Source organism: Dactylosporangium thailandense (genome assembly GCF_059739745.1).
This window is the reverse complement of the sequence record NZ_AP029195.1, coordinates 7,162,314-7,270,957: the sequence shown is the minus strand read 5'-3', so window position 1 is coordinate 7,270,957 and position 108,644 is coordinate 7,162,314. Positions and strand designations below refer to the sequence as shown.

The 108,644-nt window shown below is 73.1% G+C and carries 109 protein-coding genes (2 of these 109 cut by a window edge); 52 read left to right on the top strand and 57 right to left on the bottom strand.

The window, feature by feature from the left end:
* A protein-coding gene (locus tag AC6JBM_RS32175; RefSeq protein WP_497977777.1) for a glycoside hydrolase family 99 protein crosses the window boundary here: on the top strand, window positions 1-524 show its 3' portion. The gene continues 1,435 nt to the left of window position 1, outside the view; only the last 524 of its 1,959 coding nucleotides appear in the window; the start codon falls outside the window, past its left edge; the stop codon is at window positions 522-524.
* A 144-nt stretch (window positions 525-668) separates the two neighbouring features.
* On the opposite strand, the gene AC6JBM_RS32170 is transcribed toward AC6JBM_RS32175, so the two are convergent.
* The 3 genes from AC6JBM_RS32170 to AC6JBM_RS32160 form a co-directional block, all read right to left on the bottom strand.
* On the bottom strand, window positions 669-806 hold the full coding sequence (locus AC6JBM_RS32170) for a hypothetical protein (protein WP_497977776.1): 138 nt from the start codon (window positions 804-806) through the stop codon (window positions 669-671).
* Between the two features lie 147 nt (window positions 807-953).
* On the bottom strand, window positions 954-2,090 hold the full coding sequence (locus AC6JBM_RS32165; protein WP_497977775.1) for an FAD-dependent monooxygenase: 1,137 nt from the start codon (window positions 2,088-2,090) through the stop codon (window positions 954-956).
* Window positions 2,091-2,197: 107 nt separating this feature from the next.
* Window positions 2,198-3,094, bottom strand: coding sequence for a LysR family transcriptional regulator (locus AC6JBM_RS32160; protein ID WP_497977774.1), 897 nt, complete (start codon window positions 3,092-3,094; stop codon window positions 2,198-2,200).
* A 71-nt stretch (window positions 3,095-3,165) separates the two neighbouring features.
* Here AC6JBM_RS32160 and AC6JBM_RS32155 point away from each other — a divergent pair, with 71 nt between their 5' ends.
* Window positions 3,166-4,176 (top strand): TDT family transporter, encoded by a 1,011-nt coding sequence (locus tag AC6JBM_RS32155; protein WP_497977773.1) that lies wholly within the window; start codon window positions 3,166-3,168, stop codon window positions 4,174-4,176.
* On the opposite strand, the gene AC6JBM_RS32150 is transcribed toward AC6JBM_RS32155, so the two are convergent.
* The 3 genes from AC6JBM_RS32150 to AC6JBM_RS32140 all read right to left on the bottom strand — a co-directional run bounded on the left by AC6JBM_RS32150 (window position 4,145) and on the right by AC6JBM_RS32140 (window position 10,312).
* Window positions 4,145-5,563, bottom strand: coding sequence for an alkaline phosphatase PhoX (locus tag AC6JBM_RS32150; protein ID WP_497977772.1), 1,419 nt, complete (start codon window positions 5,561-5,563; stop codon window positions 4,145-4,147). The two genes, AC6JBM_RS32155 and AC6JBM_RS32150, sit on opposite strands and share 32 nt — an antisense overlap.
* Before the next feature lie 142 nt (window positions 5,564-5,705).
* On the bottom strand, window positions 5,706-7,103 hold the full coding sequence (locus AC6JBM_RS32145) for an FAD-dependent oxidoreductase (RefSeq protein WP_497977771.1): 1,398 nt from the start codon (window positions 7,101-7,103) through the stop codon (window positions 5,706-5,708).
* 95 nt (window positions 7,104-7,198) lie between these two features.
* Window positions 7,199-10,312 carry an ATP-binding protein gene (locus AC6JBM_RS32140; protein ID WP_497977770.1) on the bottom strand — a complete coding sequence of 1,038 codons (3,114 nt, stop codon included), beginning with the start codon at window positions 10,310-10,312 and terminating at the stop codon, window positions 7,199-7,201.
* A gap of 401 nt (window positions 10,313-10,713) precedes the next feature.
* On the opposite strand from AC6JBM_RS32140, the gene AC6JBM_RS32135 reads away from it, so the two are divergent.
* Window positions 10,714-11,862, top strand: a complete 1,149-nt coding sequence (locus AC6JBM_RS32135) for an MFS transporter (protein WP_497977769.1) — start codon at window positions 10,714-10,716, stop codon at window positions 11,860-11,862.
* A gap of 172 nt (window positions 11,863-12,034) precedes the next feature.
* Here the strand turns inward: AC6JBM_RS32135 and AC6JBM_RS32130 are convergent, their stop codons facing one another.
* The 4 genes from AC6JBM_RS32130 to AC6JBM_RS32115 all read right to left on the bottom strand — a co-directional run bounded on the left by AC6JBM_RS32130 (window position 12,035) and on the right by AC6JBM_RS32115 (window position 15,366).
* Window positions 12,035-13,516 (bottom strand): MFS transporter, encoded by a 1,482-nt coding sequence (locus AC6JBM_RS32130; protein ID WP_497977768.1) that lies wholly within the window; start codon window positions 13,514-13,516, stop codon window positions 12,035-12,037.
* 323 nt (window positions 13,517-13,839) lie between these two features.
* Window positions 13,840-14,607 carry an alpha/beta fold hydrolase gene (locus AC6JBM_RS32125; protein WP_497977767.1) on the bottom strand — a complete coding sequence of 256 codons (768 nt, stop codon included), beginning with the start codon at window positions 14,605-14,607 and terminating at the stop codon, window positions 13,840-13,842.
* Window positions 14,608-14,641: 34 nt separating this feature from the next.
* Window positions 14,642-14,896 carry a sigma-70 family RNA polymerase sigma factor gene (locus AC6JBM_RS32120; protein WP_497977766.1) on the bottom strand — a complete coding sequence of 85 codons (255 nt, stop codon included), beginning with the start codon at window positions 14,894-14,896 and terminating at the stop codon, window positions 14,642-14,644.
* 47 nt (window positions 14,897-14,943) lie between these two features.
* Window positions 14,944-15,366, bottom strand: coding sequence for a DUF2000 family protein (locus AC6JBM_RS32115; RefSeq protein WP_497977765.1), 423 nt, complete (start codon window positions 15,364-15,366; stop codon window positions 14,944-14,946).
* Window positions 15,367-15,414: 48 nt separating this feature from the next.
* Between AC6JBM_RS32115 and AC6JBM_RS32110 the strand changes: the two genes are divergently transcribed.
* Window positions 15,415-16,203: a helix-turn-helix transcriptional regulator gene (locus AC6JBM_RS32110; protein WP_497977764.1), complete on the top strand. Its 789-nt coding sequence runs from the start codon at window positions 15,415-15,417 to the stop codon at window positions 16,201-16,203.
* Between the two features lie 45 nt (window positions 16,204-16,248).
* Here the strand turns inward: AC6JBM_RS32110 and AC6JBM_RS32105 are convergent, their stop codons facing one another.
* Window positions 16,249-16,548, bottom strand: coding sequence for a PadR family transcriptional regulator (locus tag AC6JBM_RS32105; protein ID WP_433085681.1), 300 nt, complete (start codon window positions 16,546-16,548; stop codon window positions 16,249-16,251).
* A gap of 172 nt (window positions 16,549-16,720) precedes the next feature.
* Complete coding sequence (locus AC6JBM_RS32100) at window positions 16,721-17,998, bottom strand: ArgE/DapE family deacylase (protein WP_497977763.1); 1,278 nt, start codon at window positions 17,996-17,998, stop codon at window positions 16,721-16,723.
* 11 nt (window positions 17,999-18,009) lie between these two features.
* On the opposite strand from AC6JBM_RS32100, the gene AC6JBM_RS32095 reads away from it, so the two are divergent.
* Window positions 18,010-18,756: an endonuclease/exonuclease/phosphatase family protein gene (locus AC6JBM_RS32095; protein WP_497977762.1), complete on the top strand. Its 747-nt coding sequence runs from the start codon at window positions 18,010-18,012 to the stop codon at window positions 18,754-18,756.
* Here AC6JBM_RS32095 and AC6JBM_RS32090 read toward each other — a convergent pair.
* The 3 genes from AC6JBM_RS32090 to AC6JBM_RS32080 are packed head-to-tail and all read right to left on the bottom strand — an operon-like array spanning window position 18,677 to window position 20,050.
* Window positions 18,677-19,114 (bottom strand): hypothetical protein, encoded by a 438-nt coding sequence (locus tag AC6JBM_RS32090; protein WP_497977761.1) that lies wholly within the window; start codon window positions 19,112-19,114, stop codon window positions 18,677-18,679. The two genes, AC6JBM_RS32095 and AC6JBM_RS32090, sit on opposite strands and share 80 nt — an antisense overlap.
* Window positions 19,111-19,314: a hypothetical protein gene (locus tag AC6JBM_RS32085; protein ID WP_350618294.1), complete on the bottom strand. Its 204-nt coding sequence runs from the start codon at window positions 19,312-19,314 to the stop codon at window positions 19,111-19,113. The genes AC6JBM_RS32090 and AC6JBM_RS32085 overlap by 4 nt, the downstream gene beginning before the upstream one ends.
* Before the next feature lie 10 nt (window positions 19,315-19,324).
* Window positions 19,325-20,050, bottom strand: a complete 726-nt coding sequence (locus AC6JBM_RS32080) for a GGDEF domain-containing protein (RefSeq protein ID WP_497977760.1) — start codon at window positions 20,048-20,050, stop codon at window positions 19,325-19,327.
* A gap of 204 nt (window positions 20,051-20,254) precedes the next feature.
* On the opposite strand from AC6JBM_RS32080, the gene AC6JBM_RS32075 reads away from it, so the two are divergent.
* Complete coding sequence (locus AC6JBM_RS32075; protein WP_350618298.1) at window positions 20,255-20,500, top strand: DUF397 domain-containing protein; 246 nt, start codon at window positions 20,255-20,257, stop codon at window positions 20,498-20,500.
* 148 nt (window positions 20,501-20,648) lie between these two features.
* Window positions 20,649-21,536, top strand: a complete 888-nt coding sequence (locus AC6JBM_RS32070) for a Sco1979 family transcriptional regulator (protein WP_497977759.1) — start codon at window positions 20,649-20,651, stop codon at window positions 21,534-21,536.
* Here AC6JBM_RS32070 and AC6JBM_RS32065 read toward each other — a convergent pair.
* Window positions 21,533-21,964, bottom strand: coding sequence for a nuclear transport factor 2 family protein (locus AC6JBM_RS32065; RefSeq protein ID WP_497977758.1), 432 nt, complete (start codon window positions 21,962-21,964; stop codon window positions 21,533-21,535). The genes AC6JBM_RS32070 and AC6JBM_RS32065 overlap by 4 nt on opposite strands.
* 157 nt (window positions 21,965-22,121) lie before the next feature.
* On the opposite strand from AC6JBM_RS32065, the gene AC6JBM_RS32060 reads away from it, so the two are divergent.
* Entirely contained in the window at window positions 22,122-23,627 is a 1,506-nt protein-coding gene (locus tag AC6JBM_RS32060) for a cellulose binding domain-containing protein (RefSeq protein ID WP_497977757.1), read from the top strand.
* A complete protein-coding gene (locus AC6JBM_RS32055) occupies window positions 23,624-25,060 on the top strand; it encodes a glycoside hydrolase family 10 protein (protein WP_497977756.1) in 1,437 nt (478 codons plus the stop codon). Before AC6JBM_RS32060 ends, AC6JBM_RS32055 begins: the two co-directional genes overlap by 4 nt.
* 62 nt (window positions 25,061-25,122) lie before the next feature.
* On the opposite strand, the gene AC6JBM_RS32050 is transcribed toward AC6JBM_RS32055, so the two are convergent.
* Window positions 25,123-25,578, bottom strand: a complete 456-nt coding sequence (locus tag AC6JBM_RS32050; protein ID WP_497977755.1) for a DUF1203 domain-containing protein — start codon at window positions 25,576-25,578, stop codon at window positions 25,123-25,125.
* Window positions 25,579-25,685: 107 nt separating this feature from the next.
* On the opposite strand from AC6JBM_RS32050, the gene AC6JBM_RS32045 reads away from it, so the two are divergent.
* From AC6JBM_RS32045 to AC6JBM_RS32030, 4 genes are all read left to right on the top strand, one after another.
* Window positions 25,686-26,123, top strand: a complete 438-nt coding sequence (locus AC6JBM_RS32045) for a DinB family protein (RefSeq protein ID WP_497977754.1) — start codon at window positions 25,686-25,688, stop codon at window positions 26,121-26,123.
* A gap of 41 nt (window positions 26,124-26,164) precedes the next feature.
* Window positions 26,165-26,386, top strand: a complete 222-nt coding sequence (locus AC6JBM_RS32040; protein WP_497977753.1) for a hypothetical protein — start codon at window positions 26,165-26,167, stop codon at window positions 26,384-26,386.
* Between the two features lie 126 nt (window positions 26,387-26,512).
* A complete protein-coding gene (locus tag AC6JBM_RS32035; protein WP_433615220.1) occupies window positions 26,513-26,758 on the top strand; it encodes a hypothetical protein in 246 nt (81 codons plus the stop codon).
* Between the two features lie 12 nt (window positions 26,759-26,770).
* Window positions 26,771-27,256, top strand: coding sequence for a GNAT family N-acetyltransferase (locus AC6JBM_RS32030; protein WP_497977752.1), 486 nt, complete (start codon window positions 26,771-26,773; stop codon window positions 27,254-27,256).
* Here AC6JBM_RS32030 and AC6JBM_RS32025 read toward each other — a convergent pair.
* A complete protein-coding gene (locus AC6JBM_RS32025; protein ID WP_497977751.1) occupies window positions 27,253-30,156 on the bottom strand; it encodes a putative bifunctional diguanylate cyclase/phosphodiesterase in 2,904 nt (967 codons plus the stop codon). The two genes, AC6JBM_RS32030 and AC6JBM_RS32025, sit on opposite strands and share 4 nt — an antisense overlap.
* A gap of 180 nt (window positions 30,157-30,336) precedes the next feature.
* Here AC6JBM_RS32025 and AC6JBM_RS32020 point away from each other — a divergent pair, with 180 nt between their 5' ends.
* Window positions 30,337-31,089, top strand: coding sequence for an N-acetyltransferase (locus AC6JBM_RS32020; RefSeq protein ID WP_497977750.1), 753 nt, complete (start codon window positions 30,337-30,339; stop codon window positions 31,087-31,089).
* 30 nt (window positions 31,090-31,119) lie between these two features.
* Here AC6JBM_RS32020 and AC6JBM_RS32015 read toward each other — a convergent pair whose 3' ends face one another.
* The 3 genes from AC6JBM_RS32015 to AC6JBM_RS32005 form a co-directional block, all read right to left on the bottom strand.
* Window positions 31,120-33,006, bottom strand: a complete 1,887-nt coding sequence (locus tag AC6JBM_RS32015) for a diguanylate cyclase domain-containing protein (protein WP_497977749.1) — start codon at window positions 33,004-33,006, stop codon at window positions 31,120-31,122.
* 86 nt (window positions 33,007-33,092) lie between these two features.
* A complete protein-coding gene (locus AC6JBM_RS32010) occupies window positions 33,093-34,265 on the bottom strand; it encodes a hypothetical protein (protein ID WP_497977748.1) in 1,173 nt (390 codons plus the stop codon).
* Window positions 34,259-35,335, bottom strand: coding sequence for a HesA/MoeB/ThiF family protein (locus tag AC6JBM_RS32005; protein ID WP_497977747.1), 1,077 nt, complete (start codon window positions 35,333-35,335; stop codon window positions 34,259-34,261). Before AC6JBM_RS32005 ends, AC6JBM_RS32010 begins: the two co-directional genes overlap by 7 nt.
* Before the next feature lie 369 nt (window positions 35,336-35,704).
* On the opposite strand from AC6JBM_RS32005, the gene AC6JBM_RS32000 reads away from it, so the two are divergent.
* Window positions 35,705-36,364 (top strand): TVP38/TMEM64 family protein, encoded by a 660-nt coding sequence (locus AC6JBM_RS32000; protein WP_497977746.1) that lies wholly within the window; start codon window positions 35,705-35,707, stop codon window positions 36,362-36,364.
* Window positions 36,365-36,389: 25 nt separating this feature from the next.
* On the opposite strand, the gene AC6JBM_RS31995 is transcribed toward AC6JBM_RS32000, so the two are convergent.
* Entirely contained in the window at window positions 36,390-36,848 is a 459-nt protein-coding gene (locus AC6JBM_RS31995) for a MarR family winged helix-turn-helix transcriptional regulator (protein WP_497977745.1), read from the bottom strand.
* A 63-nt stretch (window positions 36,849-36,911) separates the two neighbouring features.
* Here AC6JBM_RS31995 and AC6JBM_RS31990 point away from each other — a divergent pair, with 63 nt between their 5' ends.
* The 4 genes from AC6JBM_RS31990 (at window position 36,912) to AC6JBM_RS31975 (ending at window position 39,550) form a co-directional block, all read left to right on the top strand.
* A complete protein-coding gene (locus tag AC6JBM_RS31990) occupies window positions 36,912-37,280 on the top strand; it encodes a VOC family protein (protein WP_497977744.1) in 369 nt (122 codons plus the stop codon).
* Between the two features lie 81 nt (window positions 37,281-37,361).
* On the top strand, window positions 37,362-38,615 hold the full coding sequence (locus AC6JBM_RS31985) for a hypothetical protein (RefSeq protein WP_497977743.1): 1,254 nt from the start codon (window positions 37,362-37,364) through the stop codon (window positions 38,613-38,615).
* 90 nt (window positions 38,616-38,705) lie between these two features.
* Window positions 38,706-39,149 (top strand): FAS1-like dehydratase domain-containing protein, encoded by a 444-nt coding sequence (locus AC6JBM_RS31980; protein WP_497977742.1) that lies wholly within the window; start codon window positions 38,706-38,708, stop codon window positions 39,147-39,149.
* Window positions 39,146-39,550 carry a MaoC family dehydratase gene (locus AC6JBM_RS31975; protein ID WP_497977741.1) on the top strand — a complete coding sequence of 135 codons (405 nt, stop codon included), beginning with the start codon at window positions 39,146-39,148 and terminating at the stop codon, window positions 39,548-39,550. The genes AC6JBM_RS31980 and AC6JBM_RS31975 overlap by 4 nt, the downstream gene beginning before the upstream one ends.
* Before the next feature lie 45 nt (window positions 39,551-39,595).
* Here AC6JBM_RS31975 and AC6JBM_RS31970 read toward each other — a convergent pair whose 3' ends face one another.
* The 4 genes from AC6JBM_RS31970 to AC6JBM_RS31955 are packed head-to-tail and all read right to left on the bottom strand — an operon-like array spanning window position 39,596 to window position 43,874.
* On the bottom strand, window positions 39,596-40,756 hold the full coding sequence (locus tag AC6JBM_RS31970) for a thiolase family protein (protein ID WP_497977740.1): 1,161 nt from the start codon (window positions 40,754-40,756) through the stop codon (window positions 39,596-39,598).
* A complete protein-coding gene (locus AC6JBM_RS31965) occupies window positions 40,749-41,810 on the bottom strand; it encodes a CaiB/BaiF CoA transferase family protein (RefSeq protein ID WP_497977739.1) in 1,062 nt (353 codons plus the stop codon). The genes AC6JBM_RS31970 and AC6JBM_RS31965 overlap by 8 nt, the downstream gene beginning before the upstream one ends.
* Window positions 41,803-42,678, bottom strand: a complete 876-nt coding sequence (locus AC6JBM_RS31960) for an SDR family NAD(P)-dependent oxidoreductase (protein ID WP_497977738.1) — start codon at window positions 42,676-42,678, stop codon at window positions 41,803-41,805. The genes AC6JBM_RS31965 and AC6JBM_RS31960 overlap by 8 nt, the downstream gene beginning before the upstream one ends.
* Entirely contained in the window at window positions 42,675-43,874 is a 1,200-nt protein-coding gene (locus tag AC6JBM_RS31955) for a CaiB/BaiF CoA transferase family protein (RefSeq protein WP_497977737.1), read from the bottom strand. Before AC6JBM_RS31955 ends, AC6JBM_RS31960 begins: the two co-directional genes overlap by 4 nt.
* 113 nt (window positions 43,875-43,987) lie before the next feature.
* On the opposite strand from AC6JBM_RS31955, the gene AC6JBM_RS31950 reads away from it, so the two are divergent.
* The 6 genes from AC6JBM_RS31950 to AC6JBM_RS31925 all read left to right on the top strand — a co-directional run bounded on the left by AC6JBM_RS31950 (window position 43,988) and on the right by AC6JBM_RS31925 (window position 49,896).
* A complete protein-coding gene (locus tag AC6JBM_RS31950; protein ID WP_497977736.1) occupies window positions 43,988-45,538 on the top strand; it encodes an AMP-binding protein in 1,551 nt (516 codons plus the stop codon).
* Window positions 45,535-46,680 carry an acyl-CoA dehydrogenase family protein gene (locus AC6JBM_RS31945; RefSeq protein ID WP_497977735.1) on the top strand — a complete coding sequence of 382 codons (1,146 nt, stop codon included), beginning with the start codon at window positions 45,535-45,537 and terminating at the stop codon, window positions 46,678-46,680. Before AC6JBM_RS31950 ends, AC6JBM_RS31945 begins: the two co-directional genes overlap by 4 nt.
* Window positions 46,681-46,786: 106 nt before the next feature.
* Window positions 46,787-47,974 (top strand): acyl-CoA dehydrogenase family protein, encoded by a 1,188-nt coding sequence (locus AC6JBM_RS31940; RefSeq protein ID WP_497977734.1) that lies wholly within the window; start codon window positions 46,787-46,789, stop codon window positions 47,972-47,974.
* Window positions 47,975-48,011: 37 nt separating this feature from the next.
* The gene (locus tag AC6JBM_RS31935; RefSeq protein WP_497977733.1) at window positions 48,012-48,416 is read left to right on the top strand and encodes a nuclear transport factor 2 family protein; all 405 of its coding nucleotides are present in this window, start codon (window positions 48,012-48,014) and stop codon (window positions 48,414-48,416) included.
* Window positions 48,413-49,318, top strand: coding sequence for an acyl-CoA dehydrogenase family protein (locus tag AC6JBM_RS31930; protein WP_497977732.1), 906 nt, complete (start codon window positions 48,413-48,415; stop codon window positions 49,316-49,318). Before AC6JBM_RS31935 ends, AC6JBM_RS31930 begins: the two co-directional genes overlap by 4 nt.
* Before the next feature lie 20 nt (window positions 49,319-49,338).
* Window positions 49,339-49,896 (top strand): VOC family protein, encoded by a 558-nt coding sequence (locus AC6JBM_RS31925; RefSeq protein WP_350618358.1) that lies wholly within the window; start codon window positions 49,339-49,341, stop codon window positions 49,894-49,896.
* A gap of 39 nt (window positions 49,897-49,935) precedes the next feature.
* On the opposite strand, the gene AC6JBM_RS31920 is transcribed toward AC6JBM_RS31925, so the two are convergent.
* Window positions 49,936-50,121, bottom strand: coding sequence for a hypothetical protein (locus AC6JBM_RS31920; RefSeq protein ID WP_497977731.1), 186 nt, complete (start codon window positions 50,119-50,121; stop codon window positions 49,936-49,938).
* Between AC6JBM_RS31920 and AC6JBM_RS31915 the strand changes: the two genes are divergently transcribed.
* The 5 genes from AC6JBM_RS31915 to AC6JBM_RS31895 are packed head-to-tail and all read left to right on the top strand — an operon-like array spanning window position 50,114 to window position 57,436.
* A complete protein-coding gene (locus AC6JBM_RS31915) occupies window positions 50,114-51,190 on the top strand; it encodes an ABC transporter substrate-binding protein (RefSeq protein WP_497977730.1) in 1,077 nt (358 codons plus the stop codon). The genes AC6JBM_RS31920 and AC6JBM_RS31915 overlap by 8 nt on opposite strands.
* Window positions 51,191-51,203: 13 nt before the next feature.
* Window positions 51,204-54,680, top strand: a complete 3,477-nt coding sequence (locus AC6JBM_RS31910) for an ABC transporter permease subunit (protein ID WP_497977729.1) — start codon at window positions 51,204-51,206, stop codon at window positions 54,678-54,680.
* Window positions 54,673-56,190 carry an AMP-binding protein gene (locus AC6JBM_RS31905; protein ID WP_497977728.1) on the top strand — a complete coding sequence of 506 codons (1,518 nt, stop codon included), beginning with the start codon at window positions 54,673-54,675 and terminating at the stop codon, window positions 56,188-56,190. Before AC6JBM_RS31910 ends, AC6JBM_RS31905 begins: the two co-directional genes overlap by 8 nt.
* Window positions 56,187-57,089 (top strand): phosphotransferase family protein, encoded by a 903-nt coding sequence (locus AC6JBM_RS31900; protein WP_497977727.1) that lies wholly within the window; start codon window positions 56,187-56,189, stop codon window positions 57,087-57,089. The genes AC6JBM_RS31905 and AC6JBM_RS31900 overlap by 4 nt, the downstream gene beginning before the upstream one ends.
* A gap of 14 nt (window positions 57,090-57,103) precedes the next feature.
* Window positions 57,104-57,436 (top strand): DUF6285 domain-containing protein, encoded by a 333-nt coding sequence (locus tag AC6JBM_RS31895; RefSeq protein ID WP_350618368.1) that lies wholly within the window; start codon window positions 57,104-57,106, stop codon window positions 57,434-57,436.
* Here AC6JBM_RS31895 and AC6JBM_RS31890 read toward each other — a convergent pair.
* Window positions 57,433-58,053 (bottom strand): TetR/AcrR family transcriptional regulator, encoded by a 621-nt coding sequence (locus tag AC6JBM_RS31890; protein WP_497977726.1) that lies wholly within the window; start codon window positions 58,051-58,053, stop codon window positions 57,433-57,435. The two genes, AC6JBM_RS31895 and AC6JBM_RS31890, sit on opposite strands and share 4 nt — an antisense overlap.
* A gap of 122 nt (window positions 58,054-58,175) precedes the next feature.
* Here AC6JBM_RS31890 and AC6JBM_RS31885 point away from each other — a divergent pair, with 122 nt between their 5' ends.
* The 3 genes from AC6JBM_RS31885 to AC6JBM_RS31875 are packed head-to-tail and all read left to right on the top strand — an operon-like array spanning window position 58,176 to window position 60,552.
* Window positions 58,176-58,799 (top strand): carboxymuconolactone decarboxylase family protein, encoded by a 624-nt coding sequence (locus AC6JBM_RS31885; RefSeq protein ID WP_497977725.1) that lies wholly within the window; start codon window positions 58,176-58,178, stop codon window positions 58,797-58,799.
* Window positions 58,796-59,776, top strand: a complete 981-nt coding sequence (locus AC6JBM_RS31880) for an NAD(P)H-dependent flavin oxidoreductase (RefSeq protein ID WP_497977724.1) — start codon at window positions 58,796-58,798, stop codon at window positions 59,774-59,776. The genes AC6JBM_RS31885 and AC6JBM_RS31880 overlap by 4 nt, the downstream gene beginning before the upstream one ends.
* The gene (locus AC6JBM_RS31875) at window positions 59,773-60,552 is read left to right on the top strand and encodes an enoyl-CoA hydratase-related protein (RefSeq protein WP_497977723.1); all 780 of its coding nucleotides are present in this window, start codon (window positions 59,773-59,775) and stop codon (window positions 60,550-60,552) included. Before AC6JBM_RS31880 ends, AC6JBM_RS31875 begins: the two co-directional genes overlap by 4 nt.
* A gap of 58 nt (window positions 60,553-60,610) precedes the next feature.
* Here the strand turns inward: AC6JBM_RS31875 and AC6JBM_RS31870 are convergent, their stop codons facing one another.
* Genes AC6JBM_RS31870 through AC6JBM_RS31855 form a run of 4 tightly spaced genes read right to left on the bottom strand, consistent with a single transcriptional unit; the run spans window position 60,611 to window position 64,545 of the window.
* Window positions 60,611-61,417 (bottom strand): crotonase/enoyl-CoA hydratase family protein, encoded by an 807-nt coding sequence (locus AC6JBM_RS31870; protein WP_497977722.1) that lies wholly within the window; start codon window positions 61,415-61,417, stop codon window positions 60,611-60,613.
* Window positions 61,414-62,595, bottom strand: a complete 1,182-nt coding sequence (locus AC6JBM_RS31865) for an acyl-CoA dehydrogenase family protein (protein ID WP_497977721.1) — start codon at window positions 62,593-62,595, stop codon at window positions 61,414-61,416. The genes AC6JBM_RS31870 and AC6JBM_RS31865 overlap by 4 nt, the downstream gene beginning before the upstream one ends.
* 4 nt (window positions 62,596-62,599) lie before the next feature.
* Window positions 62,600-63,766, bottom strand: coding sequence for a thiolase family protein (locus AC6JBM_RS31860; protein ID WP_497977720.1), 1,167 nt, complete (start codon window positions 63,764-63,766; stop codon window positions 62,600-62,602).
* Window positions 63,767-63,786: 20 nt separating this feature from the next.
* Entirely contained in the window at window positions 63,787-64,545 is a 759-nt protein-coding gene (locus AC6JBM_RS31855; protein ID WP_497977719.1) for an SDR family NAD(P)-dependent oxidoreductase, read from the bottom strand.
* Window positions 64,546-64,644: 99 nt separating this feature from the next.
* On the opposite strand from AC6JBM_RS31855, the gene AC6JBM_RS31850 reads away from it, so the two are divergent.
* From AC6JBM_RS31850 to AC6JBM_RS31840, 3 genes are read left to right on the top strand one after another with little or no spacing between them, the layout of a single operon-like run.
* The gene (locus AC6JBM_RS31850; RefSeq protein ID WP_497977718.1) at window positions 64,645-65,256 is read left to right on the top strand and encodes a TetR/AcrR family transcriptional regulator; all 612 of its coding nucleotides are present in this window, start codon (window positions 64,645-64,647) and stop codon (window positions 65,254-65,256) included.
* Window positions 65,253-66,020, top strand: a complete 768-nt coding sequence (locus AC6JBM_RS31845) for an SDR family NAD(P)-dependent oxidoreductase (protein ID WP_497977717.1) — start codon at window positions 65,253-65,255, stop codon at window positions 66,018-66,020. Before AC6JBM_RS31850 ends, AC6JBM_RS31845 begins: the two co-directional genes overlap by 4 nt.
* A 52-nt stretch (window positions 66,021-66,072) precedes the next feature.
* Window positions 66,073-66,723: a GntR family transcriptional regulator gene (locus AC6JBM_RS31840; protein ID WP_497977716.1), complete on the top strand. Its 651-nt coding sequence runs from the start codon at window positions 66,073-66,075 to the stop codon at window positions 66,721-66,723.
* Here AC6JBM_RS31840 and AC6JBM_RS31835 read toward each other — a convergent pair.
* The 11 genes from AC6JBM_RS31835 to AC6JBM_RS31785 all read right to left on the bottom strand — a co-directional run bounded on the left by AC6JBM_RS31835 (window position 66,720) and on the right by AC6JBM_RS31785 (window position 80,304).
* A complete protein-coding gene (locus AC6JBM_RS31835) occupies window positions 66,720-67,835 on the bottom strand; it encodes an alpha/beta hydrolase family protein (protein WP_497977715.1) in 1,116 nt (371 codons plus the stop codon). The two genes, AC6JBM_RS31840 and AC6JBM_RS31835, sit on opposite strands and share 4 nt — an antisense overlap.
* Window positions 67,832-68,707, bottom strand: coding sequence for an enoyl-CoA hydratase/isomerase family protein (locus tag AC6JBM_RS31830; RefSeq protein ID WP_497977714.1), 876 nt, complete (start codon window positions 68,705-68,707; stop codon window positions 67,832-67,834). The genes AC6JBM_RS31835 and AC6JBM_RS31830 overlap by 4 nt, the downstream gene beginning before the upstream one ends.
* Complete coding sequence (locus tag AC6JBM_RS31825; RefSeq protein WP_497977713.1) at window positions 68,704-70,149, bottom strand: 4-hydroxyphenylacetate 3-hydroxylase N-terminal domain-containing protein; 1,446 nt, start codon at window positions 70,147-70,149, stop codon at window positions 68,704-68,706. Before AC6JBM_RS31825 ends, AC6JBM_RS31830 begins: the two co-directional genes overlap by 4 nt.
* Window positions 70,149-71,699 (bottom strand): class I adenylate-forming enzyme family protein, encoded by a 1,551-nt coding sequence (locus tag AC6JBM_RS31820; protein ID WP_497977712.1) that lies wholly within the window; start codon window positions 71,697-71,699, stop codon window positions 70,149-70,151. The genes AC6JBM_RS31825 and AC6JBM_RS31820 overlap by 1 nt, the downstream gene beginning before the upstream one ends.
* Window positions 71,671-71,976 carry a hypothetical protein gene (locus AC6JBM_RS31815; RefSeq protein ID WP_497977711.1) on the bottom strand — a complete coding sequence of 102 codons (306 nt, stop codon included), beginning with the start codon at window positions 71,974-71,976 and terminating at the stop codon, window positions 71,671-71,673. The genes AC6JBM_RS31820 and AC6JBM_RS31815 overlap by 29 nt, the downstream gene beginning before the upstream one ends.
* The gene (locus AC6JBM_RS31810) at window positions 71,973-73,139 is read right to left on the bottom strand and encodes an acyl-CoA dehydrogenase family protein (protein WP_497977710.1); all 1,167 of its coding nucleotides are present in this window, start codon (window positions 73,137-73,139) and stop codon (window positions 71,973-71,975) included. Before AC6JBM_RS31810 ends, AC6JBM_RS31815 begins: the two co-directional genes overlap by 4 nt.
* 2 nt (window positions 73,140-73,141) lie before the next feature.
* On the bottom strand, window positions 73,142-74,359 hold the full coding sequence (locus AC6JBM_RS31805) for an acyl-CoA dehydrogenase family protein (RefSeq protein WP_497977709.1): 1,218 nt from the start codon (window positions 74,357-74,359) through the stop codon (window positions 73,142-73,144).
* 64 nt (window positions 74,360-74,423) lie between these two features.
* Window positions 74,424-77,129 (bottom strand): ABC transporter permease subunit, encoded by a 2,706-nt coding sequence (locus tag AC6JBM_RS31800; protein WP_497977708.1) that lies wholly within the window; start codon window positions 77,127-77,129, stop codon window positions 74,424-74,426.
* Window positions 77,130-77,131: 2 nt separating this feature from the next.
* Window positions 77,132-77,860: an ABC transporter ATP-binding protein gene (locus AC6JBM_RS31795; protein ID WP_497977707.1), complete on the bottom strand. Its 729-nt coding sequence runs from the start codon at window positions 77,858-77,860 to the stop codon at window positions 77,132-77,134.
* Window positions 77,861-79,069: an ABC transporter substrate-binding protein gene (locus AC6JBM_RS31790; RefSeq protein WP_497977706.1), complete on the bottom strand. Its 1,209-nt coding sequence runs from the start codon at window positions 79,067-79,069 to the stop codon at window positions 77,861-77,863.
* A 65-nt stretch (window positions 79,070-79,134) separates the two neighbouring features.
* Complete coding sequence (locus AC6JBM_RS31785; RefSeq protein ID WP_497977705.1) at window positions 79,135-80,304, bottom strand: LLM class flavin-dependent oxidoreductase; 1,170 nt, start codon at window positions 80,302-80,304, stop codon at window positions 79,135-79,137.
* 315 nt (window positions 80,305-80,619) lie between these two features.
* Here AC6JBM_RS31785 and AC6JBM_RS31780 point away from each other — a divergent pair, with 315 nt between their 5' ends.
* Window positions 80,620-81,348 (top strand): TetR/AcrR family transcriptional regulator, encoded by a 729-nt coding sequence (locus tag AC6JBM_RS31780; RefSeq protein ID WP_497977704.1) that lies wholly within the window; start codon window positions 80,620-80,622, stop codon window positions 81,346-81,348.
* 25 nt (window positions 81,349-81,373) lie between these two features.
* Entirely contained in the window at window positions 81,374-82,549 is a 1,176-nt protein-coding gene (locus AC6JBM_RS31775) for a flavin reductase (protein WP_497977703.1), read from the top strand.
* Here the strand turns inward: AC6JBM_RS31775 and AC6JBM_RS31770 are convergent, their stop codons facing one another.
* The 3 genes from AC6JBM_RS31770 to AC6JBM_RS31760 are packed head-to-tail and all read right to left on the bottom strand — an operon-like array spanning window position 82,550 to window position 84,635.
* Window positions 82,550-83,941: a TolB-like translocation protein gene (locus AC6JBM_RS31770; RefSeq protein ID WP_497977702.1), complete on the bottom strand. Its 1,392-nt coding sequence runs from the start codon at window positions 83,939-83,941 to the stop codon at window positions 82,550-82,552.
* Window positions 83,938-84,444: a SigE family RNA polymerase sigma factor gene (locus AC6JBM_RS31765; RefSeq protein WP_497977701.1), complete on the bottom strand. Its 507-nt coding sequence runs from the start codon at window positions 84,442-84,444 to the stop codon at window positions 83,938-83,940. The genes AC6JBM_RS31770 and AC6JBM_RS31765 overlap by 4 nt, the downstream gene beginning before the upstream one ends.
* On the bottom strand, window positions 84,444-84,635 hold the full coding sequence (locus AC6JBM_RS31760; RefSeq protein WP_497977700.1) for a hypothetical protein: 192 nt from the start codon (window positions 84,633-84,635) through the stop codon (window positions 84,444-84,446). Before AC6JBM_RS31760 ends, AC6JBM_RS31765 begins: the two co-directional genes overlap by 1 nt.
* 101 nt (window positions 84,636-84,736) lie before the next feature.
* Between AC6JBM_RS31760 and AC6JBM_RS31755 the strand changes: the two genes are divergently transcribed.
* Together AC6JBM_RS31755 and AC6JBM_RS31750 are read left to right on the top strand one after the other, a co-directional pair.
* Complete coding sequence (locus tag AC6JBM_RS31755) at window positions 84,737-85,957, top strand: hypothetical protein (RefSeq protein ID WP_497977699.1); 1,221 nt, start codon at window positions 84,737-84,739, stop codon at window positions 85,955-85,957.
* A gap of 62 nt (window positions 85,958-86,019) precedes the next feature.
* Window positions 86,020-86,841: a hypothetical protein gene (locus AC6JBM_RS31750; protein WP_497977698.1), complete on the top strand. Its 822-nt coding sequence runs from the start codon at window positions 86,020-86,022 to the stop codon at window positions 86,839-86,841.
* An 83-nt stretch (window positions 86,842-86,924) separates the two neighbouring features.
* Here AC6JBM_RS31750 and AC6JBM_RS31745 read toward each other — a convergent pair whose 3' ends face one another.
* The 3 genes from AC6JBM_RS31745 to AC6JBM_RS31735 all read right to left on the bottom strand — a co-directional run bounded on the left by AC6JBM_RS31745 (window position 86,925) and on the right by AC6JBM_RS31735 (window position 88,521).
* Entirely contained in the window at window positions 86,925-87,077 is a 153-nt protein-coding gene (locus tag AC6JBM_RS31745; protein ID WP_497977697.1) for a hypothetical protein, read from the bottom strand.
* Window positions 87,078-87,154: 77 nt separating this feature from the next.
* Window positions 87,155-87,748, bottom strand: a complete 594-nt coding sequence (locus AC6JBM_RS31740) for a DUF305 domain-containing protein (RefSeq protein ID WP_497977696.1) — start codon at window positions 87,746-87,748, stop codon at window positions 87,155-87,157.
* A complete protein-coding gene (locus AC6JBM_RS31735) occupies window positions 87,745-88,521 on the bottom strand; it encodes a lytic polysaccharide monooxygenase (RefSeq protein ID WP_497977695.1) in 777 nt (258 codons plus the stop codon). Before AC6JBM_RS31735 ends, AC6JBM_RS31740 begins: the two co-directional genes overlap by 4 nt.
* A 135-nt stretch (window positions 88,522-88,656) precedes the next feature.
* On the opposite strand from AC6JBM_RS31735, the gene AC6JBM_RS31730 reads away from it, so the two are divergent.
* Entirely contained in the window at window positions 88,657-89,847 is a 1,191-nt protein-coding gene (locus AC6JBM_RS31730; protein WP_497977694.1) for an MFS transporter, read from the top strand.
* Window positions 89,848-89,851: 4 nt separating this feature from the next.
* Window positions 89,852-90,406, top strand: coding sequence for a TIGR03086 family metal-binding protein (locus tag AC6JBM_RS31725; RefSeq protein ID WP_497977693.1), 555 nt, complete (start codon window positions 89,852-89,854; stop codon window positions 90,404-90,406).
* Here AC6JBM_RS31725 and AC6JBM_RS31720 read toward each other — a convergent pair.
* The gene (locus tag AC6JBM_RS31720) at window positions 90,363-90,908 is read right to left on the bottom strand and encodes a MarR family winged helix-turn-helix transcriptional regulator (protein WP_497977692.1); all 546 of its coding nucleotides are present in this window, start codon (window positions 90,906-90,908) and stop codon (window positions 90,363-90,365) included. The two genes, AC6JBM_RS31725 and AC6JBM_RS31720, sit on opposite strands and share 44 nt — an antisense overlap.
* Window positions 90,909-91,004: 96 nt before the next feature.
* Here AC6JBM_RS31720 and AC6JBM_RS31715 point away from each other — a divergent pair, with 96 nt between their 5' ends.
* Window positions 91,005-91,631: an FMN-dependent NADH-azoreductase gene (locus AC6JBM_RS31715; protein ID WP_497977691.1), complete on the top strand. Its 627-nt coding sequence runs from the start codon at window positions 91,005-91,007 to the stop codon at window positions 91,629-91,631.
* A gap of 16 nt (window positions 91,632-91,647) precedes the next feature.
* Here AC6JBM_RS31715 and AC6JBM_RS31710 read toward each other — a convergent pair whose 3' ends face one another.
* Complete coding sequence (locus AC6JBM_RS31710) at window positions 91,648-92,049, bottom strand: MerR family transcriptional regulator (protein WP_350618438.1); 402 nt, start codon at window positions 92,047-92,049, stop codon at window positions 91,648-91,650.
* Window positions 92,050-92,087: 38 nt separating this feature from the next.
* Between AC6JBM_RS31710 and AC6JBM_RS31705 the strand changes: the two genes are divergently transcribed.
* Both AC6JBM_RS31705 and AC6JBM_RS31700 read left to right on the top strand, forming a co-directional pair.
* Window positions 92,088-92,759, top strand: a complete 672-nt coding sequence (locus AC6JBM_RS31705; protein WP_350618440.1) for a sporulation protein — start codon at window positions 92,088-92,090, stop codon at window positions 92,757-92,759.
* Between the two features lie 98 nt (window positions 92,760-92,857).
* Window positions 92,858-93,559 carry a bifunctional nuclease domain-containing protein gene (locus AC6JBM_RS31700; protein WP_350618442.1) on the top strand — a complete coding sequence of 234 codons (702 nt, stop codon included), beginning with the start codon at window positions 92,858-92,860 and terminating at the stop codon, window positions 93,557-93,559.
* Window positions 93,560-93,563: 4 nt separating this feature from the next.
* Here the strand turns inward: AC6JBM_RS31700 and AC6JBM_RS31695 are convergent, their stop codons facing one another.
* Window positions 93,564-95,012 carry an SDR family NAD(P)-dependent oxidoreductase gene (locus AC6JBM_RS31695; protein ID WP_497977690.1) on the bottom strand — a complete coding sequence of 483 codons (1,449 nt, stop codon included), beginning with the start codon at window positions 95,010-95,012 and terminating at the stop codon, window positions 93,564-93,566.
* 333 nt (window positions 95,013-95,345) lie between these two features.
* Here AC6JBM_RS31695 and AC6JBM_RS31690 point away from each other — a divergent pair, with 333 nt between their 5' ends.
* Window positions 95,346-96,125 (top strand): AraC family transcriptional regulator, encoded by a 780-nt coding sequence (locus AC6JBM_RS31690; RefSeq protein WP_497977689.1) that lies wholly within the window; start codon window positions 95,346-95,348, stop codon window positions 96,123-96,125.
* A gap of 329 nt (window positions 96,126-96,454) precedes the next feature.
* Window positions 96,455-97,216, top strand: a complete 762-nt coding sequence (locus tag AC6JBM_RS31685; protein WP_497977688.1) for a M23 family metallopeptidase — start codon at window positions 96,455-96,457, stop codon at window positions 97,214-97,216.
* A gap of 457 nt (window positions 97,217-97,673) precedes the next feature.
* On the opposite strand, the gene AC6JBM_RS31680 is transcribed toward AC6JBM_RS31685, so the two are convergent.
* A complete protein-coding gene (locus AC6JBM_RS31680) occupies window positions 97,674-98,024 on the bottom strand; it encodes a VOC family protein (protein WP_497977687.1) in 351 nt (116 codons plus the stop codon).
* A gap of 409 nt (window positions 98,025-98,433) precedes the next feature.
* Window positions 98,434-100,476: a phosphate acetyltransferase gene (pta, locus tag AC6JBM_RS31675; RefSeq protein WP_497977686.1), complete on the bottom strand. Its 2,043-nt coding sequence runs from the start codon at window positions 100,474-100,476 to the stop codon at window positions 98,434-98,436.
* 18 nt (window positions 100,477-100,494) lie between these two features.
* Between pta and AC6JBM_RS31670 the strand changes: the two genes are divergently transcribed.
* Together AC6JBM_RS31670 and AC6JBM_RS31665 are read left to right on the top strand one after the other, a co-directional pair.
* Window positions 100,495-101,598, top strand: coding sequence for an acetate/propionate family kinase (locus AC6JBM_RS31670; RefSeq protein ID WP_497977685.1), 1,104 nt, complete (start codon window positions 100,495-100,497; stop codon window positions 101,596-101,598).
* 19 nt (window positions 101,599-101,617) lie between these two features.
* Window positions 101,618-102,034 (top strand): hypothetical protein, encoded by a 417-nt coding sequence (locus AC6JBM_RS31665; RefSeq protein WP_497977684.1) that lies wholly within the window; start codon window positions 101,618-101,620, stop codon window positions 102,032-102,034.
* A 119-nt stretch (window positions 102,035-102,153) separates the two neighbouring features.
* Here AC6JBM_RS31665 and AC6JBM_RS31660 read toward each other — a convergent pair whose 3' ends face one another.
* The 3 genes from AC6JBM_RS31660 to AC6JBM_RS31650 all read right to left on the bottom strand — a co-directional run bounded on the left by AC6JBM_RS31660 (window position 102,154) and on the right by AC6JBM_RS31650 (window position 105,103).
* Window positions 102,154-102,900 (bottom strand): SGNH/GDSL hydrolase family protein, encoded by a 747-nt coding sequence (locus AC6JBM_RS31660; protein ID WP_497977683.1) that lies wholly within the window; start codon window positions 102,898-102,900, stop codon window positions 102,154-102,156.
* A gap of 67 nt (window positions 102,901-102,967) precedes the next feature.
* On the bottom strand, window positions 102,968-103,690 hold the full coding sequence (locus tag AC6JBM_RS31655) for a nucleotidyltransferase domain-containing protein (protein ID WP_497977682.1): 723 nt from the start codon (window positions 103,688-103,690) through the stop codon (window positions 102,968-102,970).
* A 48-nt stretch (window positions 103,691-103,738) separates the two neighbouring features.
* Window positions 103,739-105,103 (bottom strand): aminotransferase class I/II-fold pyridoxal phosphate-dependent enzyme, encoded by a 1,365-nt coding sequence (locus tag AC6JBM_RS31650; protein WP_497977681.1) that lies wholly within the window; start codon window positions 105,101-105,103, stop codon window positions 103,739-103,741.
* A gap of 178 nt (window positions 105,104-105,281) precedes the next feature.
* On the opposite strand from AC6JBM_RS31650, the gene AC6JBM_RS31645 reads away from it, so the two are divergent.
* The 3 genes in view from AC6JBM_RS31645 to mmsA are tightly spaced (at most 8 nt apart) and all read left to right on the top strand, a layout consistent with a single transcriptional unit that may run on beyond the window.
* Entirely contained in the window at window positions 105,282-106,118 is an 837-nt protein-coding gene (locus tag AC6JBM_RS31645; protein ID WP_497977680.1) for a nitrilase-related carbon-nitrogen hydrolase, read from the top strand.
* Entirely contained in the window at window positions 106,115-107,524 is a 1,410-nt protein-coding gene (gene hydA, locus AC6JBM_RS31640; RefSeq protein WP_497977679.1) for a dihydropyrimidinase, read from the top strand. The genes AC6JBM_RS31645 and hydA overlap by 4 nt, the downstream gene beginning before the upstream one ends.
* Window positions 107,525-107,532: 8 nt before the next feature.
* A protein-coding gene (gene mmsA, locus AC6JBM_RS31635) for a CoA-acylating methylmalonate-semialdehyde dehydrogenase (RefSeq protein WP_497977678.1) crosses the window boundary here: on the top strand, window positions 107,533-108,644 show its 5' portion. 373 nt of this gene lie beyond the right edge of the window; 1,112 of the gene's 1,485 nt are visible here — the first part of the coding sequence; its start codon is at window positions 107,533-107,535; the stop codon falls past the right edge of the window.

The window sequence follows — 108,644 nt, the reverse complement described above, 5'->3', positions numbered from 1 at the left end:
CGACGGCCTACACGTTCACCGTCGCCGCCTTCGACGCGGCCGGGAACGCCTCCGGCGCCTCGAACGCGGTCACCGCGACGACCGCAGCCCCGCCGAACAACAACACGAACCTGGCCGCGGGCCGCCCGACGGCGGAGAGCAGCCACACGCAGGTGTACGGCAGCGGCAACGCGGTCGACGGCAACACCGGCACCTACTGGGAGAGCGCGAACAACGCCTGGCCGCAGTGGCTGCAGGTCGACCTCGGCAGCGCCGTGGCCACCCGCCGGGTCGTGCTCACCCTGCCGCCCCAGTCGTCGTGGGCGACGCGCACGCAGACCCTGTCGGTGAGCGGCAGCACGAACGGCAGCACGTTCTCGACGATCGTGGGCTCGGCCGGGTACACCTTCGATCCCGCCACCGGCAACACGGTCACCATCACGTTCCCGTCCACGGTCACGACCCGCTACCTGCGCCTGACCTTCACGGCGAACACGGGCTGGCCGGCCGGCCAGGTCTCCGAGTTCCGCGTCTACAACGGGTAACCGGCCCAGAACGTCCGCGCACCGGTCACCGCCGAAGGCCGGTGCGCGGACCCCGGGTGCGAGACGCACCACCCCCTGGAAGGGCGGGTGGCGGCCAGGCGTCCGGCCGCCACCCGCCGCCCCGGAGCCAGCCCGGGGCGGCGCTCAGCCGAACGCGGGCAGCGCCTTGAACCGCTCGTCGAGGCGGATGCCGGGGCCGAGCCGGGCCAGCTTCGCGCGGATCAGCGACAGCGGGTGCTGCGGGAACTCCTCGTCGTAGCGCGGGTCGTCCGCCCGGTGCAACGGCAGCCCGCCGGTGAGGCCGGGCGCGTACGGCGAGGGCGTGATGAAGTCCTCGAACCCGATCCGGGCCGCGATGACCGCCTCGGCTCGAACCCGGTGAGATCGAGCGCGGTGATCGGCATCCCCGTCATGACGCGGGAGGGTACCTCAGTACTGCTTGAGCTCGATGCCCGTGGCGTACTTGTCGGTCAGCTTCAGCATCATGCCCAGCAGCCACGGGGAGCGGAACGTCCAGTTGCGCATCGCGATCCGGCCGCGGGTCGGGGGAGCCAGGAACGGGCCGGCGCTGCCCTGCTTGGAGATCTTCGCGTAGCCCCGCAACGCCGACTCGTAGGCCGCGAACGCCGCGCGGTGGTCCCCGTTCGCGGCCCGCAGCTCGCCGGCGAGCACGTGCGCGCCGACGACCGCGAGCCCGGTGCCGAAGCCGCCGAGGGTGTTGCCGTACGCGGCGTCGCCCAGCAGCACGACGCGCCCCTTGGAGTACGCGGGGACCTCGGAGCGGCTGATCGAGTCGAGGTAGACGTCCTCGGCGCCGTCGAGCCGCGCCAGCAGCTCCGGCACGCGCCACTTCCCGCCGCGGTAGGCCTCGCGCAGGATCCGCTTCGCGGCCTCGGGGTCGTAGCGGTCGTACCGCAGCTGCGGTGACTTGAACACGAAGAACGCGGGCGCCTTGGGGCCGCCGAGCGCGACCATGCGGCCCGGCTCGTTGTACATCACGGCGTCGCCGTCCGCCCCGAGCCCGACGAGCGCGTAGTAGTGCCCGAGGAACCGTACGTAGTCCTCCTCGGGCCCGTAGGCCAGCCGCCGGACGTTGGAGTGGATGCCGTCGGCCCCGACGACGATGTCGAACGAGCGCGGCGCGGCCTCGGCGAAGGTGACGTGGACCTTGTCGCCGACCTCGGTCAGCGACGTGATCGTGTCGCCGAAGACGTACTCGCACCGGCCGCGCGTGTGCTCGTACAGCAGGGAAGCCAGATCCCCGCGGGTGATCTCGATCTCCCCGCCGGTGAACTCGCCGGGGATCACCGCGAGCGCCTTGCCGTGCTCGTCGACGATCGTCTGGTCGTGCCCGCCGGTCTGGCGCGCCTTGACCTCGTCGAGCAGCCCCATGCGCCGCAGCACCGTGCGGTGCGTCTCGCCCTTGAAGTCGACCGCCTGCCCGCCGAGGCGCAGCTCGGCGGCCCGCTCGACGACGGTGACGTCGCAGCCGTAGCGGGCGAGCCAGAACGCGAGGGCCGGCCCGGCGATGCTGGCGCCGGAGATGAGAACCGTGGTGTGCTTCATGCCGTTCACGGTCGCGGCCCCCGCTGACAGCCCACGACCAGTCCGCTGACAGCGCCCTCGGCTACTGTCAGCCCGGCGTGCCGGGGCGCGCCGAGAACGTGCGGGTCTCAGCGGCGGCGGGCGATGGCCAGCAGGTCCCGGGCCGGCCCGGCGAGCTGCCGCCCCGCGGGCCACACGGCGTGCAGGCGGCGCTGCAGGGACACGTCCCCGGCCGGCACCGCCACCAGCGTCCCGGCCGCCAGCTCGGCGACGATCGCCAGCGAGCTGACCACCGCCGGCGCGTTCCCGGCGGCGACCGCGTGCTTGATGGCCGTCGTCGACGACAGCTCCAGCAGCGGCGCGGGCACGGCCCCGGGCAGCGCCGCCTCCAGCGCGCCCCGCGTCCCCGAGCCCGCCTCCCGCGACACGAGCGGGGTCGCCGCCAGCTCGGCCGCGGTGATCCCGCGCCGCCGCCGCGCCCAGGGGTGCCCGGGCGCCACGATCACGGTGAGCCGGTCGGCCCCGACGACCGCCGCGTCGAGCCCGCCCGGCACCGACGGCCCCTCGACGAACCCGAGATCGGCCTCCCCGCCGAGGACCCGCGCCGCCACGTCCGACGAGTTCAGCGCCTGCAGCGTCACCGAGAGCCCCGGGCTGCCGGCGTGCAGCGCGACGAGCCAGGCCGGCAGCAGGTACTCGGCGACCGTCTGGCTCGCCGCGACCGTGAGGCGGCTGTGCCGCGAGACCCGCAGCGCCGCGATCCCGGCCGCGAGCGCGTCGGCCGCGTCGACCGCGGATCGCGCCCAGTCGGCGATGAGCGCCCCGGTCTCGGTCAGCGACGAGCCCCGCGGCCCGCGGTCGAGCAGCGTCACGCCGAGGCGGCGCTCCAGCTGCCGCAGCCGCGCGCTCGCCGCCGGCTGGGAGATCCCGTGCGCGGCCGCCGCGCGCCCGACGGAGCCGAGCCGGGCCACCGACAGCAGCAGGTCGAAGCTGGTCAGGTCGGTCACCGTGCTCGGCAGGGGCATAACCGAAGCCTATGACCTCACAGGCAGTGCCCGGCTACCGGACCCCGCCCGGGACCGGCAGATTCGAGGCCATGGACAGAGCACCGTTGCGGCCGGGCGACTTCAGCGCGGTCATGGGTACCGGCATCGTCGCCAACGCCGCCGTCGCGCTGCCCGGCCACGTGCCGGGCCTGCACCCGGCCGCCACCGTCGTCTGGGTGCTCGCGTCCGCGCTGCTGGTGAAGGCGGTCGTGGACGCGGCCGGCCGCCCGATCGACCCCGCGACCGCCCCGGTGCTCGGCGCGCTGCCGATGGCGCTGATGACCGTCGGCGCCGGGACGCTGCTGTTCACGCCGCTGGTCGCGGTCGCCGTCGCGCTGTGGCTGGCCGGCACGCTGCTCGGCCTGGTGACCGCGGTCGCCGTGCCGCTGCTGCTCAGCGCCCGCCGCGACGCCGTCGTCACCGGCGCCTGGCTGATGCCCGTGGTGCCCCCGATGGTGTCCGCGGCCACCGGAGCGCCCCTCATCGCCCATGTCCCGGCATCGGTACGCCCCGACGCCCTGCTGTGCTGCTACGGGCTCTTCGGCATCAGTCTCTTCGCGGCCGTCGCGATCATCGCCCAGCTCTGGGGCCGGCTGCTGCACCACGGGCCGGGCGAGCCGGCGACGGTACCCACGCTGTGGATCGTCCTCGGCCCGCTCGGCCAGTCGGTGACCGCCGCGCACGCGCTGGCCGGGCCCGCGGGCACCGTCCTGTCCCCGGAGTACGGCCGCGGCGCCGAGGTCTTCGCCCTGCTCTACGGCGTGGCCGCGCTCGGCTTCGCCCTGCTGTGGCTCGCCTTCGCGGCGGCCGTGACCCTGCGCACCGCCCGGGCCCCGGGTGGCCTGCCGTTCACGCCGGCCTGGTGGGCGTTCACGTTCCCGGTCGGCACCTGCGTCACGGGCGCGGCCGGCCTGGCCCGCCAGACCGGCTCGCCCATGTTCGCGACCCTGGCGGTCGCCCTCTACGTGCTGCTCGTGGCCGCCTGGCTCACCGTCGCCGCCCGGACCGTGACCCGCGGCCGGCTCCGGCTCAGCGGCCCCCTGCGTGCCACGGCCCGGTGATCACGCAGGTCACGCCGGGGTACTGCACGTTGATGAACAGGTACTTGCCGTCCCCGGTGAACGCGGCCCCCGCGAGCTCGCTGGCCCCGGTCGGCCCCGGCTGCGGGAAGTCCTCCGGGTTCCAGTAGTGCAGGTCCAGGGGCTCGATCACCTGGGCCAGGTTGGCGACGAACCCGGACGGCGTGAGCACCCGCAGCCAGTTGTCCCCGCCGGCCTCGTCCTCGCCGTCGCCGTCCTCGGCGAGCAGCAGCATCCCGCTCGGCGAGACGGCGACCGTGTCCGGCTGGTTGAGCGTCCTCGGGTTGGGCGACTCGAACAGCAGCTGGAGCCTGCCGGTGTCGTGTGAGGTCGGCACGTACCGCCACACCTGCCCGTTCTCCCCGTCGCCGGCCTCGCTGGCCACGAACGTGACGCCGCCGTCCGACCACGCGGAGCCCTCGAGGCCCAGGAAGCGGCAGCCGCCCTTGGCTCGGCCCTGGGAGTACACGGAGCCCGGGTTCTCCTCGGCGTCGGACGGGTCCGGCTCGTCGATGTCGACCCAGTGGGTGTCGAGCACCTCGCCGACGCGCTGCCCGGTCGCCGTGTCGTAGGCCTTGTCGCCGGTGACGGCGAGCATCTGCAGCCGTCCGCCCGCGGCCAGCTGCCCGGGCCGGCGCGGCACGAACCGGTAGAACCCGTCGCCGGGGTCGCCGTTGTCCTCGGTCATGTAGACGATCCCGGTCCGCGGGTCGACCGGCGCGGTCTCGTGCTCGAAGCGGCCCATCGCCTTGAGCGGCACCGGCTCGACCGGGCCGCGCGCGGTGCCGGGGATCTCGAAGACGTACCCGTGCGGCTTCTCGAACCCGGCCTGGACGCCGTCCGTGGTCTCCTCGCACGACAGCCAGGAGCCCCACGGCGTCGCCGCCCCGCTGCAGTTGGACAGGGTGCCGTTGAGCACGAGGAAGCTTTCCACAAGCTTTCCGGAGCCGATGTCGTACAGCGAGGAGGTGCACCCCGCCGGCGCCGCCCGGTCGTAGGCGTTGCGCGGGCCGAGCGCCCGCCGCCCGGCGCCCGGGATGTCCAGGTCGATCTCGTGGTTGCGGATCAGCCGCACGCGCCCGCGTCCGGCGTCGAACACGGCCTGCCCGTCGTGGCACCCGGGCGTGGCCAGCCCGTCGCTCATCCGGGTCCCGGCCGCGCCGAACGTGCGGTAGGAGAACCCGGCGGGCAGGGCCAGCTCCTTGCCCGCCCGCCGTAAGGGCCCGTACCCGTCCCGCATTCCGGTGCCGGTCCGCTCGTCGCCGGGGCTCGCCGCGGCCGGGCCGGCGGCGAGGAACGCCCCGCCCAGTCCGCCGCCGACCAGCCCGAGGCCGGTCACGGCCAGCACGTCACGCCTGTTCAAGGTCATGGCGCACACACTCCTCCGAGACGCGTGACGGGATCGACGCGTGGCGGGTGAACATTCGGCGGTGACCGGAACCCTCACGGACGCCCAGGGAGGCGCGGGCGCGGCCGATCGTGGCCGCGCCCCGGTTCGCGCCCGCGTTCGGCTAGACCCGCCCGAGCAGCCGCAGCCGCAGCGCCCGCAGCACCACGCCCGGCTTGGCCAGCGCCGCCGGGTGCTGCTCCATCGCCGTCACGCTGTTGAGCCGCCGGCAGGTGGGCTCGTCCTTCATGGACGCGCGCAGCAGCAGGTCGCTGGCCCAGCGGATCACGCGGTACCCCCGCGGCTGCCCCGACGTGATGTGCGGCAGGCCCAGGTCGGCGAAGGTCGACACCTGCCACGCGGCGTCCACGATGACGCGGACCCTGTCGAAGTACGGCTTCGCGGGCGTCGTGGTGACGTCGGGCCCGGTCTGCAGCCACGCCGACAGGCACGACGCGTGCAGCGTGGCCGAGGTCATCCCCTGCCCGTACACCGGGTTGAACGACGCCACCGCGTCCCCGGCCGCGACCAGCCCGGCGGGCAGGCGCTCCAGCGTGTGGAAGTCGCGGCGGCGGCTGTCGGCCTGGTGGTACGTGATGACCCCGCCGATCATCCGCCCGTGCTCGGCGATGTCGCCGAACATCGACGGGAAGTACGCGCGGCAGCGCTGCGCGTACTCGGCGGCGTCGCGGGACGGGCGATCCTCGTCGTACCCGGCGACCAGCATCAGCCAGCGGTTGTCCTCCACCGAGAGCACCCCGCCGATGCGCGGGACCCGCCCGCCGCCCGGCGTCTCCTGGGTGATGACCACCCACGCGTCGCTGACCGACTCGTCGCGCTCGAACAGCGCCGAGGCGTAGTTGAGCTTGATCGGCATGCGCTGCATCGGCGCCCGCGGCCAGCCGTGCTCCTCCAGCCAGTCGTTGAGCCGGCTCGAGCGGCCCATCGCGTCGACGACGAGGTCCGCCGCGATCTCGGTGACCTCCTCGGCGCCCTCGGGCACGTACCGCACCCCGCGCACGGCCGACTCGGTGAACACGAGGTTCTCGGCCCGCCCGAAGACCATCGTCACGTTCGGCAGGTCCAGCACCCGCCGGCGCACCTGCGACTCCAGGAACGGCCGCGTGGTGATGAGGATCGGGCGCTGCGGGGGCGGGTCGGGCACCTCGCGGAGCCTGTTGTTGATGTACACCCGGCCGTCGGTGCGCCCGTAGTCCGGCGCCCCGGCCTCGACCGCGCCCTCGCTGAAGCCGGGGAACCAGCGGTCCAGCTGCGTCTGCCCGGCCGGCAGCAGGGCGTGCACCTGGGTGCCCTGCGGCACGCCGGGGCGGGGCCCGGTGCCCTCGGTCGGGTCGCGCTCGATGATGAGCACCTGCTCGGCGTGGTCGGACAGGACCCGCGCGGCCATGAGCCCGGCCATGCTGCCACCGAGCACGACCGCCTGCCGCATGAGGATGCGGGGCGGCCCGGGGGGTTCGGGCGTGCTGATCTCGGCGAATTGCTGCGCTGCTGACGGTGCCATGAAGTTGATGTTAAATGCTTCACTGCGAGAACGATCGATGGATTTGGACCGGCCCCGGTCTCATCGCGGATCGGTGGCCGCCCGGCTCCGCACCGTCACCGGGCATCGCCGCGCAGGCCCCCGGCATAGGCCGCGGCGAACGCGTCCGCGCCGAGGTGCTCCGTCGCGGCCGCCGCGGTGCGGGTCACGTCCGGGTCGCCGGCCACCGCGGTGCCGCGCAAGGCCGTGGCGCGGCCCAGGAGCCGGGCGGCCTCCCGCGCGTCGCCGGTCAGCACGGCGTGGCCCGCGCGGCCCTCGAGCACGTCGGCGAGGCTCGACGCGAGCGGGGCCCGCTGCGCCGCCGCCCACGCCTCGTCGTGCCGCCGGGCGGCGTCGCCGAGACGGTGCTCCGCCTCGGCCAGGCGAGCCTGGGCGGTCAGGACGCTCGCGCGGACGTAGACGGCGCCGGGGTCGCCCGGGCGGGTCTCGTGCCCGGCGCGGCTCAGGTGCGCGGCGGCCGCCTCCAGGTCGCCGCGGTGGCGGGCGACCTCGGCCAGGCCCAGCTCCGCGGACGGCGAGCCGGCCGCGCGGCGGAAGTCGGCCTCGGCCGCGGCCGGATCGCCCTGGCGGAGGTGGTCGAAGGCGCGGCGGCACAGGACGTCGGCGGCCTCCTGCACCGCGCCCAGCGCCTCCAGGGCGGTCAGGGCGGCGGCCCACCGCTCGTGCGCGAGGGCGTGGTCGCCGCGCCAGGAGGCGAGGTGGGCCAGCCAGTCCAGGGCCTGGGCGATGCCCCAGCGCTCGCCCAGCGAGCGGAACCGGGCCAGGACGTCCAGCAGCTGCGTCTCGTCGGGGTGGCCGCCGAGGACCGCCAGCAGGGCCAGCCCCAGGTCCTGCAGCGCCTGGTTCCAGGGGTCGCCGGAGAGGATGACCGGGTTCGGGTCGGGGCCGACGCCCGGCACGCGCACCATGCCCCACACCGCGGCGCCGAACGGATGGCGCAGCGGGCGGTCGAGGGCGGCCATCACCTCGCCCGCGCGGCGGCGGTGCTCGGTGGAGGCGTGCGACTCGGCGTGGACCACGCAGCTGACGTACTCCTCCTCCAGGCCCTCGATCGGGCCGTCCAGCAGCGCGGCCGCGATCGGGGCGACCTCGTGGCGGCGGCCGGCCAGCCACCAGTACGCGGCCAGGGCGGCGGTCAGGCGCATCGCCGCCGGCCGGTCGGCGGCCGCGGACCAGCGCAGCGCGGCCATGAGGTTCTCGTGGTCGGCGGCGAGGGCCGCGAGCCACGTGAGCTGCTCGGCGCGGCGCAGATGCGGGTCGGCCTCCCGGGCGACCGCGAGGAAATACTCGGCGTGGGCGCGCTGGAGCCGGTCCCGCTCCTCGGCCGGGAGCCGTTCGCGGCAGAACAACAGGATCGTTTCGAGCATCCGGTACCGCCCGTCGCGCGCGACCAGCAGCGAGCGATCGACCAGATCGGCGAGGGTGTCCTCCTCGATCCCGCACACGGCGAGCGCGGCGTTGCGGCTCGCGCCGCCGGCGAACACGGAGAACCGCGCCGCGGCCGAGCGCTCCCCGGCGCCGAGCAGCCGCCAGCTCCAGTCGACGACGGCGTGCAGGGTGCGGTGCCGGTCGGCCGCGGTGCGGTCCCCGCGCGAGAGCAGCGCGAAGTGCTCGTGCTGCGCGAGGCGCGCCGCCAGCTCGGCGAGGTCGAGCTGGCGGAGCCGGGCCGCGGCGAGTTCGATGGCCAGCGGCAACCCGTCCACGAGCGCGCAGATCCCGGCGACGTCCGCCGCGTTGCCGGGCCCGACCGCGAAGCCCGGGCGCACGGCGGCGGCCCGCTCGGCGAAGAGCGCGACGGCCGGGTCGGCGGGCAGCGGCCCGACCGGCACCAGCGCCTCCCCGGTGAGCCCGAGCGGCTCCCGGCTGGTGGCCAGGATGGTCAGGCGCGGGCACCCGGCGAGCAGCGCCCGGGCGAGCGCGGCGCAGGCCGCGAGCGCCTGCTCACAGTTGTCGAGCACGAGCAGCAGCTCCTGCTCGCCCACGGCGTTGACGATGAGCCGCACGGGATCGGTCGCGGCCGCGGGCGCGAGCCCGCCGTCGCGCAGCCCGAGCGCGGCCGCCACCGCGTGCGGTACGGCCTGCCGGTCGGACGCGGCTTGCCTGTCGGAGACGGCTTGCTTGTCGTACACGGCTTCCCCGTCGGACGCGGCTTCCCCGTCGGACGCGGCTTGCCGGTCGGACGCGGCTTGCCGGTCGGACGCGGCTTGCCGGTCGGACGCGGCTTGCCGGTCGGACGCGGCTTGCCGGTCGGACGCGGCTTGCCGGTCGGATGCGGCTTTCCCGTCGTGCACGGTGGAGAGGTCGGCGAAGCAGGCGCCCGCCGTGGCGACCTCGACGGCGAGGCGGGTCTTCCCGGCGCCGCCCGGCCCGACGAGCGTGACGAGCCGGGCGTCCCGCAGCGCGGCGATCCGCTCCAGCTCGGCCCCGCGCCCGACGATGCGGGTGAGCGGCGCCGGAGCCCCCCGCCGGGCCGGGCCCGCCGGTTCGGGCCGCAACAGCCGCAGGTGTACGGCGCTGAGCTCGGCCGACGGATCGGTCCCCAGCTCCTCGGCGAGCAGCCGCCGCCCCTGGTCGAACACCTCGAGCGCCTCCGCCGTGCGCCCACCGGCGTGCAGGGCCCGCATCAGCTGGGCCCGCAGCCGCTCCCGGAACGGATGCTCGGCGACGAGCCGGCGCAGGGGCCCGACGGGGGTGCCCTCGGCCAGCCCGAGCTCGGCCTCGACGAGGTCCTCGACGGCGGCGAGCCGAGCCTCCTCGAGCGGCACCGCCTGCGCGGCTCCGGCCAGGTCGCTCAGGGCCGGGCCGCGCCACAACGCCAGCCCGGCGCGCAGGACGGCCGCGGCGCCGCGCCCGTCGCCCGCCGCGAGCCGTTGCCGGCCTTCCCGCGCCAGGGCGCCGAACCGGTGGGCGTCGACGTCCTCGGGGTCGACGTCGATGCGGTAGCCGCCGGCGACGAACTCGACGAGACCGCCGGGCAGCGCCTTGCGCAGCCGGGAGACCTGGGCCTGCAGCGCGTTGGGACTCTCGCCGCCGAGCCGCTCCAGGGGGACGACGTGGCCGGCTTCGAGCAGCAGCAGGGTGAGCAGCGCCCGAGGCTTGGGACCGCCGACCGCGACGGCGTTGCCGTCGTCATCGAGGACTTCGAGCGGCCCCAGGATGCCAAAACGCATGCCACATTCTCGAACAACCCCGCCGCGGCCCCGCCACCCGCCCGATCGGCACCCCACGGGGCGCCCGGCCACGTCACGACTCGCTCCGGCGCGCTCCGCCTGTCGGCGACGTCCGCGTGAGCCGCCCCGCCCCGCCCCGCCCCGCCCCGCCCCGCCCCGCCGCGCCGCGACTCTCCCCGGCGACGCGCGTGAGCCGCCCGGCCCCGCCGCGGCCGCGATGCCGTTCGCGGTTCCGCGACGCCCGCGTGAGTCGCGAGGCCTCGCCGCGGCTCGGGTCCCACGTGACGGCGGCGGTCTTGAGGACGTCAACGTTTGACGGCGGCGGTGTTGGCGGCGGTCGGTTTTTTCGCGACGCGGAATTAGGGTGCGCGCGGTGGCCGCGGGCAGGGTAGCGTGCGCTGGTGCCAGTTCAGCTCCGCCGTGCGCGCGTCGCCGGGTGCCTGTTGTTCCTGCTCTTCGGCGGCACCCTCGGGGCGTGGACGTCCCGGGTGCCCGCGATCAAGCACGGGCTGGGCCTGGACGACTGGCGGCTGAGCGTGGCGCTGCTCGGCCTGGCCGCGGGCGCCATCGTGGGCCAGCTGGGCGCGGGCCGGCTCGTGGACCGGTTCGGCAGCGTGCGCGTCGCGACCCCGGCCGCGCTGCTGGAGGGGGCGCTGCTGCTCCCCGCCGCCTACGCTCCGTCGCTGCCGCTGCTCACCGTCGCGCTGCTCGTGTTCGGCGTCAACCACGGCATCCTCAACGTGTCCATGAACGCCAACGCGCTGGGGGTGCAGCGGGCGTACGGCCGGCCGATCATCTCCTCGTTCCACGCCGTCTACAGCATCGGCGGGTTCGCCGGCGCCGCGCTCGGCGGGCTGTGCGCGCAGCTGGGCTGGTCGCCGCGGGGCACGTTCCTGCTGGTCGCCGCGCTGGCCGTCGGGCTCGCGGCGTGGGCGCTGCGCTGGCTCGCGCCCGAGCCCGAGGCGGACGCGACCGGCGACGTGAGCACCGGGCGACTCGACGGGGTGTACCTCCTGGGCGCCCTGGCCTTCTGCGCCCTCGTCGGCGAGGGCGCCGCGGCCGACTGGAGCGCCGTCTACCTTCGCGACAACCTGGGCGGCACCGCTGGGTTCGCGGCCGCCGGGTACGCGGCGTTCGCCATCGCCATGACCGCCGGCCGCCTGGTCGGGGACCGCCTGACGGTGCTGCTCGGGCCGGCGAACCTGGTCCGCCTCGGCGGGCTGCTGGCGGCCGCGGGTCTGGGGGTGGCGCTGCTGATCGACGAGCGGTACGCGGGCGTGGCCGGCTTCGCCTGCCTCGGCGCCGGGCTGTCCTGCGTGGCCCCGCAGGTGTTCTCGGCCGCGACCGCGCGCAATCCGTCGCAGCCGGCGCGGGCGTTGTCGGTCGCGGTGAGCATGGGATACGCGGGCTTCCTGGCCGGCCCGGTGCTGATCGGCGCGGCGACCCAGGCCGTGCCGCTGCCGGTGGCCCTGGCCCTGCCCGCCCTGCTGGCGCTGCTCGTCGCCGCGAGCGCCGCCGCCGTGCGCACCCCGGCCCTCGACCGGAGCTGACCGCCACCGGCACGGCTTCACGCCGCCCGCGCGGTCGCCACGGTGCCGGGCCGGATGCCGCCGGTGCCGGGCCGGATGCCGCGGTGCCGGCCGATGGCCACGGCGGCGAGGCCGTGCCGGCGCCCGCGCTGCGCGTGCTCCTGACCGGTCGCCGGGGCTGCTGCTCCGTGCGTCAGCGCTCGTGCTCCTGGTCTCCGGGAATGTCGCCGGGAATGTCGCCGGGCGCGCCTCGCTCCCCGGCCGGGGCCGTGCGCTGCCGGTGGGCCGCGACCACATCGATCGTCGCGGCGATCAGGGCGGCCACGACGAAGGCGATCGTCACGAGCAGCGAGGCCTGGAAGGCCCGTGCCCAGTTGTTGTCGTGGTTCGCCAGCTGGTTGAAGAACACGGCGCCGACGGCGGCGATGCCGACCGCGGTACCGATGCGCTGGCCGGTCTGGAGCACCGCGCCCGCGCTGCCGGCCCGGCGGACCGGGACCTCGGCCAGGGTCAGCGTCTGGTTTGGGCTGATCACCAGGCCGCTGCCGATTCCGGCGACGAGCAGCGGCATCGCGGTGGCGAACCCGGCGCCGTGCCCGGGCACCAGGTGCAGCGCGTAGACCGTGCCGCCGAGGCCGCCGACCACCAGGAGCAGGCCCGCGACGACCAGGGGCCGGCCGAAGCGGTTCACGGTGCGGCCGCCGGCGGCCGAGGCGACCGCGGAGCCCAGCGCGAACGGGATGGTGGCCAGGCCGGCCTCCAGCGCCGAGTAGTGCAGGCCGCTCTGGAGCAGCAACGTGTACGTGAAGAAGATCGAGGTGAAGCCGCCGAAGTAGCACAGGCCCAGCAGCGAGCCCAGGCCGTAGGAGCGGACCCGGAACAGGTCCAGGTCGATCACCGACGTACCGCGGCGGCCGAAGTGCCGCTCCCAGGCCACGAACCCGGCGAGCACGGCGACGGCCGCCACCGCCAGCAGCCACTTCACCGCGCCGTGCCACTCGCGTTCCTGCACGAGCGGCAGCAGCAACAGCATGACGCCGATGCCCAGCAGCACGACGCCGATCGGGTCGAGCGTCTCGCGCTGCCCGGGCTCCTCCCGCCCGGGAATCCACTTCGCGGCCAGCACGATCGCGACGATGCCGATCGGCAGGTTGATGTAGAAGATCCAGCGCCAGCCCTCGGACGCCCCGAAGATCTGGATCAGCAGGCCGCCCAGCAGGGGACCCACGGCGGTGGATACTCCGACGGTGGCCCCCAGGAGCCCGAACGGCCTTCCCCGCTCGGCCGGCGCGAAGAGCTGCTGGATCAGCCCGGAGACCTGGGGATTCACGACTCCGGCCGCGGCTCCCTGCACCAGCCGCGCCACCACCAGCCAGAGCGCCGTGGTGGCCAGCCCGGCGGCGGCGCTGGCCAGCGTGAAGGCGGCGAGCCCGGCGATGAACACATTGCGCCGGCCCCGCGCGTCCCCGAAGCGGCCGGCGGGCACGAGCAGCAGGCCGAACGTGAGCGCATAGCCGGACAGCACCCACTGCAGGGCGCCGGAGCTGAGTCCCAGGTCGGACCGGATCGAGGGCAGCGCGACGTTGACGATGCTGACGTCGAGCAGCGTCATGAAGCCGGCCACCAGCACTACGCTGATGGCGCGCCATCGACCGGGTGCGGAGTCGCCGCTCATCGCTTGCCCGTTCCCGAGCGGGTTCGGCGCAAACCTTCACCTCCGGCGGGTGGGGTGCGCTTGTGTCGGCTCCGCGGGGGTGCGTTTGCCATTTCCGACTTCATGAGGGACATGAGGGACAGGGGCGCCTCCGGCGGGGGCTCTGGGTGCCGATGGGGGTGTTGCCCCACCGTGTACCCGTCGCCCACACCTAGGGGAACATGCCGAAGCCGGGGCCGCCTAGCGTTGGTGCCTTTCCTGCGGGGCCGTACTCACTAGGGCAGCCCCGGCTTCGGCATGTTGCGGTCGCTGTGGGCGACGGGTACACGGTGGGGCTGGGAGTTTCAGCCGGTGGTGGTGCGCGTCATCCACTCCGTCAGCAGGGCCTCGAAGAGCTCTGGCTGCTCGAACTGCAGGTTGTGGCCGGCCACGTCCAGGACTGCGAACGTTGCCCTCGGATAGTGGGGGAGCAGTGCGTATTGGTCCTCGTAGCCGGTTGTGCTGTCCTGCCGGCCGCACAGGATCAGCGCCGGCCTCGTGAACGGGGGGCCTGACTCCGGCTCCGTCGACAGGGCGTAGCGGCGCAGGATGCGGGCCAGGGTGGCCTCGTCGGCCGCGTCCAGGCCGGGCTGCACCTCGGCCTTGAAGCGCTCGTAGGCCGCGGCGGTGCGCACCACGGCCATCTCGGTGAAGCCGGGGTCGGCGTCCAGGTCCGGGTCGATGCGCAGGGTCGCGTGCTCGGGCACGGTGCGCTTGGCGTGCTCGACCGCGGTGCCGATCGAGCAGATCAGGGCCAGGCCTCGCACCTGGTCCGGGCGGCGGCTCGTCACCGCGCGGCCCAGGTAGCCGCCGTAGGACTCGCCGATCAGCAGGAACGGCTCGGTGCCGATGTGCTCGGTGACGAAGGCGTCCAGGGCGGCCAGCACGTCGTCCGACGAGTCGATGCCGTCGCCGGGCGTGCGGCCCATGCCGGGCAGGTCCGGATACAGGCGACGGTAGCCCGGTATCCGGTCGAAAATCGGCTCCAGGCAGCCGAGCATCAGGCGGTGGTCGGGCGTGAAGCCGTGCACCGCCAGGACAGGAACTCCGTAACCGCGCTCCACGAAGTACATGCCGGCATCCTGGCACCCGGGTACGACAAAAAATTCAGAGCCCGGCCCGCGCCGCCTGTGTGCGCAGCGTGGCCAAGGCGCGTGCGGACTGGCTCTTCACCGTGCCGGTGCTGCAGCCCAGGGTCCGGGCGGTCTGCTCGATGGAGAGGTCGCAGACGTAGCGGAGCACCAGCACGGCCCGGCGGCCCGGGGGGAGGCGGTCGAGCAGGTCGCGCACCGGCAGCCGCTCGATGATCGCGTCGGGGGCGGCCTCCGGCGGGAGCTGGAGGTGCAGGGGAGTCGTGTCCATGGGAGGAAGGATCGGTGTCGTCGCTGACGTACCGCTGAAATGGCACGTCAGCCGTGCAGTCGCGCGCCCTTGAGGATCTTGTCGACGGCGTTCCTCGGGCCGTGGACCGCCAGGCCGGCCAGGGACAGCGCCTGCCTCGGCACGGCTCGCACCGCGGCCCGGTTGTCCTCGTCGTTGCCGGTCTTGAACAGCTCGTCGGTGAAGATCGCGCAGGCCACGGGCCGATCCAAGGCCCGATCCAAGGCCCTCGCGTGGGCCTGCCGCAGCAGCGCCGCGCCGCCCTCGAAGATCATGACCGGCTGGCCGAGCATCGGCAGGTACCGCGTGCCGTCCGCGTCCTCGTAGTCCTCGCCGAGCAGGCCGGGCTCGGTGCCGGCGACTCCGGAGATCACGAAGGCGGTCACGTTCAGGCGCTGCCAGGTCGGCAGGTCGTCGCGCAGCAGGACGGCGATCTTGGTGGTGAAGGTCATGGGCCGAGCCTTGCCGCCGCGGCGGTCCGTGGCTTGTACGTTGTGCACGTGGGCGTCGAAGTTGTGGCCGCGTGGCGGCCCCGGGTGCCCGGGGTGGCCGAGGTCTTCCACGCGCACTTCGTCGATCACGCGTACCCGCCGCACGTCCACGACGTCTGGACGCTGCTGATCGTGGACTCCGGGGCCATCCGGTTCGATCTCGACCGGCACCGGCGCGGGGCGGCCGGGTCCTCGGTGACCCTGCTGCCGCCGCTGGTGGCGCACGACGGGCGCGCGGCGACCCACGACGGGTTCCAGAAGCGGGTCGTCTACCTGGACTTGTCGGTCCTGCCGTCCGGCCTGGCCGGCGCGGCCGTCGACGCGTCCGGCCTGCGTGACGCGGCGCTGCGGCTGCGCATCCATCAGCTGCACGAGGCGCTCGGCCGGGCCGGTGAGGAGCTCGAGGCGGAGAGCCGGCTGGCGCTGATCCGGTCGCGGCTGCTGGCGCACCTCGACCGGCGGCACCGGGAGGACCCGGCCCGGCCCCGGCGGCTGGCCGAGGGGCTGCGGGAGCTGCTCGAGGACCGGCTCGCCGAGGGGATCACGCTGCGGGAGGCCGGTCTGCTGCTCGGGAGCCATCCCGGGCATCTGGTCCGGACCTTCACTGACGCGTTCGGGCTGGCGCCGCACCGGTACCTCGTGAGCCGGCGGATCGAGCTGGCCCGCCGGTTGCTGCTGGCCGGACGGAAGCCGGCCGAGGCCGCGGCCGAAGCCGGGTTTCACGACCAGGCGCACCTGCATCGGCACTTCAAGCGCCACGTCGGGGTGACGCCCGGGGTCTTCGGCGCCCGGCGCTAGCGGCGCGGCTGCTGCCCCACCGTGTGCACGGTGGGGCCGGCGCTTCTACGCGGCAGCCTCGCCGGAGGCCAGGTGCAGTCTTCGGTCGGCCGCGGCCGCGTTCCGGTGCAGGCGCAGGGTCTCGGCGCTCAGCAGGTCCCGGCCGATGCCGCTGAGCCGGTAGTAGCGGCGCAGTCGCGACGCCACGACCTCCTCGCGGTCCACCTCGATCAGGCCGTCGGCTCTGAGGCGGTCCAGGATGCCGTAGAGGGTCCCGGCCTGCAGGCGCACCCGGCCCTCCGAGATGCGCCGGACATCGTCGAGGATGCTGTAGCCGTGCTGTGACTCGGCTGCCAAGGCGGTCAAGACCAGGAACGTCGGTTCGCGTAACGGTAAGCCAGTCATACCCATCACTATATGAAGACCATCGATATATGCAATCAACCGATCGGATGGCCGACCCGGCTTTTTAGTTAACTGTCTTAACAGCAACGGGTCAATGGCTCCGCACCCTCGAATGCTCGAACTCTCGAAAGAATTACGCTGCGTGGCCAACCTTCAGCGCTAGGTGTACCAGCGTCTCGGCGCAGGCGTGGACCTGTTCCAGACTGACGCGCTCGTCCGGGCAGTGGCCGTAGCCGACGCCCGGGCCGAACTGGACGGACGGGACGCCGGCGGCGGTCAGCAGGCGCAGGTCGGAGCCGTACGGGGCGCCCACCACGGCCGGCTCGGCGCCCGTCAGCGTCCGATGCGTCTCCACGACCCGCTGCACCAGGCCGGTGCCGTCGGGGCAGCGGCCGCTGGCGAACTGCCCGCCCCACCACTCGACGGTCACGGGGTGCTCCCGCAGCCACGGGTCCTGCGCGCACGCCTCGGCCACCGTGGACTCGAACTCGGCCCGGGCGCTGTCCACCGGCTCGTCCAGCGCGACGCCGAAGCGGCCCTCCGCGACCAGGAGGTCCGGCACCGTCGAGGCCCAGTCGCCCGACCGGACCGTCCCCACCTCCAGCGGGTAGGCGATGTCCCACCGGCGCATCATCGGGTCCACCCGGCGATTCCGGGTGGCCTCCAGCGCCCGCAGCACCGGGAAGATCAGCTGGAACTTCTCCACCGCGCTGACGCCGGACGTCCGGGCGCAGGCGTGGGCGGCCAGGCCGGGCACCCGCAGGCGGAAGGTCAGGGCGCCGCCGTTCGCGGCCAGCACGTCCAGGGCCGTGGGCTCGGTGATCACGCAGGCGTCGGCGCGCCATCCGCGGTCCAGGGCCGCGTAGGTGCCCAGGCCGCCGTCCTCCTCGCCGATCACGGCGGCCAGCAGCAGGTCGCCGCGCGGGCGGGTGCCGGTGCGGTGGATGGCCAGGAACGCGTGGAGCGCGGCGACGAATCCGCCCTTCATGTCGCAGGCGCCGCGGCCGTAGGCGTGGCCGTCGCGGATGTCGCCCGACCACGGCGAGGTGGACCAGGTGCCGGGATCTCCCGGGGGTACCACGTCCAGGTGGCCGTTCAGCATCAGCGACCCGGCGTCCGGGTCCGTTCCGCCGATCCGCGCGACCAGGCCCCAGGCCTCGGCCCGCGCCACCTCCATGCCCGGGAAGTCCGCGCGGGACTCCAGCTCCGGCACCGGGATCCGCCACAGGTCCAGCTCGACGCCCTCGGCCCGCAGGAGGTCCGCCACGCGGTGGACGATCTCGCTTTCCTCGGGCGTGCCGCCCACACTGGGGATCCGGATGAGGTCGGTCAGGGTGCGGGTGGCCTCGGCGCGGGCGTCGCGCAGGGCGTCCGTGGCTGCTTGCACGGCCGGCTGTACTGCATGATTCACGAGGGCACGATATGTCGCTGACGCTCATGACGTACAACATCAAACTCGGCGGCGCCGGGCGGCTGGAGCAGATCGGGCGCGTGATCGCGGCGCAGTCGCCGGATGTCGTCGCGGTGCAGGAACTGCGCGGGGAGCCGGATCTGGGCGCGTTGACCGGCATGCGGCCGGTCGTGGCGCGCTCGTGGCGGGGGCAGCCGGTCGGGCTGCTGGTCGCGCGGCACCTGCGGGTGCTCGGCGCCGGGCGGATCGCCCGGCCGTTCTTCCACGCGGCGGCCTGGGTGCGGGTCGCCACGCCGCTCGGGCCGCTGACGCTCGTGTCCGCGCACCTGTGCCCCTACTGGGGCCGGGTGCGCCTCGCCGAGGCGGGATGGCTGGCCGCGTTCCTGCGGCGGCGGGGCGAGGGCGTGCTGCTGGGCGACCTCAACACGCTCGACCCCTGGGACTCGCACGAGGCGCGGCTGTCGGCGCTGGCACCGCAGTACCGCCGCCGCCACCTCGTTCGCGGACGGCCCGACGTGCGCGCGACGGCGCTGCTGGCCCGGCGGGGGCTCGTGGACCTCTTCCGCCGGTGCGGCTCGGGGGCGGGCTGGACGGTGCCGACCTCCGGCGGCGGGGGCGCCGAGTTCACGCGGATGCGGCTGGACTACCTGTGGGCGACGCCGGCGAGCGCCGCCCGCTTCACCGAGTGCCGCGTCGTGACCGGCGCTGCGGCGGAATCCGGTTCGGACCACTACCCGGTGGTGGCCCGGGCAGCGTAGAGACCTGGGCGGCGGCGGCCTGGGCGGCCGTGCCGCTGGTGCGGGGGTCGATCTGCTGGCGGGCCGGCGGGCGGCGCCGGTCGCCGCCCAGCGGGGGGTTCGCCACCCAGCGGATGACCGGGCCCTGGCCGGGCGCCGGGGTCCAGCCGAGGAAGCGCTGCCAGAGCTGCTCGGCCCCGAACTGGCGCAGGTCCTCGGCCGCGTCGGCGACCCGCAGGGCCATGAGGGTGCGCAGCTCGGCCGGATTGTCCGCGTACTCGGCGACGAGCTGGGCCCGCTTCGCCGCGCACGGCCACGGGTCGGCACATCCCGTGCACCGCCACTCGGGGCGGGCCGGCATGTGGGCCGCGGACGTCACCCAAGGCTCCCGGGCCGGACGACCTCGAGGCGGCGCAGGGCGTAGACGAGCACCGAGTTGCGGGCCGTCACGTATTCGTCGCACGGCCACGGGCGGCCGCAGTCGCGGCACAGCTCGCCGCGCTTGAGCTTGGCGGCCAGCCACCCGCGCGGGCGCGGCTGGTGACGGCGGCGCTGGCGGACGAGGTCTGGGAGCTCCATTGCGAATCCTTCACGTCGCCGTGGACGGACGGGGGGAGGTGGTGTCGCGGGGCTTGCCGATGCGAAGCGTGGTGTGCACCAGGTGCTGGTGGTCGCCGAGGCGGGCGGCCGCGTGCACGGTGAGCGGGGGCGCGGCCGCGTGGGTGCGGCGGCGGGTGCCCTTGGAGCGGTACATGGCCGCGTCGGCGCGGTGCACGGCGTCGGCGAGGTGTGCGTCGGGTTCGACGGGGACGAGCCCGACGGACACGCTCACGGTGACGACCTGGCCAGCCAGCCGCATCGGGGCCGCGAGGGCCTCGGCGAGCCGGTCGGCCTGCTCCTGCGCGCTGCCGGAGCCGCCGGGGAGCAGGCCCGCGAACTCGTCGCCGCCGAGCCGGGCCACCAGCCCGCCGTCGGTGTACGCGTTCAGGCGGCGGGCCGTCGTCACGAGCACCTCGTCGCCGGCGGAGTGTCCGAACACGTCGTTGATCTGCTTGAACCCGTCGACGTCGAGGACGACGGCGACCAGGGGGTGCTGCCCGCGGTCGGCGACCAGCACGGTGCCGCGCTGGTAGAAGGCGCGGCGGTTGGGCAGGCCGGTGAGCGGGTCGTGGCTGGCCGCGTGGCGCTCGATCTCGAGCTCGGCGCCGAGCCGGGCCGCGAGGCGCTCCGCGCGTCGCGCGCGCACGTAGAGAGGGAGAGCCGCGCACGCCCCAGCCGCCGCGGCCGCGCCGGCCATGAAGGCGAGGGGATCCATGCGCTCGTCCCTTCAGATCGCAGCTGGGGAAGTCACCCGATCATTTGGGTCCGAATGTCTGGTTTTGATCACCTGCTGTGAGCGACCCCTGACATCCGCACATGCGCTAGCATGCGCTTTATCGGCTGCAGAAGCAAGAGCCGATGCACGTGCAGATGCCGGGTGCTTGGTGAACTTTCAGCCAAGGTCGTCAGAGAGATGTCGATGGAGCAGACGTACAACGGGATGCCGGCCGGCCACCTCCCCGGTGTGACCTGGCAGAAGAGCCGCCGCAGCAACCCCAGCGGCAACTGTGTCGAGCTGGCCCGCCTGCCCGGGGGAGCCGGGTTCGCCATGCGGAACTCGCGCGACCCCGAGGGGCCGGCGCTCATCTACACCTACGAGGAGATCGCCGCCTTCCTCGGCGGCGCCGGCGACGGTGACTTCGACAATCTGTTAGCGGCTGAGTAATCCGCGCACGAAGATCGAGCAGGCTCGCCGCCGCCGTCCCGAGCGAGCCCACTCCCGCTTACTGTCGGGTCATGGCATGCTTACTCCGGTCGCGGGGGAGGCTCGCGGCTCGCGACTGTTCGACCATGACGGTCCCGGAGGCAGCACGGTGACGACCGGTCTAACTGAAGGAGGAGCGTCCGGAGGCCCAACGGTCCTCCGGATGCTGCTGGGCGCCCATCTGCGGCGCCTGCGCGAGGCTCAGGGGGTGACCCGGGAGGACGCCGGCTGGGAGATCCGCTCGTCGGAGTCGAAGATCAGCCGGATGGAGCTCGGCCGCGTCGGCTTCAAGGAGCGCGACGTCGCCGACCTGCTCTCCCTCTACGGGGTCGACGACCCCGAGGAGCGCTCGCGCCTCCTGGCGCTGGCCCGTGACGCCAACAACCCGGGCTGGTGGCACCGCTTCGGCGACGTGCTGCCCAGCTGGTTCCACTCCTACCTCGGGCTCGAGGCGGCCGCGGCGCTCATCCGCACCTACGAGGTGCAGTTCGTGCCGGGGCTGCTGCAGACGCAGGAGTACGCCCGCGCGGTCGTCCTGCTCGGCCACGGCCGGGCCAAGGAGGACGAGATCGAGCGGCGGGTGGAGCTGCGCATGCAGCGCCAGCAGATCCTGCACCGGCCGGACCCGCCGAAGCTCTGGATGGTCGTCGACGAGGCCGCGCTGCGCCGCCCGATCGGCGGCAACGACGTCATGCGCGCGCAGATCGAGGCGCTGCTGGAGATCAACAACACGCTGCCCAACGTGCGCCTGCAGGTCATCCCGTTCAACGCGGGCGGCCACGCGGCGGCCGGCGGCGCGTTCACGCTGCTGCGCTTCCCCGACGACGACCTGCCCGACGTGGTCTACATCGAGCAGCTGACGTCGGCGCTCTACCTCGACAAGCGCGACGACGTCGACCTCTACGCGGAGGCGATGGAGCGGCTGTGCGTCGAGGCCCGCCCGCCCATGGACACCTCGAAGATCCTCGAGGACATCCGCAAGGACCTCGACTCCTAGAACGCTCGGCCGCCCAGGGTCGCGACGAGCTCCGGCAGGCGGCCGAGGGCCCGTGCGCCCGCGATCGGGTCGGCGTAGTCGCGGGTGTGGGCGATCAGCCCGTCCTCGAGCGTCATCACCATCGCGAACCGGAGCACGAAGCGCTCGCCGGTGGCGTGCATCAGACCATTGACGTCGTACTCCACGACGACGGTCGAGCCGTCGGCGCACTCGTGCACGCGCACGTTCGACAGGTCCGTGTAGCGGCGCACCGCCGTGCCGGCGCGGAAGCGGGTCCGCAGCTCCTCCCGCGTCGTCTCCAGCCGGGCCGGCATGAGCCCGGGCACGGCGAACGGCATCTCGATGACCACGCGCTCGGCGTAGCAGTCGGCGAGGGCTCCGGGGTCGGGTGAGACGACGGCGGCCAGGAATCGATCGACAAGCTCCATGGAAACGGAGCATACGCTCCGAATCGCATCGGTGGAAATTTCAGCCCTCGTCTCGGACAACGGGGACAAACGTGTCGAAGCGCTTGACTGCCCCGGGGTGCGGCGAAGGATGGGAGCGCTTCCAACCGCCATCCGAGAAGCTTCCCAAGGAGCCCACATGCGGTACCGCACAACCACCCTGGCGGTGGCCGGCGGCCTGCTGCTCGCGTCGGCCGGGGCGGTCCTGCTGCCGACCTCGGCACAGGCCGCCGCGGGCTGTCAGGTCACGTACACCACCAGCGACTGGCCCGGCGGCTTCACGGCCGCCATCACCGTCAAGAACCTCGGCGACGCCGTGTCGTCGTGGACCCTCGGCTGGACCTTCGCCGCCGGGCAGCACGTCGACCAGGGCTGGTCGGCGACCTACACCCAGTCCGGCGCGAACGTGACGGCCGCCAGCCTGTCGTACAACGGCGCCCTCGCCACCGGCGCGAGCACCAGCATCGGCTTCAACGGATCGTGGACCGGCTCCAACCCGAAGCCGGCCGCCTTCACGCTCAACGGCGTCACCTGCAACGGCACCACGACGAACTCCCCGAGCCCGTCGAAGAGCGCCTCGGCCAGCCCGTCGGTGTCCCCGTCCGTGTCCGTGTCGCCGCCGCCGGCCGGGGCCGCCCCGAAGCTCAAGGTGAGCGGCAACAAGCTGGTCACGAGCACCGGGTCCACGTACCGGCTGCTGGGCGTCAACCGCTCCGGCGGCGAGTTCGCGTGCATCCAGGGCAACGGCATCTGGGACGGGCCGATGGACCAGGCCTCCATCACCGCGATGCGCACCTGGAAGATCCGCACCGTGCGGGTGCCGCTGAACGAGGAGTGCTGGGTCGGCACGAGCAACGTGCAGGCGGCCTACGGCGGGGCCAACTACCAGAACGCGGTCAAGGCCTACGTCAACCTCCTCGTCAGCAACGGCATCACGCCGATCGTGGAGATGCACTGGAACTACGGGCAGTACACCGGCCCGTCGGCCGGCTGCTCCGACGTCAAGGCGACCTGCCAGAAGCCGATGCCGGACGCGCAGTACGCCCCGAGCTTCTGGACCGGCGTCGCCAACGCCTTCAAGGGCAACGACGCGGTCATCTTCGACCTGTTCAACGAGCCGTACCCGGAGCGGGCCACCGGCAGCGCGAGCACCGGCTGGGCCTGCTGGCGCGACGGCGGCACCTGCAACGGCATCGGCTACTCGGTCGCGGGCTTCCAGTCGCTGGTCAACGCCGTGCGCGCGACGGGCGCCACGAACGTCATCATGATCGGCGGCCTGGCGTACTCCAACGACCTCACGCAGTGGCTGCAGTACAAGCCGACCGACCCGCAGAACAACATCGCGGCGTTCGCGCACATCTACAACTTCAACACCTGCTCCAACACCTCCTGCTACGACAGCCAGCTCGCCCCGGTGGCGGCCCAGGTGCCGCTGTCGCTGACCGAGATCGGCGAGAACGACTGCTCGCACGGCTTCGTCGACACGCTCATGAACTGGGCCGACGGCAAGGGGATCGGCTACCTCGGCTGGACCTGGAACACCTGGGACTGCTCGAGCGGCCCGTCGCTCATCAGCAACTACAACGGCACCGCGACCGCGTTCGGCCAGGGCATCAAGGATCACCTCGCGGGGGTTTCGTCATGAGACGCGCACTGATCGCCGGCGCGGCCGCGCTCGTGGCCGCCGGCACCTTCACGTTCGTCATCACCCGGGCCGAGGCGGCGACGCAGACCCTGCAGTCGCTCGCCGCGGCCGGCGGCCGGTACTTCGGCTCCGCCACCGACAACCCGGAGCTGACCGACACCGCCTACACCGCGATCCTCGGCGGCGGCGAGTTCGGCCAGACCACCCCGGGCAACGCGATGAAGTGGGACAGCACCGAGCCGACCCAGAACTCCTTCAGCTTCACCAAGGGCGACGCGGTCATCACGTTCGCCCAGGCGCACAACATGAAGGTCCGCGGGCACACCCTGCTGTGGCACAACCAGCTGCCCGGCTGGGTCTCGCAGCTGCCCGCGGCCCAGGTGCAGGCGGCGATGGAGAACCACATCACCCAGGTCGCCGCGCACTACAAGGGCAAGGTCTTCGCCTGGGACGTCGTCAACGAGCCCTTCAACGACGACGGCACGTTCCGCAGCACCTCGCCGTTCTACACGGCGATGGGCAGCGACTACATCGCCGACGCGTTCCGCACCGCCCGCGCGGCGGACCCGGACGCGAAGCTCTACATCAACGACTACAACACCGACGGCCAGGGCGCCAAGGCCGACGCGATGTACAACCTCGTCAAGACGCTCAAGGCCCAGGGCGTGCCGATCGACGGCGTGGGCTTCCAGGCGCACCTGGCGATCCAGTACGGCTTCCCGACCAACATGCAGGCGAACCTGCAGCGCTTCGCCGACCTCGGCGTCGACGTGGCGATCACCGAGCTGGACGTGCGCATGGTCCTGCCGCGGGACGCGACCAAGGACGCCACCCAGGCCACGTACTACAACAACGTGGTGAAGGCCTGCGTGGCGGTGACCCGCTGCGTCGGCATCACGATCTGGGACTACACCGACAAGTACTCGTGGGTGCCCTCGACGTTCTCCGGCCAGGGCGCGGCGCTGCCGTGGGACGAGAACCTGGCGAAGAAGCCGACCGCCTACAACGCGATCGTGACCGGCCTCGGCGGCACGGTGTCCTCGGCCTCGCCGTCGGTCACGTCCGCGTCCCCGTCCGCGTCTCCGTCCGTGTCGCCGTCCAAGTCGGTGTCCCCGTCCGCGTCGCCGTCGGCGAGCGCCTCCACCAGCCCGCCGCCGGCCGGCGCCTGCACGGCGACGTACAAGATCGTCGGCAGCTGGCCGGGCGGGTTCCAGGGCGAGGTGAGCGTGGCCGGGACCAAGCCCGGCTGGACGGTCAAGTGGACGTTCGCCAACGGCCAGACGATCAGTCAGCTCTGGGGCGGCACGGTGAGCCAGTCCGGGGCGAGCGTGACCGTCACCCCCGCGTCGTGGAACGCCACCCCGCCGGCCACGTTCGGCTTCCTGGCGTCGTGGAACGGCACCAACGCCGTGCCGGCGGTGACCTGCTCATAACGTGCGTGCATGATCCTCGGGCCCCGGTCGCTCGCGACCGGGGCCCGAGGTGACCGGCCCGTTCAGCGGGTCACCGTGAACATGTAGCAGCCGTAGGCGATGTTGCGGCTGTCGACGCGCACGACCTCCGGATGCGCCAGGATGTCGGCCAGCTCGGCCTCGGGGTTCGTGCCGTCGTGGGTGCGGGTCGACGGGTGGATCCAGCCGCGGGCGTCGTAGGCCCGCAGGACCTGCGGGCGGCCGCGCCAGCCCTCGGGGTAGCCGGTCGCCGCCGGCCCCGCGCACGGCTCGGCGTGGGCGAAGACGGCGCCCAGTTCGCGGTAGGGACTGTCCGGCGGCAGCTTCGGGTCGAACCCGAACAGCAGCAGGCGCTCGCCCGGCTCGGCGTCGCGCAGGCAGCAGCGCACGGGCTCGCCGCCCTCGGCCGGCCACGGCTCGGGCGCGTTGCCGGAGGCGTCGCGGCCGGTGCGGCGAACGGATTCCAGGGTCTCGGCGTCGATCGCGTGAACAGTGAACATGCCCTCAGCGTGCCCCCGTGAAACGCTGTGCGCTGGCGGGAATCGGCCCTCGCGTCAGGGTCTAGTTGATCATGCGGGACGGTGCCGTGGTCCGTACCGTGGAGTGGGTGGAGCGGGTACCCCTGGACGAGAACGCCGCGGCGCGGCAACGGCTGACTGCACTCATCGAATCCCTCGGCGACGAGGGTCTACGCAAACCGGTGACGCCCGGCTGGAGCGCCGCGACCGTGCTGGCGCAGCTCGCCTTCTGGGACCGCTGGGCGCTCACGCTCGTGCGCCGCTGGCGCTCCGGGCACCTGCCGCCGCCGACCGTGCCGCAGTGGTACGACGACGCCATCAACGACACGCTGCTGCCGGCCTGGCAGGCGCTGCCGGGCCCGGTCGCGGCGCGGCTGGCGCTCGCCGCCGCCGAGGAGGCGGACCTGGAGATCCGCAAGGCCGAGACCCCGGTGGTGGCCGGGATCCTGGCCGCCGGCCAGGCGAACCTGCTGCACCGGCACGTGCCGCGCAACGCCGCCCTGGACCGCATCGAGGCGGCCGGTTAGGGGACAGCTCCGGCGCCCGGGATCCTGCATACTCGGACGCCGTGAGCAGCGATCCCTTCGAGAGCCTGGACCCCGAGTGGGCCCGGGACGTCGAGCGCCGTGCCGTGCGCGCGGCCCGTGTGCAACGCGTGCGGCGCGGCCTGCGCCCGCCCCGCCGGCGGGGCCTCGGCCCGACCGGGAAGCTGCTGCTGATCGGCGTGGTGGCCGCGGCCGCGGTGCTGGTGTCCTTCGGCGCGTCCTACTTCCTGCCGGGCGGCCCGTAGCGGAGGCCGGGCGGTCCGGAGCGGAACCCGGGCGGCCCGGAGCGGGTGGCCTGCAGCGCAGGGTGAAAGGGCGGATCACCCGTTTCTTCGCGGACCGGTCACGCCGCCCGTCGGCACGATCTGCGCATGTTGCGTCTCGATCCAGACAGCGTTCTCGTCACCACTGCCGCCGAGTTGCAGACCCGGCACCTGGAGCGGGATCCCGACGACCCCTCGCGGTGCGGGGCCTGCGGGGCGCTGCTGCCCTGCCCCGTCGAGGCGGCCGCCGCGCTCGTGTGCCGGGCCGGGGGACTGTGGCTCGAGGGTGACACGATCGTGGACGCGCTCGAGCCGCCGACGCAGCTCCTGGCGATCATTCCGGCCGAAGTCTGAGATGATCAATGCATGAGGCTTCGGCCGTATGCCGAACAGGACCGCCGGCTCACCGCTGAGCTGGAGGGCGATGCCGAGGTCATGGCGCACCTCGGCGGGCCGGCGCCGGGCGGGCGGGCCGAGTCCGTGCACGAGCGGCGGGCCGCCGGGCGGGAACGGGAGTGGTACCGCACCATCCTCGCCGACCCCGGCGACGAGCCCGCCGGGGTCGTCGCCGTGTTCCGCAGCGCCTGGGAGGGGCGCGAGATCCACGAGCTCGGCATCATGCTGCTGCCGGGGCGGGCGCGGCGGCACGGGCTCGCGGCGGGGGCCGTGCGCCTCGCCGTCGAGGAGGTGCGGGCGTCGGGGCTGGTGCGCGAGGTGCACGCGTTCATCGGGGCCGAGAACCGGGCCGCGGGCGTCGTGGCCCGGCGGACCGGGTTCGTGAACCACGGGCCGTGCGACGTGGACTACGAGGGCGTGCCGATCCGGTGCGACCACTGGATCCTGGCGCTCTAGGCGGCCGGCTCGACCAGGCCCGGTGACTGCAGCCAGGCCAGCGCCTCGTCGCGGGGCAGCGGCTTGGTGAACAGGTAGCCCTGGCCGAACCCGCAGCGCAGGTCGACGAGGCGCTGGCGGTTCGCCTCGGTCTCGATGCCCTCGGCCACCACCTCCAGGTCGAGCGTGCGGGCGAGCTGGACGATGCCACGGACCAGGTCGTACTGCCGCCGCGAGGTCCCGATCGTGTCCACGAAGGACTTGTCGAGCTTGAGCGCGTCGACGGCCACGCGGTGCAGGTAGGACAGCGACGAGTAGCCGGTGCCGAAGTCGTCGATCGAGACCCGCACGCCGGCGGCGCGCAGGGTGGCCAGGTCGGCGTGGATGTGCTCGTCGTCGCCGAGCAGCAGGCTCTCGGTGATCTCCACCGTGAGCGCACCGGGCGGCAGGTCGGCCTGGGCCAGCTCGGTCAGCACCCGCTGGACGAAGCCGGGGGAGCGGAACTGGCGCACGGACACGTTGACGCTCATCGTGGGGGCGGCGTCGGAGCGGTACAGCCTCCGGAACTCGACCGCGGTGGCGATGGCGTGGCGCATCACCCAGTCCCCGAGCGGGACGATGAGCCCGCACTCCTCGGCGATCTCGATGAACTCCAGCGGTGGCACCAGCCCGAAGGTCGGGTGCTGCCAGCGCACCAGCGCCTCGAAGCCGTGCGGCAGGCCCGTCGCGAGCTCGACGATCGGCTGGTAGTGCAGCACGAACGCGTCCGCGGCCAGGGCCTGGTCCAGGTCGGTGCGCAGCCGCATCCGGCGCAGGGTGTGGGCGTGCATCGCGGACTCGTACCGCCGCCAGCGCTCCGGCGTCCCCTTCGCGCTGTCCAGGGCGACGTCGGCCTCGCTGAGCACCTGCGCGGCGTCGGCGGCGTCGGCCGTCATGGCCACCCCGACGCTCGGCAGGGCCGTCACCACGCTGCCGCGGACCAGGAACGGCGGGCGGAAGTCCTCGACGATCCGCGCGGCGAGCGCCTCGACCTCGGCGACGGCCAAGCGCTCGACCAGCACGCCGAACTCGTCCGCGCCGAGGCGGGCCACCACGGCGGCGCGCGGGCACACCTCCACGAGCCGCTCGCCGAACGCCTTGAGCAGCTCGTCGCCGACGTCCTGGCCCATGGTGTCGTTGACCGTGCGGAAGCCGTCGATGTCGACGATGAGCACGGCGGCGGCGGTCGCGCTCTGCACGCAGTCCTGGAAGCGCAGGCGGTTGCCGAGGCCGGTGAGCGGGTCGAGGTACGCGCGGTCGATGAGCTCGCGCTCGAGGCGGCGGCGCTCGGTCACGTCGTGGATGGTGAGCACCCGCCCGGCGACGGTCGGCTCGTCGGTCAGGTCGCGGACGGTCACCTCCACGTCAGCGTTGGACCCGTCGGCGCGCCGGATCCGCTCGTCCGACACCAGCAGGTCGGACACGTGCGCGCCGATCGGGTCCAGGCCGAACAGCGGCTGGGCCGAGGGGCTGGCGTAGCTGACCCGGTCGTCGTCGCCGACGATGAGGATGACGTCGGCGGCGTTGAGCACCAGGGTGCGGAAGTAGGCCTCGCTGTCGCGGCGGACGATCTCCCGGTTCAGCGCGATGTGGTCGAGCATGCTCGCGGCCTGGCCGGCCAGCACGCGCGCCGACTCCTGCAGCGTGACGAGGGCCCGCTCGTCGGCGGCGACCCACAGCTCGCCGAGGCGGACGCCGCCGACGCTCAGGGGGCAGTACAGCGCCAGCTCGAACCCGTTCAGTTCGCGCGCGGACTCCTCGGGCAGCTTCGCGACGTACTGCATGCTCATGACGGCCTCGCGCCGCGCCGAGCCGACGCGCAGCACGGTGCGGTGGGCGGTGCCGGGGCGCAGCAGCGAGCCGACCGCCCGGCGGACGACGGCCTCGACCGCGGACACCTCGGTCGCCGACAGCAGCGCCTCGCAGGCCTTGCGCAGGGCGCGCTCGCGGGACAGCGTGTGCCCGACGCTGCGAGCGGCGAGCGCGCCCCGGCCGAGCGACAGCGCCACGAGCGCGGCCGAGCCGACCGCGATGACGGTTCCGTTGTGCACCGGTCCGGACTGCGCCTCGGCGAAGAGGATCCCGGGCGCGACAAGCGAGGCGACGCCCAGCACCGCCCGGCGCGGCTTGACCTGCGTGGAGCCGATCACCCGCGGCTCGGACAGCTGCGCCATCGACGGGTGCAGCGCGGCGAGCCCGCCCGCGGCGAAGAACACGATCCAGCCGACGTCGACGAAGCTGCCCAGGCCCCACTCCCCGTCGAGCCGGCGCAGGCTGAACGCGACGTCGGACACGAGCAGGACGGCCCCGGAGGTGAGCAGCAGCGCCACGCTCCAGCTGCGGCGGGCCTCCAGCACCATCCGCACCATGATGGCCAGCAGCATCACGTCGGCGAGCGGGTAGGCGCTGGCGACGGCCTTCTGCGCGGCGTTGAGGCCGGGGTCGCTGAGGTACGGGTCGATGAGGAACACCCAGGCGAGCAGCCCCGCCCCGGCGGTGAAGATGAGCGAGTCGATGACGGTCGCCCAGTCCCGGTTCGCCGCCCCGGAGCGGCTCAGCATCAGCAGGCCGAGCAGCAGCAGCGGGAACGTGGCGCCGAGCGAGATGGCGTCGGCGACCGACGGGAACCGGTCCGAGTGCAGCACGTCGGTCTGCACCAGGGAGGCCGCGGTGCCGGCCGCGAGGCCGAGGGAGCCGCCGCCCCACAGCAGCCACGGCAGCTTCCGGCGGGGCCGGTGGGCGCGGACGCCGTAGACGATCGCGGCGATCGTGGTCGCGACGAGCCCGACGTAACAGAGCAGACCCGCGTCCGGGAACAGCCGGTAACAGACGGCAAGGACGAGCGCACAGAGCGCATATGCCCAGGTCACCCGCCTCGTCACGCCTCTCCTTCCCGCGCGCTGCAAGCTACTTTGTCCCGCCGGTCCCGGGCGGGGCAAGGTCTGATCCACCGGTATACACATCGGCCGGTCGAACGGCCGCTGAAGGTCTCGGACGCATGCGTTTGCCGGGCAGAACATGCGTTCCGCGGACCGGTGGCGCGGACCGATAGGTTGATCTCCATGGACTTCGCCTGGCTCGAGGTGACGACGCTGGCCGAGCGGCCCGACCGCCTGCCGCTCATCACGACGTTCGACGACCCCACCGTGGCCCCGTTCCTGTACCAGGACCCGGTCTCCGCGGCGCTCTTCCCGGCCCTGGTGCAGCGGCATCCGCAGTACACCCTGCTGGCCGTCGAGCGCGACACCGGCGCGCCCGCGGGGATGCTGTGCACGCTGCCCTTCACCGCGGGCGAGGACCTGGAGCTGCCCGGCGGCGGCTACGACGCGGTGCTGCTGTCCGCGGCCGCCGACGCCCTCGCCGGGACCGCCGGGCCGCAGGTGTCGGCGCTGTTCGCGACCGTCCGGCCGCAGTTGCGCGGCCGGGGCGTCTCCGGTCATCTGCTGGCGCTGGCCCGGCGCAACGCCGCCGCGCTCGGGCATCCGGCGCTGTTCGCCCCGGTGCGCCCGACCCACAAGCACCTCCAGCCGCTGGTGCCGCTCGCGCAGTACGTGGCCCGCCGCCGCGCCGACGGCACCGCCGAGGACCCGTGGCTGCGCGTGCACGAGCGGGCGGGCGGGCGGTTCGTGGCGGTCGCGCCGCACTCGATGACCATCACGGCGCCGCTGCGGCGGTGGCGGGCGTGGACCGGCCTGCCGTTCGACGCGCCCGGGCCGGTCGTCGTCGCCGGCGGGCTCGGGCCGGTGGTGTGCGACCCGGAGCGGGATCTCGCCACCTATGTGGAGGCCAACGCCTGGTACCGCCACGACCTCTGAGACACGGCCGCTGAGAGACGGCCGCCGCGATCAGAGGGCGGCGCGGTCGCGCAGGCCGTGCTTCACCGAGTACATCGCGGCGTCCGCGGCGCGCAGGAGCGCGTCGGCGTCGGCCAGGGCGCCGCACGCCGCGCCGATGCTGGCCCGGATCGGGACCAGCGCCTGGTCGATCTCGACCGGCTCGGCGAAGCACTCGTGCAGCCGGCGGGTCAGGTCCTCGGCGTAGGCGAGCGAGGTGTCGGGCAGCAGGACCGCGAACTCGTCGCCGCCGAGGCGGGCCACGGTGTCGGCGGGGCGCACGCAGTGCCGCAGCCGGGCCGCCACCGCGCGCAGGAGCGCGTCGCCGGCGTGGTGGCCGTGGGTGTCGTTGACCGCCTTGAAGCCGTCCAGGTCGATGATGAGGACGGACGCCCGTCCGCCCGCGGCCGCGATGCGCTCGGCGAACAGGGCCCGGTTGGCCAGGCCGGTCAGCGCGTCGTGGGTCGCCTCGTGCCGCAGCCGGTCCTGGAACGCGACGACGTCGGTGATGTCGTGCGCGTTGTAGACCACGCCGCCGATGCTCGGCACGTGCGTGAGGTTCGTGGCCACGGCCGTGAGCCAGCGCGCGCGGCCGTCGAGGTGCGGGACCCGCAGGCGCAGGGTGATGCTGGCGCCCGGGCGGGTCAGCAGGTCGTCGAGGCGGGCCCGCCACTCGTCGCGCGCCTCGGCCACGGTGAGCTCGTCCATGCGCCGGCCGATCACCGACTCGGGCGGCACGCCGAAGGTGCGCTCGACGGCCGGGCTCGCGTACGACACCACATGGTCGGCCCCGGCGATGAGGGTGATGTCGGAGGAGTGCTGGACCAGGGCCCGGAACCGCTCCTCCTGCGCCGCGAGGGCCTGCATGCTGCGGTCGAGCTCGCCGAGCAGCCGCGCGTTGTCGGTGAAGGCGATCAGCTGCCGGGTCACCACGATGCCGGTCACCAGCAGCACGCCGATGACCACGCCCCAGACGCGGGCGTCCAGCGAGCCGCGGGTGAGCGAGACGATCAGCAGCATGTAGGCGGCGGCGACGCCGATGTAGGGCATCAGGCTGAACGGCCGCACCGGGCGGCGCGCGAGGATGTCGGGGTCGGCGCGCAGGTTCGCCTCGTTGATGCGGGGCACGGCGGCCAGCAGCGCGCACGGCAGCAGCCGGGCCAGCATCGCGACCTCGGGCCGCGTCACCTCCACCAGGGCCGCGGTCAGGCCGGTGGACAGGCCGATGAGCACGCTGGCCAGGCCGGCGCTCCAGCCGGCGATCGGGGTGAACGGCATGTTGCGGCCCAGCATGAGCTTCACGAGCCCGAACGAGCCCGCGAGGCTGACCCCGGCCGAGGCCAGGGCGAGCAGCAGTGCGCCGCCGCTCTCGCCGAGGTCGACGCTGGGGGAGAGGTACCACACGAAGACCGCGGTGGCGGCGACGACGGTGGCCGCGTCGAGCATGAACCGCAGCCGCTCCCGGCCGGCCGTGTTGGTCGGGTGCAGCACCATGGCGAGCAGGCAGACCAGCGACCCGCACGTGACCAGCCCGGACTGCACCGCGCCGCCCTGCACCATGCCGTCGACGGGGGTGGCGAAGGTCTGCACGCCCTGGGCCGCGTCGCCGGCGGTGAGGAACACGGCCCCGGCCGCGATGAGCCGCCAGAACCGCCGGTGCGCCGCGGACACGCCCGGCAGCGCGCTCATCCGCGCCGAGAAGACCGCGAAGACGATGTCGAGGAGCACCTGAATCGGCCAGAACAGGGCAAGCCTCGCATCATAGGAGGCGCCGGTTCCGGGCAGGGCATACCAGACGGTGAAGGCCGCGGTGAACAGCAGCAGGGCGCGCAGGACCGGATCGCGCAGCAGCGCCCCCCTCGCCGCCGGGCGAGGCCGCTGCTCATGGGATGTGCTCACGGCACTCCTTCATTGCGCCGGACTCTACCGCCTGGGCGGGCACCCTAAGGTGCCGTCTACATCGTCCATACGGCGGAAGACCTGAGTCAGGCTGAAGTGCGCGTGGATTTGCGCGCGGAAATGACGCGCCGGATCACCGCCCATCCCCCGCGAATCGCCCCGAACAGGGCGAGGGCCGACGGGACGACCGCGACCGCCAGGGCGGCGAGACCCTCCCACGCGGCGGCGGTGGTCAGGCCGTCGGCGCGGATCGGGGCCACGCACAGGGCGACGAGGTGCGGCAGGCCGGGCAGGACGAACTGCGCGAGGTAGTACAGGGCGACCGCGGTGCCGGGAACGTAGAGCCACAGGTAGCGCCGGGCCCACGTGACCTCCCGCGGGTCGGCGTCGGCCAGCTGGCGCTCGTCGGCGGGGGTCGAGCGGTGCAGGTACCGCCGCAGCAGGGCGCCCTTCGTGGCCCACAGGGTCTTGCAGCCGGTCACGTTCACCAGTAGCGCGTAGACGTCGGTGCGCACGAAGACCATGGCCTGGGCCAGGATCGCCGTGCACTGCAGCAGCACGAGCGCCCGCAGCAGGCGGGCCGCGACCGAGCCGGGCGCGAGGAGCTCCTGGGCCGCCAGCGCGCCGGCCAGGACGACCGCGTCCCAGGCGAGGCCGGCCAGCAGCGGCCCGTAGCGGGCGCGACGGGGAACGCTCCAGAGGCGGGTGAGGTCGGCCTGGAAGGTGAGGAAGTACAGGCGGCGGCTCACCGACAGGCGGCTGGGCAGCCCGAGCGCGGCGGTGGCGAGCACGTGCGCGCCCTCGTGGGCGGCGACGGCCAGCATCCCGAGGCCGCTGACGGCGAGGATGTTCAGCAGCTGGGTGGCGAACGGGAAGGCGTCACGGTACGTCGGGCGCAGCCAGGGCACCGCGACCAGCAACACGGGCACGGCGAGGGCGAGCGCGGCGTACAGGCCCCAGGCGACCCGGCCGAACAGCAGCGCACCGGCGCGCTGGCGCCGCGTGCCGTCGATGCGCCCGTCGTCGCCGGAGCCGGTCAGCAGGCCCTCGTCGGCGAGCACGGTCAGGAAGTCCGCCACGTCGACGGGCTCGCCGGCCAGCTCCGCGGCCCGCCGCTCGGCCTCGGCGACGCTCGCGCCCTGCTGCAGCCACTCGATGATCCGCGCGCCGATCTCGGGGACCTCGACGTAGGCGGCCGTGCCCGGGCTGCCCACCACGTAGCCGTCGCCGTCGCGCACGAGCGTGAGCTGGTTCAGCACAGCGGGCACCGGGGGTTGCGCGGCCAGGGCGCCCGGGTCGTGCGCATGCCGTCGGCGAGCTCGACGGTGTGGTACACGCCGGCCGCGACGGGCTCGTCGGTGCCGGTGAGGTACCGGCCGGCCTCCATCGCCACGAATCCGGCCAGCAGCTGCGCGACGGGGCCGGTGGCGCGGTTGACCCGCCCGGCCGGGAGCACCACGGACTGCTCGGCCAGCTCCGGCATGGCGCCGCCCTCGTCCTCGCGGTTGAGCTCCAGGCACATGCGGCACGCGCTCACGCCGGGCCGCACGGACCAGTAGAAGAGGGTGGAGTACTGCAGCCCGCCCGTCACGAACGGCACGCCCAGCTCGAAGCAGGCCCGGTTGACCAGCAGGTGCACGTCGTCCGGGGAGTCGATGGCGCAGACCACCAGCGAGGCGCCCCGGCCCAGGGCGACGATGCCGTCCACATCGGACACCCGGGCGTGCACGGGCTCGACCACGGTGTCGCCGCAGTAGCGGGCGGCCCAGTCCTTCGCCGCCGCCACCTTCGGGCGGCCGACGTCGGCGTGGCCGTAGGCGAACTGCCGGGCGAGGTTCTTCTCCTCGACGTGGTCGAAGTCCACGATCCGCACGCGGCCGGCGCCGAGCCCGACGAGCGACTGCAGCACGCCGCTGCCCATGCCGCCCGCGCCGAGCAGGAGCACGTCGGCGCTCGCCATGCCCCGGTGGAACTGCGCGCTCGTACGGTCCAGTCCCGCGAAGAGGTCGTAGAAGCGCAGGTTGCTCTCGTGCCGCCGGCGCGTGGCCGCGTCGAGCCCGTCGTCGCCGGCCCGCAGCAGCACCCCGGCGTCGTCGAGCGCGCCGACCGCGGCCGCCATCTCGTCCTCGGTGACCTCGAACCCGCGCTCGCGCATGGCCGCGGGGAGCTCGGCGACGGTCCGGGAGCCCTCGGCAAGCACCCGCAGCAGGGCGGTGACGCCGCCGTTGTCGTCGTCGAGGTAGGTGGCCTCGAGCGCGCGGCGCAGGAGGATGACCTCGCGGGGGCGCTGGATGACCGAGATCGGTTTGAGCTGGGGGATGACCCGCATGATGCAGAAACTCCGATCGCAGAAAAGCGCTCGGCCGGCCCGGCGGATCGCGCCAGGCCGGCCGGTCGAGTGGATCAGGCGGCGCCCTGGGGCGCGTCCGGGGCGAGGTGGATCCGGGTCGCCTCGATCGGCTCGACCTTCTTGACCTTGATCTTCACGTGTCTCTCCCATCGGTCGGGGATTTCCGTCTCCGGCGGGCGGTTGCCCGCTCCGGTGGAAGAAACGTATGCAAGGCATCGACGCCCGACAGTCGTTGATTCGACTGGCCGCCGGTCGCCAAGATGACGTCATATTGATCTACGACTAAGCCTTGATTTCCTTTCCCGGACCGCCTGGTTGGACCGGCGGCCGGCGGGGCATGATGCGCGCATGACGCGCACGGCTCGGCTGCTGCGACTGGCCGGGCTGGTCGCCCTCGTGGGCGGCCTCGTGACGGTCGCGATCCTCGTCGGCCTGCCCGGGCGGGACGAGCTGCGCGCCACGATGGCGGGGCTGGGCTGGTGGGCACCGGTGGCGTGCGCCGGCCTCTACGGCGTGGCCTGCCTGTCGCCACTGCCGAAGACGGTCCTCACCCTCGCCGCCGGCGCCCTGTTCGGCGTCGCGGGCGGCCTGGCGGTCGTCGTCTGCGGCGCGCTGCTGGGCGCGGTGGCGGCCCTGTACCTGGGCCGGCTGCTGGGCCGCGACGCGGTGCGCTGGCTGGCGGGCGGGCGGCTGGACGCGTTCGACGCGCGGCTGACGCGGCACGGGATCTGGGCCGTCGTCGCCGCCCGGCTCATCCCCGTCGTGCCGTTCACCGCGGTCAACTACCTCGCGGGGGTGACCAGCGTGCGGCTGCGGGACTTCGTGCTCGGCACGGCGGTGGGCATCCTGCCGGCCACGACCGCCTACGTGACCGTCGGCGCCTACGGGTGGCAGCCGGGGGCGTGGCCGCTGTGGGCCGCGCTGGCCGCGCTGGTCGTGCTCACCGTGGGCGGCCTGCTGGCCGAGCGCCACCGCCGCGGCCGCCGGAGCGCGAATGCTGATCGGTGAGGGCCGCATGACGGTTCCGCTGTAGCTATGCGCCGCCGTCGCCGTCGCGCAGGGAATGGATCATGCTCCGCAGGATCCGGAATGCGGCCGACTGCTCGGTCCCGTTCAGTCCCGCCAGCATTCTGACCTCGACGGACCGGACCGCCGCGCTCGCCTTCTCCAGGCTCCGCCGGCCCCGGGGCGTGAGCCGCGCGGGAAGCACCTTCCCGACGGGCGCCTCCGCGGGCCTGGTCACGTAGCCGTCCCGCTCCAGGGCCTGGAGCAGCACGTTCATCGACTGCCGGGTCACGAACGCGCCCCGCGCGAGCTCGGAGTTCGACAGGCCCGGCCGCTGCGCCAGCAGCTCGAGGCAGGAGTAGTGCGTCACGGTCATCCCGAGCGGCCGCAGCACCTCCTCCATGGCCGAGCGCAGCACGCTCGACGCCTCTTTGAGCAGGTATCCCAGTGATGTGTCCAGGTCGACCCCGGCGCCGTCTTGACTCATGTCAGGATTCTGACATACGTTGGGCCGTGTCAGGAGACTGACACGAATGGAAGGAGCATCACCATGCCCGCCACCGGCCCCGACTTCATCTCGCTCCAGGTGCGAGACCTCGACGCCTCGCAGGCGTTCTACGAGCGGTACCTCGGCCTCGTCCGCTCGCCGGCCGGACCTCCGCACGCCGTCGTCTTCGAGACGAAGCCGATCGCGTTCGCACTCCGCGACGTCGTTCCCGGCACCGATCTCGCATCCGTCGCCCAGCCCGGCATCGGTGCGGCGATCTGGCTGCACGCCACCGACGTGCAGGCCATTCACGACGACCTCGTCGCCGGCGGTCACGCCATCGTTTCCGCGCCGATCGACGGCCCCTTCGGCCGGACGTTCACCTTCGCCGACCCCGACGGCTACCGGATCACCCTCCACGACCGCGCCTGACAAGCCCGCCGGTCGCCTCGATTCAGCTCACGGCAGGCACGGGAGCACGGCCGTTCGCGTCGGCGGTGTAAGAAAGATGCCGTGGATGCCAAGCGACTGCAGGGAATCGGGTTCGCCGCGCTCATGGGAGCCGCGGCCGGCGCCGCGCTCGCCGCGCACCGGGGACCGCGCGCCGCGCTGAAGGCCGCCGCGCTCGGGGGTGGGGCGCTCGCCGCTATCGACGGGGCCGCACGGGCGCTGCAGCGGCCGGACGAGATCCCGGCGGTGTGGGCGCGGATCGCGGCCAGCGGGGCGATCGCGGCGCCCGCCGGATGGGCGGCCGGGAAGGCCGGGGCGTCGCCGCTCGCCGTCGGAGTCGCGGCGGGAGCGGTCGCCGGGACGATGGGCGTGCGGCCGCACAAGGTGGCGCTCGGGCCGGTGGTCGGGCTGGCCGTGGGGGCCGCGCTGCGCAACCGGCCGCCGGCGCAGGTGGCCGCGGCGAGCGTGGTGGCGTTCCGGACCGTGTCGCAGCTCGTGTTCCGGGAGCCGCAGGTCGAGCTGCTGGCCGAGCGCGCCACCGCGGAGCAGCTTCCCTTCGTCGTACCGCTGGAGGCCCGCACCCGCTACGTCGGCACCGGCTACGTGCGGGACCTCGCCGCGGCGACCGGCGGCACCTACGAGGAGGCGACCGCCGACATCGGCATCGTGGCGAGCCTGGACGCCCTCGCCGGGCCCGAGTTCGACCCGGCGGCCGTCGACCCCCTGGTGCGGGAGTTCTACGAGCACACGACCCGGTTCACGCTCGACATCGTGCCGCGGTGGCGCGCCTGGGTGCGGCCCGGATATCTGCTGTACCGCACCCTCGTCGCCCGGCCGCTCGGGCAGGCCAACGTGCCGATGAACCTCCGCGAGGCGCAGCGCGGGATGCACAGCCGCATCGACACCATCACCGGCGCCGACGGGGTCGTGTCCACCCGGGGCTGGATCCGCTCCTTCGCGCACAACGGGGAGCCCATCTACGTGGGCATCTACACGACGTACCGGCACGGCGAGCGCGGGTACGTCAGCGTGGGCTTCCCCTTGCCCCAGGCCAGCTTCACGGCCACCCTCGCGCCCCGGCCGCGGCCCGGCGGCGGGCTGAGGCTCACGAGCCGGGCCGGCGACGGGCAGACCGGGCACTACCTGAGCTACATCGACGGCGAGAGCCGGGCGCTGTCCACGCTCGCGGTGCACGGCTTCTCCGAGGAGCTCGATGTCTACGTGGACGGCGGGGAGCTGCGGGCCGACCACGCGTTCTCGGTCTTCGGCCTGCCGTGCCTGACCCTCGAGTACCGGATCGGCCGCAAGCACAACTGAACTACTTTGTGTACAATCCTGGGGGTCCATCGGGGAAAGTGGCCCCAGCGTCGTTGGATTGCGCACAATCTCGGAAGGAGTGGTGGGCGTATGGGTCAGCTGTCCGAGTTCGAGGGGCGGTCGGGCGCCGAGTTCACGATGACGGTCGAGATGGGCAAGATTCGCGAGTTCGCCGCCGCCGTCGGCGCCGGGCATCCGCTCCACGCCGGCGACGACCCGATCTCCCCGCCCACCTTCCTGGCCTCGGCCCCCTTCTGGACGACGGATGCCAGTGCGGCGTGGGGCGATCAGCCACCGGACCTGTCGCGCGTGCTCCACGCCGGCCAGCAGTACGTGTTCCACGGGCCGCCGCCGAGCGCGGGAACCGTGCTGCACTGCCAGGAGCGCATCGACCGGGTCTACACCAAGCAGGGCCGGCGCGGTGGCGCCCTCGAGTTCGCCGACATCGTCACCGAGTTCCGCGACGCCGACGGGCGCCTGGTCGCCGAGGCCCGCGCCACGCTCGTGGTGACCGAACAGGCGCCGACGGCATGACGGCGCTGGGAAGCTTCCGGGCGCCGCTGGTGCAGGGCCCGCTCACCGTCACCGACTTCGTGCGCTACCAGGGCGCGTCCGGCGACATGAACCCGATCCACCACGACGCCGAGTTCGCGCGGGCCGCCGGGTTCCCGACGGTGTTCGCCGTCGGGATGCGGCAGGCCGGTGCCCTGGCCGCGTTCGCCGCGGACCACTTCGGGCCCGACAACGTCCGCCGGTTCGAGGTGCAGTTCCGCGCCATCGCGTGGCCGGGCGACACCCTCACGTACAGCGGTGAGGTCGTCGCCGTCGAGGAGTCCGCGACGCACACGGTCTGCACGCTCGCGCTCCAGGTGACCCGGCAGACCGGCGAGGTCCACATCGCCGGCACCGCCGTGTTCGAAGTCCCTCACGGGTAGACGCCGGTGCCCGCCGCGAGGGCGGCGGGCACCGGGGCGGCACCGTCAGAGCCGCTCGACGATCGTGGCGTTCGCCTGGCCGCCCGCCTCGCACATGGTCTGCAGCCCGTACCGGCCGCCGGTCTGCTCGAGGTGGTTCACCAGCGTCGCCATGAGGCGCACCCCGGAACCGCCCAGGGGGTGCCCGAGGGCGATCGCGCCGCCGCGCGGGTTGAGCCGTCCGGGGTCCGCCCCGAGGTCGGCCGCCCAGGCCAGCGGTACCGGCGCGAAGGCCTCGTTCACCTCGTAGGCGTCGATGTCGTCGATGCCGAGGCCGGCCTTGGCGAGCACCTTGCGGGTCGCCGGGATGGGCGCGGTCAGCATCATGACCGGATCGTCGCCGGCCAGCGCGAAGGCGTGGAACCGGGCCCGGGGCCGCAGCCCGAGCTCGGCCGCCCGGGCCGCGCTCATGATCAGCGCGGCCGCCGCCCCGTCGGTCAGCGGCGAGGAGTTGCCCGCGGTGATGTGCCAGCCGATCTGCGGGAACCGCGCGCCGGCGGCGGCGTCGTAGAAGGCCGGCTTCAGCCCGGCCAGGCCCTCCGGGGTCGTCGCCGGGCGGATGGTCTCGTCCCGCGTGTGCTCGCCGACCGGCACGATCTCGGCGGCGAACGCCCCGGAGCCGGCGGCCGCGGCGGCCAGCGCGTGCGACCGGGCGGCGTACGCGTCCAGCTGCTCGCGCGTGAGGCCCCAGCGATCGGTCACCAGCTCGGCCGCGATGCCCTGCGACACAAGGCCCAGCCGGGCCGCCACGCTCGGGCCGAACGGGTCGGCCGCGCCGATCGCGACCCCCATCGGGACCCGGCTCATCGACTCGACCCCGCACGCCACGACGACGTCGTAGGCCCCGGCCATCACGCCCTGGGCGGCGAAGTGCATCGCCTGCTGGCCCGAGCCGCAGGCCCGGTCGACGGTCGTGCCCGGGACGGTGAGCGGCCAGCCCGCCGCCAGCACGGCGTTGCGCCCGATGTTGGCCGCCTGCTCGGTGGCCTGGCCGACGCAGCCGGTGATGACGTCGTCGATCAGCGCGGGGTCGATCCCGGTGCGGGTGACGAGCGCGCGCAGGACGGTGGCCAGCAGCTCCACGGGGTGCAGCCCGGACAGCGCACCGCCGGGCTTGCCGCGGCCCGAGGCCGAGCGGACGATGTCGACGATCACGGCGTCATGCACGGAGCATCCCTTCGGCTGCGGCGCCCCAGGCGCGCACCACGTCTTCGGTCGATGTCGATGTCGATGCGCGGCCGAGCGGAAGCCGGGGCATCCCGTCGGCGAAGAGCCCGCGGGCCACCGCCTGGCCGTGCCGCGGTGCCTCGCTGAGGTTCAGCACCGGTGCGAGGCAGGCGTCGGTGCCGGCGGCGAGGTCGGCCCACTCGTCGCGGGTCCGGGTCAGCACCGCCGCCGCGATCGCCGCGCGCAGCGCCGGCCAGCGGGCCGGATCGTCGCGGTGCTCGCAGACCTCGGGGCTGAGCCCCAGCAGGCCGGCCAGCACCGCGAAGAACTGGGGCTCGAGGGCCCCGATCGCGACATAGCGGCCGTCGGCGCACGCGTACACGTCGTAGTAGGGCGCGCCGGTGTCGAGCAGGTTCGTGCCGGCCTCGTCCCGCCACTGCCCGTCGCGATGCATGCCGTACAGCATCGACGCGAGGTAGGTGGTGCCGTCGGTGATCGCCACGTCCAGCACGCGCCCGGTGCCGGTGCGCGCGCGTTCGACGAGCGCGGCCAGGACCGCCGTGACGAGGTACATGCCGCCGCCGCCGAAGTCGCCGAGCAGGTTCGACGGCGGGGTCGGCGGCCGGCCCTGGCGCGCGGCGGCGTGCAGGGCGCCGGTGACGGCGATGTAGTTGATGTCGTGCCCGGCGGTGTGGGCCAGCGGCCCGGTCTGACCCCAGCCGGTCATCCGGCCGTAGACGAGCCGCGGGTTGATGGCGTGGCAGTCCTGCGGGCCGAGCCCGAGCCGCTCGGCGACGCCCGGGCGGTAGCCCTCGAGGAGGACGTCCGCCTCGGCCACCAGCCCGCGCACGACCTCCAGGGTGGCGGGGTCCTTGAGGTTGACGCCGACGACGGGCCGGCCCCGCTCCAGCCCGCCGCCCCCGGGCACCTGGCCGGGGCGGCGCAGCGCGAGCACGTCGGCCCCGAGGTCGGCCAGCAGCATGCCCGCGAAGGGCTCCGGCCCGATCCCGAGCAGCTCCAGGACCCGGACACCGCGCAGCAGGGGCTCACTCATGGCGCTGGCCTTCCATGTCGGCGGCGGGCGGTGCGGCCGCGATGGCCGAGCGGAGGGCCCGGTCGAGGTGTTCGGGGTCGTCGGGCTGGGTGAAGGTCGGCTCGAGGCGCCAGCCGGAGGCGATGCCGACCTGCGGGCCGCGGACGTCGAAGACGCGGCCGGTGACGTCGCGCGCGCCCGGTCCGCAGAGCCAGGCGACGACGCGCGCCACCCAATGCGGGTCGAGCTCCTCGCGGCGGCGGTCGGTGATCTCGCCCTCGTAGCGCCGCAGCGGTTCCTCGGTCAGGCGGGTGAGGGCGCTCGGGGCCACGCAGTTGGCGCTCACGCCGTACGGCCGCAGCTCCTGGGCCGCCACGAGCGTGAACGCGGCGATGCCGGCCTTCGCTGCGGCGTAGTTCGACTGCCCGATGTTGCCGAAGAGCCCGGAGGCGGAGGTCGTCGTGATCAGCCGCCCGTCGACGTCGGCGCCCGATTTCGCCCGGGCCCGCCAGTGGGCGGCGGCGTGGTGGGCGATGGTGAAGGTGCCTTTGAGGTGTACCGCGATGACGTCGTCCCACTCGGCTTCGCTCATCGACGCCAGGGTCCGGTCCCGTAGGATGCCCGCGTTGGCGACGACCACGTCGAGCCCGCCGAAGCGCTCGACGGCGAGCCCGACCAGGTCCGCGGTCGCGGCGAAGTCCGTCACGTCGTGCCGGCTCGCGACGGCGGTGCCGCCCGCGGCCTCGATCTCGGCGACGACCGCGCCGGCGGGGCCGTCGCCGAGGTCGTTGACGACGACGGCGTGCCCGGCGGCGGCCAGGGCGAGAGCGTAGGCCCGGCCGAGGCCGCGCCCGCCCCCGGTGACGACGGCCGTTCGCGGCGCGCTCACTCGGCCACGACCCCGCGGGTGAGGAGGTCCTTCCAGGCCTCGTCGTCCACCCCGGCGAGCTCGCCGAGGACGGCGCGCGTGTGCTGACCCAGGCGCGGCCCCACGGCGGACACCTCGCCCGGGGTCCGGCTGAACTTCGGCACGATGCCGGCCATCGGCCCCGCGACGCCGTCGTCCGTCTCCGGCCGCAGCACCATCCGCCGGGCGGCGTAGTGCGGGTCGTTGATCATGTCGGGCGCGGTGTAGATCTTCCCCGCCGGCACGCCGTGCTCCGCGAGGATCCGCAGCAGCTGCGCCGAGCCGAGCGAGGAGGTCCACCGCTCGATCTCCTCGTCGAGGACGGTCGCGTTGCGGCCGCGGGCCTCGTGGCCGTCGAAGCGCGGGTCGGTCGCCAGCTCCGGCCGGCCCATGGCGTCGCAGAGCCGCCGGTACACCGCGTCGGCGTTGCCGGCGATCGCGATGTCCGCGCCGTCCCCGGTCTTGTACACATTGGACGGTGCCACGCCGGGCAGGACGCTGCCGGTCCGGGTGCGCAGCACGCCCGCCCGTTCGTAGTCGACCATCGTCGACTCCATGAGCGCCGCGACCGCCTCGTAGATGGCGACGTCGACCTCCTGGCCGCGCCCGCTCGCCGCCCGCTCGACCAGTGCGGTGGAGGTTCCCACCACGGCGAACAGCGCCGCGAGGGAGTCGCCGATGCTGATGCCGGTCCGCGCCGGGCGGGACCCGGCGTCGCCGGTCGTGAACCGCATGCCGCCCATGGCCTCGCCGATGCTGCCGAAGCCGGCCTCGCGCGAGCGCGGGCCCGTCTGACCGAGCCCGGAGACGTGCACGACGACGATGCGGGGGTTGAGCTCGGCGAGGGCCTGGTAGCCGAGTCCCCAGCCGTCGAGCGTGCCGGGCCGGAAGTTCTCCAGGACGACGTCGGACCGCGTGGCGAGCGCCCGCGCCACCGCCTGGCCGTCCGGGTGGCGCAGGTCCAGCGCGACCGACTTCTTGTTGCGGGCGATGGCCGGCCACCACAGGCTCTGGCCGTCCTGCACGATGCCCCACCGGCGCATCGGGTCGCCCGCGCCGGGCGGCTCGATCTTGATCACCTCGGCGCCGTAGTCGGCCAGCAGCTGACCCGCGAACGGCCCCGCGATGAAGCTCCCCAACTCGAGGACCCGGACGCCCGACAGTGGACCCTTCGACACGATTGCTCCTCTGAATGTGCACAATCTGAGGCGCGGGCGACGTAGAAATGGCGTTCGCGCCGCATCGGTCTGCACTATTGCACACAATCGGCGGCTGCGGCACACTCCGATCCATGTACGCCGCACACATCGCGCAGGCCCATCCGGACCGGTTGGCGATCTTCATGGCGGAGTCCGGCACGCGGGTCACCTTCGGCGAGTACGAGGCGGAGGCCAACCGGCTGGCGCACCTCTTGCGGGGCAGCGGCCTGCGGTTCGGCGACCACGTGGCGATGCTCATGGAGAACAACCCGCGCCTGCTGGAGAGCGAGGCGGCCGCCGAACGCAGCGGCCTGTACTACACCTGCATCAATCACTATCTATCGCCCGACGAGGCCGCCTACATCATCAACGACAGCTCGGCCCGGATCGTGGTCACCTCGGCGGCCAAGCTCGACGTCGCCCGGCAGCTGCCGCAGCGGTGCCCGGGCGTCGAGCGGTGGCTGATGGCCGACTGCGACGACCCGCCGGCCCCGTTCGAGTCGTACGACCGGGCGGTGGCCGGCCTGCCGGCGGACCCGATTCCGGACGAGCGGCTGGGCATGGCGATGCTGTACTCCTCCGGCACCACCGGCCGCCCGAAGGGCATCTACCACCCGCTCGCGGTCGCGCACCCGTCCGAGGAGCCCCTCGGGTCGCGCATCCAGAGCAAGCGGTGGGGGCTCGACGAGTCCAGCGTGTACCTGTCGCCAGCGCCGCTGTACCACTCTGCCCCCCAGGGCAGCGTGTCCATGACGCTGCGGGCCGGCGGGACCTCGATCATCATGGAGTCGTTCGACGCGGAGCGGTACCTCGACCTGGTCGCCGCCCACCGCGTCACGCACTCGCAGCTGGTCCCCACGATGTTCTCCCGGCTGCTGAAGCTGCCGCCGGAGCGCCGGAGCCGGGCCGACGTCTCGTCGCTGCGCACCGTCATCCTCGCCTCGGCCCCGTGCCCGCCGCAGGTGAAGCGCCAGATGATCGAGTGGTGGGGCCCGATCATCCTCGAGTTCTACGCCGCCAGCGAGGGGATCGGCTACACGTTCTGCGACTCGCGGGAGTGGCTCGACCACCCGGGCACCGTCGGGCGGGCCGCGAGCGGCGAGCTGCTCATCCGGGCCGAGGACGGGAGCCTGTGCCCGCCGGGCGTGGCGGGCACGGTGTGGTTCCGGGGCCCGGCCGGCTTCCAGTACTTCAACGACCCCGGCAAGACGGCCGCGACCCGCGACCCCGGGCTCGGCGCCAGCTCGGTCGGCGACATCGGCTACCTCGACGAGGAGGGCTACCTGTACCTCACCGACCGGGAGAGCTTCATGATCATCTCCGGCGGGGTCAACATCTATCCCCAGGAGACCGAGAACCTCCTGATCACGCACGAGAAGGTGTACGACGCCGCGGTGATCGGCGTCCCCGACGAGGACTTCGGCGAGGCGGTCAAGGCGGTCGTGCAGCTCGCCCCCGGCGTCGAGGCCGGCCCGGAGACGGAGGCGGAGCTGATCGCCTTCTGCCGCGAGTCGATCGCCCACTACAAGTGCCCGCGCTCCGTCGACTTCGTGAGCGAGCTGCCCCGCCTGCCGACCGGCAAGCTCTACAAGCGCAAGCTGAAGGACCAGTACTGGGCCGGGCGAAAGACCTTGATCCAGTGACCGGGCTGCGGCAATACGTCGCCGGGTTCGTCCGCGACACCGAGGGTGCCGATCGCGCCACGGCGCTCGGGGCCCAGTTCGACGCCGGGCTGGCCTGGGTGCACCATCCCGAGGGCGCCGGGGGGCTGGGCCTCGGGCCCGACCGGCAGGCCGAGGTCGACGCCGCGCTCTCGGCGGCCGGCCGGCTGGAGTCCTGGGAGCGCAATCCCATGGGCATCGGCATGGTGGCCCCGGCGCTGATGGCGCACGGCACGCCCGCGCAGCGAGGGCTCCTCCGGCCGATCTTCACGGCCGAGCACATCTGGTGCCAGCTGTTCTCCGAGCCGGGCGCCGGATCGGACATCGCCGGTCTGGGCACCAGGGCCGTGCGCGACGGCGAGGGGTGGGTCGTCGACGGGCAGAAGACGTGGACGTCGCTCGCCCACGCCGCCCGCTTCGGGCTGGCCCTGACCCGCACCGATCCCGGCGCCCCGAAGCACGCCGGGCTGACCGCGTTCCTGATCGACATGCACGCCCCGGGCGTGCAGGTCCGGCCGTTGCGCGACCTGACCGGGGGCGCGCACTTCAACGAGGTCTTCCTCGACGGGGTGCGGGTCGGTGACGATGCCCGGATCGGCGGCGTCGGCGAGGGATGGGCGGTCGCCACCACCATGCTCGCGAGCGAGCGGGCCGTGATCGGCGGGTCCGTCGGGGAGCGCGGGTCGGGCGCCATCGCGTTGGCGGTCGAGACCTGGCGCCGGACCGGGTCCGACCCGGGCCGGCGGGCCGAGCTGACCCGGCTCTGGGTCGACGCCGAGGTGCTGCGCCTGGCCGCGCTGCGGGACCAGCGGATGCGGGCCGAGGGGGGACCGGGCCCGGGCGGGTCCGGCCTCAAGCTGCGCCGGGCCCTGCTGGAGCAGCGCATCGCCCGGTTCGCGCTGGAGCTGCTCGGCCCGGCCGGGCTCGTGTACGACGCCGACGCGGTGCGCGCGAACGGTCCGGCGGAGGGCGACCCGGTGTGGACGTGGCTGCAGTCCCAGGCCTACACGATCGCCGGCGGAACCTCGGACGTCATGCGCACGATCATCGGTGAGCGGGTGCTGGGCTTGCCCAGGGAGCCCGGCCTGCCCCGCGACACGCCCTGGTCGCAGATCCCACGCTGACCCTCGGCGCCCCCGCCGCACCGCCGTGCGGCTGTTGACCAGCGGCGACGTGTCGCTGTAAAACTGAAACTGACGTTACTATCAAAAAGATTGGGAGGTGGCGTCCGTGCCCAGCCGGGACTTCGCCCAGCAGCGCCAGGACGTCCGGCGGTTCGTCGACGAGGAGCTGATCCCGCGGGAGCCGATCCTCGACCGCAACGACGCGAGCAGTGCCGAGGCGATGGCCGAGCTGAAGAAGCTGGCCAAGGAGCGCGGCGTGTGGGCGCTCGGGCACCCGGCCGCGATCGGCGGCGGCGGTCTTCCGTTCATGGAATACGTGATGATCAACGAGATCGTCGGGCGTTCCTACTGGGGCACCGAGGCCCTCGGCACACTGTCCTTTCAGGACTGTCTGATGCTGCTGGAGTTCGGCACCGAGGAGCAGAAGGCCCAGTGGATCCCGCTGCTGTTCGAAGGCGTGACCGGGCCGACGATCGGGATGACCGAGCCTGAGGTCGCCGGCTCCGACCCGACGCTGGTCCAGTCCACCGCGGTGCTCGACGGCGACGAGTGGGTGATCAACGGCCACAAGTGGTTCACGTCCGGGGCCAACAAGGCGATGTACACCAGCGTCTTCGTCAAGACGGACCCGGATGCGCCCAAGCACAAGCAGTTCTCGCTGATCCTGGTGCCCACCGACACGCCCGGCTACAACATCCAGCGGGTCGTGCGGACCATGGGCCACTACGGCGGCAACCACTGCGAGGTCCGGTACGACAACGTGCGGGTGCCCGCGGCGAACCTGCTGGGGCCCCGGGGCGGCGGCTTCGCCGTGGCCCAGGCGCGGCTCGGGCCGGGCCGGATCACCCACAGCATGCGCTGGCTCGGTCAGGCCCAGCGCGCGTTCGAGCTGATGTGCGACCGGGCGAACACCCGCTACGCGCACGGGTCCCTGCTGGCGGAGAAGGGGGAGATGCAGCGGTACGTCGCCGAGTCGGCCGCCCAGATCCAGGCGGCCCGGCTGATGACGCTGGACGGCGCGCGGAAGATCGACGCCGGCCTGGACGCCCGGATGGAGATCTCGCTGATCAAGTTCTTCGGCGCCCAGATGCTGCACGACGTCGTCGACCGCGCGCTGCAGGTGTACGGCGCGATGGGCGTCACCGAGGACACACCGCTCGAGCGGATGTACCGCGACGCCCGCTACGCGCGCATCTACGACGGCCCGGACGAGGTGCACCGGATGGTGGTCGCCAAGCGCCTGCTGCGCAGCGACTACCGGCAGCAGGCGCCCTGGTCGGACATCGTCCACTAGCATTTTTCTGATACTGACATTACTTTTAGGAATCGTGATGACGACGAGCGAATCCACGACCAGCCCGGCGGACGTCTCGCTCGCGCTGGCCGAGCGTCTGACCGCGGCGATCGACGCCAACGACCTCGACGCGCTGCGCAACGAGATCTACACCCCCGACGTGGTGGTCTGGCACAACGACGACCAGCACGAGCAGCGCGTCGAGGAGAACCTCAAGGTCCTGAACTGGCTGCACCGCAAGGTCGGCAACAAGCGCTACGAGGACGTGGTGCGCCACGCGACGCCGACCGGCTACGTGGAGCAGCACGTGCTGCGGGGCACCGCTCCGAACGGCACCGAGCTCGAGATCCACGCGTGCCTCGTGGTGACGGTGTCCGACGGGCGGATCTCCCGCATCGACGAATACCTCGACAGCCAGGCCGCCGCCGCCCTACGGCCGTGAGTCAGCTCAGCGCGGCCGAGCGCGACGCATGGCGCGCCTCGGTCGCCGCAGTCGTCGCCCGCTGTACGGCCGGCGGATCCTGGGACGCGCTGTTCGACCTCGGTGTGGCCGAGATCGGGCTCGAGGACCTGGGAGTGGCGATCGAGGAGTGCGGGGCCGTCCCGGCCGCCACGCCGTTGCTGGGTCACATGTTCGGCCTGCGGGCGCTGCACGCCGCGCCCGCGTCGCCGGACCGTGACCGGCTGCTGGCGGGCCGGCAGCGGTTGGCGCTGGTGCTGCCCGACGGCCACGCGCTCGAGGGTGGCGCGGCCGACTGGTTCGTGGTCACGGCGGAGACGGGCCTGTCCGTGGTGCCGGCCGATCGCGTCGACCGGCGCCCACTGTCCACACTGGACCCGTCGCGGGTCCTCTGGCGCGTCGAGTTCGACGGGTCGGCGGCGACGCCGCTCGGCGACTGCACCGGGGAGCGGCTGCGCTCCGAGCTCGCCGCGCTGGTCGCCGCCGACTCCATCGGCGGCGCCCGGGCCGTGCTGCGCGACGTCGTGGCCTATGCCCGGCAGCGCATCCAGTTCGGCCGCCCGATCGGCTCCTTCCAGGCGGTCAAGCACCGGCTGGCCGAGGTGTCGAGTCAGCTCGACGGCGCGGTGGCGGCGGTCGAGTACGCGCTGCGCCGGCTGGACCTCGACGCACCGGACGCGACGCTGGCCGCCTCGGTCGCGAGGCTCGCCGCGGTGGACGCCTACCTGGCGGTCGCCGAGGGCGCGATCCAGACGTACGGCGGCATCGGCTTCACCTGGGAGCACCCCGCGCACATCTTTCTCAAGCGGGCCCACACCAACAGTCAGCTCGTCGGCGGTGCGGCGTCGCACCTGGAACTGGTCGCCGGCCAAGCCGGGATCTGAGCACCTTCGAAGGGGGAACCATGGCCGAGAGAGAGTTCGAGATCGGCGGCATCAACCACCTCGCGCTGGTCTGCAGCGACATGCGCCGCACGGTGGACTTCTACACCAACGTGCTCGGCATGCCCCTGATCAAGACGGTGGAGCTGCCGGACGGAATGGGGCAGCACTTCTTCTTCGACTGCGGCGGGGGCAACGCCCTGGCCTTCTTCTGGTTCCCCGGTGCGCCGCAGAAGGTTCCCGGCGTGACCCACCCCGGTGCGATGCCCGGGTTCGGCGACATCGCCAGCGCCGTGGCGTCGATGAACCACGTGGCGTTGCAGATCCCGGTCGACAAGTTCCACGAGTACCGCGACCGCCTCAAGGCCAAGGGCGTGGAGGTCGGCCGGGTCCTGTTCCACGACGACAGCCCGTCCACCATCGCCACGCGCATGCACGACGGCGTCTACGTCGGCTCGCTGTACTTCTTCGACCCGGACGGAATCCTGCTGGAGTTCGCCGCCTGGACCAGGGCGTTCACCCCCGAGGACGTCCGCCACGAGCCGGCCGCGCCCGCGGCACCGGCGACCGCCAAAGCGTGATCGAAGCTCCGTTCCATTTTTCTGAAACTAATGTCAGTATCAGGCCCACACCCCTTTCCTGGCCTTGATGGAGGCATCCATGAGGACGCTGCGAACCCGCCTCGCGGCGGCGCTTGTCCTGCCGCTCGTCGCCTTATCCGCCTGTAGCAACGACAAGAGCAAGTCACCCGCCGCCGCCCCGGGCGGCGGGTCCTCGGCCGGCGCGCCGGTGAAGATCATGCTCATCTACGACGAGACCGGTTCGGGCGCCGCCCCCGAGCTCGTCGACGGCGCGAACGCCGGGCTGGCCCGCGTGAACGCGAACGGCGGCATCAACGGCCGGCCGGTCGAGCTCACCGTCTGCAAGACCGGCAACGACCCGAACACCGCCGACAACTGCGCCCGCCAGGCCCAGAGCCTCGGGGTCGCGGCCGTGGTCGGCGAGCTGACCCTGCAGAAGGGCCACGAGAAGATCCTCCGGGAGGCGAAGATCCCGATCATCGGCGCCGTCACCTCCGGCACCGACCTGACCGAGGTCGCCCAGTTCCCGCTGGACGGCAGCACCCCGATCCAGACCGCGTCGCTGGCCAACGCGCTGGCCGCGCAGGGCTTCAAGAAGATCAGCATGGCCCGCATCCAGATCGACGGCGGCGGGGCGTTCAGCGGCTTCGCCAACCAGGGCCTCACGTCCGCCAACCAGAAGATCCTCAACGACGTGCCCGTGCCGACCGGCGCCCCCGACATGGCGCCCTACGTGCAGGCCGTGCTGGCCAACGGCACCGACGCCATCCTGACCGTGCTGCCGGGGACCGACTCGACCGCCTTCATCAAGCAGCTCAAGAAGGACAACCCGAACATCGCGATCGGCATCATCGGCACGCAGAAGGAGAAGGTCGCCGACGCGCTCGGGACCGCCTCGGACGGGCTCTACGAGGCGCTGGGCTACCTGCCGCCGTCGTACGAGAACGCGGCGACCAAGAACTTCGTCGCGGACATGTCGAAGCTGGGCTTCTCCGAGACGCGGGGCTTCCGGCTCAACGCCTACGCCGCCGTGCTCGCCTTCGCCGCGGCGGCCAAGAAGGTGCCCGAGCCGACCAGCACCGCCCTGTGGGACGCGCTGCCGACGATGAGCGGCATCGACATCGGCCTGACGCCGCCGATCCAGTGGCAGAAGGGCAACGTGGGCGGCTACCCGCGGATCTTCACCTCCTGCGCCTTCATCGTGAAGTACAGCGGCGGCAAGGAGCTGCCGGTGTACGACACCTTCCGCGACGCCTACACCGGCCAGAACTGCACGACTCCCGCCAAGAGCTGAGGATCGGGCCCCCATGCTGACCGACGTGATCAGGTTCGCCGTGCTCGGACTCGGAGCCGGCGCGATCTATGGCTTGTCCGCCCTCGGGATTGTGCTCATCTACCGCGGCTCCGGCATCCTGAACTTCAGCCAGGGCGCGGTCGGCATGCTGGGCGCCTACGTCTTCTACCTGCAACGCGAGGACGGCATGTCCACGCCGGTGGCGGCACTGCTCGCCGTCGGCGTGGGCCTGGCCATCGGCGCGCTGGTCCATCACCTGGTGATGCGGCCACTGCGGGACGCACCGCCGGTCTCGCGGCTCATCGCGACGCTGGGTGTGTTCGCGTTGCTCTTCGGCCTGGGCCAGTACCTCTTCGGCGTCGGGCAGGCCCGGATCGTCCACTCGATCCTGCCGGGCGGGTCGACGACCGTCCTGCCCGGCATCAGGATCGGCACCGACCGGCTCGCCATCCTCGGCGTCGGGATCGTGCTCGCCGTCGTGCTCACGGTCGTGTACCGCTCCACCCGCTTCGGCCTCGCCACCTCGGCCGTGGCCGAGAACGGGCGGGCGAGCTCGGCGCTGGGCATCTCCCCGGACACCATCGCGACCGTGAACTGGATGGTGGGCTGCGCCCTCAGCGTCGTATCGGCCGTGCTCATCGTCAGCATCGGCACGCTGCAGGTGGAGAACCTGGCGATGCTCATCGTGCCGGCCCTCGCCGCCGCCCTGCTCGGCGGCTTCAAGTCCTTCCCGCTGACGATGGCCGGCGGGCTGCTGATCGGCATGCTCGAGTCCGAGGTGGCCTGGATCGGCACGCGTCAGCACGCCGACGGCTGGGGCCAGACGGTGCCGTTCATCGTCATCATCCTCGTGCTCGTCGTCTCGGGGCGGTCCCTGCCGCTGCGGGGCGAGGCGATCCAGCGCCCGCCGCAGCTCGGCAGCGGCACCGTGCGACCCTCGGTGCTGATCGGCGCCGGGCTCGTCGCCCTGGGGCTGCTGTACTTCGTGTTCCCGCCCGCCCTGCTCGGCGCGACCGAGATCACCCTCGCGCTCGGCCTCGTCGTACTGTCCATTGTGGTCGTCACCGGCTACACGGGACAGCTGTCGCTGGCCCAGATGGCGCTCGCGGGCATGGGCGCCTGGATCGCGGCCCGCCTCGTCGCCGACCACGGCGTGCCCTTCTGGGCGGCGCTGCTGATCGGCGTCGCCGGCGCGATCCCGGTCGGCATCATCGTCGGCCTGCCCGCCCTGCGGACCCGGGGCATGAACCTGGCCGTGGTGACGCTCTGCCTGGCCGTCGTGCTGGAGCACCAGATCTTCTCCTCGACCGAGCGCACCGGCGGGTTCACGGGCATCAACGTGGGCTCGCCGAAGATCTTCGGCATCGACATGGACACGTACTTCTGGCCCAGCCGCTACGCGATCTTCTGCCTGGTGCTGTTCGTCCTGGCCGCCCTGATGGTGGCGAACCTCCGGCGGGGCCGGGCCGGGCGGCGCCTGGTGGCGGTCCGGTCGAACGAGCGCGCGGCCGCGAGCATCGGCATCAGCGTGGCCCGCGCGAAGATCTTCGCCTTCGGCATCTCGGCCGGCCTGGCCGCGGCCGGCGGCGTCCTGCTGTCGTTCCGGCAGCCGAACGTGACGTTCGTGCCGACGTACACCGCCTTCCAGTCCATCTTCGCGGTCGTGTTCTCGATCATCGGCGGCATCGGGTACCTCGTCGGTGCCGTCATCGGCGCCATGTACGCGCCGGCCGGCCTGCTCTCCGGAGTGATCTCGCAGCTCTTCCCCGGCACCGCGTTCGCGCAGTTCATCTCGCGCAACGAGGTCGGGCAGATGATCCTGGGCCTGACGCTGCTGCTCGTGCTGCCGCAGCTGCCCAACGGCCTGGCCACGCAGCGGCTGCCCGGATGGCTGGTGCCCAAGTGGGTGCGGGCGCGCGGCGGCCGCCGGGTCCGCCGGCGCGACATCGCCGAGCTGGACGGGGCGACGACGTTCAGCGTGACCGAGCGGCCGGTGGACGTGAGCGGGCTGACGGTGCGCTTCGGCGGCGTGACCGCGCTCGACGGGGTGGCGCTCAAGCTCGTGCCGGGGCAGGTCCACGGGCTCATCGGGCCGAACGGGGCCGGCAAGACGACGCTGATCGACGCGCTGACCGGGTTCGTGGAGAGCCCGGGCGCCTCGATGACCCTCGACGGCCAGGACATCAGCCGCTGGCCGGCCCAGCGCCGCGCCGCGGCCGGCATCAGCCGCTCCTTCCAGAGCCTCGAGCTGTTCGAGACGATGACGGTCCGGGAGAACCTGCTCGCCGCGAGCGACCGCCGGGACTGGCTCGCGTTCCTGACCAACCTCGTCGCCCCGGGCCGGGAGCGGTACTCGCCGGCGGCGCTGGCCGCGATCCGCGAGTTCCACCTGGAGGACGACCTCGAGCGCAAGCCCGACGAGCTGCCGTACGGCCGCCGCCGCCTGCTGGCCATCGCCCGGTCGGTCGCCACCGGCGCCTCGGTCCTGCTGCTCGACGAGCCGGCCGCCGGTCTCGACGACACCGAGACCGCCGAGCTCGGCCACCTCATCCGCCGGCTCGCCACCGAGCTGCGGATGGCGGTACTGCTGGTGGAGCACAACGTCTCCGTCGTGCTGGACGTGAGCGACCAGGTCTCGGTGCTCAACTTCGGCAAGGTGATCGCCACCGGAACGCCCGCGGAGATCCGCTCCGACCCGGCCGTCATCACCGCCTACCTCGGCGACGCCACCAAGACCGGGCCGGTCGAGGTGGTCGAGCGCGAACGGCCCGCCGAGAACGGGGCGGCCGCGGACGGCGAGCCGCTCATCGAGGCCCGCGGGCTCAGCGCCGGCTACGGGGACCTGGCCGCGCTGCGGGACCTCGACCTGGTGGTCCGGCCCGGCGAGGTCGTGGCGCTGCTGGGACCCAACGGCGCGGGCAAGACCACGACGCTGCTGACCCTGGCCGGGGAGCTGAAGCCGCTGGCCGGTTCCGTGCTGTGGCGCGGCAAGCCGGCCTCGGCCCGGCTGCACCGGCGGGCTCGGGAGGGCATGGCCTTCGTACCCGAGGAACGGTCGGTGTTCATGCAGCTGAGCGCGGCCGAGAACCTGCGGCTCGGCCGGGGCGCGCGCTCGGTCGCGCTGGAGACGTTCCCCGAGCTCGCCCCGCTGCTCGACCGCCGGGCCGGCCTGCTGTCCGGTGGGGAGCAGCAGATCCTGACCCTGGCCCGGGCGCTGGCCGGGCGGCCCGCCCTGCTGCTCGCCGACGAGCTCTCGCTCGGCCTGGCGCCCCTGGTGGTCGACCGGCTGCTGCGCGCCATCCGGCAGGCCGCCGACGACGGGCTGGGTGTCCTGCTCGTCGAGCAGCAGGCGGCGCGGGCGCTGGAGGTGGCCGACCGGGCCTACGTGCTGCGGCGCGGCCGGGTCGTGGCCGAAGGCAGCTCGGGCGAGCTCGCCCGGGACTGGCCGAAGCTCGAACGCAGCTACCTGAGCGAGGTCGCGAGTGGCTGAGCTGGACCCGGCCCGCGTGCTGCCCGGCCTCATCCGCCGGCGGGCGACCGAGCTGGCGGACAAGGACTTCCTCATCGACACCGAGCGCGGGCGGGTCACGTACAGCGCGTTCCAGCGGCGGGTCGAGGAGTTCGCCGGGCTGCTGCGGGAACAGGGCGTGGGCCCGGGCGACCGGGTCGCCGTGCTGCTGCCCACGTGCATCGACGAGCAGGCGCTGTGGATCGCGTGCGGATGGCTGCGCGCGGTCCAGGTGCCGATCAACCCGGCGTACCGCGGCGACATGCTCCGGCACGTGCTGCACGACTCCGCGCCCCGGCTGATCGTGACGACCGGGCCCCGGGCCGACGAGCTCCGGCAGGCCGCGGATCCGGGGGCCGCCCTCGTCGCCCTGGAGCTCGGGCAGCCGCTGGCGTTCGATCCGGCGGTGCTCGCGGGCCTGGACGATCCGAAGCCCTGGGACACCGCCGCCATCATCTACACCTCCGGCACCACCGGGCCGTCCAAGGGCGTCCTCACGCCCTGGGGACAGCTCGTCACCGGGATCGACACGTTCGACGACATCGGCCCGGGGGACGTGCTCTACGCGCCGTTCGCCGCGTTCCACCTGGGCGGCAAGGTGCCGCTGCAGATCGTCGCCCACTGGGGCGGCTCGTTCGTCTTCCGCGACGGCTTCAAGACCGACCGCTTCTGGCCGGACGTCCGCGCGCACTCCTGCAACCGGGCCTGGGCCTTCTACGCGATGGCGAACTTCATCTGGCAGCAGCCGCCGCGCCCCGACGACCGCGACAACCCGGTCGAGAGCATCACCGGCGGCCCGCTGCTGCCCGACTACGCCGCGTTCGAGCGGCGGTTCGGGCTGCGCATGCGGACCAACTACGGGATGACCGAGGCCGGCTGGCCGATCGCGACCGGCGACCACGTGGTCGACCACCGCAGCTGCGGCCGCGCCCGGGACGGGTTCGAGCTGCGCATCGTCGACGACTTCGACACCGAGGTGCCGGCGGGCCACATCGGCGAGCTGATCGTCCGCTCCGACCGGCCGTGGACCATGAACCTGGGCTACCTCGGCCGGCCCGCGGAGACCGCTCACGCCTGGCGCAACGGCTGGTACCACACCGGCGACGCCTTCCGCCGGGACGAGGCGGGCAACTACTACCTCGTGGACCGGGTCAAGGACGCGGTCCGGCGGCGCTCGGAGAACGTCTCCTCGTTCGAGGTCGAGTCGATGGTCACCGCTCACCCGGACGTCCTGGAGTGCGCCGCGATCGGCGTGCCGTCCGACGACGGGGAGGAGGAGATCAAGATCTGCGTCGTGCCCATGCCGGACGTGAAGCTCGACGCCCCGGCGCTGGCCGAGTTCCTGTCGGCCACGATGCCGCGGTTCATGGTTCCGCGGTACATCGAGTTCCTCGACGAGCTGCCGAAGACCCCGACGAGCAAGGTGCGCAAGGTGGAACTCAAACGCGACCCGTTCACGGCGGGCACGTGGGACCGGGTGGCCGGCCGATGAACGAGACGGCGCTCACCGCGGCCCTCGGCGCGCCGGTGACCGGACTGGAGCGGCTGACCGGCGGCTCGTCCCGGGAGGTCTGGGCGTTCGAGTCCGCGGGCCGCAGGTTGATCCTGCTGACCGATCCCGCCGGGGAGCAGCGCGGCGGGGGCGCCGCGTTCGAGGCGAGCGTCATCCGCGCGGCCCGCTCGGCCGGGGTCGCGGCGCCTGAGGCGGTCGCCGTGGTGCCCGGCGGGCTCGTCCTGCAGCGGCTCGAGGGCGAGACCGTGCCGCGCAGGATTCTCGACGGGCTGGCGACCGGCTCGGCCGGGCCGCGGCTGGCGCGCCAGTGCGGCGACGCCCTCGGCCGGCTGCACACCGTCGATCCCGGTGCCATCGCGGGCCTGCCGGACGAGGACCGGCTGGTGGAGTACCGCGCGACCCTGGACCGCCTCGACCCCGACCGCCCGGTGCTCGAGCTCGCCTACGGGTGGCTGCTGCAGCGGCGGCCGGCGCGCCGGCGCACGGCCGTGACCCACGGCGACTTCCGGCTCGGGAACTTCGTGGTGGACGGCGACGGGCTCGTCGGGATCCTCGACTGGGAGTCCACCCACCGCGGCGATCCGCTGGAGGACCTCGGATGGATCGCGGTGCGCAGCTGGCGCTTCCGGGGACCGGGCGTGGTCGGCGGCTTCGGCGACGTCCGGGACTTCCTCGACGGCTACCGGGCCGCGTCGGGCGAGGACGTGTCCGACGCCGACTTCGCGTGGGCGGTCGTGCTCGGCACCTGGATCTGGGCCGTCGGCTGCCTGCAACAGGCGGACCGGCACCTGTCCGGGACGACCCGCTCGATCGACCTGGCGCTGGTCGGCCGGCGGGTGGTCGAGGTGGAGCACGACCTGCTCGGGCTGCTCCGATGACGACGGGAGAACACATGCCATCGCACGCCGCGGTGCCCGGCCACGACGAGCTGCTGACGGCCGTCGTGGAGACGCTGCAGGCCGAGATCCTGCCGGAGGCCGGCGGACGCGCCCGCTATCTGCTCAAGGCGTGCGTCGCCGCGCTCGAGACGGTGCGGCGGGATCTGGCCGCCGGATCCGAGCGCGAACTCGTCGACGGCGCGGTCTTCGCGGAGCTCGGCGTGCCGGACGAACGGGCCCTGGTCGCCGAGATCAGGGCCGGCCTCGACCCCGCCCGGTTCGCCCAGATGGTCGCGGCGCTGGGCCGGCGCACCGAGGTCGAACTGCGCGTCCTCGGCCGCGCCTAGTCATGGTCCTCCGGGCGCCAGTAGATGGCGTGGTACCAGATGCTGGCCAGCGAGTCGATCGCCGCGTCCTCGTCGACGTGGGAGTCGCCGTTGTCGCCGCCCTGAGCCAGCCACACGTAGCAGGAGAGCTCGAGCATCGAGGACAGCGCGGACGAGGTCATCCGCACGTCGATGCCCGGGCAGTAGCCGTCCTTCTGGGCCCGCTCGACGCCCTGGGCGATGAACTCGATGGCCGACTGCCGGATCTCCCGCCAGCTCTCCAGGAAGGCCGGGTCGGCCATCGAGGCCTGGAACACCCCGCTGAGCGCGCCGAGCCGGTCGCGGTAGGTCTCCCAGAAGATGGTGATCGCCGTGCGGATGGCCTCCTGCGGCGGGCGGCCCTTCTGGTACGGCACCGCGATCTGCGCGCGGGTGTCCTCGTGGAAGGCCTGGGCGAGGGCGGCGAGCACGTCGGCCTTGTCGGTGAAGTAGTTGTAGAAGCTCGCGGGCGACCGGCCCGCCGTGCGCGCGATGTCCTCGACCTTGGTCGAGAGGTACCCGCGGGTCGCGAACTCCTTGCGGGCCGCCTCGAGAAACGCGGCCGCCGTGCGCGCTCCCTTGGAGTACTGGCGTGGCATCGCTCCTGCTTTCCGTCGTCTTCCCGCGTCTCGGGGGGGAACTAAAAGTGATATTAACATCAAGTTTTTCGTCCGATTTCGGGCGTGCGCGACAGGAGACAGCGGTGCCCAGACTCCGTGAAGTGTCCCGGACCGAGACCGACGACCCGCTGGTCCTCGGCTGCTACGACCGGATGTTCGACGACCGGGACCCGGTGGCCGAGCCGGGCACCGCGACCGGCACGCCGGGCAACTGGTGGACGGTGTTCGCCCTCGTGCCGGACGTGCTCAAGCACGCCGTGCGGGGTTTCACGCTGTACCAGAGCCCGAAGCGGCACCTCCCGCCCGACCTGCGCGAGCTGGGCCAGGCCCGGGCCGGCTGGGCGATCGGCAGCCAGTTCGTCTACTCGCAGCACGCCAAGGCCTGCCGCGGGGCCGGGCTGAGCGACGAGCAGGTCGCCGCCATCCCCGGCTGGCAGGTCTCCCCGCTGTTCGACGCCCGGCAGCGGGTGGTGCTGGCCTACGCCGACGCGCTCGCGCTGGCCGGCGGCCGGGTGGCCGACGAGGTCTTCGACGCGCTGCGCGAGCACCTCACCGACGAGCAGATCCTGGAGCTCACCTACATCACCGCGCTCTACGTGCAGCACGCCATCATGTCGCGGGCGCTGCGCACCGAGTTCGACGCGGCCGCCGACCCGGTGGTCGAGATCGCCGCGCCGGAGGGCTTCGACCCGAAGACCGGCCTGGCCATCGGAGGAATGGCATGATCGAGACGCGCTTCACCCGGGAGTTCGGCGTCCGGCACCCCATCGTGCAGGGCGGGATGCAGTGGGTCGGCCGGGCCGGGCTGGTGGCCGCGGTGGCGGACGCCGGCGCGCTCGGGTTCATCACCGCGCTGACCCAGCCGACGCCCGAGGACCTGGTCAAGGAGATCGCCCGCTGCCGTGAGCTGACCGACCAGGAGTTCGGCGTCAACCTCACGATCCTGCCCGCGATCACGCCGCCGCCGTACGCCGAGTACCGCGACGCGATCATCGAGTCGGGGATCCGGGTCGTGGAGACGGCCGGCTTCAGCCCGAAGGACCACATGCCCGCCTTCAACGCCGCGGGCATCAAGGTGATCCACAAGTGCACGAGCGTGCGGCACGCGCTCAAGGCCGAGTCGCTCGGGGTGCACGCGGTGAGCATCGACGGCTTCGAGTGCGCGGGCCACCCGGGGGAGGACGACGTGCCCGGGCTCATCCTCATCGCGGCCGCCGCCGGCCGGCTGACCGTCCCGATCGTCGCCTCGGGCGGGATCGCCGACGCCCGCGGCCTGGTCGCCGCGCTGGCGCTGGGGGCCGACGCGGTGAACATGGGCACCCGGTTCATGTGCACGGTGGAGGCCCCGGTGCACGAGAACGTGAAGCGGCGCATCGTCGAGTCGACCGAGCTCGACACCACCCTGATCTTCCGGACGCTGCGCAACACCTCGCGCGTCGCGATCAACTCCGTCAGCAACGAGGTCGTCGAGATCCTGCGGGCCGGAGGCCAGTTCGCCGACGTGCGCGAGCTCGTGGCCGGCGTCCGCGGCCGCGAGGTCTACGAGACGGGCGAGCTGGAGCGGGGTCTTTGGACCGTCGGGCAGTCGCAGGCGCTGATCGACGACATCCCGACCGTGGCCGAGCTGGTCAGCCGGATGGTCGCGCAGGCCGAGGAGCTCATCACCGCGAAGCTGGGCACCCTGGTCGTGGCGGGACGATGACGGACGACGCCGTGCGGGTCACGGTCGACGGCCCGGTCGCGACGGTCACCCTGGCCCGCCCCGACCGGCTCAACGCCCTCGATCTGGCGGGCATGCGACTGCTGGCCGGCCGCCTGCGCGAAACGGCCGGCCGGCCCGGTGTGCGCTGCGTCGTGCTCACCGGCGAGGGGCGGGCCTTCTGCGCCGGCGCCGACGTCTCCCCGGCGGGCGCGGCGACCGGCGGCGCGGACGGCCGGGCGATCGTCGCCGCGGCCAACGAGGTCGTCCTCGCCGTGGTCCGCGCCGGCATCCCGGTCGTCGCCGCGGTGAACGGTCCGGCGGTCGGCGTCGGCGTCTCGTTCGCCGTCGCCTGCGACGCCGTGCTCGCCGCCGACACGAGCTGGTTCCAGCTGCCGTTCGTCAAGATCGGACTGCTGCCCGACGGGGGAGCGACCCACCTGCTCCCGGCCGCGATCGGGCGGGTGCGGGCCTCGCGGATGGCGCTGTTCGCCGAGCGCGTGCCGGCGCCGGTCGCGCTGTCATGGGGCATGGTCTCCGACGTCGTCGCGGCCGCCGACCTCCTCGAGACCGCCCGCGCGCTGGCGGCCGGGACGGCCGGCGCGTCGCGGGAGGCGCTGCGGCGCACCAAGCGGGCGCTCGGGCGGGCCGGTGCCGACGAGCTCGAGGCGGCCATGCGCCGCGAGCTGGAGGACCAGGGGGAGCTGCTGGACGGCCCCGACTACGCGGAGGGCCTGGCCGCCCTCCGGGAGCGCCGGGACCCGGTCTACCCCGCGTAGCGACGGCCGCCGGACTTCCTCGCGGGGAGGAGATCCGGCGGCCGCCGGACACCTCCGGCTACCGGCCTTCCCAGACCGGCGCCCGCTTCTCGGCGAAGGCGGTGGGCCCCTCGACGGCGTCCCGGCTGCCGAAGACGATGCCGGTCGCCTCGTCGTTGACCGTCCACGGCTCGAGCCGCGACCACTGCGGGTCCCAGTCCGAGCCGGCCTCGGCGACCTGGTGCATGACCCGCTTCGTGTACTGCACCGACAGCGGCGCGTTGGCCGCGATGCGCTCGGCCAGCGCCATGGCCTCCTCGAGCGCGGCCCCGGGCCGGGCGACCACGTTGACCAGGCCCCACTCGGCCGCCTCGCGCACGTCGACGGCGTCGCCGGTGAGCGCCATCTGCAGGGCGCGCTTGAGCGGAATCTGCCGCTGCAGCCGCACCACCCCGCCCGCCGCCGCCAGCAGGCCCCGCTTGACCTCGGGCAGGCCGAGCCGCGCGTCCTCGGCGGCGACCACCAGGTCACAGGCCAGCGCGATCTCGGTGCCGCCGCCCATGGCGAACCCGTTGACGGCCGCGATGAGCGGCTTGTCGATCCAGTGCCGGACGAGACCGGCGAAGCCCCATTCCGGGTGCTCCGGCGCGGCGACCGAGCGTCCGGCGGCCAGCTCCTTGAGATCGGCGCCGGCGCAGAAGGCCCGGCCGTTGCCGGTCACCACCACGACCCGCACCTCGGGGTCGGCCACCGCCCGCTCCAGCGCCTCCCCGACCGCGGTGGACAGCTCGGCGTTGACGGCGTTCAGGGCCTGCGGCCGGTTCAGCCGGATCACGGCGATGTGGCCGGCCCGCTCATAGAGGGCGGCCGGTTCGGCGTTGGTCATCGGGTCTCCAGCACGTCGCGCGCGATGATGTGTTTCATGATCTCGGTGGTGCCGCCGTAGATGGTGGTGACGCGGGTGTCGGCGTACGCCCGGCCGATGGGGTACTCGAGCATGTACCCGTAGCCGCCGAACAGCTGGACGCAGCGGTCGACGAGGCGCTTGTGCATCTCCGTCGCCCACCACTTCGCCTTGGCCGCGTCCACCGCGTTCAGCTCGCCGCGGTTGAACCGCAGCACGGCGTCGTCCACGTAGGCCTGGGACACCTCCAGCTCGGTCAGCATCTCGGCGATGGCGAACCGGGTGTTCTGGAACGAGGCGATGGGCTGGCCGAACGCCCGCCGCTGGGCGATGTAGTCGACGGTCCAGGCGAGCGCGGCGCGGGCGCCGGCACAGGCGGCGACGGCGATCCCCAGCCGCTCCAGCGGCAGGTGGCTCATCAGGTAGGACAGCCCGCGGCCGACCTCGCCGAGGACGTTGCCGGCGGGGACGATCGCGTCGTCGAAGTACAACTCGGCGGTGTCCTGGCTTTTCAGCCCGACCTTGGCGAGCTTGCGGCCGCGCTCGAAGCCGGGCATGCCCCGCTCGACGACCAGCAGGCTGAACGCCCGGCTCCCGGCGCCGGGGTCGGGATCGGTCCGGGCGACGACGATCACGAGGTCGCTCAGGATGCCGTTGGTGATGAACGTCTTGGCGCCGTTGAGCACCCAATGGTCGCCGTCGCGGCGGGCCGTCGTGCGGATGCCCTGCAGGTCCGAGCCGGTGCCGGGTTCGGTCATGGCGATGGCGCCGATGCTCTCGCCCGAGCACAGCGCCGTCACCCACCGCTCGGCCTGGGCCGGGGTGGCGAGGTCGAAGAAGTAGGGCAGCACGATGTCCGCGTGGACCGAGAACCCCGCGCCGAGCGACGTGGCGCCGGCCCTGGCGAACTCCTCCATCATCGCGCAGCGGAAGCCGAAGTCGCGGATGGCCCCGCCGCCGCCGTACTCCTCCGGCGCGTTGATGCCCAGCAGCCCCTGCCGCCCGGCCTCGAGCCACGGCTCACGCGGGATGATGCCGGCCTCGTCCCAGGCCTCGACGTGCGCGGTGACGTGCCGGCCGAGGTACTCGGCGACAGTGGCGCGGAACGCCTCGTGGTCGGCGGTGAAGAACGGGCGGCGGGCCCAGAGATCCTTGGCCATGTCGTCAGAGGCGCTCGATGACGGTGGCGTTGGCCATGCCGCCGCCCTCGCACATGGTCTGCAGCCCGTACCGGCCGCCGGTGGCCTCCAGGTGGTGCAGCATCGTGCCCATCAGCCGGATGCCGGAGGCGCCGAGCGGGTGGCCCAGCGCGATGGCGCCGCCGCGGGGGTTGAGCTTCTCGAGGTCGCCGCCCAGCTCGGCGAGCCAGGCCAGCGGCACCGGGGCGAAGGCCTCGTTCACCTCGTAGGCGTCGATCGCGTCGATGCCCAGGCCGGCCCGCTCCAGCACCCGCTGGGTGGCCGGGATCGGCGCCGTCAGCATGAGCAGCGGGTCGTCGCCGGCGACCGCGAACGCGTGGAAGCGGGCCCGCGCGCGCAGGCCGAGCCGCTCGGCCACGTCCTCGCCCATGATCAGCGCCGCGGAGGCGCCGTCGGTCAGCGGCGAGGAGTTGCCCGCCGTGATCCGCCAGTCCAGGTCCGGGAACCGCTCGCGCATCTCGGGGGTGTCGAAGGCCGGTCGCAGCGCGGCGAGGCTCTCGGGAGTCGTCGCCGGGCGGATCGTCTCGTCGGCCGCGAACGCGTCCACCGGCACGATCTCGCCGTCGAACCCGCCGGCCTTCGCGGTCTCGGCGGCCAGGCGGTGCGACCGCGCGGAGTACTCGTCGAGCCGCTCCCGCGAGAGCCCCCACTTCTGGGCGATGAGCTCGGCCGAGACGCCCTGGTTGACCAGCCCCTCCGGGTAGCGCCGGGCGACCGAGGGCCCCTGCGTGTCCTGACCCATCGCGGTGACACCCATGGGAACCCGGCTCATCGACTCCACACCACCGGCGACGACGATGTCGTAGGCGCCCGCCATCACGCCCTGCGCGGCGAAGTGCACCGCCTGCTGGCTGGAGCCGCACTGCCGGTCGATGGTCGTGGCGGGGACCGACTCCGGCCAGCCCGCGGCGAGCACGGCGGTGCGGCCGATGTTCAGGGCCTGCTGGCCGGCCTGGCCGACGCAGCCGGTGATGACGTCCTCGACCCGCCCCGGGTCCAGGTTGTTGCGCTCGGCGAGGGCGCGCAGCACGGTGGCGTACAGCTCCACCGGGTGCACCCCGGACAGCCCTCCACCCGGCTTGCCCTTGCCCGACGGGGTCCGGACGATGTCGACGATGACCGCTTGACGCATGGTCTCTTCCTCCAGATCTTCTAGCGCGGGGCCATGCGGATGGCGCCGTCGAGGCGGATGGTCTCGCCGTTCAGCATCGGGTTGGCGACGATGGCCGCGACCAGTTGCGCGAACTCCGCCGGGCGGCCGAGCCGGCTCGGATGCGGCACCTGGGCGCCCAGCGAGTCGCGAACCTCCTGCGACAGCTGGCCCAGCAGCGGGGTCTCGAAGGTCCCGGGGGCGACGGTGACGACGCGGATCTTCAGGCCCGCGAGGTCGCGGGCGATCGGCAGCGTCATGCCGACGATGGCGCCCTTGGACGCCGAGTACGCGGCCTGCCCGACCTGCCCGTCGAACGCGGCCACCGACGCGGTGTTGACGATGACCCCGCGCTCCTCGCCGGTGACCTCGTTCCCCGCCATCGCCGCGGCGGCCAGACGCAGCACGTTGAAGGTCCCGACCAGGTTCACCCGGATCACCCGCTCGAAGTCGGCGAGCGGGAACGGCCCCTGCTTGCCGACGGTCCGGAACGCGTTGCCGATGCCCGCGCAGTTGACCAGCACGGCCAGGCCGCCCTCGTCGTTGGCCAGCTCGACCGCCGCCGCGACCGCCCCCTCGTCGGTCACGTCGGCGCCGGCGAACCGGACCGCGTCGCCGAGCGCGTCGAGCGCGCCGCGGTCGGCGCCGGGCAGGTCGAGGGCGACCACCCGGGCCCCGGCGGCGGCGAGGGTCTCCACCGTCGCCAGCCCGAGCCCGGACGCGCCTCCGGTCACCAGTGCCTGCTTGCCCCGGACTTCCATGCCACGACCTCCGCACCCGGTTGACTGAGTTAGCGCTCGCTAAGCTAGCGTACTTAGCGAGCGTTTGCTAGGTTCCAGGTCCGGCCGAGATGAGGTGACATGAGCGACTGGCGCGAGTACCCCCCGCTCGAGCTGCAGCCACTCCTGGCGCTGGCGCTGGACGAGATCGTCGAGCACGGCTACGACGGCACCTCGGTGCGCAAGATCGCCGGTCGCGCGGGGGTCACCGTGCCGGCGCTCTACTACCACTTCGAGAACAAGCAGGCCATGCTCCGGGAGCTGCTCGACCACGCGATGCGGATCGTGCTCACGCACGCCCGGGCCGCGCTGGAAGAGGCCGGCACCGACTGCACGGCCCGGCTCAGCGCGCTGGTCGAGGCCATCGTCCTCTACACCGCGCACCATCGCGACCTGGCGTTCCTCGACTCCGAGCGGCGCAGCCTCACACCCGAGAACCGGGCGCACTACATCGCCCGGCGCGACGAGCTCGAGCGCGAGCTGCGCGACACGATCCGCGGGGGAGTCGAGCAGGGCGTCTTCCGCACCCCGCACCCCGACGAGTGCGGCCGGGCGATCCTGTCGATGTGCCAGGGCGTCGCCGGCTGGTTCCGGCCGGGCGGGCCGGTCGACGCGCCCACCATGGCCCGCCGGTACGCCGACCTCGCGCTCGCCACCGTGCAGCACCACACCGGCGAAGGGGCGCCACGATGAGCGGGCCCCTCGACGCGTTCCGGCTCGACGACCGGGTGGTGGTCATCACCGGCGCGAGCTCCGGGCTCGGGCTGGGATTCGCCCGGGCGGTCGCGGCCGTCGGCGGCATCCTGGTCCTCGGCGCCCGGCGCGTGGACCGGCTGAACGCGATCGCGGACGAGCTGCGGGCCGCGGGGGCGTCCGTCCTCGTCCAGGCGGTGGACGTCACGGTGCCCGAGCAGTGCCAGGCGCTGGCGGACGCGGCCACGGCGGAGTTCGGGCGCGTCGACGTGCTCGTCAACAACGCCGGCCTCGGCGGCTCCGTGCCGGCCCTGCGGGACACCCCCGACGGCTTCCGCCAGGTGATCGACGTGAACCTGCACGGCACGTTCTGGATGGCGCAGGCCTGCGCCCGGGTCATGCCGCCGGGCTCGTCGATCGTCAACGTGGCGAGCGTCCACGGCGTGGTGGCCTCGCGGTTTCCGGGGGCCTCCTACGCGGCGAGCAAGGCGGGCGTGATCGGGCTGACCCGCGACCTCGCCCAGCAGTGGTCCCGCCGCAAGGGCATCCGGGTCAACGCCCTGTGCCCGGGCTACGTCGCCACCGAGATGACCGCGACGGGCGAGGAGCACCTCCGCGCCATGGTCGCCGAGCACAGCCTGCTGGGCCGCTTCGGCGAGCAGGCCGAGGTCGACGGGGCGCTGCTGTTCCTGGCCAGCCCGGCATCCTCGTACGTCACCGGGACGACCCTGCTTGTGGACGGCGGCCTCTCGGCGACGATCTGAACCATTAGAATCGCGCCCGGATCTATGACGACAAGCGTCCCGGGGAGCGTGGATGGCCAAGGCGGCCGAGACGGCGTACGAGGCCATCCGCGCCGGCATCCTGTCCGGCGAGTTCGCCCGCGGTCAGCGGCTGCGCGAGGAGGAGCTCGCGGCGCGCGCCGGGGTGTCCCGCACGCCCGTCCGCGAGGCGCTGCGCCGCCTGGACGCGGAGGGCCTGGTCGAGTTCGCGCCGAACCGCGGGGCGCGGGTGGTCGCCTGGTCGGAGCAGGAGCTCGAGGACAACTACGAGGTCCGCGCGATGCTGGAGAGCTACGGGGCCCGGCTGGCCGCGGAGCGCATCACCGACGAGGAGCTCGACGCGATCGCCGGGATCGCGGCCCGGATGACCGCGCTGAGCCGCAAGGGCGCGGCGGCCGCCGACGAGCTGACCGTGCTCAACGGCGACTTCCACCGCGCGATCCTGCAGGCCTCCCGGCACACCCAGCTCGACAGCATCGTCCGCGGGATCATGGACACCCCGCTGATCTTCCGCACCTTCCAGCGCTACGGCGGGGAGCGCATGCGCACCAGCGTGCGCCAGCACGCCGAGCTCGTGCAGGCGCTGCGGGCCCGCGACGGCGCCTGGGCCGAGGCGGTCATGCGCGCGCACATCCTGGCCGCGCGCTCGATCATCGTGGCGTCGCTGCGCGACGAGGAGGACTAGCTTCGGCCCTTGAGCCAGTCCGCGAGGGTGTCGGCCACGGTGTCGCGATTGCTCTCCGAGTCCGCGAAGTAGTGGTCCCCGGGCAGCGTCACGAACGCCTTGTCGGACGTCGCCGCCCCGTCGTACAGGCTCCGGGCGTCGCTCGGGAAGACGCCGGTGTCGGCGTCGGGCTGCACCACGAGCGTGGGCAGGTCGAGGCGCGCCAGGTGCCGTGCGGCGACGCAGTCGGACTCCTCCAGGCTGAACATGTTGAGCCAGGTGCGCATCGTGTTCACCACGCCCACGCCCATGACGCCGTAGTTGGCCCGCTTGGGATCGCCGAAGTAGCACAGCGGCGTCGGACGGTTCGACGGGTCGATGCTCGGGTCGACGTAGCGGGGGTCGGCCCAGGTTCGGCCCATGGTGAAGATCCGGTCGCGGGCCGGCCGGTCCCGCGCGGCGTCGAGCTGCTCCTTGCACCACGCGGTCAGCCGCCGGTTGCGCGCGATCTGGGCGGCCCGGTAGCGCTCCAGGAACTCCGCGGAGTAGGAGCCGCCATGGCGCGGGTCGTACATGTCGAGCTCGGGGTCGACCGAGTTCGGGTCGTTCTCGTCGACCACCGACGGGTCCATGGTCCGCGTGATCCATTCCGGCCGTCCGGGGTGCGCCGCCAGGAACACCATGAGGTCGCCGGGCGGCAGGTGCAGGGCCGGCTCGAAGACCTTGGACCGGCCGTACGGCGGGCGGATGTTCGGCTCGCGCGACTGCGAGTGGTACGCCGCCATCAGCGAGCCGCCGCCCGAGTTGCCGAGCAGGACGACCCGCTCGACGCCGCGGTCGCGCAGCAGCCGCACGCCGACCCCGATCTCGGCCAGGGCGTGGTCGAGGGAGAAGAGGTGCTCGGCCCCGCGGAACCGGGTGTTCCAGCCGAGGAACCCGTAGCCGCGCTCCGCCATGCGGGTCGCCATGTAGTGCTCGGAGAAGTCGACGTTGTAGTGGCTGGCGATGAGGGCCGTGCGCGGCGCCCGGCCGGACGGGGTGTAGTAGATGCCCTGGCACGGGTGGCCACCGGCGCCCGCACGTCCCAGCGCCGGGGACGGAACCCCGATGAACTCTCGGTCGATGGCGGTCATGCGCTGTCCTCCCCGGGATCGGTGGGCCATTGCGGAAGATCGGTTGAGGGACGGCCGGTCCAGGCGGGGCGGCGGTGCCGCAGGAACGCGTCCACACCCTCGCGGGCGTCGGGGCGCTCGAGCAGCGCCTCCATCACCAGCCGCTCCCGGCGGCTGTGCGCGAACGGGTCGGCGTCCACCGCCTCCCAGAGCAGGCGCTTGGTCGCCGCGACCGCGACCGGCGCGGCGTGCTCGACGATGTCGCGGGCGAGGGCCTGGGCGCGCGCGAGGACCTGGTCCCTCGGCAGCGCCGAGACGGCCAGCCCCCACATGGCGGCCTCGGTACCGGTGAAACGGCGGCCGGTGAGCAGCAGCTCCTGGGCCCGCCCGAGGCCGACGTGCCGGACGAGGTTCCAATGGCCCATCCACTCCGCGGTCACGCCGAGCCGCACGAACGGCAGCGCGAGCACGGCGTCGTGGGCGACGAGCCGTACATCGCACTGCATCGCCAGGGTGAGCCCGGCGCCCACCGCGGCGCCCTGGATCGCGGCGACCACCGGCTTGCGCACCTGGTAGGGCGCGAGCCACTCGACGCCCGGGCCCTCCGCCTCGGCCCCGCCGAAGCCGTTCCCGGTCATCTCCGAGCCGGCCGAGAAGGCCCGCCCGGCGCCGGTCAGCACGACCGCCCCGACCTCGTCGGCGGCGTCGCACCACCGCAGCACGGCGCTGAGCTCGTGGTTCATGGTGCGGTCGATCGCGTTGAGCCGCTCGGGCCGGTCCAGGGCCACCGTGACCACGCCGTCGTCGGTCTCGCACCGCAGCCGGGTGAGCCGCTCGGGCCGCTCGGCGCCGGACGTGTCGGCCCAGGCGAACGTGTTCTCCTCGTAGTTCACACGGCCGCGTTCGGGTCGTACCCGTGCGGACCCAGCCGCTCGAGGTCGGTGAGCACCTCGCCGGACGCGCTGATGCCGGCGGTCTCGCGGGCCAGCGCCTTCGCGTTCTCCATGTCGAAGTGGGCCGTCACGACCACCTTCTGGGCGTAGAGCCCCCCGCCGGCCTGGATCACGGTCACGTGCTTCCAGCCACCGTAGGAGTCGGCGGTGAAGTCGCGGATCGTGTGGAACAGCCGCATCCGGTAGTCGGCGTCGACCCCGTCCATCGTGCGCATGTACTTGCGCAGGTCGGCCGCGGTCTCCGGGTTGTGCAGGTCGCGCAGGGACGGCGCGGTCAGCACCGAGCCGCCCGCGATGTCGTGCAGGTTGCGCACCATCGTGCTGAACTGCGCGGCCGCGTGGTACTTTGCCGCGTTCGTGAAGAGCTCGTCGGGCGAGGCCCAGCCCTCCGGGGTGAAGGTGGCGTGGGTCATCGCCGCCTCGAACGCGGCGCGGATGAGCGTCGCGTAGGTGATCATCTCGGCGATCTTGTCCTTGATGTGCGCGATCCGCTGCAGGCCGTTGGCCTCGGCGACCAGCTGCGCCAGCCCCACGAGGGTGTCCGCGAGGCGCACGTAGCTGCCGACGCTGCCGAGGCGCTCCCACAGGCCCAGGGAGTGCACGAAGGTCGCCGAGTGCTCCAGCTCGCCCGCCAGGAAGACGCGCTCGTTGGGGACGAAGACGTCGTCGAAGACGATGAGGCCCTCGGTCATCACGTGCCGGGAGCTGTACGGGTAGAAGTCCGGGTCCAGGTCGGGCCGCGGCGCGAACGAGGCGTTGATGACCCTGACGCCGGGCGCGTTGATCGGCACCGCGGCGGCCACGCTCCAGTCCTCCTCGCCCGGCTTCATCCGCTTGGTCGGCATGACCATGACGTCGTGCGAGACGGCCGCCGAGGAGATGTGCATCTTCGCGCCGCGGATGACGACCCCGTCGCGACCGCGGTCGACGATGCGGACGTAGAGGTCGGGGTCGTCCTGCTTGCCGGGGGGCAGCGCGCGGTTGCCCTTGGCGTCGGTGATCCCCTGCACGATGCGGATGTCGCGGCGCTTGCTGTCTTCGAAGTAGGCCAGGGCCCGCTCGGCGTAGAGCGGGTGCTGCGCCCGCATCCGGCTGGCCGCGGTCAGCACCATGAGCAGGCTGGCCGACGTGGAGATGGTCGGGAAGTCCCAGTGCAGCTGCCGCTGCTGGGACTCGCGCAGCTCCTCCACGGAGGTCGGGATGAAGAAGTACGGGCCGTGGACGTCGTCGCCGGGCTGGTAGTGCTGGTCATAGCCGAGCGCCGCGGCGAGGGCGGGCCCGCGCAGGAGCGGATCGGCGGTCACGTCGGGCACCGAGTGGCCGTTGACGAAGATGCGCCGGCCGTCCCGGAGGGATTGCAGGTACTGGTCTCCGGTGAGCATCAGGACGGCTCCTCAACGTAGGAAACTTGGTCGGCCAGAAGTTCACGCAGCCGCAGCTTGTCGATCTTGCCGGCCGGGTTGCGGGGGAAGGTCTCGACGACGACGATGCGCTGCGGCACCTTGTAGCTGGCCAGCCTGCCCCGGCAGTGCTCCTTGACCTCGGCCGCCGACGGTGCGCTGTGGCCGTCGCGCAGCGCCACGACCGCGGTCACCACCTGGCCCCAGTGCGGGTCCGGCTCGCCCACGACCGCGATCTCGGCCACCGCCGCGTGCCCGCCCACCACGTCCTCGATCTCGACGGGGTAGACGTTCTCGCCGCCGCGGATGATCATCTCGTCGGCCCGGCCGGCCAGGTGCAGGAAGCCCTCCGGGTCCTTCCAGGCGAGGTCGCCGGCGACGAACCACCCGTCGCGGACGGCCCGGGCGGTGAGGTCGGGCCGGTCGAGGTAGCCGCTCATCACGGTGTCGCCCCGGCTGGCGATGACCCCGATCTCCCCGTCCGGCACCTCGTTGCCGTCGGGGTCGAGCAGCCGGACGTCGCAGCCGAAGGCCGGCCGGCCGATCGTGCCGAGCAGCCACTCCTCGCCGGCGAGGGCCCGCCGGTGGTCCTCGGGCCGCAGGACCAGCTGGCCGCCCGCCTCGGTGCCCGCGCCGAACCCGTTGTGCAGGTCGCAGCCGAAGACCTCGACCATGCGCCGGATGACCGAGGTGGGCATGGGCGCGCCGCCGTACATGATGGAGCGCAGGCCGGAGAAGTCCGCCTCCGCGAGCTTCGGGTGCTCGAGCAGCTGGATGATCATGCTGGGGACGAGCGTCGTGTGCCGCACGCGCCCGGACCCGAGCCAGGACAGCGCGAGGTCGGCGTCCCACTGCGGCATGACCACGGAGGCCCCGCCCCGGGCCAGGCCGTAGAGCACGTGGCCGAACCCGGCGGCGTGGAAGAGCGGGGCGCCGGCGTAGATCAGGTCGCCGGGCCGGAGGCCGAGCTCCAGGATCCCCGACTGCGTGATCGCCTTGACCATGCGCTGCGACTGCAGCACGCCCTTCGGGGTGCCGGTCGTCCCGCTGGTGAAGGAGATGCTGAGGATGTCGTCGTCGCCGGTGACCGCCGAGAGCTCGCCGCCGTCCGGGCCGCTGGCGAGGAACTCCTCGTAGCCCGACTCGAACTGGATCGCGACGCGGAGCCCGCACTCGTCGACGATCTCCTGGTACCGGGCGCTGTGGAAGATCACCTGGGCGCCGCTGGCCGCCAGCACCGTGCGGATCTCGGCCGGCGACAGGCGGAAGTTGAGCGCCACGTACGTCGCGCCCAGCTTCATGCAGGCCAGCAGCACCTCGATGTACTCGATGGAGTCCACCGCGAGCAGGGCGACCCGGTCCCCACGGCCGATCCCGATCCGCCGCAGCGCCCGGGCGAGCCGGGTGATCCGCGCCTCGCCCTCGGCGTACGTGCGGGTCCGGCCGTCCGCGGCCACCAGGAAGGCGGCCCGCGGGGTGAAGCGCGCCTGCAGGGTGACCCAGTCACCTGGTGCCAGTCCGGAAAGCTGCACGGGGTTCCCTCCTCACGTGCATGCGCACCTCGTCGCCCTCCACCCACCCGTGCCGCCGGGCGTGATCCAGCATGGCGTCGAACTCGTCGCGCCATCGGGCATCGCTCGCCCGGTCACCGGCCAGCCGCAGCAACGTCCGGGTGGTCACGAAGACGTGGCCGTCCTCCTGGCGTCCCCAGTCGCCGACGGCCGCGTCCCCGGCGATCTGCGCGCTGAGCCGCCGCAGGTCGTCGAGCTCCGCCAGCGAGACCCCGCCCTCCTCGACCCGCAGGATCATCGTCCGGCCTTCCCGGCGTAGAACGAGGCGAGCTGGGTGTCCTCGCCGTGCGCGGCGAGCACGGACGCGGTCAGCAGCCGGGGCTGCTGACCCGTGGAGTCGAGCAGCTGCCGGTTCGACACGGCTCGGCGGTAGTACAGATGGGCCGGGTGCTCCCACGTGAACCCGATGCCGCCGTGCAGGTGGATCGACTCGCGGGTGATCTCGGCGGCGACCCGGCCGCAGTACATCCGCGCGACGGCCAGCCCGGCCAGCGACTCCGGCCGCCGGCCGATCGCGTCGTTGTGCTGCACCGAGCGCACCGCGACCGACAGGGCGGAACGCGCCCGCTCCAGCGAGACCAGCAGATCGGCGCACTTGTGCTTGACCGCCTGGAACGAACCGATCGGCCGGCCGAACTGGGTGCGCACCTTGACGTAGTCGACCGCCATCTCCAGCGCGCGCTCGGCGGCGCCCACGCACTCGGCCGACATGCCGAGGATCGCGCCCTGGCGGATGGCCGCCACCCCGGCGCGGGCGCGGTCCTGCTCCGCGAGCAGCTCGGCTCGGGCGCCCGCCAGGCGTACCGCGCCCATGCGGCGGGTCAGGTCGAGCGTGGACAGCGGGACGATCTCGACGCCGGGGTCGCTCGCCTCGACCCAGAAGAACGCGTGGAACCCCTGGTAGTCGGCGAGCACGAGCAGGGCGTCGGCCACGGTCGCGTCGACCACGCAGGGCAGCTCGCCGCTGATCTCGAAGTCTCCACCGGCGGCGGCCTTGGCGTGCGGGTACTCGAGCGGGAACTTCTCCTCGATGGGCAGCACCGGCACCGCGACGAGGTCACCGGCGGCGATACGCGCGAGCCGCCCGCGGTTCGCCTCGTCGTCGGCGAGGGCCACCAGCGCCGCGGCCACCAGCGAGGTGGTCAGGAACGGGCCGTCGTCGAGCGCCCGGCCCAGCTCGGTGTGGACGGCGACCTCCTCCGCCAGTCCCATGCCCGCGCCGCCGAACTCCTCGGGAATCCGGACGCCGGGCAGCCCCAGCTCGCTCGCCTGGCGCCGCCAGCGATCCCGGTCGAGCCGCCGGACCTCGTCGGGGTCGAGCGCCCCGCCGCGCAGCGCGGCTCCGGGGTCTCGTTCGAGGTGATCGCGGACCACCCGCCGCAACTGCTCGATCTCGTCCATGCCTAGGCACTCTTCTCGCTCACCGGGCGCTCCTCGCGCGGAAGACCGAGCACTCGCTCGGCGAGGATGTTGCGTTGAATCTCGTCACTGCCACCGGCGATGCGGTGCGACGGGGCGCTGAGCAGCAGCTGCGACCACGAGTACGTGCCCCAGGCGCCGGTGTCGGCGACCATCCGGTAGCCCAGGAGGCGGGCGGCGACGTCGGAGTAGTACTCCATGTCGTTGGTCGTCATGAGCTTGACCACGGATCCGGGGGCCGGCCCGCCGGCGTCCCGCAGCCGGGTGGCCGTCTCGTGGAGGACCTGCTCGCGCGCCCAGCACTCGGCCAGCAGGTCCTGGATGGCCGGGTCCTCGATGGCGCCGGTCGAACGGGCCAGGGCGAAGAGCCGGATGACCGGCTCGATCATGATGCCGTTGTGGGCCCGGCCGAGCACGGAGCGCTCGCTGCCGACCGTGGTCATCGCGATGTTCCAGCCGCCGTTCACCGGTCCGAGCCGCCGGGAGTCGGGCACCCGCACACCGTCGAGGAAGACCTCGTTGAAGTGCTCGGAGCCGGTCACCTGCCGCAGCGGGCGGACGTCGATGCCGGGGGAGTCCATGTCGATCAGGAACACGCTCAGGCCGCGGTGGCGGCTCTCCGGCGGCCCGGTGCGCACGAGGAGCTCGCCGAGCTGCGCGACGTGGGCGAAGGAGGACCAGACCTTCTGGCCGGTGACGATCCAGTCGTCGCCGTCGCGGACCGCGGTGGTGCGCAGGCTGGCGAGGTCGGAGCCGGCCTCGGGCTCGGAGAAGAGCTGGCAGCAGATCAGGTCTCCGCGCCAGATCCCCGGCAGGAACGCCCGCTTCTGCTCCTCGGTGCCGTGCGCCAGGATGGTCGGCGCCACGATCCCGTGGCTCACCATGTAGGTCGAGGTGGAGGGCACCTCGTACTCCGCGGCGATGCCGGCGACCAGCTCGACGTAGTCGTGGTCGAGCCCGCGCCCGCCGAGCTCCGCGGGACCGTCGAGCCAGGCGAGCCGCGCGTCGAACAGCTCCCGCTGCCACTGCTGGGCCCGCGCGACCTCGGCCGCCTCGGCGTCGGGCTGGGTGAGCCCGACGCCGACCACGTCGTCGTCGCCGACGCCGTGCAGCATGCCGCGCCGCTCGCGACGCCGGGCGCGGGCCGCGAAGAACGCGTGCGCCTCGGCGGCCACGGACTGATGCGTCGTGGGCGTGGTCATCGGCTCCTCCTGCGGGTTGCGCTCTGGTCCTGGTCCTGGTTCTGGTCCTCGTTCGGGCGGCCGTTCACACGCGGGCACCGTCGTCGGACTCGTCCGCCTCGCGGCCGAGGTAGGCGGACACGACCCGCGGATCCCGGGCGACCTCCTGGGGCGTCCCCCGGGCCAGCACGGCCCCGGCCTCGAGCACGGTGACCCGGTCACAGGTGCTGAGCACCAGGTCGACGTTGTGCTCGACGAGCAGGATGCTCATGTCCCAGTCCCGCGCGAGGGTCCGGATGAGCGTGCCCAGCTCGCGGGCCTCCTCGTCGCTCAGCCCGGCCGCCGGTTCGTCCAGCAGCAGCACCCGCGGGTCGGCCGCCACCGCCCGGGCGATCGCGACGAGGCGCCGCTTGCCGAACGCGAGCTCGCCCGGCTTGCGGTCGAGGTCGTCGGAGAGCCGGAACTCCCGGATGGCCGCGAGGGCGGGCGGCGTCAGCCGGATGCGGCCCGGCACGACGAGGTCGCTGACGTAGCGGCGGGCCCCGTCGTCGTCACACGCGACCGCGAGGTTCTCGCGCACCGACAGGTCGGCGAAGAGCTCCAGGGACTGGAAGGACCGCGCCATCCCGGCCCGGGCCCGGCGCCGCGCGCTCCACGGCGCGATCGACACGTCGTCGAGCCTGATCGTGCCGCGGGCGGGCCGCACGAAGCCGGTCAGCGCGTCGATGACCGTCGTCTTGCCGGCCCCGTTCGGGCCGATGAGGCCGTGCACCTCGCCGGGCACGAGCTCCAGCGACACGTCGTCGACGGCGACAACACCGCCGAACTGCACCCGCAGGCCGGACACGTGCAGGGTCCGCGACGGACGGCGGTCGTGCGCCGGCGTGACGGGCTCCTCCCGCTGCTTGCGGGGCCGGGACGGCAGGGCCGGAATGCGCAGGAGCCGGCCGATGCGGCGCACGAGGTGGGCGTTCATCTCGTAGAGACCGTTGCGGCCGCTGCGCAGGACGTAGAGCAGGAACAGGCCGCTGACCAGCGGCAGGTAGCTCTCCAGGTTGTCCACGCCGTGCAGGATCTGGGTGCCGACGCCGCCAGGCAGCAGCGTCGAGGCGAGCAGCGCCCCGCCGATGGTGCCGATGCCGCCGACGACCGCGACGCCGATGACGGTGATCGAGGTGAGCACGTCGAACTGGGCCGGGAGGACCGTGACGCCCTGGAAGGCCAGCAGGACACCGGCGAGCGCGGCGAGCGCCGAGGCGACGGCGAAGGCGTAGAGCTTGCCGACGAAGACGTTGACGCCGAGGGCCGCCGCCGCCCGCTCGTTGGACCGGACCGCGAGCAGGCGCCGCCCGACCCGGCCGCGGCGCAGGTTGGCCACGGCCAGGGCGCTCAGGGTCAGCGCGGCGAGCGTCACGAGCCCGTAGTTGTAGGGGTGCCTGATCGCCCCGAAGTCCCAGCCGAAGATCGAGGACTCGCCGATGCGGATGCCGACGTCGCCGCCGGTGAACTTGAAGTCGCTGAGCACCAGGCTGAACAGCACGATGCCCATGCCGAGGGTCGCGATGGCGAGGTTGATGCCCCGGGTCCGCAGCGCCGGCAGCGCGACCAGCACGCCGACGAGCGCCGCGGCCACCATCGCGCCGATGAGCGAGGGCAGGAAGCTCCAGCCCGCGCGGGAGACGAAGGTCGCCGCGGCGAAGGCCCCCGACCCGGCGAGCACGTACTGGGCCAGCGACAGCTGACCGGCGTATCCGGTGACCACGGTGACCGACAGGGTGAGGATCGCGAACGCCATCGTGACCGTCAGCGCCTGCGCCCACACGGGCGACACCACGAACGCGATCAGGAAGGCGAACACGCCGGCGACCACGACCGTCGGGATGACCCGGATGCGGCCGTCGCCGACGCTGGGCAGCCGTTCCAGCACGTGACTGCGCAGCGGCAGCGAGCTTCCGCGCAGTACCAGATAGGCCACGATGACGATGAAGGGCACGCTGTCGCCCCAGCCCGTCACCGTGACGAAGCGGGTCGTCAGGGACTGCACGACGCCGATCGCCAGCGCGCCGGCAAAGGCGATCGGGAACGAGACGAACCGCGCGAGCAGCGCGGCCGCGAGGGCCGGCACGATCAGCAGCGTGAGCTGCGTGGGCTGCAGGTAGGTGATCGGGCCGATCAGCGCGCCGGCGAGGGCCGCGATGCCGGTCGCGAGCGCCCAGTTGGCGATCGCGATCCGGTCCGGCGAGTGGCCCAGGCTCGCGACCGCCCGCTGGTTCTCCGCCATGGCGCTGGCCACCCGGCCGAACGACGTCCAGCGGAAGACGGCGTACAGCGCCGTCGTGAGCCCGGCCCCGATCAGCAGGATGATGAGCCGGTCGACGCCGAGGACCGCGCCGGGCAGCGGCTCCACGGCGTTGGTGGGCAGGAACGAGGGCACGCTGATCGGGCCCACCCCGTAGCGCAGCACGGCCGCGGCCTGGAGCGTGAGCAGCACGCCCAGGGTCGCGATCACCCGCTCGATCGGCGAGGAGGTGCGCATCGGCCGCAGGATCAGGTACTGCACGGCGACCCCGAGCAGGACGCCGACCGCGGTGGCGGCGATGACGGCGGGGATCGCCGGCCAGCCGGCCGACACGCGGAACTCGTAGTACGCGTAGCCGCCGACCATCACGAACGAGCCCTGCGCGAAGTTCACGATCCCGGAGCCCCGGTAGATCAGCACCAGCCCCTGGCCGAGGAGGCTGTAGATCGCGCCGATGCCCAGGCCGAGCAGCAGGAACTGGACGATTTCCACGATCACTCCGTTCCTGGGGCGGTGGCGTCACCGAGGTAGAGGGACTCCACGGCCGCGATGCCGTCGGCCGCGTTCCCGGCCGCCGCGACGGCACCGCGCCGCAGGAGATACCAGCGGTCGGCGACCGCCATGGCCCGGCGGGCCTGCTGCTCGACCAGCAGCACGGCCACCCCGTCCTGGTCGGCCGCCCGCCGCAGCGCGGCGAACAGGCGGTCGACCACGAGCGGAGCGAGACCGAGGGACAGCTCGTCGAGCAGCAGCGCGACCGGGTTGGTCGCCAGGGCGCGCGCCAGCGACAACATCTGCTGCTCGCCGCCGGACAGCAGCCCGGCCCGGGTCGCCAGCAGCGGTTCGAGCTCGGGGAAGAGCTCCAGGGCCCGTTCGATGCGCCCCGACCCGAGCAGCAGGTTGTCGCGCACCGACATGCTCATGAGCACCGATCGCTCCTCGGGAACGAAGCTCATGCCCATGCGGGCGCGCACGTGGAGCGGGGCCGTCGTGGCCTTCCCGCGCCACCGCACCTCACCCCCGATCGGCGGCAGTTCGCCGGCCGCGGTGAGGATCGTCGTCGACTTGCCGGTCCCGTTGGCCCCGAGCAGCGCGACGATCTCGCCGCGCATCACCTTGAGGTCGACGTCGCGCACCACAGCCAGGTCGTCGTACCCCGCACTCAGTCCGCGCAGCTCGAGGACGGGTGCGTCCTCGGCCGCCACTGCCGCCGCCGGGTTCATCTACTTGGTGCCCAGCGGATCGATCGCGTCGCCGTCCTGCTTCAGCGTTCCGCCGGTCGCCTCGGAGACGTAGACCTTGAAGGTGGGCACCCGCGGGTAGTTCTGCACGACCGGCGGGTTGGGGATGCCGGCGTAGTCGGGCACGGTGCCCAGCACGATGGGCTTGTCGAGCTTGTCCAGCAGGCCGGTGATCGCGGCGGCCGAGACATTGCCGCCGAGCCGCTTCACGATCTCGACGAGGAACGTGATCGAGCTCCAGGTGCCCAGGGAGCCGTTGTCGGTCACGGCCTCCGGGTGGTACTTGGCCATGTCGTCCAGGAACTGCTTGACCTGCGGGATCGAGGTGTTGGTCACGGGCACCGCGGACGACGTGATGAACACGTTGTCCGCGAGGTCACCGAGCGCCTTCTGGTCGGCGGGCTTGAAGATGTTCGCCAGGGTCGCGATGTTGCCCTTGAAGCCGGCCTGGCGGACCGCCCGGATGATCCGGGGCGCGTCGGTCGCGGTGGAGGCCACGGCGATGGCGTCGGGCGTCTTGGCCAGGGCCGAGGAGGCGACGGCGCTGAAGTCGGGCGCGCCGAGCGGGGCCAGGATCCGGTACGACTGGGCACCGCCCGCCTTCGCCCCGTTGGCGATGTCGTCGGCGGCGGCGTAGGCGGCGGCCGCGTCGGCGACGATCACCGCGATGTTCTTGCCGCCCTTGTTGGCCAGCAGCCGGCCGAGGCCGACCTGCATCGACTGGGTGCCGCCGGTGATCGGGTACGACACCTTGCTCGTGCCCTCGGTGGGGCCGCCCGATCCGGCGCCGGCCAGCCAGGGAATCCCGGCCGCCTCGAGCACCGGCAGCTCCGCGGGCGCCTGCGAGCTGGCCGCGCCGACGACGGCGACGACGCCGTCACTGACGGCCTGGCGGGCACAGGCCGCACCGGTGTTGGCGTTGTAGGCGTCGTTGCAGAACGACACCTCGATCTTCCGGCCGTCGATGCCGCCGGCGGCGTTGATGGACTGCACGTGCGCGTCGAGACCGGCCTTGGCGTCCTTCAGCGACAGGTTCGGGCTTTCGAAGGTCCCGATCTGCATGATCTTGATCGGGCCGGTGTTGCTGGCGGCGGAGCTGGGCTGGTCCTCACCTCGGCAGCCGGCGAGGCCGGCCGCGAGCGCGAGGGTGGCTAACGGGACGAGGACATGGCGGGGTGAGGGGAGGGGCATGTCGGTCCTTTCGGAGTATCCGAGCTGTCTCCGTTGTGGAGAGGGGTGTGCAGCACGGGACCAAGTCAGCGCAGGCTCTGGATGTTCACGCCGGCGGGCAGTTCGCGGCCGGAGTCGGAGTACGCCTTGGAGATCGCCGCCTGGGCCAGTGGCTTGTAGGACGGTCGCTTCTCGGTGACGACACGGGCGGACCGCTGGGCGGCCGCGAGCGTGCCCTGGAAGTGCGGCATGACGTAGCGGGCGAAGAGCTCGAGGCTGGTGAGCGCCTTCTCCCGGCTCGCCCAGTCGTGGGTCATGATCATGAATCCGCCGAAGCCGCCGGTCTGCTCGAGCATGCGCTCGATCGCCGCGATGGCGTCCGCGGGGGTGCCGATGATGGAGCTGTCGTCGGCGATCTCGTCGGCGAGGGTGTAGTCGTTCTCCAGGCCCAGCACCGGCTTGAAGTAGTTCTCCCGCTCCTCGGCCCGGCCCCGCTCGACGTCGTGGATCGCCTGCTCGCGGTCCTCGGCGAGATGGACCCGCACGACCATCCGCCACTCGTCGCGGCTGATGGTCGTGCCGGCGTCCTTGGCGGCCTGCTCGGCGATCTCCCACTGGGCGCGCATGTCCTTCTTGCCGCCGATGAACCCGGCGCTCAGCGACAGCACGCCGACGCCGTGCTTGCCGGCCGTGGTCACGCCCGAGGGCGAGGTCGTGCTGGCCACGGCGATCGGGACGCCCTTCGGGTTGAGCGGCAGGAAGGCCAGCTGGGCCTCGCGCAGCTCGAACCACTCGGTGGATGCGGTGACGGTCTCGCCGTCGAGGAGCTTGATGATCACGTCCAGCGCCTCGTTCATCCGGGACCGCTGGGTCACCGGCGCGATGCCCATCATGTCGGCGTCGGAGATGAGCGCGCCCGGCCCGACGCCGAGCATCGCGCGGCCGTAGCTGAGGTGGTCCAGCAGCACGGTGCGGTCGGCGACCAGCAGCGGGTGGTGGTACGGGAGGCTGACCACGCCCGTGCCGAGCCGGATGCGCGAGGTGCGCACGGCCGCCGCCGCCAGGGCCATGAACGGGTCGGCGATCCGCTCGACGCCGGTCGAGTGGTGCTCGCCCACCCACGCCTCGTCGAAGCCGAGACGGTCGGCCAGCTCGATGAGCGCCAGGTCGTGGCGCAGGGAGAGCGTCGGACTGTCGTCGTTGGCGTGGAACGGGGCGATGAACACACCGAAGGTCATGGGCGCCGGGCGAGCCATGGAGATCTCCCTCATAAGCGGTCGTCGATCGAGAGCGGAGAAGAGTGGCGACCGGGCGTGTGACACCGGTCTCAAGCAAGTGAGTGCTGAATCTACTCAGAAACTCGGCAAGCGCAAGAGACTCCCGGAAACATGTTGGTCACCGTCCTGTCGCGGGCGCCGGTGGGGATATGCACGGTTCTCGACGTGCGGGGCGGTGGCACGACGCTCGGTGGCGTACCTGAATCTATTCAGATTCGGGGTGGCATTTCCCACACGGGGGCGTTATGGTTCTCCGGCGTTCACCGGGGAGCACGAGCGACGGAAGGCGGCGGCATGCAGGATCTGCCTGACGAGCCGGATGCGGCGCGCAGCAGGCGCCTGGAGCGGGTCGCCGCCAACCTGCGGGGCGCGGTGCGGCGCCAGGACGGCCGGGAAACCCCGGTCGGCCCCCGCGCCATGCGGACCCGCAAGAAGCTGCTCGACGTCGCCGAGCAGCTCTTCGCCCGCGACGGCTACGGCAACGTGTCCCTCGGGGACATCGCGCAGCAGTCCGGGGTGAGCCTGGGGACCGTCTACCAGTACTTCGCCGACCGCGACGACATCGTGGCGACGCTCGCCGGCGAGAGCGCCCTGCGGATGCTCAACCTCGGCGCCGACTTCTGGGACGCGGCGACCGGCCGGCTCGGCCTGCGCCGGGCGATCAGCGCCATCGTGACGACCCAGTGGGAGAACCGCGACTTCTTCAGCCTCTGGGAGACCGCCAGCCACAGCGACGCCCGGCTGGCCGAGCTGCGCCGGGAATGGGTCGGCAACTTCCGCCACTCCTTCGCACGCTCGCTGGCGCGCGGCATGAAGAGCGGGCACGTGCGATCGGGCCTGGACCCGGAGGAGACGGCGCGCGCCATGAGCCTCATGGTGAGCGCGTACTGCTACGACGCCTTCGTCGCGGACCCGCCCGACCCGCCCCTGGACCCCGAGGGCGTGATCGACCACCTCACAACCCTGTGGGCGGACGCGATAGGGCTGCGCGAGGACCGCGAGCTGCGGCCCGGCGACGGGTGAGGTCGCACCGATGGAAAGGACCGAGATGTCGCTTGAGACCGCCCGCCGTCCGCCCGGCTCGCCCGACGACCCCGCCTGGTTCCGTCACGTTCTCGGGCAGTACCCCACCGGCGTCTGCGTGATCACCGCGCAGCCGCAGGAGGGCCCGCCGATCGGCATGGTCGTCGGCTCCTTCTCGTCGGTGTCGCTGAACCCGCCGCTGATCGGGTTCTATCCGAGCGTCACGTCGGAGACCTGGCCGCACCTGCACCAGGCCGGCAACTGGTGCGTCAACATCCTCGCCGCCCACCAGTCCGACGTGTGCCGCCGGATCGCGACGGCGCCGCTCGCCCAGCGCTTCGAGGGCATCGCCTGGCGGCCGGCCCCGTCGGGCGCCCCGATCATCGAGGGCGCGGTGGCCTGGATCGACTGCGTCCCGGTCGCCGTGCACGACGCCGGCGACCACAAGATCGCGCTGGCCGAGGTACGCCACCTCGACACCGCGAGCACCGAGCTGCCGCTGCTGTTCTTCCGCGGCGGCTACGGCAGCTTCACGCCGCTCACGCTGACCGCCTACGACCCGGACATGAGCCTCACCCGCCCGCTGCGCCACTTCGAGCTCATCCGCTCGATCGCGCAGGAGCTGCCCGACAACGGCCTGCGCTGCCTGGTGACCGCGCGGGTGAGCGACAGCGTCGTCGTGGTCGGCCAGCTCGACCCGCCGTCCGCGTCGGCCGCGGCGCAGCCCACCACGCTGGTCGGGCAGCGGCTGCCCTTCCGGCCGCACGGCCCCTCGATCTTCGAGGCCTGGGCGCCCGCGGCGGAGCAGGAGGCGTGGGTCGCCAGATTCGCGCCGGACTCGCAGGAGGCCGAGATCCGGGCCCTGGCCCGCATCCGTGAGCGCGGGTTCTCCATCGGCCTGGGCAGCGAGGGCCACCGGCGCTTCGCCGCGGCGCTCGAGCGGCTCGCCGCCGAGCCCGGCACCGTGCCCAACGAGGAGCTCGACGCCCTGGTGGCGTCCCTCGACTACGAGCCCCCGGAACTGTCCGACGAGGTGCTGGCGCAGGCGCGCGTGATCTCGGCTCCGGTCTTCGACGGCGCGGGGAACCCGGTCCTGGCGCTCACCGTCTTCGGCTTCAAGGCCAGGCCGGATGTCGTGCGCGAGGCGATCGCCGCGGTCACGGGCTGCGCCGCGAAGGCGACGCGCTCGCTGGGGGCCTGATCAGGCCCGGCCCGCGGCCCTGCGCCCGCGCGTCACCCGGCGGCGTACGAGCACCACGGCCGCCGTCACCGCCGCGAGCGGCACCAGCAGGCACAGGCCGAGCTGCCCGAGCACCGACCACCGGGCCGGCAGCATCGAGGCCGGGGGCACCGGCCCGCCGAACTCGCCGTCGCGGATGAGGTCCTGCGCCACGTCGATCGAGCTGACGTGGGCCGGCGGGTCGAGCACCACCCGCGGATCGGCGCCCGGGCGCAGGGTCAGCACCTTGACGTGCTTCGTCTGCGACCAGCCGGTCTCGTCCAGGCCGGAGACCAGGGCGGTTTCGGCCTCGTACTGCACCACGACCAGCGCATCCCCGTGCCAGCCGAGCGCCCGCACGGCCGCACCACCGACCGCCGGCACCGCCGGCCCGCCGCGTTCGGCGCCCGTCGCGGCGTCGAGGTAGGACACGGTCCAGCGCCGCTCGGCGAGCTGGGCCGGGTCGCAGTCGTCGGCACAGCCGGTCATGGTGAGCACGGCGATCGCGCTGCCGTCCGCCGTGTACGCGCCGGACCCCGCGAGCCTCCGGGCTCCGAGGTCGCGGCTCCATCGGCGCTGACCGTTCGCGTCGAACGCGCGCAGTTCGCTGCCGCCCCCGGTGGAAAATGCCGCGACGAACGAGGCGCCGTCCGGGGCGAAGGCCGCGGCCCAGGCGAACCGGTTGACGTCCCGCGGTGCCGCGCCGTCGATCGACAGCTCGGTGCCGCTGCCGAGGTCGACCAGGGTGAGCTGGGAATGCTCGCCGATCCGGTGCTGGACGAGGACGGCGCCGCTGTCCGGGCGCCAGGCCGCGACCTCGTAGCAGCAGGCCGCGGGGCCGTTGCCGTAGCCGCGGCTGCGGCCGGTGCGCAGGTCGGTGACGACGAGCCACCCCGCCGGGCCGTCATGCAGTTCGCTCTGGGCGACGAGGTGGCCGTCGGGGGAGAGGCGGACGTCGAGGCCGGCCCGCTGCTTTCCGGTCGGGTACCGCAGCGTCCGGTAGTCGCCGCCGCGGCCGACGACGGCGAGCTTGCCGCCCTCGGTCTCGAACGGGTCACTGCCCAGGCCGAGGCTGTCCCCGCCGAAGAGCACGGAGGCGCGGCCGGGCGGTGCCGCGCCGACCGTCGCCTGCCAGGGGTACGGCCGCTCGACGCTTGCCGGAATCACCGCCGTGGCGCCCTCGGCCGGCTGCGCACCGCCGCCGAGACCCGGCAGCACGGCCACGCCCACCAGGCACAGCAGGGCCGTTGCGGCCCCGGCGATCCGTCCCTGGTACCGCCGCCGGCGCCCCCGCCGCCACACGTCCCCGGGCAGCCGGGCCGGTGGCATCCGGTCGCCGATCTCCCGCAACGCCTCACGCAAGGACGCGGTCACGACATCACCTTCGTCAGGTCGGCCAGCTCGGGCGCCTTGGCCCGCAGCGTGGCGAGGGCATCGCGGGTCTGGCTCTTCACGGTCGAGACCGAGCAGCGCATGACCTCGGCGGTGGCCGCCTCGGTCAGATCCTCGAAGTACCGCAGCACCAGCACCGTGCGCTGCCGCGGGGCCAGCAGGGCCAGCGCCGCCTGCACCGCCAGCGCGGTGGCGACCCGATCGCTGCCGTCCGGCATGGCCTGTTCCGGCGGCTCCGCGGTGAGGCGGGCGTGCCGCCAGCGCCGCCGCCACAGCGACACGTGCTGGTTGACCATCGCCCGTCGCACGTACGGGTCCGGGTCACCGCCGGCGATCACCCGTTCCCAGCGCGCGGCCACCCTGATCAGGGTCACCTGCACCAGGTCCTCCGCGGTGTGCCGGTCCCCGCACAGCAGGTACGCCAGCCGCGACAACGCCGCGAGCCGGCCCGACACGTACGCGTCGAACGAGTCCTGCGCCTGCATCACACCTCCCTGAAGGCATACACGCTGACACAGGCCCCGCCGGGTGGGTCGGCCGGGCAATACGCCTTTCCGGTTTTCGATCCGCCCCTTTTGACGCTCGAATACCGGCCCGAGAAGACCTCGTCCGGCGTGCAGCGCACCACGACCAACACCGACGACGCCGCGGGACGCATCGCCACCGAGACGGTCACCGCGACCGTCGGGTCGACGCTGCCGCAGCGGCGGACCAGTTACGACCCGGCCTCGGGTCAGGTCAGCAACGTGCAGTGGTTCAACACCGGCACCGGGCCTGGTGATCACCCAGACCTCGTCGGTGTACGACACCCTGGGCCGCCTGACGTCCTACACGGACTCCGCGGGCGCCCAGACCATCAACACCTACGACCTGTTCTCGCGGCTCGCGACCGTCAACGACGGCCTGGCCACCCGCACCTACACCTACGACCAGAGCGGGGAGAACCGCGGCCTGCTGACCCAGGTCGTCGACTCCCAGGGCGGCACGTTCACCGGCACCTACGACGCCGAGAAGCGGCTGGTGACCGAGGGCCGGCCCAACAGCATCGCCGTGACCCGCGCCTACAACGAGGTGGGCACGCCGACGACGGTGACCTCCACCGCGAGCGACCGCACCTCCCTCGCGCTCTACAACCCGGGCACCGGCGGCGTCTGCCAGTCCACGACCGTGGCGAGCACGCGGACCTGGACCTACGACACGGCGAGCCGGTCCAGCAGCGCCGGGTACGTCTACGACGCGCTCGGCCGGGCCACCACGGTGCCCGCCACCGACACCCAGTCGCCCGGCGCTGGCAACCTGACGGCGACGTACAACGTCAACGACCTCGTCAGCACGCTCACCCAGAACGGCGGGACGAGCAGCTTCGTCATCGACGTCGACGGCGCGCGCTGCAGCGGATGGAACGACGGGGTCAACCTCCACGTCAACCAGTACCCGAACGCCGGGACCGACAACCCGGCCTGGACGAACGAGGGCGACGGCACCTCCACCCGCACCCTGGTCGGCGTGGGTGGCCTGACGGGCACGGCGGGCAGCGGCGGGATCACCTGGCGGCTGACCGACGTCTCCGGCGACGTGGCGGGCACCGTCGCCGCCGGGGTGGGGCTCGACAGCACCAGCGAGGCCACCGAGTACGGCGCGCTGCGCAACCCGACCCAGGTCGGCACGGTGCGCTACGCCTGGCAGGGCGGCGCGCGGCGGGCGGCGGACCAGCCGGGCGGCATCGTGCTCATGGGCGTGCGGCTCTACAACCCGGCCACCGGGGCGCTTCGTGCACAACCACAGCAACCGCTGGCTGGTGATCGCCAACGAGCGCAACGGCCGCGGCTGGACCTGGTTCCTCGGCCCGCACCGCAACTCCAACGCCTGGCCCACCTACGTGGTGGATGTAGACTCATTCACCTCGCCCGATCACTGGTTCTTCTATCTGGGCTTCCACCGGCCCTGGAGTTGGGTGAACATCCACGCCCACGTCTGGATCGGCTGACCCGTGCGTGACAGCAGTCCGCTGAACTGACCGAGCCGGCCGCGGCTCGCCCTGAGAGGAAACGAAGACGACGATGGCCACCACCACTGCCGTACCCGCCGTCCGGGCGCGGACCGGTCTGGTCCAAACCATCGCCGCCGGCGTCTCCGCCCTCACGGTGGCCGCGGCCGGCGCAGCCCTCGGCGCCTGGCTGGGCTGGCTCGGTGCGCCGGCCCTGCCGTCCGACGCGGAGGTGCTGGCCATGGTCCAGCCCGCCGCGCCGGACGCGCGCTTCACCACCGTGGCGCGCCACGAGGCGCCCTTCGCCTTCGAGCACGCGCCCGGCCCGATGACCTGGCTCATCGGCGACGACGACTACAACGCCGGCGGCGTGGTCCTGACGGCCGGGGTGTCGCAGCAGACGCTGCGGTCCGGCCTGGCCGCGCAGGGCTGGCACACCAGCGACGACCCCGACTACGAGGGCATCGCCGCGAGCAAGGGGCAGTGGTCGGTGCGGGCGTACCCGGCCGAGGTCGACGGCTCGCCGACCGACTCGCGCGTGGCCAAGGTGCTCGCGGTGGACTTCGGGCGGGCCGAACCCGGCCTCGTGACCCCGCTCGCCATCGCCGGTCTCCTGCTGGGTCTGGCCGCTGGGTGGCTGCTGGCGCACCGGGCCCGGCGCGCGCCACTGGTCGCCGGGCTGCTCCTGCTGCTGCCGGGCACGGTCTTTACGATCGGCGACCTCATCGCCGCGTGGTTCCTGCCCGCCGACGTCACGCCGCCCGCGCTGTGGGGCGACTACCTCTTCTTCGGCATCCGCGCGCTCGCGACGGCCGGTCTGGTCGCTCTGGCCGTTGCCGTGGTGCTCGGCCTGCGCCGCGGGCCGAGCCGCGTCGAGGGTCCCGTTTCCGGCTGAGCCGGGTGGCCCCGGCGGCGGACCAGGATGAAGGCCGCCGCCAGGGCCGCGCCGGGGACGGGCCGGCGATTCGAGTACGAGGGTCAGCGGCTGGGCTGCCCGCTGCCGGGGCACTCGCCGGAGCCCGGGCCGGCGCCGTCGGGCTGGTGGGCGGGCGTGGGGGAGCCGGCGTTCACGTGGACGCGGGCGCCGCACTTCGGGCAGCGGCTGATGGCCTGCGTGGCCGTCGACGACATGGCGGTACACCTCCGATGAAAACGGCAAAGCCGGACCCTGGTAGTAGTGCCCAGGGTCCGGCCGGCCGGAACATCTTTCAGCCCGCGGCGAGGGCCAGCATCTGCTTGATCTGCTGTTGGCGGGACAGCTGCACCCGCTCCGCCAGCTGCTTGACCGTCACGTTCTGGCCGGTCGTGGCCAGCTGCTGGGCCAGCTCGACCGCGTTGTGCTGGTGCGCGATGAGCAGGTTGAGGAACTTCGTCTCGAAGTCGGCCCCGGTCGCGTCCTGCAGCGCCTGGATCTCCTCCGGTCCGGTCGCCGGCCGCCCGCCGTGGGCCGCGTGCAGGGCCGGGTCGGAGACCTCGGTCTGCGGCACGTTCCACGCCTGCAGCCAGCGCTGCATGGTGCGGACCTCCTCGGCCTCGACCACGTCGATGGCGCCGGCCAGGTCGACGACCTCCTCGCGCACGCCCTTCTGCTGGCCCAGCTTGAGCATCTGCCGGCCCTGCTGCTGGTGGGCGATCATCATCTGCAGGAACATCACGTCGAAGTCGTTGTGCGGGCCGGCCGCGGTGACCGCGTCCGCCTCGGCGATGCCCTGGCTGGCCGAGAGCTCTGGCACGGGCGTGGGCTTCGCGCCGCAGGCGGTCACCGCGAACAGCAGCAGGACCGCGATCACCAGGCGCTTCACACCGGAAGCCAGAGGGCGAGGGTGTAGATCGGCTCCCACGTGTAGATCGAGCGGTGGGACTGGCGGCATTGATACTGCTTGCCGTTGTACGTCACCACGTCCCCGACGTGATACAGCGTGTCCGGCGCCCAGTCCGTAGTGCCCTTCGTCGGGCTCGCGCCGGCGGTCTTCGTCGGAGTCGCGCTCTTCGTTGGAGTCGGCGTGGGCGTGATCGACTTTGTCGGAGTCGGCTTAGGTGTGGGAGTCGAACCACCGCCCGCGCCGCCGATCTGCACGTCGATGCAGTTGTAGAAGGCGTTCGCGGTGTCCGCGATGTTCCACACGGCCAGGATCTTCTGCCGCCCGCTGAACCCGGCCAGGCTGACCTGCTGCGACACCGTGGCGTTGGGCTGCTTGCCGCCGTCGTCGAACTGGGCGATCTGCTTGTCGCCGATGAAGTACTGCCACGTGCTCGTCGAATGCCGGGCGGTGAGCACCCAGTTGAACGTGACCGAGGTGCCCACGGCGGTCGCCGGCCAGTTGCGGCTGTCGTCGCTGAGCACCGAGAAGCGCGCGTTGCCGCCGTCGCAGCTGCGCAGCCCCTTCGGCCCCTCGACGCTCTGCGGCTCGTACTGGATCGCGCCGCAGTCGGAGACCTTGCCCTGCGCGCACAACGCCTGCCGGCTCGGCGGCGAGGACACGTATCCGTGGGCCGAGGCCGGCTCGGCGTAGACCAGCGTCCCGGCGGCGGCGGCACCGAGGGCGACCAGCGGGTACAGCACCGTTCTGCGCATTGTCGAACACCATTTCTCTCGGGTGCGCAAAACGTATCCGAGCTGCGCTTAAGGACGCCTCGTACGATTTGCAAATCCGGCCTAACGCCCGTTTATGCTGTTGTTAATCAGGGCCGGGCTGGCATGATCGCGACCATGTCGCTCACCACCGTGCTGCGCGCCGCGCAGGTCGCCCGGGTCCTGGCCGCCAGCTGCGTCGGGCGGCTGCCGCTGGGCGCGGCCCCGGTGGCCCTGCTGCTGTACGCGCGCGAGAGCCTCTCCATCGCCGCCGCCGGCCTGCTTGTGGGCGTCTACACCGCCGGCCTGGCGGTGGGCGGCCCCGTCCTGGCGCGCATCGCGGACCGGCTCCGCCAGCCGCCGGTCATGCTCGCCGGCGCCGCCGTGTCCACGCTCGGCTTCGTGGTGCTGGTCCAGGGCGTACCGCTCTGGGCGGCGCTGATCGCCGTGCTCCTCGCGGGCCTGGGCGCCCCGCCGTTCGAGGCCGGCCTGCGGGTGCTCTGGCGGAGCCTGCTCGACGAGGAGCAGGTCCCCACCGCGTACACCCTCGACATCGCCGTGCAGGAGCTCATCTTCATCTTCGGCCCGCTCGTCGCCGGCGTGGCGGTGGCCCTCGGCGGCGGTACGGCCGGCGTCCTGGCCACCGCCGCGCTCCAGCTGCTCGGCACCGTCTGGTTCGTGACCACCCCGGCCGTGCGCGCCTGGCGCGGCGAGCCCGCGGAGCGGCACTGGGCGGGCGCCCTGCGCTCGGGCCCGCTGCGGCTGCTGCTGACCGCGGTGGTCCTGATCGGCGCGGGCGTGGGCTCGCTGCCGGTGGCGATGCTGGATTACGCCGAGTCGGTCGGGCACCGCTCGTTCTCCAGCTGGCTGCTGGCCGCGCAGGCCTTCGGCGCGCTCATCGGGGGCCTGGTGAACACCCGCGTGCGGGTGGACGCGCGCCGGCTGCCGCTGCTGGGCACCCTGCTCGGCCTCGGCTACGTGCCGCTGCTGCTGACCCCGTCCCCGGCCGCGCTCATGGTGCCGCTCGCCGTGCTGTGCGGCCTGTTCCTGCCGCCGCTGCTGGCCGGAGCCTTCCTGACCGTGGACCGCATCGCCCCGGCGGGCACGGCCGCGGAGGCCTTCGCCTGGGTGGCCACCGCCTTCTCGGTCGGGGCCGCGGCCGGCGCGGCGATCGACGGCGCCATCCTGGACGCGGTGACCTCGACGCGCGCGGGCTTCATCCTCTCGCCCGTGGTGATCCTGCTGGCCGTGCCGTGGCTGCGCCCGGTCGCCCGCCACGCGCCTGGCGGGTTTGTCCAAGACGGGGCCGGTGCCGGTGCGAGAGGTTGAGGGCATGGACAAGCACCAGCTGACAGTCGCGGCCGCCCCCGTCATGCTCGACCTCCTCGGGCGGATCGCGCCGGAGGATCTCGACCGGCCGACGCCGTGCGGGGAGTGGGACGTGCGCGCGCTGCGTGCGCACCTGCTCGAATGGGGGCCGTCGCTCGAGGGGGCGGCGCGCAAGGAGGCGGTGCCGCCCGGCGGCGGTGACGGGGACGTGCGCGCGCAGGTCGAGCGGCTCGCGGCGGCGTGGGGTGAGCCGGGGGCGTGGACCGGCGAGACGGTCATGGCCACGGTCGAGCTGCCCGCGGATCTCGTCGGCGGGATGGTGCTCGGCGAGTTCGTGCTGCACGGGTGGGACCTGGCGCGGGCGCTCGGCGTGCCGATCGCGTTCGGGGACGACGTGCTCGAAGCCATGTACGCCGAGGTCGCCCGCTCCGCCGAGCAGGGCCGGGCGATGGGCGTCTACGGGCCCGAGGTCCCCGTCGCGGCAGAGGCGCCGTGGTTCGCGCGCGTGCTCGGGCTCAGCGGGCGCGACCCGAACTGGGAGAGCGGCGGGCCCGAGTAGCGGGTTCGACGCCGCTGAAGGTCTCGACCACGGAGCAGGCGTCGCTCAGCGGGTCGTGGGTGTCGATGTTGACGGCCACGGCCCGCAGCATCTCCCGGAAGCGGCCGCGGTCCTCGTCCGGCAGGGCGCCCAGCACCCGGTCCTCGACGTGGCGCAGCTTGCGCTGCAGGTCGCACAGGGTCGCGCGGCCCGCCTCGGTGGCCAGGACGCGCCGCGCGCGGCGGTCGGCCGGGTCCGGCTTGCGCTCGATCAGGCCGGCCTTCTCGAGGTCGTCGAGCAGGTAGGTCATGACGGTCCGGTCGATGCCCAGCTTGTTGGCCAGGGCGAGCTGGGTGCAGGCCGCCCCGTCGACCGCGGAGGTCAGGACCTGGTAGCCGCGCGGGCCGCCGGGCACGTCGGCGATCACCGACTGGGCGCCCTTCGCGTAGCCGCGCAGCAGCACGCCCAGCGCCCAGCCGAGGTCCGCCTGGAGCTCGACGTGCGAGTCAGCCGCGTGCGTCATGTCAGCAATGATAAGCAGGTCACGCACTCTTGCCACCAGATGTTCTGTGGAGCAGACTTTCTCTCGTACAGCAGGACACCGTGGAGGTACCGCATCATGCATCTCTTCCGTCTCGACGCGAGCATCCGCACGACCGGGTCCGTGAGCCGCGCGCTCGCCGACACCGCCGAGCAGGCCTGGCTCGCCGAGCACCCCGGCGCCACCGTGACCCGCCGTGACATCGGGCTCGAGCCGCTGCCCGCCGATCTGTGGGCCCGCAACGCGCTGGCGGCGCAGAAGTCCCCCGAGGCGCTCGAGCTGGTCGACCGCCTCACCGCCGAGCTGCTCGACGCGGACGCGTACGTCTTCGCGGTGCCGCTCTACAACTGGGGCGTGCCGGCGAGCTTCAAGACCTGGATCGACCTGGTCCTGTTCAACCAGCGGTTCGGCGGTTACGGCGACCGCCCCCTCGCCGGGCGCCCGGCGGTGCTCGCGATGAGCCGCGGCGGCGGTTACGGACCGGGCACGCCGAAGGAGGGCTGGGACCACAACGGCCCCTACGTGCGGCGCGTCCTCGCCGAGGTGCTGCACCTCGACGTGCACGTGGCCGAGGCGGAGCTGACGCTCGCCGACGTCAACCCGGCGATGGAGCCGCTGCGCGGGCTGGCCGCCGAGCTGCTGAAGACCGGCCACGAGCACGCGGCCGAGCACGGCCGGCGCATCGCCGAGCTGGTCCGGGCGTAGATCAGGGTGTAGGCGCTCAGCCGCCGAGCGGCGGCAGGTTCTGGGTCAGCTCGATGGCCGTGTGCACCAGCGACTGCAGCCGCGCCGTGAGCGCGAGCAGGAGCTGGTGCGCGGCCGGCCCGGCGTGCACGGCGGCCTCGCGCAGCGTCTCGATGTCGCCCTGCACCTGGCTGAGCTGGCCGGTGAGGTCGCCCGCGCCGCGTTCGAGCGCGCCGGCCATGTCGGCCAGGCTCACGCCGTTGGCCTCCAGCGCCTTGATGGCCGCGATGCGCTCGATGCAGGAGGCGTCGTAGAGGCGGAAGTTGCCGGCCGTCCGCTCGGCCGACTCGATCAGGCCGAGCCCGGTGTAGAAGTCGACCGTGCGGGTCGACACGCCGGCCTGGTTCGCGAGTTCCCCGATCCGCAGCAGCTTTGACACGATCCAACCCTACAGTGCCGCGTGTTAGTGTGCCCGCCATGGTCTTCCGGAGCCTGCGCCGCGCCGCGCTGGGCGTGGGCGGCCCGGCCGTCGATACGGTACTCGATGATCCTGTGTGCCGCCCGGGGGAGTCACTCGCCGGAGCCGTGCACCTCACCGGCGGCGAGCGCGACGTCGAGATCGAGCGGATCGTGCTGACCCTGGTGACCCGGGACGGCTCCGAGACCCGTGAGCTGGGCCGTCACGAGCTGGCCGGGGAGTTCCGGCTGCGGGCGGGGGAGGCTCGGGCCGTACCGATGACGCTGGCTCTTCCGCTGGAAACGCCGATCACGCATGTGTATGGCGAGCGGGTCCCCGGCCTGGCCGTCGGGGTGCGCACCGAGCTCGAGGTCGCCTTCGCCCACGACCCCGGCGACCTGGACTTCGTGGCCGTGCACCCGCTCCCGGCCGAGGCCGCGGCCCTCGAGGCGCTGCGCACGCTGGGCTTCCGGCTCAACTCGGGCGACGTGTCGCAGGCGTTCGAGTTCTGGGTGGCGCCGCAGTACCAGCAGATCGCGACCGAAGTTGCTGTCGGCTTCACGACGGGAGCCGATTTCGTCGAGCTCGTGCTGGCCGGGACCGCCCGAACGCGGCGCGACCGGGGCGAACAGGTCGACTGGGCGGCCGAGGTCGACCGGCTGATGCGGCAGATCGGACAGATCCGACGATAGACCTCCACCTGACCGGCCCAGGGTGCCGGTCGCCCGACACGGTACCGTTAGGCGCACAGGGGTTGACAGCCTTTGACTACGGACTCGGGAGGCGGGGCATGCGAGAGCTCGTCGTGGTGGGTGTGCGTGCGCAGACCTGGCAGAGCCGTCCCGTGGTCCTGCTCAAGGACGAACCCACGGGCCGGCACCTGCAGCTGCCCGTGGAGGGCGGCCCGCGCAGCATGGACGAGCCGATCAGCGCGGAGCTGTTCCAGCGCGCGCTGATGGCGTTGAACGCGCCGCTGCGGGCGATCGAGGTCGTGGCCGCGCACGGGCCGTTCCAGCTGGTGCTGGGGCAGGGCATCCGGGTGCCGGCGGCGCCGCTGGAGGCGATCGCGCTGGCCCGGCACTGGGGCGTGCCGATCCTGACCACCGAGGAGCTGCTCAACACGGCCTCGGTCCAGGCGCCCGAGGGCCCGACCCAGCCGCTGGACCTGACCGCGCACATGGAGAAGCTGCCCTCGGGCCGCGCCACGCTGCTGATCCGCAAGGGCGCCGAGGCCGGGGCCGAGTTCGCCCTCGACGGCGACGTGGTGCGCTGCGGCCGCGACTCGGCCAACCAGATCGTGCTCGACGACAACACGGTGTCGCGCAAGCACGTCGAGTTCCACCGCAACGGCGGCGGCTTCGGCTACTCGATGCTCGACCTGGGCAGCCTCAACGGCACCTACGTCAACGGCGAGCGGGTCAAGAGCGCCAACCTGAACGACGGCGACGAGGTCCAGGTCGGCAAGTTCATGCTCATGTATCAGCTGCGGTAGCGGCTCACCAGCTCGACGGCTCGAAGTCCTTGAGGAAGCAGCCGTAGAGGTCCTCGCCGCGCTCGCCGCGCACGATCGGGTCGTAGACCCGCGCGGCCCCGTCGGCGAGGTCCAGCGGCGCGTGGAAGCCCTCCTCGTGCAGCCGCATCTTCTGCGGGTGCGGCCGCTCGTCGGTGATCCACCCGGTGTCGACGGCCGTCATGAGGATGCCGTCGTTGAGCATCTCCTCGGCGCTCGTGCGCGTGAGCATGTTCAGCGCGGCCTTGGCCATGTTGGTGTGCGGGTGGCCGGGCCCCTTGTACCGGCGGCTGAACTGGCCTTCCATGGCGGAGACGTTCACGACGTACTTGCGCCGCGCGGTCGCCGCCTTGAGCGCCGGCCGCAGCCGCGAGACCAGGATGAACGGCGCGGTGACGTTGCACAGCTGCACCTCGAGCAGCTCGAGCGGGTCGACCTCCTCGACCGTCTGCACCCAGCTGTTGGACGCGGCCAGGTCCGGCACCAGCCCGCCCGCGTCGATGGCGGTGAGCGCCGCGATCTTCTCGGGGGTCGTGTTCCGGCTGGTCAGCGCGAGCGCGGTGAGCGCGTCCGGCGCGATGAGCCCGCCCGCCCGCCCGGACTCGAGCACGAGCTCCGCGTCGGTCTTGTGGAACGTCACCACGTCGGGCATCGGGCCGTCGAGCATGAGCGGCGCGGACTCGGCGGCGACCAGGTGCGAGTAGGAGCCGGCGGTGCGCTTCACCGTCTGCGCCGCGTTGTTGATGAGGATGTCGAGCGGCCCCTGCGCGGCCACGTCGTCGGCGAGCGCGACGACCTGGGCCGGGTCGCGCAGGTCGATGCCGACGATGCGCAGCCGGTGCAGCCAGTCCGCGCTGTCCGCCATGGCCGCGAAGCGCCGCACGGCGTCGTTGGGGAACCGCGTGGTGATCGTCGTGTGCGCCCCGTCGCGCAGCAGCCGCAGCGCGATGTACATGCCGATCTTGGCTCGTCCGCCGGTGAGCAGCGCACGCCGCCCGCTCAGGTCCGCGCGCTGGTCGCGCCGCTCCCGGTTGAGCCTGGCGCACGGCGGGCAGAGCTGGTGGTAGAACGCGTCGACGTCGACGTAGCGCGTCTTGCACGTGTAGCACGAACGGGCGCGCTTCAGCCGCCCCGCGCTGGCCCCGATGGTCGGCGACACCAGCGCGATGCCCTGCGTCTCGTCGTCGATCCGCCCCGGCGCCCCGGTCGCGGTCGCCGCGGTGACGAGCCGGTCGTTCTCGGTGACGGCGGCCCGCCGCTCACTGCGGCGCTGCCGCTTGACGTGCTTGTAGAGGTGCGAGGTGGCCCGCCGCACGCGCAGCACGTCGGGGTGCTCGGGCGGCAGCTCGGCCAGCTCCTCGAACACGGCGAGGCAGATGGCCAGCCGCTCGGGATCGATGCCGGGGGCTTCTTCATGGGGGTCGTGCGGGGTCACGACGGGAACTGTACGCAACGCCCCCGCCACCACACCAAACAGAAACGGGTCCGGTCGGCGCCATTGCCTCCCGGACCCGCTGCTCCGCGGCTTCCGTCGTCCCCCGTGTGCGCTGTCCGGCACCCTCGACGGTTCCGCGTTGTTCTCGTGACCGGTTCAGTAAAGCCGACCCCCGCCGACAAATCCGACATATGCGCATAATGTGGCCGACGTTCCTTCTTTGGGGCTCCATGGCTCGGGTCCGCGTCAGCGGCGGACCGTCGCTCCCGCCAGGAATCCCGGCCTCCGCGGGGCAAGACCGCACCAGGCGCGGATGCTGGCAAAATGTGCCGGATGCGCGACCGCCGCGAGCTGGCCGGAGCCTGGTCGTCCTTCCAGGCCCACGGCTTCGCACCCCCGGCCGCGGAGCTCTCGGCGCTGATCTCCCACTACTGGTGGGCCCGCTGGGACCTGCGCGACCAGCCGGACTACACCCAGCTCGTGGTCCCGCGCCCGAACGTCCAGCTGACCTTCTCCACCACCGGCCCGCCCATGATCCGCGGTGTGGCCCGGGGCCGTGTGACGAGAGTCCTGTCGGGCCGGGCGGCGGTGCTGGGCGTGGCCTTCCGCCCGGGCGTCTTCCGCCGCTACCTGAACGCCCCGGTGGACACGATCACCGACCGGTCCCTCCCGGCCGAGGCGGTCTTCGCCGGCCTCCCGTCACTGGACCTCACCCACCTGACCACGGACTCGGAGCCGGCACCTCCGGTGGACGCCTTGCACGACTACCTGCTGACCGGTTCGCAGCCGGACCCACCCGGCGACGAGGCCGCCCGCCGGGTGGGGGAGATCGCCGGCTCGCCCGACCTGCGCCGGGTCGACCAGCTGACGACGCGCTGGGCGGTCAGCGAACGCCACCTGCAGCGGCTCTTCGCCGAACACGTGGGCGTGAGCCCGAAGTGGGTGCTGCGCCGCTTCCGCCTGCACGAGGTGACCGAGCGGATGGCGGCACGGACCCCGATCGACTGGGCCGCCCTGGCCGCCGACCTGGGCTACGCGGACCAGGCCCACCTGACGCGAGACTTCACCAACATGTTCGGCGAGCCTCCGACGTCGTACGCCGCCCGCTACTGACGCGCCAGCCGTCTCCCGCACCCACCCCCAGCCCGCTCACACCGCTCCTTCCCCTGCGCTGGCCCTTTCCCTGCGTGCTCACGGCCTGCGTGCACCGCGCTGGCCCTGCGTGCTCGGGGCCTGCTCGCGCCGCGTTTTCCCAGCGCTCGGGGCCGCGTTCCTCAGTGCTCGGGTCCGCTTGATCGATCCGGCGCTCCGCGCCGGATTTATCCCCCGACAGGCGAAAAATCGGTCACGCGGCATTCACGGAACGCGGGCGTCGAGGGCGGCGAGCAGTGGCCGGGCGGTGACTTGGGGTGGGTTGACGGCAGCGCGTAGGGTGGCGGGCGATGTCTGTCCAGCGAGTGAGTACGCGGGCGCGCCATCGGCCCGGCTCGGCCCGCGCGGCGCTCGCCGGCGCGGCCCTGCTCGCGGTGGCCCTGGGCGCGGCCGGCTGCGGCGACGACCCGGCCCCGTCGAGCCAGGCACCGGCGGCGCAGCAGTCGCCCGGCCGCCAGGTGCAGAGCGCACCCGCCTCGAACAACGGCGCCGGGCTGGGCTCGAACCCGAGCAGCGAGGCGCCCAGGGGAACCACGAAGCACGTGTTCCCGCTGCAGGGCAAGGGCTCCTACTCGCACGACCACCACGATTACCCGGCGAGCGACATCATCGCGAACTGCGGCCTGAACGCCCTCTCGCCCGTCGACGGCACCGTCCTGGAGGTCACCAAGGTCGACACCTGGACCGCCAAGGCCAACGAGGGCTCCTCCCGCGGCGGCCTGTCCGTGTCGATCCTGGGCAATGACGGCGCCCGCTACTACATGTCGCACTTCGCGTCGATCGACAACGGCATCGAGGCGGGCACCGTGGTGCAGGCCGGCCAGCCGGTGGCCAAGGTCGGCCGCACCGGCGACGCGAGCGCCTGCCACATCCACTTCGGCCTGTCCCCGGCGTGCGCCAAGACCGGCGACTGGTGGACGCGCCGCGGGGTGATCTGGCCCTGGTCCTACCTGGACGCGTGGAAGGCCGGCAAGGAGAAGTCCCCGGTCGCCGAGCTCGACGCGTGGCAGCAGAAGAACGGCTGCCCGGCCAAGGCCACCGCCGACCCGTAAGCCGGCTCCCGCACCGGAGTCCGGCCGCGGTCGTAGACGTCGCGGCGGGTCCCCGGGCACGGCTCACATCGCGTTCGCCGGCCGGTGGGCACGGCGCGTGGTCGACCGCTAGCCGGGCGCGAGGTGGCCACCGCCTGACCGATGGCGAGCGCGCGGGCGGCGGCAGGCGCGCGGCCCGTGGCGAGCGCGGCCCGTGGCGTGCGGGCGGCGGCGTGCGGGCGGCGTGCGTGCGGCGGCGTGCGTGCGGACGGCGGCGTGCGGGCGGCGGCAGGCGCGCGGCCGTAACGAGCGCGGCCCGGAACTAGCGCGCGGCCCGTAACGAACGTGCGGCCCGTAACGAGCCCGCGGCCGTGGCGAGCGCGCGGCCCGTAACGAGCGCGTGGCCGGTGGCAAGCGCGCGGCCGGTGGCGGTCGCACGGGCTGTGGTCAAGCCGGGCGCGGTCGTGGGGCGGCGGGCTCAGCTGTGCGCGAGGCAGAAGGGATGGCCGGCCGGGTCGCTGTAGACGCGGAAGCCTGCCTCCTTGGACGAGAGCAGCTGGGCGCCCATGCGCAGGACCTTTGACTCCGCGGCGTCGATGTCGTCGACCCAGATGTCCAGGTGGAGTTGCTGCGGGTAGTTCGGGTCCGGCCACTGCGGCGGGATGTGGTTCGGGGCGTGCTGGAAGCTGATCCGGCTGGCGCCGTCGCCGATGTCGATCCAGTCGCCGTCGACCTTGGTGATGGGCAGGTCGAGCAGTTCCGAGTAGAACCGGGCCAGGGCATGCGGGTCCGCGGCGTCCAGCACGACTGACGAGAGTCTCGCAATCATCTCCCCATCGTGCCCCATAGGTATGACAAATAACCCAATGCCGCCCGAGTAGGGGGACCGTGAGTTCTCGAGGCGGGCCGGGGAGCGGGGGCCGGAAGTGCGAGGGGCGGGGGTGCATAACCCCGGTGCCGAAGGAGCGCCGGCGGGAGATGCGGGGTGCAGAGCCGGGCGTTGAAGGAGCGGGGCCGGAGGTGCGAGGGGCGGGGGTGCATAACCCCGGTGCCGAAGGAGTGCGGGCGGGAGATGAGGGGGTGCACAACCCCGGTGCCGAAGGACCGCGGGCGGAGAAGAGCGAGCGGAGAAGTGCGGGCGGACAAGCGGGCGGACAAATGGGCGGGCAAGAGTGCGCCGCCGGAGGTGTATGACCTCCGGCAGGCAGCGCGGGGCGAAAGTCGTGGGGGAGGAGTGGCTACTGGGCCGCGGGCTGGGACTGGATCGCCGTGATGGCCACCGTGTTCACGATGTCCTTCACCGTCGCGCCCCTTGACAGGTCGTTCACCGGCTTGCGCAGGCCCTGCATGACCGGGCCCACCGCCACGGCGTTCGCCGAGCGCTGGACCGCCTTGTACGTGTTGTTGCCCGTGTTCAGGTCCGGGAACACGAAGACCGTCGCCTGGCCGGCCACCGGGCTGCCGGGCAGCTTCGTCGCGGCCACCGCGGGGTCGATCGCCGCGTCGTACTGGATCGGGCCCTCCACCGGCAGGTCCGGCCGCCGCGCGCGGACGATGGCCGTGGCCTCCGCGACCTTCGTGACGTCGGCGCCCGAGCCGGAGGTGCCCGTGGAGTACGACAGCATGGCCACGCGCGGCGTGACACCGAAGCGGGCGGCGGTGCCGGCCGAGGACAGGGCGATGTCCGCGAGCTGTTCCGCGTCCGGGTCGGGGTTCACCGCGCAGTCGCCGTAGACCAGGACGCGGTCGGGCAGCAGCATGAAGAAGACGCTCGAGGCGACGCTCAGGCCCGGGACGGTCTTGATGATCTCGAAGGCGGGGCGGATCGTGGCGGCGGTGGTGTGGGTCGCGCCCGACACCATGCCGTCGGCGTGGCCGAGCTGGACCATGAGCGTGCCGAAGTACGACACGTCGGCCACCACGTCGTGGGCCAGGTCGAACGTGACGCCCTTATGGGCGCGCAGGTCGCGGTAGGTCGCGGCGAACTCCTCGCGCAGCGGGCTCGTCACCGGGTCGACCAGCGTGGCGCCGCCGAGGTCGAGGCTCAGGTCGCGCGCCTTGGTCCGGATCACCGCCGGGTCGCCGAGCAGGGTCAGGTCCGCGACCCCGCGGCGCAGCAGGATGTCCGCGGCGCGCAGGATGCGCTCCTCGGTGCCCTCGGGCAGCACGAGGCGGCGGCGGTCGGCGCGGGCGCGGTCGATGAGGTCGTACTCGAACATGAGCGGCGTCACCCGAGCCGACGCCGTCAGCTCCAGCACGTCGGCCAGCGCCGCGGTGTCCACATTGGACTCGAAGGCGCCCAGGGCCGCCTCGACCTTGCGCGGGTTGGCCGCGCTCAGGCGGTGCTCCATGCGCGTGGACGACGCGATGGTGTCGTAGCTGGCCTTCGGTACCGACAGCACCGCGAGCCCGGGGTTGAGCCGCTCGAAGAGGCCCAGGGCCGCGGGGTCGGGCGCGATGCCGAGCGTGAGCACGATCCCGGCCAGCGGCACCAGGCCCGACGCGTGCGCGGCGCCCGCGGCCACGAGCAGGTCCGCGCGGTCCCCGGGCGTGATGAGCAGGCAGTCCGGCGTCAGATGGCTCAGTACGGCGGGCACCTGCGCGGCCCCCACGACGTAGTCGAGCACGTCGCGCCCGAGCGCCGCGTCCCGGTCGCCGCCGGCGGTCACCACGCTCGCGCCGAGCTGGGCGGCGACCTCGGCCACGGTGGGCGCGCCGATCGTGGGCACGTCCGGGATCACGAAGCACGGCACCGGCAGTTTGGGCGCGGCCACGGCCTCGGGGGTGCGGTTGAGCACCACGGCGGCGACGGTCGCGTCGAGGTCGGCCAGCGCGTGGAAGGCCTGGCGGGCCATCGAGTCCAGTGTGGACTCATCGGCGCCGGTGCCGTTGACGACGGACACCACGACCGCGCCGAACTCGTTGGCCAGGCGGACGTTGAACGCGAGATCGTCGTCGATGTCGGTGCCGATGACCACGACCGCGTCGTGCTGCTGGGAGACCAGGCGGAAGTGCTCGACGACCTGCCCCACGAGCTCCTCGGCGCGTCCGGCCGCGAGCATCGCCGACGCCTCCGCATACGTCACCCCGTAGAGGCGATCGTCGCCGATGTTGTACCGCGAGCGCAGCAACTCCAGCAGAACGTCCTGCGACTCGGGGGCGACGGGCCGGAAAACGCCGATCCGCGGCACCTTGCGCGACAGCAGTTCGGCGAGTCCGAGGGCCACGGCCGACTTGCCGGAGTCGGGTCCGTGCTCGACGAGGTACACGATGCGGGCCACGGCGTTAGTCTGCCTGGCATGATCCTCGTGCTCAACAGCGGCTCGTCGTCGGTGAAGTTTCGTGTCGTGGATCTCGCCGATCCGGGCGCGGGGGAGCGGGGCCTGATCGAGCGGATCGGGGAGCCCGGCGGGGTGCCGGACCACGCGGCCGCCCTCGGCCAGGTGCTCGACGGGCTCGGCGACGCCGCGATCGAGGCGGTCGGCCACCGGATCGTGCACGGCGGCTCCCGCTTCAACGCGCCCGCGGTCGTCGACGACGACGTGCTCGAGGTGCTGCGCGCGCTCGTACCGCTGGCCCCCCTGCACAACCCCGGGGGCATCACGGGCATCGAGGCGGCCCGCGAGAAGCTGCCCGCCGTGCCGCACGTGGCCGTGTTCGACACCGCCTTCCACGCGACCATCCCGCCCGCCGCGTCCACGTACGCCATCGATCGCGACCTCGCGCAGCGGTACGACATCCGGCGTTTCGGTTTTCACGGCACCTCGTGCGGCTATGTCGCCGGGCGCGCCGCGGCCCTGCTCGAACGGCCGCTCGAGGACCTCAACCTCATCGTCCTGCACCTGGGCAACGGGGCGAGCGCCACGGCGGTGCGGGGCGGCCGCAGCGTCGACACGTCGATGGGCCTGACCCCGCTGGAGGGCCTGGTCATGGGTACCCGCTCCGGCGACCTCGACCCGGCCGTGCCCGCCTATCTCAACCGCGTCGCGGGGATGGACTTCGCCGCGGTCGACGACACCCTGCAGCGCCACGCCGGGCTCCTCGGCCTGGCCGGCGTGAACGACATGCGCACCATCCTGGAGCGCCGCGAAGCCGGTGACTCGGCCGCTTCCCTCGCCTTCGATGTGTACTGCCACCGCATCCGCAAGTACGTCGGCGCCTTCCACGCCGTGCTGGGCCGCCTCGACGCGATCGTGTTCACCGCGGGCGTGGGCGAGCACGCCCCGGCCGTGCGCGCGGCCGCCCTGCGCGGCCTGGACTCGTGGGGCATCGCCGTGGACGAGTCCCGCAACGCGGCGAGCGAGCGCATCATCAGCCCCGACGGGTCGCGGGTCGCGGTGTGCGTGGTCCCGACGGACGAGGAGCACGCGATCGCCGAGCAGACGGCCGCCCTCGTACTGTGAGATCTGGCATCACGCATCGATGCTCCTGCGCCGTATCGGTGCCCTCGCGTGCCTCCTGGTGGCGCTCGCCGCGGTTGCCGTAGCCGATCGGGCCGGTAGCCCCGCCGGCAACCGGCCCCGGCGCTACGGCGACGTGGCGTCCGGCGCGCCGGCCGGCCCGCAATGGTGGCAGCTGCCCCACCCGCCGCGCGAGGTGTGGGTCGACGTGCAGGTCCGGGCCGACGGCGACGGGGCCGCGATCACGACGACCTACGACTTCGCGCTGCGGCCGGACGACCCGCTCGTGGCGCTGGTCCGCACCGGCGAGGTCGACGGCGGCGCGCTGGCCGCTCGGCACCGCGCTGGCCGGGGCGGCGGCCGCGGCGCGCATCGCCACCACGCCGTCGCCCCGCCGACCGCGCCGCGCCCGTCGCCGTCGGTGTCAGGCGGCCGCTGAGCGGCGGCGGCCCGCCCTTCGTAGGACTCTTCGGTGCTGGAGGGATTTTCCGCAGGTTTTGCGGGGGTGCGGGTGGAGCGGAGCTCCCCCGCCGCGAGCGAAGCGAGCCAGGAGGATCGTCAGCCGATCGGGGTCCACGTGGGGTATTTCGCCGCGCGGCCGTCGCCCGAGGAGCGGCCCCGCAGGCGGCGGGTCACCCAGGGCAGGACGTGCTCGCGGTAGTACCTGGCCTCGGCCAGCAGGCCCTTCGACGGGGCCGGGCCGGGATCGATGCGGTGGGCCGTGGTCGCGTGGCCCAGCGCGGTCAGGACCAGGCTCGCGACCCGGCGGTGGCCGGCCGCGTTGAGGTGCAGGCGGTCGGCGGACCAGTACGGGGCGCGGCGGATCTCCTCGTCGCCGAAGACGTTCACGAACAGGGCGTCGTAGCGCTCCGTCAGCTCGCGGACGGCCGCGGACAGGATGGTGCCCTTGCGGTGGATCACCTTGCCGAAGGGCAGGTGCTCCGACGGGTCCGCGCCGCTGAGCAGGAGCATCCGCACGCCCGCCTCCGAGGTGCGGCGCACCGCCATCTCCGTCAGCTCCAGCAGGTGGTCCATGTCGGTGCCGCGGCGCATCATGTCGTTGCCGCCGCCGTTGAGCGACAGCATCGTCGGCGCCGGGTCGAGGCCCAGGGCGACGTCCAGCTGCTCGTCCAGGATCGGCCCCAGCAGGCGGCCACGGATGGCGAGATTGGCGTACTGCACCGTCTCCCCGGTCGCCTCGGCGATCCCGGCGGCGACCAGGTCCGCCCAGCCGCGGGGGACGCCGTCGGCCCGCTCGTCCCCCATGCCCTCGGTGAAACTGTCGCCGATCGCCACGTACCTCACCCGGCCATCATGCCCGAGCGCCGCGCGGCCAGGGGGCGGGCCCGGTTGTCGCGTCCATCACGCGCCATCACCGGCGTCTGGCGTGAGCGACCGTCCGGCGGGCGTCGCGCCAGGCGAGGAAGGCCGTCCGTATCCGGGGTGAGGAGACGGCTTCGCCTCGCCGTCGGGCGCTGAGCTGGTCGATCAGCCAGGCGGGGGCGTGCGCCTGCTGGATCGCCTGGGTCTTGGTGAGGAGCTCGCCCCGGTCGAGTGCGTGGCGGCCCCGGGCCATGGAGGTGAGACCGAGTTCGGCGATGGTGGGGTCCAGCCACAGCCATGGACGCCGAGCGGCCCAGGCCCAGTAGCCGGTCAGCTCGGCGCGGGCCGCCGCTCGTATGTCGTCCGCCGAGACTTCGGGGAAGACGTCGCGCGGCGGGCGCCCGAAGACTTCGTACCCGTGCCGCGCCAGCTCTGCTCTGGTGACCCTGGAGAGGATGCGTGCGAAGAGCTGGCCGTGCGTCCAGGTCGGGTGCTCCATCTCGATGCGGGAGATGGTGGCGGCGTCGACGTACACGCAGCCGAGCTTGAATCCCGCGCCGCTTCCGCTGTCGAGGCGACGATGGATGGCCGCCAGTGCCGCCTGCCGGCCGGTGTCGACAGGCCCGTCGGCGAGCGCGACCAAGTCAAGGTCGCTGATGCGGGGGGTGTAGTCGCCGGTCGCCAGCGACCCGGCCACCATCAAGTCGCTGACCCATCCGAGCTCTTGCAGTTCGTTGCCGAGGTCTGCAACGGCAGCGGGTGATGTCGCCATGCTGGCGAGTCTAGAGACCGCTTGCGGCGCCAGACATGGATGGCGATTTCACCGCCAGCCGCGGGGATGGCTGGCCGCGCGCGGGCCGCTGCCGCGCACCTCGCCGCCGGCCGCCTCGGCGAAGATGCCGGCGAGGGCCTCGAAGTCGTCGCGGACCAGCCCGGCGGTGATCCGCACGTGGTCGCTGTCCTGGTGGCTCACCTCGAACGGGGCCCCGGGCGCCACCGCGATCCCGTGGGCGGCGAGGGTGAGCAGCGCGACCTGCTGGTTCGCGACCGCCATCCAGATGTTGATGCCGTCGGCGCCGGTGGCCGTGACCCCGCGCGCGTCGAGGGCGTCGAGCAGGGCGGTGCGGCGGCGGGCGTACTCGTCGCGGGCCTCGGCCACCTGCTGTACCGTCGCCGGATTGGTGAGCAGGTCGAGCAGCACGGCCTGCAGCAGCCGCGACGACCAGCCGGGGCCGAGCAGCCGGCGATCCGTGACCGCGGTGACGACCGACGCCGGTCCGCCGATCGCGGCCAGGCGCAGGTCCGGGCCGTGGCTCTTGGAGAAGCTGACCACGTGCACGGTCCGGTCCGGCAGCCGCCGGCCCAGGCTCACCGGCGGGGCGGTCGCGATCGCCCCGGCGTGGTCGTCCTCGATCACGGTGACGCCGGGGTGGCGGGCCAGGATGCGGGCGAGCTTGTCGGCGCGGGCCGGGGTCATGCTGGCGCCGGTCGGGTTGTGGGCGCGCGGCTGCAGGAACAGCGCGACGGGCTCGTAGCCGGCCAGGGCCGCGGTGAGCGCGTCGGGGCGCAGGCCGTGCTCGTCGATGCCGACCCCGACGACCGTCGCGCCGACGGTCTCCAGCAGGTCCAGCGTCGGCGGGAACGCCGGGTCCTCGACGAGCACGTGGTCGCCGAAGCGGACCACCACGCCGGTGATGCGGTCCAGGGCGTCCATCGCGCCGTCGACCACGGTGAGCCGCTCGGGCGGGAACGGCCAGCGCTCGCGCAGCACCTCCTCCAGGCCCGGCAGCACGGCGCCGTCGAGGTAGGAGGTGGTCAGCCGGGCGTCGCCGATGCGCTTGAGCGCCTCGGTGAGGCTCGGCAGCAGGTCGTAGTCCGGGATGCCGGTCGAGTAGTCGCGCAGCAGGCCGCCGCGCAGCTCGCTCACGCGGGCGCCGAGCTGGGCGTACCGCAGCCGCTGCCGCGGCACCGACGGGCCGGCCACGAACGTGCCCGAGCGGCCCCGGGTCTGGATGGCGCCCGCGCGGGCCAGGCTGCGCCACGCCTCGCTGACCGTGGTCGGGCTGATCCCGAGCTCCCGGGCGACGTCGCGCACGGTCGGCAGGCGGGTGCCGGCGGGCAGCGCCCCGGCGGTCACGAGACGGCTGACGGCAGCGGCGATTCCCCGGGCACTGCGGTCGTCCACCGCCCCCGTGATGAGCGCTAGCAAATTACATCTCCGAAACATTCTGTAACGCTTGGACCATTGTCCGCCTAGATTTGTGTCGTTAGTGTCCTACGGCATCCGACCCGGGATCAAGGGCGGTCTGCCGCCGGGCAATCCCCGCTACCGGCCACTGTGGACCGACCAGAGAGGGGCAGCCATGACCGTGATTCGCGCCGCCATCGTGCAGACGAACTGGACCGGCGACAAGGAATCGATGATCAAGGCGCACGAGGACTACGCACGACAGGCCGCGGCCCAGGGCGCCAAGGTCATCTGTTTCCAGGAGCTGTTCTACGGCCCCTACTTCTGCCAGGTGCAGGACTCCGCCTACTACGAGTACGCCGAGTCGATCCCCGGCCCGACCACCGAGCGCTTCCAGGCCCTCGCCGCGGAGCTGGGCATGGTCATGATCCTGCCGATGTACGAGCAGGAGCAGCCCGGCGTCCTCTACAACACCGCCGCCGTCGTGGACGCGGACGGCAAGTACCTCGGCAAGTACCGCAAAAACCACATCCCGCAGGTGAAGGGCTTCTGGGAGAAGTTCTACTTCCGCCCCGGCAACCTCGGCTACCCCGTCTTCGACACCGCCGTGGGCAAGGTCGGCGTCTACATCTGCTACGACCGGCACTTCCCCGAGGGCTGGCGCGCGCTCGGCCTGGGCGGCGCCCAGATCGTGTTCAACCCCTCGGCGACCAGCCGCGGGCTCTCGGCCTATCTGTGGCAGCTCGAGCAGCCGGCCAGCGCGGTGGCGAACGAGTACTTCATCGGCGCGATCAACCGCACCGGCATCGAGGACCTCGGCGAGAACGACTTCTACGGCACCAGTTACTTCGTCGACCCCGAGGGCAAGTTCGTCGGCGAGGTCGGCGACGCGCACAACCCGGAGCTCATCGTCCGTGATCTGGACATGGACCTGCTCGCCGCGGTCCGCGACCGCTGGCAGTTCTACCGCGACCGCCGTCCCGACGCCTACGGGGAGCTGGTACAGCCGTGACGAGCTTGTTGATCAAAGGCGGGACCGTGGTCGGGCCGCAGGGGCCGATCGCCGCCGACGTGCTCGTGGTGGGAGAGAAGGTCTCGGCGATCTTCATGCCCGGCGACGGGCCCGTCGAGGGTGACTTCGAGGTGCTCGACGCGACCGGGAAGTACGTCATCCCCGGCGCCGTCGACGCCCACACGCACATGGAGATGCCGTTCGGCGGCACCAAGGCCAGCGACACCTTCGACACCGGCACCCGGGCCGCGGCCTTCGGCGGCACCACGACGATCATCGACTTCGCCATCCAGCGCTACGGCGAGGTGGTCCAGGACGGGCTCGCCGCGTGGCACGCGAAGACCCAGGGCGAGTGCCACATCGACTACGCCTTCCACATGATCATCGGCGGCGTCGACGACGACTCGCTCAAGGCCATGGACCAGCTGGTCGCCACCGAGGGCATCACGAGCTTCAAGCTGTTCATGGCGTACCCCGGCGTCTTCTACAGCGACGACGGGCAGATCCTGCGCGCGATGCAGAAGGCCCGGGACAACGGCGCCATGATCATGATGCACGCGGAGAACGGCCCGGCCATCGACGTGCTCGTCAAGCAGGCGCTCGAGCGCGGCGAGACGGACCCGCTCTACCACGGCATCACCCGCCCGGAGGCGCTCGAGGCCGAGGCGACCAGCCGTGCGATCTGGCTGGCCTCGGTGGCCGCCGACTGCCCGCTCTACATCGTGCACCTCTCGGCCAGCAAGGCCCTCGAGCAGGTCGCCGCCGCCCGGGACCTCGGCCGCAACGTGTTCGCCGAGACGTGCCCGCAGTACCTGTACCTGACCCTGGAGGACCAGCTCGGCGCCGACGGCTTCGAGGGCGCGAAGTGGGTCTGCTCCACGCCGCTGCGCAGCAAGCACGAGAGCCACCGGGCCGACCTGTGGAAGGGCCTGCGCTCCAACGACCTGTCCGTGGTCTCCACCGACCACTGCCCCTTCTGCTTCAAGGACCAGAAGGAGATGGGCATCGGCGACTTCTCGAAGATCCCCAACGGCATCGGCAGCGTCGAGCACCGCGTCGACCTGCTGTACCAGGGCGTCGTCGACGGCAAGCTGTCGCTGGCCCGCTGGGTCGAGACCATCGCCACCACCCCGGCGCGGATGTTCGGCCTCTTCCCGCAGAAGGGCATCATCGCGCCCGGCTCCGACGCCGACATCGTGCTCTACGACCCCGCGGCCCGCACCCGCATCGGCGTCGAGACGCACCACATGAACATGGACTACTCGGCCTGGGAGGGCTTCGAGGTCGCCGGCAAGGTCGACACCGTCATCTCCCGCGGCACCGTGATCGTGTCCGGCGACACCTATCACGGCACCAAGGGCCACGGACGGTTCGTCCGCCGCGGACTGTCCGACTATCTGCTGTAGGAGCATCGATGCGAGAGATCAGGCACTGGCTCGACGGGCAGGCCGTACCCGGCACCAGCGGCCGGCAGCTGCCGGTCTGGGACCCGGCCACCGGCGAGCAGCAGGCGTACGTCGTGGCCGCCACCGCCGCGGAGACCGACGCCGCCGTGGCGAGCGCCCTCGCCGCCTTCCCGGACTGGCGGGCCGCGTCGCTGTCCCGCCGCGCCGAGGTCATGTTCCGCTTCCGCGAGCTCGTCGACGCCAACCGCAAGGAGATCGCCGCGCTCATCTGCGCCGAGCACGGCAAGACCGTCGCCGACGCGGGCGGCGAGGTGGCCCGCGGCCTGGAGAACATCGAGTTCGCCGCGGGCGCCCCGCACCTGCTCAAGGGCGGCTACAGCGAGCAGGCCAGCTCGGGTGTGGACGTGTACTCCATCCGCCAGCCGCTGGGCGTCGTCGCCGGCATCACGCCGTTCAACTTCCCGGCGATGGTGCCGATGTGGATGTTCTGCAACGCGCTCGTGTGCGGCAACACGTTCGTGCTCAAGCCCAGTGAGAAGGACCCGTCCGCCTCGCTGCTGCTGGCCGACCTGCTGCGCCAGGCCGGCCTGCCCGACGGCTGCTTCAACGTCGTGCAGGGCGACCGGGAGGCCGTCGAGCGGCTCATCGAGCACCCGGACGTGCGGGCGCTGAGCTTCGTCGGCTCGACTCCGATCGCCAAGGCGGTCTACGAGGCCGGCACCCGGGCCGGCAAGCGCGTCCAGGCGCTCGGCGGGGCCAAGAACCACATGGTGGTCCTGCCTGACGCCGACGTGAACGCGGCCGCCGACGCCGCCGTCTCGGCCGGCTACGGCTCGGCGGGGGAGCGCTGCATGGCCGTCTCCGTCGTGGTCGCGGTCGGCGCCGTCGCCGACCCGCTCGTCGCCGCGATCAGCGAGCGGATCGGCCGCATCGCGGTCGGCCCGGCCACCGACCCGGCCGCGGAGATGGGCCCGCTCATCACCCGCGAGCACCGCGACCGCGTCGCCGGCTACCTCGCCGAGCCGGGCTCGGCCGAGGTCGTCGTCGACGGGCGCGAGGCCGCGGTCAGCTCCGGCCCCGGGTTCTTCCTCGGCGCGTCGCTGGTCGACAAGGTGGACCC

What these genes read in the sequence shown, in the direction of transcription:
- AC6JBM_RS31705 (WP_350618440.1), top strand. Translation starts at nt 92,088, where the DNA reads ATGGTCTTCCGGAGCCTGCGCCGCGCCGCGCTGGGCGTGGGCGGCCCG.
- AC6JBM_RS31910 (WP_497977729.1), top strand. Translation starts at nt 51,204, where the DNA reads ATGCTGACCGACGTGATCAGGTTCGCCGTGCTCGGACTCGGAGCCGGC.
- AC6JBM_RS31715 (WP_497977691.1), top strand. Translation starts at nt 91,005, where the DNA reads ATGCATCTCTTCCGTCTCGACGCGAGCATCCGCACGACCGGGTCCGTG.
- AC6JBM_RS31745 (WP_497977697.1), bottom strand. Translation starts at nt 87,077, where the DNA reads ATGTCGTCGACGGCCACGCAGGCCATCAGCCGCTGCCCGAAGTGCGGC.
- AC6JBM_RS31720 (WP_497977692.1), bottom strand. Translation starts at nt 90,908, where the DNA reads ATGACGCACGCGGCTGACTCGCACGTCGAGCTCCAGGCGGACCTCGGC.
- AC6JBM_RS32050 (WP_497977755.1), bottom strand. Translation starts at nt 25,578, where the DNA reads ATGTTCACTGTTCACGCGATCGACGCCGAGACCCTGGAATCCGTTCGC.
- AC6JBM_RS31965 (WP_497977739.1), bottom strand. Translation starts at nt 41,810, where the DNA reads ATGAGTGAGCCCCTGCTGCGCGGTGTCCGGGTCCTGGAGCTGCTCGGG.
- AC6JBM_RS31680 (WP_497977687.1), bottom strand. Translation starts at nt 98,024, where the DNA reads ATGATTGCGAGACTCTCGTCAGTCGTGCTGGACGCCGCGGACCCGCAT.
- AC6JBM_RS31645 (WP_497977680.1), top strand. Translation starts at nt 105,282, where the DNA reads ATGACCGTGATTCGCGCCGCCATCGTGCAGACGAACTGGACCGGCGAC.
- AC6JBM_RS31980 (WP_497977742.1), top strand. Translation starts at nt 38,706, where the DNA reads ATGGGTCAGCTGTCCGAGTTCGAGGGGCGGTCGGGCGCCGAGTTCACG.
- AC6JBM_RS31935 (WP_497977733.1), top strand. Translation starts at nt 48,012, where the DNA reads ATGACGACGAGCGAATCCACGACCAGCCCGGCGGACGTCTCGCTCGCG.
- AC6JBM_RS32060 (WP_497977757.1), top strand. Translation starts at nt 22,122, where the DNA reads ATGCGGTACCGCACAACCACCCTGGCGGTGGCCGGCGGCCTGCTGCTC.
- AC6JBM_RS31730 (WP_497977694.1), top strand. Translation starts at nt 88,657, where the DNA reads ATGTCGCTCACCACCGTGCTGCGCGCCGCGCAGGTCGCCCGGGTCCTG.
- AC6JBM_RS31840 (WP_497977716.1), top strand. Translation starts at nt 66,073, where the DNA reads ATGGCCAAGGCGGCCGAGACGGCGTACGAGGCCATCCGCGCCGGCATC.
- AC6JBM_RS32120 (WP_497977766.1), bottom strand. Translation starts at nt 14,896, where the DNA reads ATGGACACGACTCCCCTGCACCTCCAGCTCCCGCCGGAGGCCGCCCCC.
- AC6JBM_RS31780 (WP_497977704.1), top strand. Translation starts at nt 80,620, where the DNA reads ATGCAGGATCTGCCTGACGAGCCGGATGCGGCGCGCAGCAGGCGCCTG.
- AC6JBM_RS31795 (WP_497977707.1), bottom strand. Translation starts at nt 77,860, where the DNA reads ATGAACCCGGCGGCGGCAGTGGCGGCCGAGGACGCACCCGTCCTCGAG.
- AC6JBM_RS31670 (WP_497977685.1), top strand. Translation starts at nt 100,495, where the DNA reads ATGATCCTCGTGCTCAACAGCGGCTCGTCGTCGGTGAAGTTTCGTGTC.
- AC6JBM_RS31785 (WP_497977705.1), bottom strand. Translation starts at nt 80,304, where the DNA reads ATGGCTCGCCCGGCGCCCATGACCTTCGGTGTGTTCATCGCCCCGTTC.
- AC6JBM_RS31805 (WP_497977709.1), bottom strand. Translation starts at nt 74,359, where the DNA reads ATGACCACGCCCACGACGCATCAGTCCGTGGCCGCCGAGGCGCACGCG.
- AC6JBM_RS31750 (WP_497977698.1), top strand. Translation starts at nt 86,020, where the DNA reads ATGGCCACCACCACTGCCGTACCCGCCGTCCGGGCGCGGACCGGTCTG.
- AC6JBM_RS31865 (WP_497977721.1), bottom strand. Translation starts at nt 62,595, where the DNA reads ATGGCCAAGGATCTCTGGGCCCGCCGCCCGTTCTTCACCGCCGACCAC.
- AC6JBM_RS31810 (WP_497977710.1), bottom strand. Translation starts at nt 73,139, where the DNA reads ATGGACGAGATCGAGCAGTTGCGGCGGGTGGTCCGCGATCACCTCGAA.
- AC6JBM_RS31765 (WP_497977701.1), bottom strand. Translation starts at nt 84,444, where the DNA reads ATGCAGGCGCAGGACTCGTTCGACGCGTACGTGTCGGGCCGGCTCGCG.
- AC6JBM_RS31835 (WP_497977715.1), bottom strand. Translation starts at nt 67,835, where the DNA reads ATGACCGCCATCGACCGAGAGTTCATCGGGGTTCCGTCCCCGGCGCTG.
- AC6JBM_RS31975 (WP_497977741.1), top strand. Translation starts at nt 39,146, where the DNA reads ATGACGGCGCTGGGAAGCTTCCGGGCGCCGCTGGTGCAGGGCCCGCTC.
- AC6JBM_RS32125 (WP_497977767.1), bottom strand. Translation starts at nt 14,607, where the DNA reads ATGTACTTCGTGGAGCGCGGTTACGGAGTTCCTGTCCTGGCGGTGCAC.
- AC6JBM_RS32065 (WP_497977758.1), bottom strand. Translation starts at nt 21,964, where the DNA reads ATGGAGCTTGTCGATCGATTCCTGGCCGCCGTCGTCTCACCCGACCCC.
- AC6JBM_RS31825 (WP_497977713.1), bottom strand. Translation starts at nt 70,149, where the DNA reads ATGCTCACCGGAGACCAGTACCTGCAATCCCTCCGGGACGGCCGGCGC.
- AC6JBM_RS32145 (WP_497977771.1), bottom strand. Translation starts at nt 7,103, where the DNA reads ATGGCACCGTCAGCAGCGCAGCAATTCGCCGAGATCAGCACGCCCGAA.
- AC6JBM_RS31850 (WP_497977718.1), top strand. Translation starts at nt 64,645, where the DNA reads ATGAGCGACTGGCGCGAGTACCCCCCGCTCGAGCTGCAGCCACTCCTG.
- AC6JBM_RS32095 (WP_497977762.1), top strand. Translation starts at nt 18,010, where the DNA reads ATGTCGCTGACGCTCATGACGTACAACATCAAACTCGGCGGCGCCGGG.
- AC6JBM_RS31855 (WP_497977719.1), bottom strand. Translation starts at nt 64,545, where the DNA reads ATGGAAGTCCGGGGCAAGCAGGCACTGGTGACCGGAGGCGCGTCCGGG.
- AC6JBM_RS32080 (WP_497977760.1), bottom strand. Translation starts at nt 20,050, where the DNA reads ATGGATCCCCTCGCCTTCATGGCCGGCGCGGCCGCGGCGGCTGGGGCG.
- AC6JBM_RS31870 (WP_497977722.1), bottom strand. Translation starts at nt 61,417, where the DNA reads ATGACCAACGCCGAACCGGCCGCCCTCTATGAGCGGGCCGGCCACATC.
- AC6JBM_RS31880 (WP_497977724.1), top strand. Translation starts at nt 58,796, where the DNA reads ATGATCGAGACGCGCTTCACCCGGGAGTTCGGCGTCCGGCACCCCATC.
- AC6JBM_RS32160 (WP_497977774.1), bottom strand. Translation starts at nt 3,094, where the DNA reads ATGCCCCTGCCGAGCACGGTGACCGACCTGACCAGCTTCGACCTGCTG.
- AC6JBM_RS32165 (WP_497977775.1), bottom strand. Translation starts at nt 2,090, where the DNA reads ATGAAGCACACCACGGTTCTCATCTCCGGCGCCAGCATCGCCGGGCCG.
- AC6JBM_RS32155 (WP_497977773.1), top strand. Translation starts at nt 3,166, where the DNA reads ATGGACAGAGCACCGTTGCGGCCGGGCGACTTCAGCGCGGTCATGGGT.
- AC6JBM_RS31815 (WP_497977711.1), bottom strand. Translation starts at nt 71,976, where the DNA reads ATGATCCTGCGGGTCGAGGAGGGCGGGGTCTCGCTGGCGGAGCTCGAC.
- AC6JBM_RS32115 (WP_497977765.1), bottom strand. Translation starts at nt 15,366, where the DNA reads ATGACCTTCACCACCAAGATCGCCGTCCTGCTGCGCGACGACCTGCCG.
- AC6JBM_RS31995 (WP_497977745.1), bottom strand. Translation starts at nt 36,848, where the DNA reads ATGAGTCAAGACGGCGCCGGGGTCGACCTGGACACATCACTGGGATAC.
- AC6JBM_RS32020 (WP_497977750.1), top strand. Translation starts at nt 30,337, where the DNA reads ATGGACTTCGCCTGGCTCGAGGTGACGACGCTGGCCGAGCGGCCCGAC.
- AC6JBM_RS31665 (WP_497977684.1), top strand. Translation starts at nt 101,618, where the DNA reads ATGCTCCTGCGCCGTATCGGTGCCCTCGCGTGCCTCCTGGTGGCGCTC.
- AC6JBM_RS31990 (WP_497977744.1), top strand. Translation starts at nt 36,912, where the DNA reads ATGCCCGCCACCGGCCCCGACTTCATCTCGCTCCAGGTGCGAGACCTC.
- AC6JBM_RS31725 (WP_497977693.1), top strand. Translation starts at nt 89,852, where the DNA reads ATGGACAAGCACCAGCTGACAGTCGCGGCCGCCCCCGTCATGCTCGAC.
- AC6JBM_RS32030 (WP_497977752.1), top strand. Translation starts at nt 26,771, where the DNA reads ATGAGGCTTCGGCCGTATGCCGAACAGGACCGCCGGCTCACCGCTGAG.
- AC6JBM_RS31925 (WP_350618358.1), top strand. Translation starts at nt 49,339, where the DNA reads ATGGCCGAGAGAGAGTTCGAGATCGGCGGCATCAACCACCTCGCGCTG.
- AC6JBM_RS32000 (WP_497977746.1), top strand. Translation starts at nt 35,705, where the DNA reads ATGACGCGCACGGCTCGGCTGCTGCGACTGGCCGGGCTGGTCGCCCTC.
- AC6JBM_RS32150 (WP_497977772.1), bottom strand. Translation starts at nt 5,563, where the DNA reads ATGACCTTGAACAGGCGTGACGTGCTGGCCGTGACCGGCCTCGGGCTG.
- AC6JBM_RS32075 (WP_350618298.1), top strand. Translation starts at nt 20,255, where the DNA reads ATGGAGCAGACGTACAACGGGATGCCGGCCGGCCACCTCCCCGGTGTG.
- AC6JBM_RS31875 (WP_497977723.1), top strand. Translation starts at nt 59,773, where the DNA reads ATGACGGACGACGCCGTGCGGGTCACGGTCGACGGCCCGGTCGCGACG.
- AC6JBM_RS31890 (WP_497977726.1), bottom strand. Translation starts at nt 58,053, where the DNA reads ATGCCACGCCAGTACTCCAAGGGAGCGCGCACGGCGGCCGCGTTTCTC.
- AC6JBM_RS31900 (WP_497977727.1), top strand. Translation starts at nt 56,187, where the DNA reads ATGAACGAGACGGCGCTCACCGCGGCCCTCGGCGCGCCGGTGACCGGA.
- AC6JBM_RS31775 (WP_497977703.1), top strand. Translation starts at nt 81,374, where the DNA reads ATGTCGCTTGAGACCGCCCGCCGTCCGCCCGGCTCGCCCGACGACCCC.
- AC6JBM_RS31950 (WP_497977736.1), top strand. Translation starts at nt 43,988, where the DNA reads ATGTACGCCGCACACATCGCGCAGGCCCATCCGGACCGGTTGGCGATC.
- AC6JBM_RS32085 (WP_350618294.1), bottom strand. Translation starts at nt 19,314, where the DNA reads ATGGAGCTCCCAGACCTCGTCCGCCAGCGCCGCCGTCACCAGCCGCGC.
- AC6JBM_RS31655 (WP_497977682.1), bottom strand. Translation starts at nt 103,690, where the DNA reads ATGGCGACATCACCCGCTGCCGTTGCAGACCTCGGCAACGAACTGCAA.
- AC6JBM_RS31700 (WP_350618442.1), top strand. Translation starts at nt 92,858, where the DNA reads ATGCGAGAGCTCGTCGTGGTGGGTGTGCGTGCGCAGACCTGGCAGAGC.
- AC6JBM_RS31845 (WP_497977717.1), top strand. Translation starts at nt 65,253, where the DNA reads ATGAGCGGGCCCCTCGACGCGTTCCGGCTCGACGACCGGGTGGTGGTC.
- AC6JBM_RS31920 (WP_497977731.1), bottom strand. Translation starts at nt 50,121, where the DNA reads ATGAGCATGATCTTCACCGGCGCGCCGGCCGAGGACCCGCCGCCCGGG.
- AC6JBM_RS31735 (WP_497977695.1), bottom strand. Translation starts at nt 88,521, where the DNA reads ATGCGCAGAACGGTGCTGTACCCGCTGGTCGCCCTCGGTGCCGCCGCC.
- AC6JBM_RS31690 (WP_497977689.1), top strand. Translation starts at nt 95,346, where the DNA reads ATGCGCGACCGCCGCGAGCTGGCCGGAGCCTGGTCGTCCTTCCAGGCC.
- AC6JBM_RS32055 (WP_497977756.1), top strand. Translation starts at nt 23,624, where the DNA reads ATGAGACGCGCACTGATCGCCGGCGCGGCCGCGCTCGTGGCCGCCGGC.
- AC6JBM_RS31895 (WP_350618368.1), top strand. Translation starts at nt 57,104, where the DNA reads ATGCCATCGCACGCCGCGGTGCCCGGCCACGACGAGCTGCTGACGGCC.
- AC6JBM_RS32005 (WP_497977747.1), bottom strand. Translation starts at nt 35,335, where the DNA reads ATGCGGGTCATCCCCCAGCTCAAACCGATCTCGGTCATCCAGCGCCCC.
- AC6JBM_RS32140 (WP_497977770.1), bottom strand. Translation starts at nt 10,312, where the DNA reads ATGCGTTTTGGCATCCTGGGGCCGCTCGAAGTCCTCGATGACGACGGC.
- AC6JBM_RS31860 (WP_497977720.1), bottom strand. Translation starts at nt 63,766, where the DNA reads ATGCGTCAAGCGGTCATCGTCGACATCGTCCGGACCCCGTCGGGCAAG.
- AC6JBM_RS32130 (WP_497977768.1), bottom strand. Translation starts at nt 13,516, where the DNA reads ATGAGCGGCGACTCCGCACCCGGTCGATGGCGCGCCATCAGCGTAGTG.
- AC6JBM_RS31915 (WP_497977730.1), top strand. Translation starts at nt 50,114, where the DNA reads ATGCTCATCTACGACGAGACCGGTTCGGGCGCCGCCCCCGAGCTCGTC.
- AC6JBM_RS32035 (WP_433615220.1), top strand. Translation starts at nt 26,513, where the DNA reads ATGTTGCGTCTCGATCCAGACAGCGTTCTCGTCACCACTGCCGCCGAG.
- AC6JBM_RS31790 (WP_497977706.1), bottom strand. Translation starts at nt 79,069, where the DNA reads ATGCCCCTCCCCTCACCCCGCCATGTCCTCGTCCCGTTAGCCACCCTC.
- AC6JBM_RS31685 (WP_497977688.1), top strand. Translation starts at nt 96,455, where the DNA reads ATGTCTGTCCAGCGAGTGAGTACGCGGGCGCGCCATCGGCCCGGCTCG.